The 115,343-nt window shown below is 67.2% G+C and carries 97 protein-coding genes and 3 pseudogenes (2 of these 100 only partly in view); 29 read left to right on the top strand and 71 right to left on the bottom strand.

Annotation, left to right across the window (positions count from 1 at the left end; translation table 11 throughout):
* Together AC1DEL_RS01720 and AC1DEL_RS01715 are read left to right on the top strand one after the other, a co-directional pair.
* Nucleotides 1-1,123: the 3' portion of a catalase gene (locus tag AC1DEL_RS01720; protein WP_092293688.1), read on the top strand. The gene continues 326 nt to the left of window position 1, outside the view; the window shows 1,123 of its 1,449 coding nt (coding positions 327-1,449); its start codon lies off the left edge, out of view; its stop codon occupies nt 1,121-1,123.
* A gap of 90 nt (nt 1,124-1,213) precedes the next feature.
* Nucleotides 1,214-1,753 (top strand): ankyrin repeat domain-containing protein, encoded by a 540-nt coding sequence (locus AC1DEL_RS01715; RefSeq protein ID WP_477125057.1) that lies wholly within the window; start codon nt 1,214-1,216, stop codon nt 1,751-1,753.
* Nucleotides 1,754-1,773: 20 nt separating this feature from the next.
* On the opposite strand, the gene AC1DEL_RS01710 is transcribed toward AC1DEL_RS01715, so the two are convergent.
* A complete protein-coding gene (locus AC1DEL_RS01710) occupies nt 1,774-2,532 on the bottom strand; it encodes an SDR family oxidoreductase (protein WP_092293690.1) in 759 nt (252 codons plus the stop codon).
* A gap of 220 nt (nt 2,533-2,752) precedes the next feature.
* On the opposite strand from AC1DEL_RS01710, the gene AC1DEL_RS01705 reads away from it, so the two are divergent.
* From AC1DEL_RS01705 to AC1DEL_RS01695, 3 genes are all read left to right on the top strand, one after another.
* Nucleotides 2,753-4,216: an MFS transporter gene (locus AC1DEL_RS01705; RefSeq protein WP_092293692.1), complete on the top strand. Its 1,464-nt coding sequence runs from the start codon at nt 2,753-2,755 to the stop codon at nt 4,214-4,216.
* 286 nt (nt 4,217-4,502) lie between these two features.
* Nucleotides 4,503-4,802, top strand: a complete 300-nt coding sequence (locus tag AC1DEL_RS01700) for a BrnT family toxin (RefSeq protein WP_092293694.1) — start codon at nt 4,503-4,505, stop codon at nt 4,800-4,802.
* 26 nt (nt 4,803-4,828) lie between these two features.
* Entirely contained in the window at nt 4,829-5,170 is a 342-nt protein-coding gene (locus AC1DEL_RS01695; RefSeq protein WP_144197663.1) for a hypothetical protein, read from the top strand.
* A gap of 18 nt (nt 5,171-5,188) precedes the next feature.
* Here AC1DEL_RS01695 and AC1DEL_RS01690 read toward each other — a convergent pair whose 3' ends face one another.
* The 3 genes from AC1DEL_RS01690 to AC1DEL_RS01680 all read right to left on the bottom strand — a co-directional run bounded on the left by AC1DEL_RS01690 (nt 5,189) and on the right by AC1DEL_RS01680 (nt 8,566).
* Entirely contained in the window at nt 5,189-6,151 is a 963-nt protein-coding gene (locus AC1DEL_RS01690; protein WP_477125058.1) for a D-2-hydroxyacid dehydrogenase family protein, read from the bottom strand.
* A 1-nt stretch (nt 6,152) separates the two neighbouring features.
* Nucleotides 6,153-7,523 (bottom strand): MmgE/PrpD family protein, encoded by a 1,371-nt coding sequence (locus AC1DEL_RS01685; protein WP_477159056.1) that lies wholly within the window; start codon nt 7,521-7,523, stop codon nt 6,153-6,155.
* Between the two features lie 68 nt (nt 7,524-7,591).
* Complete coding sequence (locus tag AC1DEL_RS01680) at nt 7,592-8,566, bottom strand: Bug family tripartite tricarboxylate transporter substrate binding protein (protein ID WP_092293702.1); 975 nt, start codon at nt 8,564-8,566, stop codon at nt 7,592-7,594.
* A gap of 328 nt (nt 8,567-8,894) precedes the next feature.
* On the opposite strand from AC1DEL_RS01680, the gene AC1DEL_RS01675 reads away from it, so the two are divergent.
* The 8 genes from AC1DEL_RS01675 (at nt 8,895) to AC1DEL_RS01640 (ending at nt 17,821) form a co-directional block, all read left to right on the top strand.
* Complete coding sequence (locus AC1DEL_RS01675; protein ID WP_092293704.1) at nt 8,895-9,767, top strand: metal-dependent hydrolase; 873 nt, start codon at nt 8,895-8,897, stop codon at nt 9,765-9,767.
* Nucleotides 9,767-10,600, top strand: a complete 834-nt coding sequence (locus AC1DEL_RS01670) for an ABC transporter substrate-binding protein (protein ID WP_477125059.1) — start codon at nt 9,767-9,769, stop codon at nt 10,598-10,600. The genes AC1DEL_RS01675 and AC1DEL_RS01670 overlap by 1 nt, the downstream gene beginning before the upstream one ends.
* A 79-nt stretch (nt 10,601-10,679) precedes the next feature.
* Nucleotides 10,680-11,735, top strand: a complete 1,056-nt coding sequence (locus tag AC1DEL_RS01665) for a GGDEF domain-containing protein (protein ID WP_092293707.1) — start codon at nt 10,680-10,682, stop codon at nt 11,733-11,735.
* 212 nt (nt 11,736-11,947) lie between these two features.
* Nucleotides 11,948-12,268, top strand: a complete 321-nt coding sequence (locus tag AC1DEL_RS01660; RefSeq protein ID WP_092293709.1) for a hypothetical protein — start codon at nt 11,948-11,950, stop codon at nt 12,266-12,268.
* A 79-nt stretch (nt 12,269-12,347) separates the two neighbouring features.
* Nucleotides 12,348-13,577, top strand: a complete 1,230-nt coding sequence (locus tag AC1DEL_RS01655; protein WP_092293711.1) for a helix-turn-helix domain-containing protein — start codon at nt 12,348-12,350, stop codon at nt 13,575-13,577.
* A gap of 37 nt (nt 13,578-13,614) precedes the next feature.
* On the top strand, nt 13,615-14,253 hold the full coding sequence (locus AC1DEL_RS01650) for a Vgb family protein (RefSeq protein WP_092293713.1): 639 nt from the start codon (nt 13,615-13,617) through the stop codon (nt 14,251-14,253).
* A gap of 332 nt (nt 14,254-14,585) precedes the next feature.
* Nucleotides 14,586-16,376, top strand: a complete 1,791-nt coding sequence (locus AC1DEL_RS01645; protein WP_092293715.1) for a putative bifunctional diguanylate cyclase/phosphodiesterase — start codon at nt 14,586-14,588, stop codon at nt 16,374-16,376.
* Complete coding sequence (locus AC1DEL_RS01640) at nt 16,373-17,821, top strand: HDOD domain-containing protein (protein WP_477125060.1); 1,449 nt, start codon at nt 16,373-16,375, stop codon at nt 17,819-17,821. Before AC1DEL_RS01645 ends, AC1DEL_RS01640 begins: the two co-directional genes overlap by 4 nt.
* Nucleotides 17,822-17,831: 10 nt before the next feature.
* On the opposite strand, the gene AC1DEL_RS01635 is transcribed toward AC1DEL_RS01640, so the two are convergent.
* The 9 genes from AC1DEL_RS01635 to AC1DEL_RS01595 form a co-directional block, all read right to left on the bottom strand.
* Nucleotides 17,832-18,803: a GGDEF domain-containing protein gene (locus AC1DEL_RS01635; RefSeq protein WP_477125061.1), complete on the bottom strand. Its 972-nt coding sequence runs from the start codon at nt 18,801-18,803 to the stop codon at nt 17,832-17,834.
* A gap of 143 nt (nt 18,804-18,946) precedes the next feature.
* Nucleotides 18,947-19,873, bottom strand: a complete 927-nt coding sequence (mdcH, locus tag AC1DEL_RS01630; RefSeq protein ID WP_092293719.1) for a malonate decarboxylase subunit epsilon — start codon at nt 19,871-19,873, stop codon at nt 18,947-18,949.
* Nucleotides 19,870-20,520, bottom strand: coding sequence for a malonate decarboxylase holo-ACP synthase (locus AC1DEL_RS01625; RefSeq protein ID WP_477125062.1), 651 nt, complete (start codon nt 20,518-20,520; stop codon nt 19,870-19,872). The genes mdcH and AC1DEL_RS01625 overlap by 4 nt, the downstream gene beginning before the upstream one ends.
* 4 nt (nt 20,521-20,524) lie before the next feature.
* Nucleotides 20,525-21,349, bottom strand: coding sequence for a biotin-independent malonate decarboxylase subunit gamma (gene mdcE, locus AC1DEL_RS01620; protein ID WP_092293723.1), 825 nt, complete (start codon nt 21,347-21,349; stop codon nt 20,525-20,527).
* Nucleotides 21,346-22,200, bottom strand: a complete 855-nt coding sequence (locus AC1DEL_RS01615; protein WP_092293725.1) for a biotin-independent malonate decarboxylase subunit beta — start codon at nt 22,198-22,200, stop codon at nt 21,346-21,348. The genes mdcE and AC1DEL_RS01615 overlap by 4 nt, the downstream gene beginning before the upstream one ends.
* Nucleotides 22,197-22,508 carry a malonate decarboxylase subunit delta gene (locus AC1DEL_RS01610; protein WP_092293727.1) on the bottom strand — a complete coding sequence of 104 codons (312 nt, stop codon included), beginning with the start codon at nt 22,506-22,508 and terminating at the stop codon, nt 22,197-22,199. Before AC1DEL_RS01610 ends, AC1DEL_RS01615 begins: the two co-directional genes overlap by 4 nt.
* The gene (locus AC1DEL_RS01605; RefSeq protein ID WP_477125063.1) at nt 22,508-23,389 is read right to left on the bottom strand and encodes a triphosphoribosyl-dephospho-CoA synthase; all 882 of its coding nucleotides are present in this window, start codon (nt 23,387-23,389) and stop codon (nt 22,508-22,510) included. Before AC1DEL_RS01605 ends, AC1DEL_RS01610 begins: the two co-directional genes overlap by 1 nt.
* A complete protein-coding gene (gene mdcA / locus AC1DEL_RS01600) occupies nt 23,389-25,047 on the bottom strand; it encodes a malonate decarboxylase subunit alpha (protein WP_092293731.1) in 1,659 nt (552 codons plus the stop codon). The genes AC1DEL_RS01605 and mdcA overlap by 1 nt, the downstream gene beginning before the upstream one ends.
* Nucleotides 25,048-25,185: 138 nt before the next feature.
* Entirely contained in the window at nt 25,186-25,779 is a 594-nt protein-coding gene (locus AC1DEL_RS01595; protein ID WP_218158026.1) for a cytochrome P460 family protein, read from the bottom strand.
* Nucleotides 25,780-26,045: 266 nt separating this feature from the next.
* On the opposite strand from AC1DEL_RS01595, the gene AC1DEL_RS01590 reads away from it, so the two are divergent.
* The gene (locus AC1DEL_RS01590) at nt 26,046-26,993 is read left to right on the top strand and encodes a hypothetical protein (RefSeq protein ID WP_369823409.1); all 948 of its coding nucleotides are present in this window, start codon (nt 26,046-26,048) and stop codon (nt 26,991-26,993) included.
* An 8-nt stretch (nt 26,994-27,001) separates the two neighbouring features.
* Here the strand turns inward: AC1DEL_RS01590 and AC1DEL_RS01585 are convergent, their stop codons facing one another.
* Both AC1DEL_RS01585 and AC1DEL_RS01580 read right to left on the bottom strand, forming a co-directional pair.
* A complete protein-coding gene (locus tag AC1DEL_RS01585; protein WP_441591293.1) occupies nt 27,002-28,180 on the bottom strand; it encodes a GGDEF domain-containing protein in 1,179 nt (392 codons plus the stop codon).
* A 108-nt stretch (nt 28,181-28,288) separates the two neighbouring features.
* Nucleotides 28,289-29,170 (bottom strand): LysR family transcriptional regulator, encoded by an 882-nt coding sequence (locus AC1DEL_RS01580; protein WP_477125064.1) that lies wholly within the window; start codon nt 29,168-29,170, stop codon nt 28,289-28,291.
* Nucleotides 29,171-29,303: 133 nt separating this feature from the next.
* Here AC1DEL_RS01580 and AC1DEL_RS01575 point away from each other — a divergent pair, with 133 nt between their 5' ends.
* Nucleotides 29,304-30,728, top strand: coding sequence for an aldehyde dehydrogenase family protein (locus AC1DEL_RS01575; protein ID WP_477159055.1), 1,425 nt, complete (start codon nt 29,304-29,306; stop codon nt 30,726-30,728).
* Between the two features lie 27 nt (nt 30,729-30,755).
* On the opposite strand, the gene AC1DEL_RS01570 is transcribed toward AC1DEL_RS01575, so the two are convergent.
* A complete protein-coding gene (locus AC1DEL_RS01570) occupies nt 30,756-31,412 on the bottom strand; it encodes a LysE/ArgO family amino acid transporter (protein WP_477125065.1) in 657 nt (218 codons plus the stop codon).
* Between the two features lie 73 nt (nt 31,413-31,485).
* Between AC1DEL_RS01570 and AC1DEL_RS01565 the strand changes: the two genes are divergently transcribed.
* Nucleotides 31,486-32,382 carry a LysR family transcriptional regulator ArgP gene (locus AC1DEL_RS01565; protein WP_477110492.1) on the top strand — a complete coding sequence of 299 codons (897 nt, stop codon included), beginning with the start codon at nt 31,486-31,488 and terminating at the stop codon, nt 32,380-32,382.
* Between the two features lie 25 nt (nt 32,383-32,407).
* On the opposite strand, the gene AC1DEL_RS01560 is transcribed toward AC1DEL_RS01565, so the two are convergent.
* The 5 genes from AC1DEL_RS01560 to AC1DEL_RS01540 form a co-directional block, all read right to left on the bottom strand.
* Entirely contained in the window at nt 32,408-33,682 is a 1,275-nt protein-coding gene (locus AC1DEL_RS01560) for a GGDEF domain-containing protein (RefSeq protein ID WP_477125066.1), read from the bottom strand.
* A gap of 33 nt (nt 33,683-33,715) precedes the next feature.
* Nucleotides 33,716-34,480: a substrate-binding periplasmic protein gene (locus tag AC1DEL_RS01555; protein ID WP_177219896.1), complete on the bottom strand. Its 765-nt coding sequence runs from the start codon at nt 34,478-34,480 to the stop codon at nt 33,716-33,718.
* 133 nt (nt 34,481-34,613) lie between these two features.
* A complete protein-coding gene (locus AC1DEL_RS01550) occupies nt 34,614-35,522 on the bottom strand; it encodes a LysR family transcriptional regulator (RefSeq protein WP_092293748.1) in 909 nt (302 codons plus the stop codon).
* A 66-nt stretch (nt 35,523-35,588) separates the two neighbouring features.
* Nucleotides 35,589-36,209, bottom strand: a complete 621-nt coding sequence (locus tag AC1DEL_RS01545) for a hypothetical protein (protein ID WP_092293750.1) — start codon at nt 36,207-36,209, stop codon at nt 35,589-35,591.
* A gap of 126 nt (nt 36,210-36,335) precedes the next feature.
* Entirely contained in the window at nt 36,336-37,658 is a 1,323-nt protein-coding gene (locus tag AC1DEL_RS01540; RefSeq protein WP_092293752.1) for an MFS transporter, read from the bottom strand.
* Between the two features lie 149 nt (nt 37,659-37,807).
* Here AC1DEL_RS01540 and cyoA point away from each other — a divergent pair, with 149 nt between their 5' ends.
* The 4 genes from cyoA to cyoD all read left to right on the top strand — a co-directional run bounded on the left by cyoA (nt 37,808) and on the right by cyoD (nt 42,020).
* Complete coding sequence (cyoA, locus tag AC1DEL_RS01535; protein ID WP_092293754.1) at nt 37,808-38,869, top strand: ubiquinol oxidase subunit II; 1,062 nt, start codon at nt 37,808-37,810, stop codon at nt 38,867-38,869.
* 67 nt (nt 38,870-38,936) lie between these two features.
* Nucleotides 38,937-40,940, top strand: a complete 2,004-nt coding sequence (gene cyoB, locus AC1DEL_RS01530; protein WP_092293756.1) for a cytochrome o ubiquinol oxidase subunit I — start codon at nt 38,937-38,939, stop codon at nt 40,938-40,940.
* On the top strand, nt 40,933-41,592 hold the full coding sequence (cyoC, locus tag AC1DEL_RS01525; protein WP_092293758.1) for a cytochrome o ubiquinol oxidase subunit III: 660 nt from the start codon (nt 40,933-40,935) through the stop codon (nt 41,590-41,592). Before cyoB ends, cyoC begins: the two co-directional genes overlap by 8 nt.
* Nucleotides 41,589-42,020 carry a cytochrome o ubiquinol oxidase subunit IV gene (gene cyoD / locus AC1DEL_RS01520; RefSeq protein ID WP_092293760.1) on the top strand — a complete coding sequence of 144 codons (432 nt, stop codon included), beginning with the start codon at nt 41,589-41,591 and terminating at the stop codon, nt 42,018-42,020. Before cyoC ends, cyoD begins: the two co-directional genes overlap by 4 nt.
* A 36-nt stretch (nt 42,021-42,056) precedes the next feature.
* On the opposite strand, the gene AC1DEL_RS01515 is transcribed toward cyoD, so the two are convergent.
* The 3 genes from AC1DEL_RS01515 to AC1DEL_RS01505 all read right to left on the bottom strand — a co-directional run bounded on the left by AC1DEL_RS01515 (nt 42,057) and on the right by AC1DEL_RS01505 (nt 45,484).
* A complete protein-coding gene (locus AC1DEL_RS01515; protein ID WP_092293761.1) occupies nt 42,057-43,598 on the bottom strand; it encodes a methyl-accepting chemotaxis protein in 1,542 nt (513 codons plus the stop codon).
* Nucleotides 43,599-43,834: 236 nt separating this feature from the next.
* Nucleotides 43,835-45,097 carry an MFS transporter gene (locus AC1DEL_RS01510; RefSeq protein WP_092293763.1) on the bottom strand — a complete coding sequence of 421 codons (1,263 nt, stop codon included), beginning with the start codon at nt 45,095-45,097 and terminating at the stop codon, nt 43,835-43,837.
* Nucleotides 45,098-45,250: 153 nt separating this feature from the next.
* Entirely contained in the window at nt 45,251-45,484 is a 234-nt protein-coding gene (locus tag AC1DEL_RS01505) for a CDP-diacylglycerol pyrophosphatase (RefSeq protein ID WP_092293765.1), read from the bottom strand.
* A gap of 281 nt (nt 45,485-45,765) precedes the next feature.
* On the opposite strand from AC1DEL_RS01505, the gene AC1DEL_RS01500 reads away from it, so the two are divergent.
* The gene (locus tag AC1DEL_RS01500) at nt 45,766-46,815 is read left to right on the top strand and encodes a phytoene/squalene synthase family protein (protein WP_477125067.1); all 1,050 of its coding nucleotides are present in this window, start codon (nt 45,766-45,768) and stop codon (nt 46,813-46,815) included.
* Nucleotides 46,816-46,884: 69 nt separating this feature from the next.
* On the opposite strand, the gene AC1DEL_RS01495 is transcribed toward AC1DEL_RS01500, so the two are convergent.
* The 3 genes from AC1DEL_RS01495 to AC1DEL_RS01485 all read right to left on the bottom strand — a co-directional run bounded on the left by AC1DEL_RS01495 (nt 46,885) and on the right by AC1DEL_RS01485 (nt 49,578).
* Complete coding sequence (locus tag AC1DEL_RS01495) at nt 46,885-47,196, bottom strand: hypothetical protein (protein ID WP_092293769.1); 312 nt, start codon at nt 47,194-47,196, stop codon at nt 46,885-46,887.
* A 191-nt stretch (nt 47,197-47,387) separates the two neighbouring features.
* Nucleotides 47,388-48,164 (bottom strand): 3-hydroxybutyrate dehydrogenase, encoded by a 777-nt coding sequence (locus AC1DEL_RS01490; protein ID WP_441591372.1) that lies wholly within the window; start codon nt 48,162-48,164, stop codon nt 47,388-47,390.
* 22 nt (nt 48,165-48,186) lie between these two features.
* A complete protein-coding gene (locus AC1DEL_RS01485; RefSeq protein ID WP_092293773.1) occupies nt 48,187-49,578 on the bottom strand; it encodes a GntP family permease in 1,392 nt (463 codons plus the stop codon).
* 257 nt (nt 49,579-49,835) lie between these two features.
* On the opposite strand from AC1DEL_RS01485, the gene AC1DEL_RS01480 reads away from it, so the two are divergent.
* Complete coding sequence (locus AC1DEL_RS01480) at nt 49,836-51,338, top strand: sigma-54 interaction domain-containing protein (RefSeq protein WP_092293775.1); 1,503 nt, start codon at nt 49,836-49,838, stop codon at nt 51,336-51,338.
* Nucleotides 51,339-51,351: 13 nt separating this feature from the next.
* Here AC1DEL_RS01480 and AC1DEL_RS01475 read toward each other — a convergent pair whose 3' ends face one another.
* The 24 genes from AC1DEL_RS01475 to AC1DEL_RS01360 all read right to left on the bottom strand — a co-directional run bounded on the left by AC1DEL_RS01475 (nt 51,352) and on the right by AC1DEL_RS01360 (nt 84,118).
* Nucleotides 51,352-51,762 (bottom strand): FKBP-type peptidyl-prolyl cis-trans isomerase, encoded by a 411-nt coding sequence (locus tag AC1DEL_RS01475; protein ID WP_092293777.1) that lies wholly within the window; start codon nt 51,760-51,762, stop codon nt 51,352-51,354.
* Nucleotides 51,763-51,840: 78 nt separating this feature from the next.
* The gene (locus AC1DEL_RS01470) at nt 51,841-52,473 is read right to left on the bottom strand and encodes a DotU family type IV/VI secretion system protein (RefSeq protein WP_092293779.1); all 633 of its coding nucleotides are present in this window, start codon (nt 52,471-52,473) and stop codon (nt 51,841-51,843) included.
* Complete coding sequence (locus AC1DEL_RS01465; protein ID WP_477125068.1) at nt 52,470-55,847, bottom strand: DUF6531 domain-containing protein; 3,378 nt, start codon at nt 55,845-55,847, stop codon at nt 52,470-52,472. Before AC1DEL_RS01465 ends, AC1DEL_RS01470 begins: the two co-directional genes overlap by 4 nt.
* Nucleotides 55,848-55,855: 8 nt before the next feature.
* Nucleotides 55,856-56,122, bottom strand: coding sequence for a PAAR domain-containing protein (locus AC1DEL_RS01460; protein WP_092293783.1), 267 nt, complete (start codon nt 56,120-56,122; stop codon nt 55,856-55,858).
* Nucleotides 56,123-56,198: 76 nt separating this feature from the next.
* Complete coding sequence (locus AC1DEL_RS01455) at nt 56,199-58,727, bottom strand: type VI secretion system Vgr family protein (RefSeq protein WP_477125069.1); 2,529 nt, start codon at nt 58,725-58,727, stop codon at nt 56,199-56,201.
* Nucleotides 58,728-58,781: 54 nt separating this feature from the next.
* Nucleotides 58,782-62,708 carry a type VI secretion system membrane subunit TssM gene (tssM, locus tag AC1DEL_RS01450; RefSeq protein WP_477125070.1) on the bottom strand — a complete coding sequence of 1,309 codons (3,927 nt, stop codon included), beginning with the start codon at nt 62,706-62,708 and terminating at the stop codon, nt 58,782-58,784.
* A 12-nt stretch (nt 62,709-62,720) separates the two neighbouring features.
* The gene (gene tssL / locus AC1DEL_RS01445; protein ID WP_477159054.1) at nt 62,721-64,034 is read right to left on the bottom strand and encodes a type VI secretion system protein TssL, long form; all 1,314 of its coding nucleotides are present in this window, start codon (nt 64,032-64,034) and stop codon (nt 62,721-62,723) included.
* Complete coding sequence (gene tssK / locus AC1DEL_RS01440) at nt 64,031-65,380, bottom strand: type VI secretion system baseplate subunit TssK (RefSeq protein WP_092293789.1); 1,350 nt, start codon at nt 65,378-65,380, stop codon at nt 64,031-64,033. The genes tssL and tssK overlap by 4 nt, the downstream gene beginning before the upstream one ends.
* Nucleotides 65,381-65,385: 5 nt before the next feature.
* Nucleotides 65,386-65,943 (bottom strand): type VI secretion system lipoprotein TssJ, encoded by a 558-nt coding sequence (gene tssJ / locus AC1DEL_RS01435; protein ID WP_477125071.1) that lies wholly within the window; start codon nt 65,941-65,943, stop codon nt 65,386-65,388.
* Nucleotides 65,944-66,018: 75 nt separating this feature from the next.
* Entirely contained in the window at nt 66,019-66,501 is a 483-nt protein-coding gene (locus tag AC1DEL_RS01430; protein ID WP_092293790.1) for an Hcp family type VI secretion system effector, read from the bottom strand.
* A 115-nt stretch (nt 66,502-66,616) separates the two neighbouring features.
* On the bottom strand, nt 66,617-68,119 hold the full coding sequence (tssC, locus tag AC1DEL_RS01425) for a type VI secretion system contractile sheath large subunit (protein ID WP_092293792.1): 1,503 nt from the start codon (nt 68,117-68,119) through the stop codon (nt 66,617-66,619).
* A gap of 28 nt (nt 68,120-68,147) precedes the next feature.
* Nucleotides 68,148-68,684 (bottom strand): type VI secretion system contractile sheath small subunit, encoded by a 537-nt coding sequence (gene tssB, locus AC1DEL_RS01420; protein WP_092293794.1) that lies wholly within the window; start codon nt 68,682-68,684, stop codon nt 68,148-68,150.
* A gap of 163 nt (nt 68,685-68,847) precedes the next feature.
* Nucleotides 68,848-69,411 (bottom strand): fimbrial protein, encoded by a 564-nt coding sequence (locus AC1DEL_RS01415; protein ID WP_477125072.1) that lies wholly within the window; start codon nt 69,409-69,411, stop codon nt 68,848-68,850.
* Between the two features lie 32 nt (nt 69,412-69,443).
* Nucleotides 69,444-72,122 (bottom strand): fimbria/pilus outer membrane usher protein, encoded by a 2,679-nt coding sequence (locus tag AC1DEL_RS01410; RefSeq protein WP_477125073.1) that lies wholly within the window; start codon nt 72,120-72,122, stop codon nt 69,444-69,446.
* 99 nt (nt 72,123-72,221) lie between these two features.
* Complete coding sequence (locus AC1DEL_RS01405) at nt 72,222-72,965, bottom strand: fimbria/pilus periplasmic chaperone (protein ID WP_477125074.1); 744 nt, start codon at nt 72,963-72,965, stop codon at nt 72,222-72,224.
* A gap of 59 nt (nt 72,966-73,024) precedes the next feature.
* Nucleotides 73,025-73,576: a fimbrial protein gene (locus tag AC1DEL_RS01400; RefSeq protein ID WP_477125075.1), complete on the bottom strand. Its 552-nt coding sequence runs from the start codon at nt 73,574-73,576 to the stop codon at nt 73,025-73,027.
* A 151-nt stretch (nt 73,577-73,727) separates the two neighbouring features.
* Nucleotides 73,728-76,436 (bottom strand): type VI secretion system ATPase TssH, encoded by a 2,709-nt coding sequence (tssH, locus tag AC1DEL_RS01395; RefSeq protein ID WP_477125076.1) that lies wholly within the window; start codon nt 76,434-76,436, stop codon nt 73,728-73,730.
* Nucleotides 76,437-76,486: 50 nt separating this feature from the next.
* Nucleotides 76,487-77,863, bottom strand: coding sequence for a GlcNAc-transferase family protein (locus AC1DEL_RS01390; RefSeq protein WP_477125077.1), 1,377 nt, complete (start codon nt 77,861-77,863; stop codon nt 76,487-76,489).
* Nucleotides 77,864-77,888: 25 nt separating this feature from the next.
* Nucleotides 77,889-78,926 (bottom strand): fimbrial protein, encoded by a 1,038-nt coding sequence (locus AC1DEL_RS01385; protein WP_477125078.1) that lies wholly within the window; start codon nt 78,924-78,926, stop codon nt 77,889-77,891.
* A gap of 87 nt (nt 78,927-79,013) precedes the next feature.
* Entirely contained in the window at nt 79,014-80,075 is a 1,062-nt protein-coding gene (locus AC1DEL_RS01380) for a type VI secretion system protein TssA (RefSeq protein WP_477125146.1), read from the bottom strand.
* 20 nt (nt 80,076-80,095) lie between these two features.
* Entirely contained in the window at nt 80,096-81,121 is a 1,026-nt protein-coding gene (gene tssG, locus AC1DEL_RS01375) for a type VI secretion system baseplate subunit TssG (protein WP_255370782.1), read from the bottom strand.
* 4 nt (nt 81,122-81,125) lie between these two features.
* Complete coding sequence (tssF, locus tag AC1DEL_RS01370; protein ID WP_477125079.1) at nt 81,126-83,006, bottom strand: type VI secretion system baseplate subunit TssF; 1,881 nt, start codon at nt 83,004-83,006, stop codon at nt 81,126-81,128.
* 1 nt (nt 83,007) lies between these two features.
* Nucleotides 83,008-83,532 (bottom strand): type VI secretion system baseplate subunit TssE, encoded by a 525-nt coding sequence (gene tssE, locus AC1DEL_RS01365; protein ID WP_092293810.1) that lies wholly within the window; start codon nt 83,530-83,532, stop codon nt 83,008-83,010.
* Complete coding sequence (locus tag AC1DEL_RS01360; RefSeq protein ID WP_477159053.1) at nt 83,519-84,118, bottom strand: TagK domain-containing protein; 600 nt, start codon at nt 84,116-84,118, stop codon at nt 83,519-83,521. Before AC1DEL_RS01360 ends, tssE begins: the two co-directional genes overlap by 14 nt.
* 173 nt (nt 84,119-84,291) lie before the next feature.
* Between AC1DEL_RS01360 and AC1DEL_RS01355 the strand changes: the two genes are divergently transcribed.
* On the top strand, nt 84,292-85,017 hold the full coding sequence (locus tag AC1DEL_RS01355; protein ID WP_477125081.1) for a LuxR C-terminal-related transcriptional regulator: 726 nt from the start codon (nt 84,292-84,294) through the stop codon (nt 85,015-85,017).
* Here AC1DEL_RS01355 and AC1DEL_RS01350 read toward each other — a convergent pair.
* From AC1DEL_RS01350 to AC1DEL_RS01340, 3 genes are all read right to left on the bottom strand, one after another.
* Nucleotides 85,014-85,691 carry a LuxR C-terminal-related transcriptional regulator gene (locus AC1DEL_RS01350; RefSeq protein ID WP_092293814.1) on the bottom strand — a complete coding sequence of 226 codons (678 nt, stop codon included), beginning with the start codon at nt 85,689-85,691 and terminating at the stop codon, nt 85,014-85,016. The two genes, AC1DEL_RS01355 and AC1DEL_RS01350, sit on opposite strands and share 4 nt — an antisense overlap.
* The gene (locus tag AC1DEL_RS01345) at nt 85,688-85,969 is read right to left on the bottom strand and encodes a hypothetical protein (RefSeq protein WP_143093877.1); all 282 of its coding nucleotides are present in this window, start codon (nt 85,967-85,969) and stop codon (nt 85,688-85,690) included. The genes AC1DEL_RS01350 and AC1DEL_RS01345 overlap by 4 nt, the downstream gene beginning before the upstream one ends.
* An 88-nt stretch (nt 85,970-86,057) precedes the next feature.
* Nucleotides 86,058-87,014, bottom strand: coding sequence for a dihydrodipicolinate synthase family protein (locus AC1DEL_RS01340; RefSeq protein WP_092293818.1), 957 nt, complete (start codon nt 87,012-87,014; stop codon nt 86,058-86,060).
* A 94-nt stretch (nt 87,015-87,108) separates the two neighbouring features.
* Here AC1DEL_RS01340 and AC1DEL_RS01335 point away from each other — a divergent pair, with 94 nt between their 5' ends.
* Nucleotides 87,109-87,990: a LysR family transcriptional regulator gene (locus tag AC1DEL_RS01335; RefSeq protein ID WP_149138440.1), complete on the top strand. Its 882-nt coding sequence runs from the start codon at nt 87,109-87,111 to the stop codon at nt 87,988-87,990.
* An 18-nt stretch (nt 87,991-88,008) separates the two neighbouring features.
* Here AC1DEL_RS01335 and AC1DEL_RS01330 read toward each other — a convergent pair whose 3' ends face one another.
* The 3 genes from AC1DEL_RS01330 to AC1DEL_RS01320 all read right to left on the bottom strand — a co-directional run bounded on the left by AC1DEL_RS01330 (nt 88,009) and on the right by AC1DEL_RS01320 (nt 91,868).
* Nucleotides 88,009-89,802: an IlvD/Edd family dehydratase gene (locus AC1DEL_RS01330; RefSeq protein ID WP_255370783.1), complete on the bottom strand. Its 1,794-nt coding sequence runs from the start codon at nt 89,800-89,802 to the stop codon at nt 88,009-88,011.
* Between the two features lie 55 nt (nt 89,803-89,857).
* The gene (locus AC1DEL_RS01325) at nt 89,858-90,856 is read right to left on the bottom strand and encodes a Bug family tripartite tricarboxylate transporter substrate binding protein (protein WP_477113156.1); all 999 of its coding nucleotides are present in this window, start codon (nt 90,854-90,856) and stop codon (nt 89,858-89,860) included.
* A gap of 184 nt (nt 90,857-91,040) precedes the next feature.
* Nucleotides 91,041-91,868 (bottom strand): alpha/beta fold hydrolase, encoded by an 828-nt coding sequence (locus AC1DEL_RS01320; RefSeq protein WP_092293826.1) that lies wholly within the window; start codon nt 91,866-91,868, stop codon nt 91,041-91,043.
* Nucleotides 91,869-92,061: 193 nt separating this feature from the next.
* On the opposite strand from AC1DEL_RS01320, the gene AC1DEL_RS01315 reads away from it, so the two are divergent.
* Together AC1DEL_RS01315 and trhA are read left to right on the top strand one after the other, a co-directional pair.
* Nucleotides 92,062-92,760 carry a dienelactone hydrolase family protein gene (locus AC1DEL_RS01315; protein ID WP_441591278.1) on the top strand — a complete coding sequence of 233 codons (699 nt, stop codon included), beginning with the start codon at nt 92,062-92,064 and terminating at the stop codon, nt 92,758-92,760.
* Between the two features lie 147 nt (nt 92,761-92,907).
* Nucleotides 92,908-93,525 (top strand): PAQR family membrane homeostasis protein TrhA, encoded by a 618-nt coding sequence (gene trhA, locus AC1DEL_RS01310; protein WP_092293830.1) that lies wholly within the window; start codon nt 92,908-92,910, stop codon nt 93,523-93,525.
* Nucleotides 93,526-93,538: 13 nt separating this feature from the next.
* Here trhA and AC1DEL_RS01305 read toward each other — a convergent pair whose 3' ends face one another.
* The 4 genes from AC1DEL_RS01305 to AC1DEL_RS01290 all read right to left on the bottom strand — a co-directional run bounded on the left by AC1DEL_RS01305 (nt 93,539) and on the right by AC1DEL_RS01290 (nt 98,168).
* Nucleotides 93,539-95,047 carry a tripartite tricarboxylate transporter permease gene (locus tag AC1DEL_RS01305; protein WP_092293832.1) on the bottom strand — a complete coding sequence of 503 codons (1,509 nt, stop codon included), beginning with the start codon at nt 95,045-95,047 and terminating at the stop codon, nt 93,539-93,541.
* A gap of 10 nt (nt 95,048-95,057) precedes the next feature.
* Nucleotides 95,058-95,564: a tripartite tricarboxylate transporter TctB family protein gene (locus AC1DEL_RS01300; RefSeq protein ID WP_092293834.1), complete on the bottom strand. Its 507-nt coding sequence runs from the start codon at nt 95,562-95,564 to the stop codon at nt 95,058-95,060.
* Between the two features lie 269 nt (nt 95,565-95,833).
* A complete protein-coding gene (locus AC1DEL_RS01295; RefSeq protein WP_454758083.1) occupies nt 95,834-96,847 on the bottom strand; it encodes a Bug family tripartite tricarboxylate transporter substrate binding protein in 1,014 nt (337 codons plus the stop codon).
* 115 nt (nt 96,848-96,962) lie between these two features.
* Nucleotides 96,963-98,168, bottom strand: a complete 1,206-nt coding sequence (locus AC1DEL_RS01290; protein ID WP_092293838.1) for a pyridoxal-phosphate-dependent aminotransferase family protein — start codon at nt 98,166-98,168, stop codon at nt 96,963-96,965.
* 250 nt (nt 98,169-98,418) lie between these two features.
* Between AC1DEL_RS01290 and AC1DEL_RS01285 the strand changes: the two genes are divergently transcribed.
* From AC1DEL_RS01285 to AC1DEL_RS01275, 3 genes are all read left to right on the top strand, one after another.
* Nucleotides 98,419-99,111, top strand: coding sequence for a GntR family transcriptional regulator (locus tag AC1DEL_RS01285; protein ID WP_477125082.1), 693 nt, complete (start codon nt 98,419-98,421; stop codon nt 99,109-99,111).
* Between the two features lie 98 nt (nt 99,112-99,209).
* Complete coding sequence (locus AC1DEL_RS01280; protein ID WP_477125083.1) at nt 99,210-102,254, top strand: FAD-binding and (Fe-S)-binding domain-containing protein; 3,045 nt, start codon at nt 99,210-99,212, stop codon at nt 102,252-102,254.
* A 211-nt stretch (nt 102,255-102,465) separates the two neighbouring features.
* The gene (locus tag AC1DEL_RS01275) at nt 102,466-103,716 is read left to right on the top strand and encodes a right-handed parallel beta-helix repeat-containing protein (protein WP_441591275.1); all 1,251 of its coding nucleotides are present in this window, start codon (nt 102,466-102,468) and stop codon (nt 103,714-103,716) included.
* Nucleotides 103,717-103,738: 22 nt separating this feature from the next.
* Here AC1DEL_RS01275 and rfbA read toward each other — a convergent pair whose 3' ends face one another.
* The 10 genes and pseudogenes from rfbA to AC1DEL_RS01225 form a co-directional block, all read right to left on the bottom strand.
* The gene (rfbA, locus tag AC1DEL_RS01270) at nt 103,739-104,626 is read right to left on the bottom strand and encodes a glucose-1-phosphate thymidylyltransferase RfbA (RefSeq protein ID WP_092293846.1); all 888 of its coding nucleotides are present in this window, start codon (nt 104,624-104,626) and stop codon (nt 103,739-103,741) included.
* Between the two features lie 36 nt (nt 104,627-104,662).
* Nucleotides 104,663-105,958 (bottom strand): oligosaccharide flippase family protein, encoded by a 1,296-nt coding sequence (locus AC1DEL_RS01265; protein WP_092293848.1) that lies wholly within the window; start codon nt 105,956-105,958, stop codon nt 104,663-104,665.
* A 12-nt stretch (nt 105,959-105,970) separates the two neighbouring features.
* A complete protein-coding gene (locus AC1DEL_RS01260; RefSeq protein ID WP_477105163.1) occupies nt 105,971-107,245 on the bottom strand; it encodes an oligosaccharide repeat unit polymerase in 1,275 nt (424 codons plus the stop codon).
* Between the two features lie 6 nt (nt 107,246-107,251).
* Nucleotides 107,252-108,520 carry a glycosyltransferase family 4 protein gene (locus AC1DEL_RS01255; protein WP_477125147.1) on the bottom strand — a complete coding sequence of 423 codons (1,269 nt, stop codon included), beginning with the start codon at nt 108,518-108,520 and terminating at the stop codon, nt 107,252-107,254.
* A pseudogene (locus AC1DEL_RS01250) lies at nt 108,517-109,047 on the bottom strand (glycosyltransferase family 4 protein); the annotation flags it as partial. The pseudogene AC1DEL_RS01250 and the gene AC1DEL_RS01255, both read right to left, overlap by 4 nt.
* Before the next feature lie 606 nt (nt 109,048-109,653).
* Nucleotides 109,654-110,667, bottom strand: a pseudogene (locus AC1DEL_RS01245) (glycosyltransferase family A protein); the annotation flags it as partial.
* Between the two features lie 22 nt (nt 110,668-110,689).
* Nucleotides 110,690-111,700: a glycosyltransferase gene (locus tag AC1DEL_RS01240; protein WP_092293852.1), complete on the bottom strand. Its 1,011-nt coding sequence runs from the start codon at nt 111,698-111,700 to the stop codon at nt 110,690-110,692.
* Nucleotides 111,697-113,952: a GNVR domain-containing protein gene (locus AC1DEL_RS01235; RefSeq protein ID WP_454758086.1), complete on the bottom strand. Its 2,256-nt coding sequence runs from the start codon at nt 113,950-113,952 to the stop codon at nt 111,697-111,699. Before AC1DEL_RS01235 ends, AC1DEL_RS01240 begins: the two co-directional genes overlap by 4 nt.
* A gap of 54 nt (nt 113,953-114,006) precedes the next feature.
* Nucleotides 114,007-114,603, bottom strand: a pseudogene (locus AC1DEL_RS01230) (sugar transferase); the annotation flags it as partial.
* Between the two features lie 301 nt (nt 114,604-114,904).
* Nucleotides 114,905-115,343, bottom strand: the end of a protein-coding gene (locus AC1DEL_RS01225; protein ID WP_477125084.1) for a mannose-1-phosphate guanylyltransferase/mannose-6-phosphate isomerase. It continues 1,091 nt past the right edge of the window; the window shows 439 of its 1,530 coding nt (coding positions 1,092-1,530); its start codon lies beyond the right edge, outside the window — the gene reads right to left on this strand; its stop codon occupies nt 114,905-114,907.

The raw sequence follows: 115,343 nt of genomic DNA, 5'->3' as shown, positions 1-115,343 counted from the left end.
CGCGATGAAGTTCTATACCGAGGAAGGCAACTGGGATCTGGTGGGCAACAACACCCCGGTCTTCTTCCTGCGTGACCCGCTGAAGTTCCCCGACCTGAACCACGCCGTCAAGCGCGACCCGCGCACCGGCCTGCGCAGCGCCGACAACAACTGGGACTTCTGGACCGGCCTGCCCGAGGCGCTGCACCAGGTCACCATCGTCATGAGCGATCGCGGCATCCCCAGTTCGTGGCGCCACATGCATGGCTTCGGCAGCCATACCTACAGCTTCATCAACGCCAACTATGAGCGCCACTGGGTGAAGTTCCACTTCCGGACGGAGCAGGGCATCCAGAACCTGACCGACGCCGAAGCCGCCGAGGTAACTGGCCGCGACCGCGAGCACCACCAGCGCGACCTGTACGAATCCATCGAGCGTGGCGAGTTCCCGCGCTGGAAGCTGTACATCCAGATCATGACGGAAGCCGAGGCGGGCAAGTACCGCGTCAACCCGTTCGACCTGACCAAGATCTGGTCGAAGAAGGACTTCCCGCTGATCGAAGTGGGCGTGATGGAGCTGAACCGCAACCCCGAGAACCATTTCGCCGAGGTGGAGCAGGCCGCGTTCGCGCCGTCGACCATCGTGCCGGGCATCGGCTTCTCGCCGGACAAGATGCTGCAGGGCCGCCTGTTCTCGTATGGCGACACCCAGCGCTACCGCCTGGGCGTGAACCATTCGATGATCCCGGTCAACTCGCCGAAGGCCGCCAAGTTCGTGAACAGCTATCACCGCGACGGCCGCATGCGCATCGACGACAACCAGGGCGGCAAGACCTCCTACGAGCCGAACACGCGCGGCGAGTGGGTGGAGCAGCCGGACTTCCGCGAGCCGCCGCTGACGCTGGAAGGCACCGCCGACCACTGGAACCATCGCGTGGACGACGACTACTTCTCGCAGCCGGGCGACCTGTTCCGACTGATGACGCCGGCCCAGCAGCAGGTGCTGTTCGATAACACGGCCCGCGCCATCAAGGGCGTGTCGCGCCATATCCAGCAGCGCCATATCGAGCACTGCACCAAGGCCGACCCGGCCTACGGCCAGGGCGTGGCGGCTGCGATCGAGCGGATCGAAGGCCAGAAGTAAGCGCTAACCGGGCTACCGGACGATCGGGCACTCCGGGGCTGCGGCCCCGGGCTGCCCGGACACCGCAGGACAGGACAACAGGACAACGCCATGGACCAGACATCGACCCCACCCACCGGCACCATGACGGCGGAAGAGGAATCCCGCATGGTGGCCGCGCTGGGCGAAGTATTCGACCTCGCGCGCCAGGGCGACGCAGCGGCGCTGTCCGCGCTGATCGCGCGCGGCATGCCGGCCAACCTGCGCAATGAAAAGGGCGACAGCCTGCTGATGCTGGCCGCCTACCACGGTCATGTGGACACCGTGCTGGCGCTGCTCGAGGCTGGCGCCTCGCCGGACCTGCGCAATGCGGCCGGCCAGACGCCGCTGGCAGGCGCTGCGTTCAAGGGTTTCAGGGAAGTGATCGAAGCACTACTTGCGCATGGCGCCGATGTGGAAGGAGCCTCGCCGGACGGCCGCACCGCGCTGATGACGGCGGCGATGTTCAATCGCACCGAAATCGTCGATCTGCTGATCGCGCATGGCGCCAATCCGGACGCGCGCGACCACCGCGGCCTCTCCGCCGCCGATGCCGCCGCCGTCATGGGCGCCGGCCGCGCGGCCACCCAGTTGGGCGGGCCGCACCACTAGGTCTTATCGGTCAATCTGGCTCAGCCACGGCCGACGAACGGCATCTTGGTGGCCATCACGGTCATGAACTGCACATTGGCCTCCAGCGGCAGGTTCGCCATGTGCAGGACCGAACTGGCGATGTGCGCCACATCCATCAGCGGTTCCGGGCGAATCTCGCCATTGGCCTGCGGCACGCCGCGCGCCATGCGGTTGGCCATGTCGGTGCCGGCGTTGCCGATGTCGATCTGGCCACAGGCGATGTCCCAGGCGCGGCCATCGAGCGACAGGCTCTTGGTCAGCCCCGTGATGGCATGCTTGGTGGCCGTGTAGGGCACCGTGTTCGGGCGCGGGGCGTGGGCCGAAATCGACCCGTTATTGATGATCCGCCCGCCGCGCGGGTCCTGCGACTTCATCAGCGCGAACGCGCCGCGCGCGCACAGGAAGGCGCCGGTCAGATTGGTATCGACCACGGCCTTCCACTGCTCGACCGACAGTTCATCGATGGAAATGGCCGGGGCGTTGATGCCGGCGTTATTGAACAGCACGTCCAGCCGGCCGAAGCGCTCGCGCACCCGGGCGTAGAGCTGGTCGACCGAGGCCGGGTCGCTCACATCGCACTGCACGGCCAGCGCGGTCTGGCCAGCGGCGGCGGCTTCGGCCGCCAGCGCCTCGAGTGTGGCGGCGGTCCGGCCGGCCAGCACCACCTGGTAGCCGTCGGCCAGCAGCGCCTGCGCCACGGCCTTGCCAATACCCCGGGCCGCGCCCGTGACCAGTGCGACTTTGCTTCCTTGCGTCATGCCTTGTCTCCTGTTTTCGTAGCTGCCGATGATAGTCCGACGCGCCTGAAAATGCCTTGGGAGCCATTCCCGGCGTCGCATTTTCGTGATGATCTAAAGATATAACAACAAAGCATTTGGCCGGCGGGGCGCCTTCCCGTAGCATGCGGCAGTCTTTTCTTGCGGACAGGGCCGATTGCGCCCGGTCCACGCGCAATTTTCTTTCAATCGCCCCCAATCAATGTCTGCCGATCTTGCCCTGTCGCCCGCCGCGACGCAGGCCGCCGCCCAGGCGGCCGCGCCCGCCCGTGCGACCATCCGTTCCGCCGCCGATGTGGCCAAGCTGGTCAACCAGGGCGGCGCCGCCGTCAGCAATGCCCGCATCGTCGTGGCCATCGCGCTGGGCGGCATCTTCCTCGATGCCTATGACCTCGGCGCCCTGGCCTTCGGCCTGAAGGACGTCACCCGCGAATTCAACCTGTCGCCCGCCGGCACCGGCATGGTGGCATCGGCCATCACGTTCGGCGCCATCGTCGGCGCCTTCCTGGGCGGCTATTTCACCGACCGCATCGGCCGCTACCGCGTGTTCATGGCCGACATGGTGTTCTTCGTCGTGGCCGCCATCGCCTGCGCGTTTGCCCCCAACGAATACGTGCTGGCCGGCGCGCGCTTCGTCATGGGACTGGGGGTCGGCATCGACCTCCCTGTCGCCATGGCCTTCCTGGCCGAGTTCTCCAAGCTCCAGGGCAAGGGCAACAAGGCGTCCCGGGTGGCGATGTGGTGCCCGACCTGGTACGCGGCCATCTGCGTGTCCTATCTGTTAGTGCTGCTCTGCTACTCGGTGCTGCCGGAATCGCACAGCAACCTGCTGTGGCGCATCATCCTCGGCTTCGGCGCCGTGCCGGCGCTGGTCATCATCGCCGTGCGCAGCCGCTACATGAGCGAATCGCCGGTGTGGGCCGCCAACCAGGGCGACCTGGAAGGCGCCGCCAAGATCCTGCGCCAGTCCTACGGCATCGACGCCGTAGTGGCCCCGGACGCCGTGGCCGAGCCGCCCAAGCGCCCCGCCTCCTGGCGCAACTACGGGCTGCTGCTCAAGGGCGTGTACGCGCGGCGCACGGTGCTGGCCACGGTGATGTCGATTGCCTCGTCGTTCGCCTATAACGCCGTGGCGTTCGGCCTGCCGGTGATCATCGCCAGCTTCCTGGCGCAGTCGATGCTGACCACGATCCTGGTCTCGCTGGCGCTGAACCTGCTGTTCGCCTTCGTCGGCGGCCTGATCGGCGTGCACCTGGTGCCGAAGACCGGCGCCTGGAAGCTGACCGTGACCGGCTACGCCTTCCAGCTCGCCGCGCTGATCGGCCTGGCGCTGGTCGGCAAGCCCCACGGCGCCCCCGAAGTGGTCGCCGCCATCGCCTTCCTGGCCGTGTTCCTGCTGGGCCAGGGCTTCGGCCCGGGCGCGCACACCATGACCTACGCCTCGCTGAGCTACCCGACGTCGCTGCGCGGCGTGGGCGTCGGCTTCAACCAGACGCTGATGCGCGCCAGCTCCACGGCATCGCTGTTCCTGTTCCCGGTGCTGGCCGCCGCGCTGAGCACCAAGGTGTTCTGGGTCATCGCCCTGGCCCCGCTGGCCGGCCTGGTCGCCCTGCTGGCCATCCGCTGGGAGCCGGCCAACTACGACGTGGACGCCGAAGACTTCTGATCCGTCGATGGGAAGCCGGACGGCTTCCCTCAGGTCTGCGTCAAAAAACCCCACGCTTGAGAGAGCGTGGGGTTTTTACGTTTTGGACACACACCGTGGGGTGTTGCCGACAGTGGGCATAGTGGCCATTGCCCATATTCTGTATATACGACAAGATGCCAACACAGCATCACTTCAAACCAGATCATTCCCAAGAAATCGCGTAAAACGCGACGCCGCGCCCCCTGACCACACGGCTAACTCGCCCAACAAGCGTATTGCCGTATATACAAATAGGGGGTAGCATTTGAAGATCGTCATCTCACCAGCCATCGCAAAGAAGCTTGTGGCGAAGCACGGCGGCATTCGCGATGTGGAGATCCGGCAAGCCTTTGCAAACCGGGTGGGGCAGATCCTCGTGGATGACCGCGAGGAACACGCCTCGGACCCGCCCACGCACTGGTTCTGCGCGAAGACGGACACTGGCCGCATGCTCAAGATCGTCTACGTCAGAAGGGACGACACTATTTTTCTCAAGACCGCGTATGAACCGGCACTGCCCACCGTGGCGTTCTACCGGCGCATGTGCCTGGCCGGGCGGTCATGAATCAACCTTTGCAACAGGAGTAGCACATGAGCAACGCCAAGAAAATTCCGGGAACCGTCGAAGCGTGGGAGCAGGGTGACCTCGGGGAGGACGAGGCACACGCCGTCGTCGCACCCGACGAATCCGCGGCACTGGACCGGGCGCTTGGCCTGCAGGCAGTGTCGATCCGCCTGCAAAAATCGCTGATCAGCGATTTCAAGTTCCTCGCCGAAGAGCACGGCATGGGCTACCAGCCGCTCATGCGCGAGGCGCTGCGCCGCTTTGCGGAAGCAGAAATGAAGCGCCTCGCGGTCAAGTACGCCAACGAACGCCGGCGTGGCGCGGCCGCGCAGGGAGACAGCAAGCCCAAGCGGCCGAAGGCAGCCTGACCGACGTTTGACGCCGCCCTACGACCGGCCTTGCGCCTCCAGCCACGACGCCAGCGTCCCGACCACGCCCTTGGCGAATATCGTGAACACCGGCTCGCTGACAAACCCCGTGTGTGGCGTAACAACCACATCCGTACGCCCGCGCAGCGGATGATCGGCGGGCACCGGCTCCACGTCGAAGACATCCAGCGCCGCCATGGCAGGGCGATGGCGGTCCAGCGCGCGCGGCAGGGCATCCATGTCGATCAGGGCCGAGCGGGAGGTGTTGACCAGCAGCGCGTCGGCCCGCATCAGCGCCAGCCGCTCGGCGTTGATCAGCCGCGTGGTTTCCGCCGTCGGCACCAGATGCAGGCTGACCACGCGCGAGGTGGAGAGCAGCGCCTCCAGGCTCACCGCCGTCACCCCCTCTGCCGCCGCGCGCTCGGGCGTCATGCGCGGGCTCCACGTCACCACTTCCATGCCGAGCGCCTTGCCGACACGCGCCACGCGCTTGCCGATCTCGCCCAGGCCGATCAGGCCCAGCCGCTCGCCGTGCAGCACGCCGGGCAGCGGCAGCGCCTCCGCCGGCCGCCAGCCGCCGAGCCGCATCGTCGCCATCTGCATTTCCAGCTGGCGCGTGGCCGCCAAAATCAGCGCCCACGTCATCTCGCAGGTGGACTCCTTGGACGGCCCCCATTCCGTATTGGCGACGGGGATGCCGCGCGCGCGCAGCGCCTCCACGTCGAGCGTGGTGTTACGCGTGCCGGTGAAGACCACGTAGCGCAGCCGCTCTGCCATCCGCAGCGTGGCGGCATCCAGCGGGGTGCGGTCCCGCACCAGCACCAGCACTTCCACCTCGCGCAGCACGGCGGCCAGCGCCTCCCCGCGCAGCGGGGCGTGGTGGAAGGCCACGTCCGCCTGCGCCTGGATGGCCGACCAGTCCGCCAGCCGGGTCAGGGCGCGCTCGTAGTCGCCCAGTACCGCAATCCGGGGGCGCGCCATGTTACGGACGCGCCAGCGCGGTAATGGTGCCGACGTTGGCGGTCTCGCCCAGCTTCCAGCAGGCATCGATCAGCTTGGCTACCTGCGCCGCGCCGAGCACCGGGTCGGCCAGCGCGTGGAACTTGGCGTCCAGGTTGGCATCGGTCATCGGGCGTTGCAGCGAGCCGATGGCGTGCTCCACGGTCACCGCGATCTCGCGGCCGTTCTTGAGCACGGCCTTGACGATGGAAGCGGCCTCGTCGACGTTCGCGTCGGCCGTCGCCACCACCTTGCGGCGCAGCGCCACCACGTCCTCACGGGTGACGATGTGGTCCGAGAACTCCTCCTCGGCGGCGCGACCGAAGATCAGGCCCGCCGCGCAGCCGTGGTAGACGCTGAACTTGGCGAGCAGGCCATCGGTCGGCTCCTTCTTGCCGGTCAGCTCCAGCACCAGCGGGTGCACGCGCAGTTCGATGCGCTCCACGTCCTCGGCCTTCACGCCCTGCTCGCGCAGCTGCACGCAGGCGTCGATGCTCGGGTGGATCACGATGCCGCAGGCAAACGGCTTGTAGGTATTGAACGAGATCTCGAAGCGGCTGCCCAGCTCGTCGGTAATCTCGTTCCAGTCGGTCTTGGCCGAAATCACCTGCATGAAGCCGCGCRGCGCCTCCAGCGCCTTCGCGCTCGAGGTGTAGCCGTGCCGCGCCATCAGCGCCGACATCAGCCCGGCGCGCGCCGCGCCGCCCGGGTGGAACGGCTTGGTCATGGTGCCGAACTGCTCGCGCAGGCCCACCGGCTGGGAAGCGGCGATGCCCAGCGCCATCGTCGTACGGTCCTCGTCCAGCCCAAGCAGGCGCGAGCAGGCTGCCGCCGCGCCCAGCATGCCGGTGGAGCCGGTGATGTGCCAGCCACGGTCGTAGTGGTCCGGGTACATGGCGTTGCCCACGCGGCAGGCCACGTCGATGCCCAGCACCACGGCATCGGTCACGGCACGGCCGCTGGCGCCAGTGTGCTCGGCCAGCGCCAGCACGGCGGATGCCACCGGGCCGGCCGGGTGGATGATGGTCTTCAGGTGCGTATCGTCGAAATCGAACGTATGCGAGGTAATGCCATTCACCAGCGCGGCGCTGGCCATGTCCACCTTGTCGCGGCGGCCCAGCACCGTGGCCTGCGGCGCCGGCTGCAGTTCCGCCACGGCGGCCAGCGCGGCCACGGCGGACTCATGCCCGGCGGCGCCCACGGCGCAGCCCAGCCAGTTCATGAAGGTACGATGGGCTTCGTGGTCCACCTCGCGGCTCCAGCCTTGCGACGGATGCGTGGCCACGAATTTTCCGAGGATGCGCGTGACCGGCGGGGCGTTGTGGTCGGCGGCGACATGGGTATTGCGTGCCATGGGATATCAGTCCTTGTTCAGTGAATCGAAAAACGGGGGCTGGCGCCCGGTCGGGGCAGCCGAGCCGGTCAGGTATCGAGATGGATGCCGCGGTCCTTGGCGAGCTTGCTCCAGCGGTTCACCTCGTCGGCGATATAGCGGCGGAACTGGTCGGGCGTCATCGGCGTGGGCTGGAGCGCCTCGGAGGACAGCTTGTCAGCCAGGTCCGGGCTCTTGAGCACCGTGTTGAGCGAACTGTTGAGCTTGGCGACGATATCGGCGGGCATGCCGGCCGGGCCGACCACGCCGTACCACTGCTGGGCGTCAAAGCCCTTGAGCCCGGCTTCCTCCAGCGTCGGCACGTCCTTGAGCAGCGGGTGGCGCGCGTGGCCGGTCACGGCCAGCGGCCTCACGCGGCCCGAGCGGATATGCGGCAGCGCGGCGGAAAGCCCCGGGAACATCGCCTGCGTCTGGCCGCCAATCAGGTCGTTGAACGCCGGGGCAATGCCCCGGTACGCCGCGTGGGTCATCTTCACGTTGACCTGCTGGGCGAACAACTCCATCGACAGATGCGTCAGCGACCCCGGCCCGGACGAGCCGTACGCCACCGCGCCGGACTTCTTCGCATAGGCGATGAACTCGGCCAACGTGGACGCCGGCACGCCGGCGCTCACCACCAGCACATTGGGCGTGCCGCCGATCATGCCGATGGCGGTGAAGTCCTTGAGCGGGTCGTAGGGCACCTTGCGGGTGGCGGGATTGGTGCCGTGCGTGGCGACGTAGCCCTGCATCAGGCTGTAGCCGTCCGGGGCGGCCTTGGCGGTCATCTGGCAGGCAATCACCCCGCCGCCGCCTGCCTGGTTCTCGACCACGATGGACTGGCCGAGCACGCGGCCCCAGCGGTCCGCCACGGTGCGGCCGATCAGGTCCGAGCCGCCGCCGGCCGATACCGGCACCACGTAGCGCAGCGGCTTGTTGGGAAACGGGTCTTGCGCCTCGGCAAAGCCGGGCATGGCGAGCAGCATCGCGCCAGCCTTGAGCAGGCTGCGGCGGGTGGCATTCATGTCTCCTCCACTTGCATGACACCGCGGGAAGCGTCCCGGGTGCCTTTTTTTCGGGATGGGGCCGATGGCCGGCTGGGCCGGCGGGGCCCTGGCTTTGGCTGAACGCATCATGGACGCCCGCAGCGCGTCTGTGAATTGCAAATTTCCTCTCGATTGATGCAAGATGTGCATCAATGCGGAAGCGTCATGGTGCGCCCTGAGTTGACACGGGCCGGCGGCCTGCGAATACTCCACATCGCCAGCCCGCGCCCCGATCATGTCCATGCTCATGGGTGGCAGGGTTCGAGATGTCATTCACCGCTGTCACACAATCCAAGCAAGGACAACCATGAAAAGACTCCGCACGCTCCTCTGTGCCGCCGTGGTGGCGGGACTCGCCGGTTGCGCATCGACCCTCTCCGGCACGGGCGCCGACGCGCCCAAGCCCACCGCGCCGGGGCAGATCACCGCCGGCAAGACCGAAGTGCTCTGGCTCGGTCAGGCCGCCATGCGCATCACCACGCCGGGCGGCAAGGTCATCATGATCGACCCCTGGCTGACCGGAAATCCCAAGACGCCGGCCAACTTCAAGCAGCTGGGCGCGCTCGGCAAGATCGACCTGATCCTGGTCACCCACGCCCACGGCGACCACCTCGGCGACGCCGCGGCGCTGTCGCAGCTCAATAACGCGCCGATCTGGAACGGCGGCGGCATGGGCCAGACCCTGGTCGCGCTGGGCATGGTGCCGGCGGCGATGTCGCAGCGCTTCAACAAGAGCGGCACGGTGGCACCGTTCGGGCCGCAGGGGCCGAAAATCACCGCCGTCCACGCCGAGCACTCGTCCGAACTGGTCTGGAAAAACCCGGCCACGAACAAGGATGAAGTGCACTACGGCGGTGAACCGGTCGGGTACATCATCGAGATGGAGAACGGCTTCAAGGTCTGGCACATGGGCGATACCGGCCTGTACGGCGACATGCGCATGATCGGCGAGATGATCAAGCCGGACCTCGTGCTGATTCCGATTGGCGGGCACTTCACGATGGGGCCGAAAGAGGCCGCCGTGGCCGTGCGCGACATGATCAAGCCCAGGTACGCCATCCCGATGCACTACCTGACCACGCCGCAGCTGGCCGGCACGCCGGCTCAGTTCACGGCCGCGCTGGGGGCCACCGGCACGCAGGTGATCGTGCCGGAACCGGGCCAGAAGGTGGACTTCTGATGAACCGGACGCGACGCCTGATCGGCACCGCCGGCGCCGCAGCCATCGCGCTGGCGCTGTCCGGCTGTGCCACGCCGGGCGGACCGGCAGCCGCCGGCAACCCGGACGCACGCGCCGCCGCCACGGAACTCGGCGGCACCGGCAAGCTGCGCGCCGCCATCAACCTCGGCAACCCGATCCTGGCGGGCCGGGCGGCCAACGGCGACCTTCAGGGCGTGTCCGTCGACCTGGCCCGCGAGGCCGCGCGCCGGCTGAACCTGCCGCTGGAACTGGTGGCGTTCCAGTCGGCAGGCAGCGTGGTGGAGGCGGTGAAGGGGCGGCAGGTCGATCTGGCCTTCGTCGCCATCGACCCGGTGCGCGCGGCGGACATGGAATACACCGCGCCCTACGTGATCATCGAAGGCGCCTACCTCGTGCGCAACGACGCCGCGCCGCAGCGCAACGAGGACGTGGACCGCCCCGGCACGCGCATCGTGGTGGGTCGGGGCAGCGCCTACGACCTGTTCCTCACGCGCGAGATCAAGGCGGCCACGCTGGTGCGCGCGCCGACCTCCCCCGCCGTGACGGACATGTTCCTGGCCGAGCGGCTCGACGTGGCGGCCGGCGTAAAGCAGCAGCTGGAAGCCGACGCACGGCGCGTGGGCGGCGTGCGGCTGCTGCCGGGCCGCTTCATGGTCATCGAGCAGGCCATGGGCGTGCCCAAGGGCCGCACCGCCGCGCGGGCGTGGCTGAGCAGCTATATCGAGGAGATGAAGGCCAGCGGCTTCGTGGCGGCGGCGCTGCAACGGCACCGCATCGAAGGGGCGGGCGTGGCGCCGCCCCGGCAGCCCTGACGCTATCGCCAGTTGCTATCGGCCTTAATCGATTCCCCACATAATTCCCGGCTTCCGCCACCGCCCTTTTTCCCTCTCCATGAGCCAGCCCGACCAGCCCGATCACCCCGAACACCCGCTCCAGGCCGCCTTCCTGCGGCACGAACAATCGCTGGCGCCGGCCGGGCGCATGGTCGGCGAGGACGACAGCGCCGTGTACCGCACGCTGCTGGAGTCCACCAAGGCCATTCCGTGGAAGATCGACTGGGCGACCATGGCATTCGCCTATATCGGCCCGCAGATCGAGGCGCTGCTCGGCTGGGCGCCGTCGTCCTGGAAGACCGTCAACGACTGGGCCGACCGCATGCACCCGGACGACCGCGAGGCCGTGGTGAACTTCTGCGTGGCGCAGTCGCAGGCGGGCACCGACCACGAGGCCGACTACCGGGCGCTCACGCGCGACGGCGGCTATGTCTGGCTGCGGGATGTGGTCCACGTGGTGCGCAAGCCCAGCGGCGAGGTGGAGTCGCTGATCGGCTTCATGTTCGACATCAGCGAACGCAAGCGCACCGAGGAACAGCTCGCCCAGTTGCAGAAGGAGCTGGAGCGGCTCTCGTTCACGGACGGGCTGACTGGCGTGGGCAACCGCCGCATGTTCGACACCGTGGTCGAACGCGAATGGGCCGCCCTGCAGGACGCCGGCAAGCCGCTGTCGCTGATCCTGATGGATGTGGATTTCTTCAAGGCCTACAACGACTACTACGGCCACCTGCAGGGCGATGACTGCCTGCGCAAGGTGGCGGCGCTGCTGGCCGATGCGGTGGGCGCCGAGCACTTCGTGGGCCGCTTTGGCGGCGAGGAGTTCGTGGCCGTGCTGCCGGGCACCGACGCGGACACAGCCGTGACGATTGCCGAGCGCTGCCGCACGATGATCGCCGACGCGGCCATCCCCCACCTGCGCTCCCCCTACGAACAGCGCGTAACGGCCAGCTTCGGCGTGGGCACCACGCTGCCGGTGCCGGGCGCGGAGCCCACTGCCTTCATCAACCTCGTGGACGCGCAGTTGTATCACGCGAAGGACAATGGCCGGAACCGCATCGCCGCCGTGGATCGGGCCGGCATGCAGGGCGAAGGCTTCCGGACGCACTCGCGCTGAACCTACCCCCAACGGGTGTTGGCGCACGGCCATCGGCACGCGCCGCACCTGTTGGCTGGCACCCGCCAGCCAGGCGCCCGATAGCGCGGTTTTGCGCCAGCCACGGCACATTCGGGCGAGATTTTCGATTGGCACGGCCCCTGCGTAGGAAGGGAGGAACGCGCGATTGCGTTCCTTGCCCTTCCTACCCTGTCCCAATCGGAGTTCGACCCATGTACTACCGCTTTCTTCCCTTCCTCATCGGCGTCGCCATCGCCACCGCCCTTGCCGCCCAGCTTGCCCAGGCCGCCAGCCCGCGTGACAGCCTGTTCGCCGGCGACAAATACGGCTACAACTTCCGCGTCGATTCGCGCGATGTCTACAGCGACGGCGCCCGTGGCCGCTTCGACGTCTACACCGACGGCGCCCGCGACGTGACACCGCCCTCGCGCGACCAGGACAGCTCGCGCTTCCTGTCGGGCATGGACCGGCGTGGGGTGTCCGCCGAGCCGTCACGCCAGTTCGACGTCTACACGGATGGCGCGCTGGCTTGACTGCCCCCCGCCTGCGCCAGCGGCTTGCGTAACTTGCGTGATAGTGTGCCGTCCATGACCCATTTCCTGGCGGAACTGGATGGACGCACTGATTACCGCCGCCGCGCGGGCGCTGGCGGCGGGTGACCCGCTCGGCGCGCTGAACCGCGTGGCCCTGCGCGAGGACGCGCCGGCGCTGGCGTTGCGCGGCATCGCCATGGCCCAGCTTGGCGATCTCGCGCGTGCCCGGCTGCTGGTGCGCCGCGCCGCCCGCGCCTTCGGCCAGAAGGAGGCCGTGGCCCGGGCGCGCTGCGTGGTGGCCGAAGCCGAGATCGCGCTGGTTTCCCGCGATCTCGGCTGGCCAGCCAAATCGCTCGGCGCCGCGCAGGCCACGCTGGCGGCGCACGGCGACCTCGCCAATGCCGCCCACGCCCGGCAACTCGAAATCCGCCATCTGCTGCTGATTGGCCGGCTCGACGCCGCCGAGGCCGCGCTCGCCACGCTCGACCCCACCCCCTTCCCACCCGCCTCGCGCGCCGCGCACGAACTGATCGTGGCCGGCATCGCCCTGCGCCGGCTGCGCACCCAGACCGCGCGCGAGGCCCTCGCCCGGGCCAGTCAGGCGGCGCGCCAGGCCGCCATTCCCGGGCTCTCGGCCGAGGTCGAGCAGGCCGTCCGGCTGCTCGACGCCCCCGCCGCGCGGCAGATCACGCCGGACGGCGACTGGCCGCTGCGGCTCGACGAGGTGGAGGCGCTGCTAGCCTCCAAGGCGCTGGTGATCGATGGCTGCCGTCATGTCGTGCAGGCCGACGGCACGGCCATCTCGCTGGCGCGGCGGCCGGTGCTGCTGACGCTGGCGCGGGCGCTCGGCGAAGCCTGGCCGGCCGATGTGCCCCGGGACGCCCTGATCGCCCGGGCCTTCCGTACCCGCCATATCGACGGCTCTCACCGCGCGCGGCTGCGCGTGGAAATCGGCCGGCTGCGCGCGATGCTGGGCGCGCTGGCGCGGGTGGAGGCCACCCCGGACGGCTTCGCGCTGGTGCCACTGGAGCCACCGCCCGCCCGGCAGGTGGTGGTGCTGGCGCGGCCGGTCGAGGAAAAGCACGGTGCCGTGCTGGCCTTGCTGGGCGATGGCGAGTCGTGGTCCAGTTCCGCCCTCGCCCTGGCGCTGGGCGCCAGCCAGCGCACCGCCCAGCGCGCGCTGGACGCGCTGGCCGCCGACGGCAAGGTTGAGGCGTTCGGCCGGGGCCGCGCCCGGCGCTGGCTGAGCACCCCCGTGCCCGGATTCACGACGACCTTGTTACTCCCCACCCCGCTGCCGAATCACTAGGATGAAGGCATGTTTCAACCAACGAGGGAATCCACCCATGAAACGACAGCCCGCTGAAATCCTCCGTGAATACGGCCCCTTCCCCGGCGTCGAGGCCGTCCACGGCGTCACCTACGACGGCAAGCGCGTCTGGTTCGCCTCAGGCGACGCGCTCCACGTGCTCGACCCGGCCACGGGCCAGACGCTGCGCACCCTCGACGTGACTGCCAATGCCGGCACCGCCTTCGACGGCAAGCACCTGTACCAGATCGCCGAGCGCCAGATCCAGAAAATCGATCCGCAGACCGGGGAGGTTGTCGCCACCATCCCCGCCCCCGGCGACGGCAACGACTCGGGCATGGCCTGGGCCGAAGGCACGCTGTGGGTGGGCCAGTGGCAGGCGCGCAAGATCCACCAGATCGACCCGGAGACCGGCAAGGTCCTGCGCACCATCGAGTCCAACCGCTTTGTCACGGGCGTGACATGGGTGGACGGCGAGCTGTGGCATGGCACCTGGGAAAGCGAGGAAAGCGAGCTGCGGCGCGTCGATCCGGCCTCGGGCGAGGTGCTGGAGCGGCTGGATATGCCGGCCGGCGTGGGCGTGTCCGGGCTGGAGTCCGATGGCGCCGACCAGTTCTTCTGCGGCGGCGGCACGAGCGGCAAGCTGCGCGCCGTGCGCCGGCCACGGAAGGGCTGACAAACGGGGCTGAAAGCCCGCGGCGCACAAAGCGCCATTTTCGTTGCGATGTCAATCCCCCCACCGGCGCCCACCCCCGGGCGCCGCGCGCCTGTTGTAGCGGCGCCGACGCCGCGCATTCCTTGCCCCGCGCGGCGTTCAGCCTGATGCCGGCTCGTATTAGAATCGCCGGTGTCGATCCGTTCGGCATGCAACAGAACCAGTGGTCATGTTCCGGGTGCGGGAAGGCCCCGGACTGGTTCCGATCTGCCTGCCAGAACACGCGTTACCCATCGAGACCCACTCAACAGTTATCAGGCCAGCGTCCAAGGGGATTCCGGGCTGAGGAAGACATGACCTCGTTTGCATATGATGTTGCCCTGGCGCCGGAGCCCGCGGAAAGCGGGACTGCCGGCGACCGCCCTGCCGGGCGCGAGGCCTGGGCGCTGCTGGAAGCTTCCGGCGCGCTGGCCATGCGGGTCGATGTCCAGGGTCGCATCCTCCAGGCCACCGAAGCCACGGCTGACCTGCTCGTATACCCCCACGAATACCTGCTGCGCACGTCGGTGCTCGACGTCATCGCCCCGGAATCGCGCGACAGCGTGGCCGCCCTGCTCCAGGCCTGCGCGCGCGACCGCGCCGCCCGCCGCGAGCGCGTGCGCTTTGCCGGCGGCATCGGCGGCGGCTGGCTGGACCTGCGCATCGCGCACCAGCCCGGCGAGGGCAACACCCCGGCGAGCCTGCTGCTGTTCGGCCATGACGTCACGGACTGGGTCGAGAACGAGCGCCAGCTCAACGCCCGCGCCTTCCTGGACCCGCTGACCGGCGTCGGCAACCGGGCCTTCATCCGTCGGCGCATCGAGCAGTACATGGCCGGCGCCGCCAGCGCGCGCGTGCCGTTCGCCGTGGCGCTGATGGACCTGGACGGCTTCAAGAACATCAACGATTCGCTCGGCCACGAGTTCGGCGACGCGCTGCTCAAGGAAGTCGGCGCCCGCCTGCAGGACACCGTGCGCTCCCAGCAGAGCGTGGCGCGCCTGGGTGGCGATGAATTCGTGCTGATGCTCGATGGCCTGGAGTCCGAGGCCGAGGCCATCCGCATTCTCGAGCGCGTGATCCACGTCTGCCGCCAGCCCTTCCTGCTGGGCGGCTGCCATGTGCGGATCACTACCAGCATCGGGCTGGCCTTCTCGTCGGCCGCGTCCGGCAACGTCCAGCCGGAGTCGGAGTCGCACTGGCTGCGCCGCGCCGACCTGGCCATGTACGAGGCCAAGGCGCTGGGCAAGAACCGCTATTGCGTCTATTCGCCCGAGCTGGACCGCCGGCTGGACGAGCAGTTCCGCATCGAGCAGAGCATGTTCGAGGCGGTGCAGAACGGCGAATTCCTGCTCCACTACCAGCCCATCGTCTGGCCGGCCACGGGCGAGGTCTGCGCCGTGGAGGCGCTGATGCGCTGGGACCACGCGGGCGAGTTCATCCGCCCCGACGTCTTCATTCCCGTGGCCGAGAAGAACGGCCTGATCAAGCATCTGGGCGCCTGGGCGCTGCGCTGCGCCTGCGCCCAGCTGGCCGCGTGGGATGCCCAGGGGCTCCAGGTCGGCCATATGTCGGTCAACGTCTCCGCCGTGCAGTTCCTGCACCCGGGGTTCTTCGAGAGCGTGCGCAACGCCATCCAGGACGCCGGCATCAGCGCCGACCGCCTGGTGCTGGAGATCACCGAAAGCGCGCTGATGACCGACCCCAAGGCCGCCGAGGACCTGCTGATGTCCCTGCGCGCGCTGGGCCTGCGCTTTGCCGTGGATGACTTCGGCACCGGCTATTCCAGCCTCTCCTACCTGCGCCGCTTCCCGCTGTCCGCGCTCAAGGTGGACCGCAGCTTCGTCGCGGACATGGTCGATTCCCCGCATGCGCGCACCATCGTCTCGGCGGTGCTGTCGCTGGCGCGCGAGCTGGGTCTGGTCGCCATCGCCGAGGGCGTGGAAACCGACGCGCAGGGCGAGCTGCTGGCCGCCCAGGGCTGCAACCTCGTGCAAGGCTGGCGCTACGCGCGCGCGCTGAGCCCGCTCGACTTCGAGCAGGCCCTCGCGGACGGCCGCCTGATGCTGGGCCGCGACGAAGTGTTCTCGCGGCAGGTGGCTGGATGACCATGCTGTCCAAGGAACAATTCTTCGAGTCGCTGTGGAACCGCATGGCGCAGCAGGGGGACTTCCCGACCCTGCAGTACTGTGTCGACAACATCTTCCAGACGCTCAACGGCGATCTCACCGTGGGCGAGATGGCCACCAGCGTGCTGTCCGACTTCAGCCTGTCGCAGAAGGTGATCCGGCTGGCCAACTCGGCGATGTACCGCTCGTTCGGCGGCGAGGTCACCACGGTGTCCCGCGCCATCCTGGTGCTCGGCGTGGAGGCCATCAGCCACCTGACGCTGGGCATCCAGCTGCTCGACTACTTCCACGGCGTGGCGTCGCAGCGCCCGCAAGCCACCAAGGGGCTCCAGCGCGCGCTGGTGGCGGGCGAGATCACCCGGGCGCTGTCGCATGCGCGCGGCATCAACGAGGGCGAGGAAGCGGTCGTCTGCACGTTGATGCACCACATGAGCCGGCTGCTGGTGGTGTTCTACTTCCCGGACGAGTGGGAGCGCGTGGAGGCGATGTGCGCCACGCACCCGATGACCGAGAACGAGGCCTGCCAGGAGGTGCTGGGCGTCTCGATGGAGGAGATCGCCGAGGCCGCCGCGCGCAAGTGGCGCCTGCCGGGGATCATCGCCCATGCCATGAAGCCGCGCCTGATGTCGCCGGACACGGTGCTGGAAACCCATGCCGACTGGCTGGCCGCCATCGCCCATGTCTCGGCCCAGGCCGCCGCTGCCATGGTGCGCGACGGCACGCAGGAGTCGGTGCAGGACCTGCTCACCGCCCACGCCAAGATGCTGGGCCTGACCACCGGCGACGTGGCGATTGCCGTGCGCCAGGCCGATTCGCTCAATACCTCGATCACCCGCGCCGAGGCCCCGGCCGAGGCGGCGGCGCCCGCCGGCGCCAGCAGCGATCCGGAAGACATGCTGCGGCGGCTGCGCCAGGGGCTGGACGAGGTGCGGCGCGAGGGCGCCGGGCTGTCGGTGTCCCAGCTGGCGCCGATGGTGCTGGAAACCACGATGCGCGCGATGAACTTCTCGCGCTGCTTCCTGATGATGCTGAACCCGGCCACCAAGCGCTTCCACGCGCGGCTGGGCTTTGGCGAGGGCATGCGTGACAAGCTGACGGCCCTGTCCTTCGAGGAAGGCTTCGTGCCCGACGTGTTCCACTTCGCCGGGCTGGCCGACAAGCCGCTGCTGATCGAGGATGCGTTCGACCCGAGCATCGCCCACCGGATTCCGCGCTGGTACCGCGACGCCATGCCGGACGCGAAGTCGATCCTGCTGGCGCCGGTGCGCATGCGCAACCGCTGCATCGCGCTGATCTATGGCGACTGGGGCGCCACGCGCTGCGCCTGGGAACTCGGCGAGCCCGAACTCAATGCCGTGGACGAGTTGATGCGCGAGATCGCCGCCGGCGTGCTGCGCGCCGCGCCGCAGCGCGCGGAGCCCTAACCAGCCTGAATCAGTGCCGCGTGGCCTTGCGCTGGGCCTTGTCGGCGTACATCGCCGCATCGGCCTGCGCCAGCAGCTCATGCACCGTGGCGTGGCGGGACGGATCGAACTCGGTCAGCCCCACGCTGAAACGCAGGCGGTAGCCACGCGCGTTCGGCGCATTCCACGCATCCACGTTTCGATGCAGGCGCGCCAGCGCCTCGCCACAGCCGGCAGCATCGGTATTGGTCAGCAGCGCGGCGAATTCGTCGCCGCCGAGCCGCCCCACCACATCCGAATCCCGGAACGCCTGCCGCAGCGCGGCACCGAACGCGGTCAGCGCGCGGTCGCCCTCGGCATGGCCGAACTGGTCGTTGATCGGCTTGAAGCCGTCCATGTCGAAGAACACCAGCGTGGCCGGCCGGTCCAGCCGGCGGCACAGCTCGATGGCATGCTGGCTCAGCACCGTGAAGCCGCGCCGGTTGGAGAGCGCGGTCAGCTCGTCCATGCTGGCCAGGTGCACGGCGGCCAGCTCCTGTTCGGCCATGCGGGCCAGGTCGTGCAGCAGCGCGCGGTCGTCGTCGTCGAAGGTGCGCGGCTGGCGGTCGATCAGGCAGAGCGTGCCGAGCTTGGTGCCGTTGTGCGCCACCAGCGGGCAGCCGGCGTAGAAGCGGATATGCGGATCGCCGGTGACCAGCGGGTTGTCGTGGAAGCGCGGGTCCAGGCGGGCGTCGGGAATCAACAGGATGCCGTCGCCGGCAATCGCGTGGCCGCAGAACGAGGTGTTGCGCGGCGCCTCGGTCTGGTCCAGGCCCTCGCAGGCCTTGAACCACTGACGGTTGGCATCGACCAGGCTGACCACCGCGATCGGCACGTCAAACAGCCGTTTGGCGAGCCGGGTCAGGCGGTCGAACCGTTCCTCGGCCGGGGTGTCGAGGATGTTGAGCGATCTCAGCGTGGCGAGACGCAGGGTTTCATCGGGCGGAATCGGGGGCGGCTGCATGGGCGGTTCCTGAGCGCGCGCCGGGCGGGTCCCGGCGGCTAGGGATCGTGCCTGTGTTAACGGCCAAATCGTACGCCGCCTGCAGGCTTGCCGCCCACGTGCACACCGATTGTTTCAATTTTTTGCGAGGTCGGGAGCACCTTCTATTCGCCCCGGCTGGCCCGGTCCATCAACACGCGCACACTGTCCGCCCGCGTCTCGGCACAGGCCACCGCCTCCGGCAGCACCATGCCGGCGAGCCGCGTCAGCACGTTGCCGGGCGGCATCTCCACCGCCAGCCGCACACCGCAGGCGCGCGCCAGCAGCATGGTCTCGTGCCAGCGCACCGGCAGCGCCATGTTGGCGGCGAGATCCGCCGCGATGCGTGCCGGGTCGCGTAGCTCGCGCGCAGCGCTGGCGCTGAACAGCCGCAGCGTGGGCCGGCGCAGCGTGACCGGCGCGAACGCCTGTGCGAGGCTCGCGGCGGCATCGTCCAGCAGCGGGCAGTGGGACGGCACGGCGATCGCCACCCGCTTGGCGCCATGCGCACCGGCCTCCTGCGCCAGCGCCGCCACGCGGGCCATCGCCACGTCCGCCCCGGCGATGACCAACTGCGTCGGCGCGTTGAAATTGGCCACGTAGACCGGCAGACCGGTCGCCCGGACCCGCGTCACGATGGCTTCCAGCGCCGGGGCTTCGAGCCCGAGGATGGCGGTCATGCCGAAGCCCTGCGGGTAGGCGTCCGCCATCAGCCGGCCCCGCAGCGCCACCAGCCGCACCGCGTCGTCATAGGCCAGCGCGCCGGCCACCACGGCCGCCGCGTAGGCGCCGATCGACAGCCCGGCCACGGCCTCCGGCCGGGCGCCGTCCGCCATCAGCGCGCGCGCCGTGGCCACGCCCGCCGCCAGCAGGCAGAGCTGGACCGATACGGTGGATTCCAGGCTGTCGGCGGTGTCGAGCGCCATCACGTCATGGCCCAGCGCGTCGCTGGTCTGGGCGAGCGTCTCGTGCACGGCGCGATGGTCGGGCAGGCTGTGGAGCATGCCGGGGCGCTGTGCGCCTTGTCCGGGGAAGGTCAGCAGCGTGCTCATGCCGTCTGCCACGGGTCCGTGCAGCGCACCGGGCCGGTGGCGGTCTTCAGCAGCACGCGGCCGCCGGTGCGCAGGCGCTCCAGCAGGGCAAAGCCGCCGTGAGGCGTGGCGATCTGGATATCGAGCCGCGTCTCCTTGCAATCGTCGATCAGCGCCGCCAGCCATTGTTCGTCGGCCTGAGCCAGCGGCGCGGCGGCGTCGATCAGCAGGTCCACATCGCTGCCGGGATGGAGCACATCGAGCCCGGACGCGAGCGTGAACCCGGCCGCGCCGGTCACGCCCCAGTGCAGGCCGCGCGCATCGAGCAGCGGGGCGATCCGCGCCAGCGTGCGCAGCGCCGGGAGCGCCAGTCGGCGCGGGTGATCCTGCCAGCGCGCCGCCCCGGCGATGGCGAACGGCGACATCACCCGATCGCACTGGGACGCATCGATCCACGTGGCGTGGCGCTCCTCGCGCCGCCGGCCGCGCAGCCCCACCGGGATGCAGCTATCGCGCAGCAGATCGCGCCGCACCACTACGGGCGCCACCGCCAGCCACGTGGCATCGACCCACGCCGGCAGCGGCTGGCTGGCCGCGAACGCCGGGGCGTCGCGCAGCCAGATCAGGTCGTGCGGCTGGAGTGGGCGGGGGAGCGCAGCGTCCGGCACGGTGTCATCCCTGCCACTGCCGGGCGAGCACCTCGCGCACGCGCGCCGACGCCTGCCGATTCTCGCCGCCCAGCCGGCTGCGCAGGTCGCGCTCGGGGTCGGCGTCGATATCGGCCAGCGCAGCTTCCAGCGTCGTGCGCACCGTGGCGACGTCACCGGCTTCGGGCGCCTCGGCCCGGGCGACCGGCACGCGCCGCCACAGCAGGCCCAGCGTGGCGTAGTTGTCGATGTCGTAGGCCATCGGCGGTACGGTGGCCGCGAAGGCTTCGAGGTCCTCCACGCTGCGCATGGTGATGCGCGCCGCCGCTTCCTTGCCCATCGCATGCACCTGCACGCCGGGGTCCGCCAGCGCGACGATGCGGTTGGCCTGATAGCCGTGCGCGAGGAAGGCGCCCGACATGGCCTTGCCCACCAGCAGCGCGATCACCGGATGCCCCTGCAGGCGCGCGGTGGCGTAGGCATCCGCCGCGCTGGCCAGCGACTGGTGAATGCCGAACGCTTCCTCGCGCCGGCCGTAGGCCTGGCTCGGGGTGTCCACCACGGCGACGATGGCGCGCTTGACCGGCGCGTCGCGGTCCGCCTGCACGGCGTCATGGACGGCGCGCGCGAGCGTCCAGCCCTCGCGCAGCCCCACCTCGCCATGGCGGGCGCGCGGGAACGGGCTGGCGGCATCGGGCACCACCGCGATCCAGCGCACGGGCCGGCCCGCCAGTTCGCCATCGGCCACCTGGATCGAGGCCGGATAGTCGGTCAGGCGCGATGCGCCCTGGCTCAAGGCGGCGAGCCAAATGGCGCCCCGGGAGTTCGATTCAGTCGATTCGGTCGTCATGACGGTTCTCCAAACACGGCGCGCACGGTGGCCGCATCGGCCTGCCGCGCGGGGTCATAGTCGGCCAGCCGCTGCAGATAGGACGCATACGCGGCACTGCGCGGCGGGGTGGGTGGCTGATTGGGCGGCTCGGCGACGAGGGCCGCCACGGTGGCGCGGATCGCCGCGCTGTCATCCTCGACATAGCGGTCCGCCAGCCCGGTAGCGATGCGCTGCTCGCCGCCGGTCAGGCTCCAGATCAGCGGCCGGTCGCGCGAGTCGTACTCGGCAATGCCGGCCTCCTGCTCGATCACGGCCGGCCCGTTGAGGCCCAGCCGCGCCTCACGCGTGACCACCAGCGTGCTGCACAGCCCGGCCGCAATCGACATCCCGCCGAAACACCCCACCTGCCCCGCAATCACGCCGATCACCGGCTGGTAGCGGCGCAGATCGACGATGCCCGCGTGAATCTCGGCGATGGCGGCGAGGCCCAGATTGGCCTCCTGCAGCCGCACGCCGCCGGTTTCGAACAGGATCACCGCGCGCGTCGGGGTGCCCTGTCGGTTGTCCTGCGCGGCCAGTTCCAGCGCGCCGGCAATCTTGGCGCCGCCCACTTCGCCCAGGCTGCCGCCCTGAAAGGCGCCTTCGATGGCCAGCACGACGGTGGGATGCCCGTCGATGGTGCCCTTGGCGACGATCACGCCGTCATCGGCCTGCGGCACCACGCCCTGACGCGCGAGCCAGGTCGAAGTCAGGCCGTCGAACGGCCCCGCCAGTTCGCGGAAGGTGCCGGGGTCCAGCAGCGCATGGGCGCGCGCGCGGGCGCCCAGTTCGACAAAACTCTCGCGCGACAGCAGTGCGGGCTGGCTCATGGCTGCCCCTTGCTGTCATCCAATGCCTCGAACGCCTCGGCCAGCCGCATGCCCACCACGCCCGGCGTGGCGCCGAAGTCGTGGATGCGGATACGCATGGCGGCGCGCGGCTCGGCGCTGAAGACGCGCGTGAGTTGGGCGTCCCAGACGCGGCCGTAGCCGTCCACCGAGGTGGTCACCTGGATCGAGGTCTTGCCGGCGTCGCCGGGTTCGATCATCACTTCAAGGTCGCCGGAACCGACCACGCCCACCAGCACGCGCTGGCTGGCCGGTGCGCCGGCGGGATATTCGAACTGGAGTTGTTCCATCATCGGTCTCCGTGGGGGAGCGCCGGCCCGGTGGGCAGGCGATCCAGAAATAACGTGGCGGCGAGCAGGTCGGCGGCGCCGCCGGGGGAGGCGTTGCGCGCCAGCATGCCGGCTTCGAGCCGATGCAGCAGCCGCCGGCCCGGCAGCGTGCCGATGCCGCCCGCCGCCAGCACGGCAGCGGCGCCGGCCTGCATCGTGGCCAGCCCTTCGCGGCCGGCGCGGGCCAGCACGCAGGTATCGTCGAGCCCGGCCATGATCGCCAGCAGCGCATTAACGCGCGCGGTGGGCTCCGCATCGCCGCGCGCGCGGCTGGCGCGCAGCGTCGGCAAACCCCGTTGCACGACATGCGGGAAGCCGGCCTCGGCCTGCCCGCGCGCGCCACCTACCTGATACGCCTGCCGCGCCAGTTCGCCCTTGTTGCCGGTGTGCGCGGGGCGATGCCGGTCTGGCAGCCGGGCGATGGCCCCGGCCGCGTCGGCCACGGCGTGGGCATCCGCACCCTCCGGCAGCAGCCCGGCGGCGCCGGCCAGCAGGCCCAGGCACCAGATCGCGCCGCGATGGGTGTTGACGCCGCCGGTGGCGCGCAGCATCGTCGCCTCCGCCGCGCGGCCCAGCGCGCCGAGTTGTTCGCGCAGGGGTCGATCGACGCCGGAGGATTCCCGCCCCGCCTCCGCCATCGCGGCGAAGCCGCCGCGCAGGCTGCGCGCGGACGCCACCATCAGCGCCAGCGTCAGGTCGCGGTGGGCGCCGCTGCCGCGCGCATCCACCAGCCCGGGCTTGGGCGACAACATCGCCTCGTCGATCAACACCGCTTCGGCCAGTGCGCCGATGGCGCCGGCGCGGTCTTCGGTGAGCGCTACCGCATGGATTGGGACGGCCATTACCAGCTCCGGAAACGTGCCGGCGGCTCGTACAGCCCGCCCGACCACTCGACCAGATCGGCCATGCTCTTGGCCGCCAGCAGCGAGCGCGTGGCATCGGCGCGATGCACGCCGAGGTCTTCCGGCAGTGCGATCAACCCGTCGCTGCGCATCTGGCGCGTGGTGGCCGGATCGTGGCGCATGCCAATCGGCGTGACGCCGGCCACCGCCGCGATCATCCGGCGGCGCTGCTCGATCGACGTCGCCTTATATAAATAGGCGATACCTTCCTCGGTCAGCACGTGCGTGACGTCATCGCCATAAATCATCACCGGCGCCAGCGGCATGCCGGCATCCTTGGCCACCTGCACAGCGTCCATGGACTCCACGAAGGTCGGCTTGCCGCCCGCCTGGAAGGTCTCGACCATCTGCACCACCAGCTTGCGGCCCCGCGCGAGCGGGTCGTCAGTCTCGATCAGGTCGAGCCAGGCCGGGGTGGCGTGGCGACGTCCGCCCGGCTGGTGGCCCATGTTCGGCGCGCCACCGAAGCCCGAAAGCCGGCCGCGCGTGACCGTCGACGAATGCCCGTCGCCATCGATCTGGAGCGTGGAGCCGATAAACAGGTCCACCGCATACTGGCCGGCGAGCTGGCAGAAGGCCCGGTTGGAGCGCATCGCGCCGTCCGCGCCGGTGAAGAAGACGTCCGGCCGGGCCGACACGTAGTTCTCCATGCCCAGTTCGCTGCCGAAGCTGTGCACGCTCTCGACCCAGCCCGATTCGATCGCCGGGATCAGCGTGGGGTGCGGATTCAGCGTCCAGTGCTTGCAGATCTTGCCCTTGAGCCCGAGCGATTCGCCGTAGGTCGGCAGGATCAGTTCGATGGCGGCCGTGTTGAAGCCGATGCCGTGGTTCAGCGACTGCACCTTGTGCCGCTCGTAGATGCCACGGATGGCCATCATCGCCATCAGCACGTGCACCGGCTTGATCAGGCGCGGGTCGCGCGTGAACAGCGGCTCGCAGAAGAACGGCTTGTCGGCCTGCACCACGTAATCGATCCACGAGCCGGGGATGTCCACGCGCGGCAGGTCGGCCGGGTCGTCCACGATCTCGTTGACCTGGGCGATCACCAGGCCGTCGCGGAACGCGGCGGCTTCCACCAGCGCGGGCGTGTCCTCGGTGCTGGCGCCGGTGTAGAGGTTGCCGGCGCGGTCGGCCTTGTAGCCGGCAATCAGCACGATCTGTGGTGTCAGATCCACATACAGCCGGGCGTACAGCTCGATATAGGTGTGGATGGCGCCGACTTCGAGCAGCCCATCCTCAAGGAACTGCGAGATCCGCACGCTCTGCGTGCCGGCATAGGCGAAGTCGAGCTTGCGCGCGATGCCGCGCTCGAACAGGTCCAGATGTTCGACGCGGCTGACGCTCGGAATGATCATGTGCAGGTCGTGCACGGTGGCCGGGTCTACCTCGGCCAGCGCACGGGACAGGAAGTCCGCCTGCTTCTGGTTGTTGCCCTCGAGCACCACGCGGTCGCCCGGGGCGGTCACGGCTTCGAGGAAGGGGACGATGTTGTCGGTGGCAACCACCTTGCCATCGGCCAGCCGGGCGCCAAGGCCCTGGCGGCGGCGCTTCTCAACGCGGCGGGTGTCCCATTGGCGGGGAGTGGGGGAATCTGGCATCGCGGCTCCGGACATGCGGCATGACTGTCGATGTGGGCCACGATACGCCGGGGGCCATGGTCAAACAATGACACCCGGCGGCGGATCGTTACGGTGAGAGAAATGACGGGGCCGCCACTTCCCTCTGTCCGGGCTCGGCTAGTTGCTGTTAGGCGGATCCGGGGCGAAGCGGTTGAACACATAGTCGCGGTTCTTGACGACCGTGTGGCAGGCGAAGCAGGCCTGTTGCTTGGTGGCGTCCGAGGGCTTGCCGTCATCGAACTGCACGTAGCCCCAGCCGCCGGTGGCGGCGTACTTGGTCGAATCCCGCACCATGAACTGGAGGCCGTTCTTCGGGTGCCCGGCCACGTGGGACTGGGCCTTGCCGAAGGCTTCCGCGCTCTCCGCCAGCGCGTCGTAGCTCCAGGCCAGCCGGGCGATGATGGCGCCGTCGGGCAGCGGGTACTTGCCGCTGCGCAGGGCCACGACCGCCGCCTCGTTGCCGAGGATGGCGCGCAGGTCGTCGGTGGCGCCTTCCTCGCGGGCCACCGAGATCAGCGTCCACGCGCGGTAGCCGGGCGGGATCTTGTCCGGCACGGCTACCTTGCTGAGGTCCTGATTGGCTATCTTGGCGACCGGCTTGGCCGCCTGCATGCTGTCTTTCCCGGCGGCTTCCTTCGCCGTCTCCGCCAGCCCAACGCCCGCGCCAGCCAACGCCGTCACGGCCAGCGCCATCCCTACGATTTTTTTCATGGTTTGTCCTCCAGTGTGCAGGCGCCATCGTCACGCCAATCCGCCGCGCGGCATTGAACAGGCGGTCGGATTTGTCCGGAATGAACGTTGCGCAGCGTCGCGCCGTTTGCGCCACATCAAGCACCGAACTTTCTTAATGGCCGCGCAAGAAGTTTTACTTCCGCCGACTGGGCGTTGCGGCGATCATGACCGCGTCCTTGAATCCGGCCAGGAAGAGGTAGGCGATGCGCGCCCATGGCATCCTGAATTCCGCGCGATGTGTGGTGATGTTGGTGATGTTGGCGATGATGGGGATGGTGGGCCTCGCCCCGGCGCCGGCCCACGCCCAGACCGGCCCCACGTTCGGCATCGTGGGCGCCAACGTCCAGAAACAGGCGAATGCGGTGCTGACGCTGATGTCGTTCGCCGTGGTGCCTGACCTCGCCTCCAGTTCGCTCTCCATCAGCAACACCAGCACCGACAACCCCGCCCTGACGCTCTGGCAGCTCGGCGGCGGTTTCACCTTGAGCCAGTCGTTCCCGCTCTACCTGGAGGGGTCGATTGCCTACAACCGCTACGACCCGACCTTCGTGGCCTCCAACGGCCAGGAGACCCGCAAGCTGCCGACCAAGTGGAATACCTTCGCGGGCACGGTCGGCGTCGGCTGGGATTTCCCGCTCATCGACAGCAAGGAACTGGTATTCCGGCCGATCTTCAATGCCTCGATCGGCCGCGTGGCCAGCGACCTCTCCGTCGCCAAGTTCGCGGTGGAACATGTGACCGACCAGGAGATCGCCTTCCTGGACAACGGCGCCATGAACGCCTACGGGCTGGGCGGGTCGGTGATGCTGGACTGGGAAAGCCACCGCAACGAGCGCGATGTCGATGTGGAGCTGCGCTACACCAACATCTACCTGCGCAGCTTTGGCACCACGGGGGGCATGAACGCCTCCGCCGCCGCCCAGACCGCCAGCCTCTACGCCCGCTGGCGCGCGCCCACCGGCCTGCGTGCGCTGGACCGGCCGGTGCGCTATGTGCTCGAACTGTCCCACTCGCACTACTTCGGCAACCAGGCCGGCGCGCTGGGCTTCAGCCAGCTGACCACGGTCGGCACCGGGCTGGAACTCGACACCAGCGCACATGAAGTATTCGTCACCCGCATCCGGGGCGTGTTCCGCTACGTCTTCGGCAACAACGTGCACGGCCTGTCGTTCGGGCTGGCGGCCAGCTTCTAGGGCCCGGCTCAGCGCACGGCGGAGCCCTCGGCGGTCCGCGCCACTTCGAGCCGGTTGCCGCCGAGCGATTTGGCGCGATACAGCGCCTGGTCGGCGGCGGCCAGCGCGTCGGCCAGCGGCGGCACCTCGGTCTCGAAGTGGGCCAGCCCGATGCTGACCGTGGCCGGAATGCCGAGACCGAGGCCGTGGATCTGGTGCGGGATGGTGTCGGCGAAGCGCGTGGCCACGGCCTCGCCGAGCGCCCGGGCGCGGCGCGCGTCGTCGCCGGTCAGCAGGGCGGCGAACTCCTCGCCGCCGATGCGCCCGAGCAGCGCGTGCGGCCCCAGCACACGCCGGGCGATTTCCGCGAACGACTTCAGCACCTGGTCGCCAGTCTGGTGACCGTACACGTCGTTGACGGCCTTGAAGCGGTCGAGGTCGAACGCCAGCACGGCCACCGGCCGGCTCCCTTCGCCACCGAAGAGGCGGGCGCCCTGCTCGAAGAACCAGCGGCGGTTGCCCAGCCGGGTCAGGTAGTCGGTCTGGGCTTCCTGCAGGAGCTGGCCGTGGGCCTCGTCACGGATCAGCTTGAGCAGCGCCATCGGCAGGAGGACCGAGTACAGCACCCCTTCGTAGACCGTGAGCTTGCTGGCGGCGGCCTGCATCGCCGGCCCGTAGGCAGAAACCAGCCACGGCAGGATCAGGGCCCGCGCGAAATAGACCACGGCATGGATGCCCGCCACGACCACGATGATGTGGCGCGAACGGAGCGCCTTCATCGCCTCGCAACGCAGCATCTCGCGCGCTGTCATGGCGCTGATCAGCGCGATCGGCAGGGCGCTGACGTAGTTCCACATGAGGTCCAGCCGCTGCGCGCCCCAGCCGGCCCACACCAGCGCGTCCACGATCAGTATCCCCACCGACGCCGCGCGATACTGCCGCCCGCTCAGCGAAGCGATGCCGCCGAGGACCAGCAGGTACCCGGTAAGGATGACGAGATTGCTGACGGCGGAGCCCATCGCCCCGGGCACGCTGCGCCGGACCAGCACCAGCGCGCAGCCGATGGCGAGCGTCGTGAAACCGGCCGCGAGAATCCGCAGCGTGCGGCTGCGGCGGGGATTGGTCCGATGCTCCCAGAACGTCATGCCGGCACTGGCCAGAAGCGTCCCGATGGCGAGGAGATAAAGGGTGAGGAGGTCGACGTACATCCAGAATGTAAAGACATTGCACCGACGCCTCGCGCCGGCAGCAGAATTTTACGTTGGAAACCCGGCGGCGGGCGGTGCCTGATACGCCCCTCAGCGCCGCGCGTCTGCCTACTCGCGGATCAGGTCGATGAGCGCGCGCAGGCCGGCCGGCACGTGGCGGCGGCCCGGGTAGTACAGGCACAGGCCATCGAGCGGCGGCGTCCAGCCTTCCAGCACGCGCACCAGCGTGCTGGCCTGCAGGTCGGCGGCCACGTTCCACTCGCTCAGGTAGGCCAGCCCCAGCCCGGCGCGGGCGGCCTGCTGCGTCAGGCCGGGCTCGTCGAGGGTCAGCGCGCCTTTGACGTCGACGCGCACCGCCTCGCCATGCCGCGCGAATTCCCACTGGTAGATCGCCCCGCTCGGCATGCGCGTGCGGATGCAGGCGTGCGCGTGCAGGTCGGCGGGCGTGCGCGGCGGCTTGTGCCGGGCGAAGTAGTCCGGGCTGCCGACCACGGCGAAGCGCTGGGTATCGCCGAAGGGCACGGCGATCATGTCCTGCGGCAGGGTTTCGGCGAGGCGGATGCCGGCATCGAAGCCGTCGGCGACGATGTCGATCAGCCGCCCTTCCGTGACGATATCGAGCGTCATGGCCGGATAGCGCTGCAGGAAGGCGATGAACAGCGGCATCACCTGCCGCGCGGCGCCCGCCGAGGTGTTGATGCGCAACTGGCCCGACACGGTGTCGCGCAGGCTCCCCGCCTGCTCGATCGCGCCCCGGATCGTGGACAGCGCCGGCGCGATGCTGTCCACGAACTGCGCGCCGGCCGCCGTCAGCGACACGCTGCGGGTGGTGCGATGGAACAGCCGCACGCCGATGCGCGACTCCAGCGCCGCCACCGCGTGGCTGAGCGCGGACGTGGAGACGCCCAGCTCCGCCGCTGCCGCCCGAAAGCTGCGATGCCGCGCCACCGCCAGCACCGCCTCCAGTTCACCGAGGCCAGAGGATTTCATTATCCTGATTTCTTCATCATCACATCCCGCATTGTATGGCTAGTCAACACAATGGCGCAGGGCTATCTTGTGCTTCAGCCCGCGTTTTTCGCGCTTTGCTTAAGATGCTTTTCCGCTACCCCGGAGACCCACCATGCAGATCATCGACAAGATTTATATCGACGGTGCCTTCGTCACCCCGCACGGCGACGAGATGTTCGACCTGTTCAACCCGGCCACCGAACAGGTGATCGGCCAGGTGCGCCTGGCCGACGCGCAGGACGCCCGGGACGCCATCGCCGCCGCCAAACGGGCGTTCCCGGCCTTCTCCCGCACCAGCCAGCGCGCGCGCGTGGACCTGCTGAAGCGCATGCACGCCGCCGTGCTGGCGAAGGAAGACGAACTGTACGAGGCAATCACCGAGGAGTACGGCGCGCCGGTGTCCCGGGGCCGCTGGATGGCCCGGCATGCGAGCAACGTGCTGATCGACGCGGCCAATGTGCTCGAGCAGTACACGTTCACGCGCCGCGTGGGCGGCGCCGAGGTGGTGATGCAGCCGATGGGCGTGGCCGGGCTGATCACGCCGTGGAACAGCGACGCGGGCTTTATCTGCGGCAAGCTGGCTGCCGCCGTGGCCGCCGGCTGCACCGCCGTCATCAAGCCGAGCGAGATGAGCGCGATGCAGACCCGCATCGTCACCGAGGCGCTGCACGCGGCGGACGTGCCGCCCGGCGTGTTCAATATCGTCACAGGGCGCGGCGATGTGGTCGGCGCCGAGATCAGCACGCATCCCGATGTGACCAAGGTGTYGTTCACGGGCTCCACGGCGGTCGGCAAGACCATCCTGCGTGTGGCGGCGGACACGCTGAAGCGGGTGACGCTGGAGTTGGGTGGCAAGTCGCCCGTGGTCGTGCTCGACGATGCGAACTTCGACGAAGCCGTGCCGATGGCCATGGACGCCGGCTTTATGAACAGCGGGCAGGCGTGCATCGCCGGCACGCGGATTCTGGTGCCGGAACACCGGCTTGCCGAGTTCGAGGCGCACGTGCGCGACATCGTGGCGGCCACGCAAGCCGGCGATCCGCGCGATCCGCAGACGACGGTCGGGCCGATGGTCAGCCAGAAGCAGTGGGAGCGCGTGCAGCGCTATATCCGCATCGGCATTGACGAAGGCGCGCGGCTGGTGGCGGGCGGCGAAGGCCGGCCGGAAGGGCTCGACGCAGGATGGTTCGTGCGCCCGACCGTCTTCAGCGATGTGACCAACGACATGACGATTGCGCGCGAGGAGATCTTCGGACCGGTACTGTCGATCATTACCTACCGGGACGAGGAGGAGGCCATCGCCATCGCCAACGACACCAGCTACGGCTTGCAGGCCTACGTGCTGTCGGCGGATGTCCAGCGGGCGCACGCGGTGGCATCGCGCATCGAGGCCGGGCGGGTCCTCGTCAACACGCTCGCCCACGACCCGGCGGCGCCGTTCGGCGGCCTGAAGCAGTCGGGCATTGGGCGCGAGTACGGCGTCTATGGGCTGGAAGCGTTCCTGGAGACCAAGGCGGTGCTGAACGTGCCGGTGTAGTCAGGGGCGCTGTCATGGCGGGCGGGCTCAGCCCGCCCAGGCATGGCGCACCAGCAGCGCCGACAGAAGGAACATGGTGATGCCGACCAGCCCGTCGAGCACGCGCCAGGCCTTCGGCCGGGCGAACCACGGGGCGAGAAAGCGCGCGCCAAACCCGAGCAGCCCGAACCAGCACAGGCTGGCGGAACTGGCGCCCGCCACGAACCAGCCACGTAGCGCGGCCGGCTGCTGGGCGCCGATGCTGCCCACCAGCAGCACGGTGTCCAGATAGACGTGTGGATTGAGCAGCGTGAAGGCCGCCGCCTGCGCCAATATCGCGCCTCGGCTAAGACTCTTCGCACCCTTCTCCCCCTCCGACGCCTGCAGCCGGTGCGCCTGCCCCGCGCGCCGCAGCGCCCGCCAGCCATAGACGGCCAGAAAGATCGCGCCGGCCAGCGCCAGTAAGCGCGCAAGGCCCGGGCGCTCGCCCAGCGCCTGGGCCATGCCCATGACGCCGGCGGCAATCAGCAAGGCATCCGCCACCGCGCAGAGCAGGACCACGCTGCCCACATGCTCCCGGCGCAGGCCCTGACGCAGCACGAACGCGTTCTGCGCGCCGATGGCGACGATCAGGCCGAAGCTCAGGGCCAGGCCCTGCAGGGCGACGGATAAAGGGAGCGAAGGAGTGGGCAGTGCGGAAATCATGCGCGCAGCTTGCCTGCTCTGGAAAATGTAGACAAACTATCTTTTCTTCATTCGATGTAGTTTCGCTAATCTCATGCTCGATTACGCCGCCCTGTCCGCCTTGGCCGCCGTGGTGCGCGAAGGCAGCTTCGAGCGTGCGGCCCGCGCGCTGCACGTGACCCCATCGGCCATTTCCCAACGCATTCGCCTGCTGGAGGAGCGCGTGGGCTGCGCGCTGGTGATCCGCGACCAGCCCTGCCGGGCCACGGAAACCGGGCGCCGCCTGTGCCAGCACGTGGACCGCGTGCGGATGCTCGAACATGAATTGCAGGGGACGTTGCCGTCACTTGCGGCGGAGGGGCTGGCGCGGGTGGCGCTGCCCGTCGCGATCAATGCCGACAGTCTGGCGACGTGGGCCGCGCCGGCGATTGCGACGTTTGCCGCGCAACATCCCGTCCTGATGGAGGTGGCGGTGGACGATCAGGACCACACCACCGAATGGCTGCGCAGCGGCGCCGTGCTGGCTGCCGTGACCGCCGCCGCCCGCCCTGCCGCTGGCTGCGAAAGCCGTCCGCTGGGCGCCATGCGCTATCTGGCGGCTGCCAGCCCGGCCTTCGTGCAACGCCATTTCGCCGCCGGCGTGGGTGCCGGCAGTCTGGCGGCGGCGCCGAGTCTGGTGTTCAACAACAAGGATGCGTTGCAGGCGACCTGGGTGCGGCGCCTGTGCCATCGGCATGTGGAACTGCCCCGGCACACGCTGCCGTCGTCGCAGGCGTTTGTCACGGCGGCCGTGGCCGGCATGGGCTGGGGCCTGCATCCGCAGAGCCTGATCGCCGGGCATCTCGCAGACGGCACGCTGGTCGAACTGGTGCCGGACACCCCGCTGGACGTGCCCCTGCACTGGCACTACGCCCGCGCGGCATCGGCCTTGATCGACGGCCTGAGCCGGGAAGTGATGGCCGCCGCCCGGACCGGTCTGTTACCGCCCTGACCGGCCCGGCGGCGGCTTTCCGCTGTTACGGCGTGGTCACGCCATCGTCGGCGAACTCGACCCGATTCCGGCCGCGCTCCTTGCTGCGGTACAGGGCCGTGTCGGCGCGGGCGATCATGCCGTGGATGGTGTCGCCCGGCTGCACGCAGGCCACGCCCAGGCTGGCGGTCATCCGGCCCGTCACGGCAAAGTCCTGCTCGGCCACGGCATTGCGCAGGCGGTGCGCGAACTGGACGGCGTCCTGCAGGGCAGTATCGGCGCAGATCAGCAGGAATTCTTCGCCGCCCCAGCGCCCGAGGGTGTCCGTCGGCCGCTTGACCGCCATGATCAGGTCGGCGATCTCCACCAGCACGCGGTCACCCACCTGATGGCCGTAGGTGTCGTTGACCGACTTGAAGCGGTCCACGTCGATCAGCAGGATCGAGAACGGCTTGCCTTCGACACGGCTGCGCGCCAGCGCGCCGGCCAGTGCATCGTCGAGATGCCGCCGGTTGAACACCCCGGTGAGCTGGTCGGTCTTGGAGAGCGCCTCAAGCAGGCGGTTTTTCTCCATCAATTCCAGTTCCGCCTCCGTGCGCAGGGCAATGATCAGCCGGAGGCGGCGCAGGACCGAGTTGAAGCCGTCGATCACGCTATCGAACTCGGTGCGACCCAGCCGGGCAAGTTCGTCGAGATGGTCGCCATGGCTGGAGGACAGTTCGAACAGCGCCTCCCGCAGATGCTCGAGCGGCTGGAACACCATCCGCAGGCCGAAGGTCAGCAGGATGACCAGCGCTACGTCGATCACGGCGACCTCGGTGATCCCCTGGATCATGGCCGCGCGCTGGGTCTTCTGCATGGTGTCGCGCGTGAAGCGGACCACGGCCGTGCCGATGGCCTGGCTGCGCCGCTCGGCGTCGATGTCATCCGGGGGATAGAGCGTGACTTCCGCCAGCACGTCATGCCCGCTGGCCGCGCAGAATGGCCCGGCCGGGGCGGCGGTGGCCGTGCGCTGCACCGCCGCGTACACCTCCTCCCGGTCCGGGGAGAAGACGCAGGCCTCGGTGACCTCGGGATGGATCAGCGTGGATTCCAGCTGCGTGCGCAGGGTCCCCACGTTCAGCGCCCAGGTGGGCGCGGCCAGGCTCTGCTTGAGGCCGTCCAACACCTCGCCACGGGTCCGCTCGAAGCGCTGCTCCAGGTCCTGGTGCAGCAGCCATTGCCGATGCATGGCGAACGCGCCCAGCGTTGTCGTGGTGGCAACGATGAACAGCACGATCATCCTGTTCCGGATCGAACGAACCGGTGGCAGCAGTGGCATGGAATGCGCAATCCTGAGGGGTCGCGGCGCGGGCTATTGGTCCGCCGCCTGGTCGAACAATTGCCGGAACCTGGCGAGTTCCGGGTGCGATTCCTCGTACTTCTTGCTGAATCCGACGTGCACGGTCTCGGTCTTGATGGTCATCGCCCGCCGGGACTTGTAGCGCATGCGCTCCGGAATGCCCTGCGCTTCCAGCGTGACCAGCGCCTCGTTGATGACCACGGTGGGATTCACCACGCAGTCGATCTCCTGCACCAGCATCTTCTTGACCAGGTCGTGGAACTCATGCCCCTCCACGAGCTGGATCTTGCCCTCACGCGCCAGCTGGAAAAAGCGCGGGCCGGGGGCGAGGTAGCCGCGCTGGTTGCCGAACTTCAGCCCGGCGAAGTCGTCCGGATAGCGATGGAAGGTGCGGCCCTCGATCGAATCGCGGTTGCAGTGCACCGCCACTTCCTCGCTATAGAACGGCTTGGAGTGATTCAGGAACGGCCGCTCCCTGGGCCGGTAATAGACGCCGAGCACGCCGGCGCTGTTGCCGTTCCGGGCCTCCTCCACCACCCGCGCCCAGGGGGCAAAGCGGACCTGCACCTTGAATTCGGGAATCCGCTTCAGGACGCGATTGATGTTGTCGATATAGGCGCCCTTGGGAATCCCGTTTTCCTCGTAGGACTGGGGTCGCTGGCCGGCCTCCGAGTACAGGACGATGGTGGTCTGCGCCTGGGTGGGCGCTGCAGGCGGCGCGGCGCGGGCCTGGGCGGCGGCCTGCGCGTGCCAGATCCCCAGCACCAATGGCGCCATTACGGCGATTCGTCGCGCAGACAGCATGATTTCCATGGGCACCAAGGGATTGACACGCCAGTACAACGGCATTCTCCCGTATTTATTGACGGCGGTGCGGCCCCCTCACAAGGGGTATTGCCTCCCGGAAACCCTAGGCTTTCATTAGCATCCGRCACACGGCGGCCAGGCCGAGCAGGTTCGGATCGCGCTCCCGGCGGCGCAGGAAACTCAGGCCGATGGACTGCTTCATGTCGTATTCGGCGGTCAGGGGGACAAAGGCGACGTTCTTCGCGAACACGTCCCGCACGCGCCCGGGCAGCAGGGAATAACCGATGCCGCCGCCCACGAGGTTCATCAGCGAGAAGATGTCCCCGACCTTCATCACCACGTTGGGCGTGAAATCTGCGATGCGGAACGCCTCCATGAAGCCGCTCGATGTCACAAAGCCCTCGCCCAGCGACACGAACGGCTCGTCCCGGCAGACCCGCAGGTCGATCTCGGGCAGCGTGGCGTAGTGGGAATCGGCCGGGGCGGCGAAGAAGATGTCGTCCTCGAACATCGGAATCGACTCGATTTCGGCGTCGGGCTCGGGCAGGGCCATCAGCGTGGCGTCGATGGAGCCCTGGCGCAGCTTCTGGAGCAGGTCGGCGTTGGAGCCGAGCACGAGTTCGGTCTGCAGCTCCGGGCGGCGCATCTTGATGCCGATGACCACCTGCGGCACGGTCTTGATGGTCAGCGAATAGAGCGAGCCGATCTTGAGCTGGTCGGCGGAGTAGCCGGCGGCCTCGCGCGTGACGCGGATGCCGTCGGACATCGTCTTGAGGACATCTCGCGCCACATCGGCCAGCACGTGCGCGGCCTCGGTCGGCAACAGGTTGCGGCCCTCGTGGCGGAACAGCGCGCAGCGCATGCCGTCCTCGAGCGAATGGAGCGCCCGGTGCACGCTTACCGGGCTGATATCGAGCGCCTCCGCGGCCTTGGCCAGGTTGCCGGTCTCCATGAAGGCCAGCAGGGCCTCGAGCTTACGGAACGTGATCTCTTCACTGATGCGCAGGGGCATGGCGGCGGGGGCGACGGGAGGGTCAGGGGGTCGATGACGCCACCATGATACGCCGCCCGCCTCGCGCTATTCGAGCGCCGTGCCCTTGGCCTGCGGCGCGTCCGCGGCATCGGCCGGGACTTCTGCTGCCGGCTCAGCCTGCCCTTCTGCCGGTCCCTCGGCGGCCTGCGCCGGCGGCTCGACCTCATCCTTCGGCACGTAGGACGGATCGCGCGCCCAGCGGTTCAGGTCCTTGGCCAGCGCCACCGCGCTGCGGTTCAGGATCGAACAGGTGCCCTTGAACCCGCCCCAGAATCCGCCGATGGACCAGCGGTTCAGCTTGACGTGGCGCGCCACCTTGCCGCCTTCGATCAGCTCGGCATTCACCGTGATGGCCTTCGGGCCGGTCCAGGCCCCGCCGCCCACGCCCAGGACGTGCGTGATCTGGAGCCGCATCACCTGGGCCTCGCCGGCCTCCGCGCCGGCGGCCAGCTTGCCGTCACCGCCCTTGTTGCGGCGGCGCAGGACGTCCGACACACGCGTGGCCAGCATCGACTCGATCTGGCATTCCTCGCGGACCTTGTCGACCACGCCGGCGCCGGGCGCATAGGTAACGGGGGTTTCCAGCAGGACTTGAGTGTTGGCGGCCAGGGCAGGCGCGCACAGCAGCGCGCCCAGGGACACTGCGCACAGGGACTTGGAAGACATGGAACGAGACTGAGGATGGATCGCGAGCCGAAGGGTATCAGCGCGCCGGCCGCCACGCCTCAGTGGTTAGTGGGGTGTCGGCGTGGCGCAACGGGTGGCGATGGGGCAGGTCGTGCCCCATCGGTGCTACACCTCGTCGTGCGTGCCCAGCGCCTTGTTGATCCGCAGCGCCACGAGCGTGCCGACGGCACCGGACAGCAGGTACAGGCTCACTGCCGCCAGCCCGAACAGGGACGACAGGCCCAGCGCCACCAGCGGCGCGAAGGCCGCGCCGAACAGCCAGCCGAAGTCCGTGGTCAGTGCGGCGCCCGTGTAGCGGTAGCGGCGGTCGAAATTCGACGTCACCACGCCCGCCGCCTGCCCGTAGGACAGCCCCAGCAGCGCAAAGCCGACCAGGATGAACACGTCCTGCCCGGTCTGCCCGCCGTCGAGCAGCCATGGGGCGAACAGGCTGAAGATGCCGATCAGCACCGCCATCACCGCCAGCGTGGTGCGGCGGCCGATGCGGTCCGCGATCCAGCCTGACAGCAGCGTGCCGATGAAGGCGATGAAGCCGCCCACGATCTGGATCGCCAGCATGTCCGTCACGCCCTGCGCCTTGTGCAGGAGCACCCAGGACAGCGGGAACACCGTCACCAGGTGGAACAGCGCGTAGCTCGCCAACGCCGCGAAGGCGCCGAGGAAGATGTTGAAGCCTTGCGCGTTCACCATCTGCAACGTGCTGATCGGCTCCAGCTCGCCTTCGTCGAGCAGTTGCGTGTACTCGTGCGTCACCACCAGCCGCAGCCGCGCGAACAGCGCCACCACGTTGATGGCGAAGGCCACGAAGAACGGATAGCGCCAGCCCCAGTCGATGAATTCAGCCGGTGTCAGGCTCGCGTAGAGGAACAGGAACAGCGCGCCGGCGATGATGAAGCCCGTGGGCGCGCCCAGTTGCCCCACCATCGCGTACCAGCCGCGCTTGTGCGGGGGCGAGTTGATGGCCAGCAGCGACGGCAGGCCATCCCACGAGCCGCCGAAGGCAATGCCCTGCAGGAAGCGGAAAAACGCGAGCAGGTAGATGGCGGCGCTGCCGAGCGTGGCATAGGACGGCAGGAAGGCGATGCCCACCGTTGCCGTGCCGAGCAGGAACAGCGAGGCCGTCAGCTTGACGCCGCGCCCCCATCGGCGCTGAATGCGCATGAACAGCGCCGTGCCGAACGGCCGCCCGATGAACGCGAAGGAAAAGATCGTGAAGCTGTAGAGCAGCCCGGCCAGCTCACTGGCGAAGGGGAAGTAGACCGATGGGAAGACCAGCACCGAGGCGATGCCGTAGACAAAGAAGTCGAAGTACTCCGACGCGCGGCCGATCACGACGCCGGTGGCGATTTCGGCGGGCGCCACCTGATGGTGACCTTCCGCCGGAGGTGCAGTCGGCGACGCGCGGTGCTGATGGGTCAGGCTGGCCATCCTTGAGATCTCCTTCGCGAGCGAGAGGCATGTCAAACTGCACTCAAAGTCATCCACTGACAAGAATAGCGCCTAAACTGCCATAGGAAATCGAAAAGATGATTGCGTCGAGCGGCGCTCGACGTTCCTCAAACGCCACTTCCGCAACCATGCGACCCTTCGATTCTGCGGCTCGGCCGCTCAAAGTGACGGGAAGACTGCTTTTGCGTGTTGGTGCGTTCGGCCTGCTGGCCGCGCTCGCCGGTTGCAACGCAGTGCTTTTTTCGCCATCTGGCGAGTTGGCCGTGCGCCAGCGCGACCTCATCATCATCGCCACCCTGCTGATGCTGCTGATCATCGTTCCGGTGATCATCCTGACGCTGCTGTTCGCCTGGCGGTACCGGGAGAACGCCAACAATCCCCACTACAACCCTGACTGGGACCACTCCACCGTGCTGGAGCTGGCCATCTGGGCCGCGCCGCTGCTGATCATCATCGCGCTGGGCGCCGTGACCTGGGTGAGTACCCACCAGCTCGATCCCTACCGCCCCCTCACCTTCATCGACGGCAAACGCGCCGTCACGCCTGACACCAAGCCGCTGGTCGTGGAAGTGGTGGCGATGGACTGGAAATGGCTGTTCCTCTACCCCGAGCAGGGCATCGCCACGGTCAACGAGATGGCCGCGCCGGTGGACCGGCCCATCGCGTTCAAGATCACGGCCACCTCGGTGATGAACACGTTCTTCGTGCCCTCGCTGGCGGGCATGGTCTATGCGATGCCCGGCATGGAAACCAAGCTGCACGCCGTCATCAACAAGGCCGGCGTCTATGATGGACTCTCGGGCAACTACAGCGGCGAAGGGTTCTCGCACATGCGCTTCAAGTTCCACGGGCTGTCAGACGGCGATTTCGACAAATGGGTGCAGCAGGTGAAGTCGGGCGGCACCGCGCTCTCCAAGGATGCGTACGTGAAGCTGGCCGAGCCGAGCGAGCGCGTGCCGGTGCAGCGCTATGCCAGCGTCGAGCCCGATTTGTACAAGCAGATTCTGAACCGCTGCGTGCTAGGGGGAACCTGCATGGCGGACACGATGGCGCTGGACCGCAGCCGCGGCAAGTTCGACCCGTCCACCTATGTCTGCACGGCCGGCAATACGGCTGGCGGCGCGGCGGGCGAGGCGTCCATGTTCGCCTCGGAACCCGCGCTGAACGACGGCAGGCGCTTGCTGCGGTAGACGAAGCGCCGCCGGACTCGTAATCTTTCGCCAATACTCAGCGGCCTGCTGGCCCAGGTGACACAACATGCCCGAGCGTTCCGATCTCGCTTCGCCGATCTTTGGCCGCCTCTCCTGGGAGGCCATTCCGCTCCATGAACCGATCCTGCTGGCGACGTTCGCCGTGGTGGCGCTCGGGGGCCTCGCCCTCGTCGGCGCGCTGACCTACTACCGGGTCTGGGGCTACCTGTGGCGCGAGTGGTTCACCAGCATCGACCACAAGAAGATCGGCATCATGTACGTGATCCTGGGCATCGTGATGCTGCTGCGCGGCTTTGCCGACGCGATCATGATGCGCATCCAGCAGGCCGTCGCGTTCGGCGACAACCTCGGCTACCTGCCCCCGCACCACTACGACCAGATCTTCACCGCGCACGGCGTGATCATGATCTTCTTCGTGGCGATGCCACTGGTCACCGGGCTGATGAACTTCGTCGTGCCGCTGCAGATCGGCGCGCGCGACGTGGCGTTCCCGTTCCTGAACAACTTCAGCTTCTGGATGACCGTGGGCGGCGCGATACTGGTGATGATGTCGCTGTTCGTGGGCGAGTTCGCGCGCACCGGCTGGCTGGCCTATCCACCGCTGTCCGGCATCCTGCACAGTCCGGACGTGGGCGTGGACTACTACATATGGTCCCTGGAGGTGGCCGGGGTCGGCACATTGTTATCGGGGATCAACCTGCTCGTCACCATCGTCAAGATGCGCGCGCCGGGCATGACGCTGATGCGCATGCCGATCTTCACCTGGACCTCGCTGTGCACCAACGTGCTGATCATCGCCGCGTTCCCCGTGCTGACCGCCGCCATCACCATGCTGGCGCTGGACCGCTACGTCGGCACGAACTTCTTCACGGCGGACCAGGGCGGCAGCGCCATGATGTACGTGAACCTGATCTGGATCTGGGGCCACCCCGAGGTCTACATCCTGGTCCTGCCCGTGTTCGGCGTGTATTCCGAGGTGGTAGCCACCTTCGCGCGCAAGCGGCTGTTCGGCTATGCGTCGATGGTGTACGCCACGGTGGTGATCACGGTGCTSTCCTACCTGGTSTGGCTGCAYCACTTCTTCACGATGGGATCGGGCGCCAGCGTCAATTCGTTCTTCGGGATCACGACGATGATCATCTCGATCCCAACCGGCGCCAAGATCTTCAACTGGCTGTTCACGATGTACCACGGGCGCATCAAGTTCGAGGTGCCGATGCTGTGGACCGTCGGCTTCATGGTCACCTTCGTGATCGGCGGCATGACCGGCGTGCTGCTGGCGGTGCCGCCCGCTGACTTCCTGCTCCACAACAGCCTGTTCCTGATTGCCCACTTCCACAACGTGATCATCGGCGGCGTGCTGTTCGGGCTGATGGCCGGCATCACCTACTGGTTCCCGAAGGCCTTTGGCTACAAGCTCGACCCGTTCTGGGGCAAGTGCTCGTTCTGGTTCTGGCTGGTCGGGTTCTACGTGGCGTTCATGCCGCTGTACTGGCTGGGCTTCCTCGGCGTGACGCGCCGCATGAACCATTTCGACGATCCGTCGCTGCAGCCGTGGTTCCAGATCGCCGCGCTGGGTGCGCTGCTGATCGCGCTCGGCATCGGCTGCTTCATCATCCAGCTGGTGGTCAGCTTCATGCGCCGCGAGCAGCTGCGCGACACCACGGGCGACCCGTGGAACGGCCGCACGCTCGAATGGTCCACTTCGTCGCCGCCGCCGCAGTACAACTTCGCGTTCACGCCGATGGTCCACGACGCCGACGCCTGGTGGCAGATGAAGCAGCTGGGCTACCAGCGCCCCGACCAGGGCTTCATCCCCATTCACATGCCGAAGAACACCGCCGCCGGGATCGTGCTGGCGGGCCTGAGCACCCTGTGCGGCTTCGCCCTGATCTGGCACATCTGGTGGCTCGTGGTGGTGTCCTTCGCGGCGACGATCATCTCCGCCATCGTCCATACCTTCAACTACAAGCGCGATTACTACATTCCGGCCGATGACGTGGTCCGGACCGAAGCGACGCGCACCCAACTGCTCGCGACCCATGGTTGAATCGACGATGCCCCTCTCGCACGGCGGCCCGGGCACCCACCCGGCCGCGCCGCTCGACCACAACTACCAGTTCTACGTCAAGGAAGAGGTCCACGCGGAGAACGGCACGCTGCTCGGGTTCTGGCTCTACCTGATGAGCGACTGCCTGGTCTTCGCGTGCCTGTTCGCCTGCTACGGCGTGCTCGGGCGGGAATACGCGGGCGGCCCCACCGGGGCGGAGCTGTTCGAGCTGCCGCTGGTGGCCCTGAACACCACCTTCCTGCTGCTGTCGTCGATCACCTACGGCTTCGCCATGCTGCAGATGCAGGTGCGGCGCAAGGCCGGCACGCTGATCTGGCTGGCCATCACGGGCGTGTTCGGCCTGGCCTTCCTGTTCGTGGAGCTGTACGAGTTCGCACACCTGATCCATGAAGGCGCGGGGCCGCAGCGCAGCGCTTTCCTGACGTCGTTCTTCGCACTGGTCGGCACGCACGGGCTGCACGTGACGTTCGGCATCATCTGGCTGGTCGTGCTGATGTTCCAGGTCAGCCGGCACGGGCTGATCACCGCCAACAAGCGTCGGCTGATGTGCCTGTCGATGTTCTGGCACTTTCTGGACGTCGTGTGGATCGGCGTCTTTACCTTCGTCTACCTGATGGGAACGCTGCAATGAGCGTGCACGACAACACCCTCGGCGACCACGCGGACGCGCATGGTCATGGTCACGAAGAAGAGATCGGGCCGCACGCCACGCTGGGCGGCTACCTGACCGGCTTCGTGCTGTCGGTCTTCCTGACCGCGATTCCGTTCTGGCTGGTGATGGGCGATGTGTTCGACAAGACTTCGACCACGGCCGTGGTGATCCTGCTGCTCGGCGCAGTGCAGATCGTCGTCCACATGATTTTCTTCCTGCACATGAACGCGCACTCGGAAGGCGGCTGGAACATGCTGTCCCTGATCTTCACGCTGGTGCTCGTGGTCATCACGCTCACCGGCTCGCTCTGGGTGATGTTCCACCTGAACAGCAATATGATGCCGTCGATGCAGCATTCGGAGAAGCTGCCGGGCCCGGGCGGCATCACGCCGCCCAAGGCCCCTTGATACTTCTGATACTCCTGCTGCCGCTCAGGAGTCCACTTAGGCGGCCAGGCGGAAGGTAGACACGGCTTCCTTCAGGCGCTGGGCCTGCTCTTCGAGCGAGCCCGCCGCCGCAGCGGCCTGCTCCACCAGCGCCGCGTTCTGCTGCGTCACGGTGTCCATCTGCGTGACCGCCAGGTTCACCTGCTCGATACCGGCGCTCTGCTCGGCCGAGGCCGCGCTGATTTCCCCCATGATGTCCGTCACACGCTTCACGGCGCTGACGATCTGCTCCATGGTCTCGCCGGCGCGCGCCACCAGTTGCGAGCCGCGCTCCACACGATCCGCCGAATCCCCGATCAACGACTTGATTTCCTTGGCCGCCGTGGCCGAACGCTGCGCCAGGCTGCGCACCTCGCCCGCCACCACCGCGAAGCCACGGCCCTGCTCGCCGGCACGGGCCGCTTCCACGGCCGCGTTCAGCGCCAGGATGTTGGTCTGGAAGGCGATGCCCTCGATGACCGAGATGATGTCCACCACCTTGCGCGAGGACACGTTGATCTCGTCCATCGTGTGGACCACCTGCCCCACCACGTCGCCACCCTGCGTCGCCACTTCCGACGCATTCACGGCCAGCGCGCTGGCCTGCTTGGCGCTGTCGGCGTTCTGGCGGACGATGCTGGTCAGCTCCTCCATGCTGGAGGCCGTTTCCTGCAGCGACGACGCCTGCTCTTCGGTACGCTGCGAGAGGTCCGTGTTGCCGGCCGCGATCTGGCTCGTGCCCGTGGCAATCGCCTCGGTGCCGTAGCGCACTTCGGTGACGATGCCGAGGATGTTGTCGTTCATCTCGCGCAGCGCTTCGAGCAGCTGGCCGGTCTCGTCGTGGCTATCCACCTCGATCTGGCTGGTCAGGTCGCCTGCCGCCACGGTGCGCGCAAAGCCCACCGCACGGTGCAGCGGGCGCGTGATGCCGATGGTCAGCCACCACGCAAACGCCACGCCAATACCCAGCGCCACCACGCCCAGCGTGATCAGGCCGTTACGCGCGCTGCGGTAGATGCCGTTGATTTCCTCGGCCGTGCTGTCGATGGCCGCGCGCTGGATGTCCAGCAACTTCTGAATCTCACCCAGGTAGGCATCGCCGGCCGGCACGAATTCGGTCTCGAGGACCTTGTTCGCCTCGTCGGTCTGCCCGTCCTTCTTGAGCTTGGTGATCTTGTCGCGCGAGTCGTTGTACGGGTTGCGCACAACAAGAATGCGCTGGAACGCCGCCTTCTCGGCCTCGGACGTCATGACCGGGTCGAGCTTCTCGCGCAGCTTGGCGATCGCCTCGACCGAATACTTGGTCTCGGCCGCGAAGAAGGTGCCGAGCGAGGGGTCGGCGCTACGCGCCACGGCGGTCGTGCGGCGCACGCTCGCGTACATCAGCCGGTACCAGTCACTGACCAGCCGTTCCTTGGCCAGCGGCTGCTGCATCATTTCGTGCGTGCGGCCGGCCACTTCCTGGAGGCGCAGCACGCCCACCACGGTCATGAGTGTGGATAGCATCAAGACCACGCCAAAGCCAATGCCAAGGCGAACACCAATACCAAGATTCTTCATTTCTTCTACCTGATTGCACACTGGTGGGTGACCGTGCGCGCCCGCATGGCGCCCGGCCGCTCTCTCTCCGGTGCCCCGTCGCGCGAATGAACGCACGACCGGACATTGGATGGCTTAACGGCATCGGGTAGCAGAAGCTTGAGAAATTTCTCAGGGAAAACGCGCATTGCGGACGTTGCCCGCCCGTGGGCAGAGGACATCCCACATCGCGGAACGCAGCGCGGTCCTGTCGGGATCTAGCGCGGCTGGGCCGCGACCGAGGTCCGGCTGAAGGCGTACGGCACCAGCGCCAGCGCTACCAGTACGGCCGCCGTGAGAAAAATCGCGCCGTAGGTATCGCCTTCCGCCCATTGGCGCGTGTGGCCGACATTGGCGATCAGCCCGAAGCCCCAAGAGGTCAGCGCGGAACCAAGGAAGACAAAGGTATTGAGCACGCCCAGCCCGCGCCCGCGCGACGGCGCCGGAATCAGCGCGCGGCCCTGGGCCATGACCAGCGGATGCAACATGCCGATGGTCGACACCAGCGCCATCAGGCCCACGCCGGACACGATCCCGCTGTCCGGCCAGGCCCACAGCAGCAGCCCGCCCACCATCGACAGGGCGCCCCAGCCGAAGATGGTCGCCTTCAGGGACGTGCCGCGCACCAGCACCGGCAGCAGGAAGGCGGTCAGGAAGCCCGCCAGGCTCAACAGCGTCAGCGCCACGCCGCGCGTGCCCGCGTTGAGATGGTAGACATCGGCCAGATACGGCCCGCTCCAGGCATTCCGGAACGCCGTGCCGGCGGCCATCGCCACGCACATCGGAATCAGCAGCCACAGCGAGCCCATGCCGAGCAGCCGCGCGCTATCGGTCAGCATCGCGCCCATCGGCACATTGCGTGCCTCGGCGTGGCCTTCGTCGCGCACCACGCGCCAGACGCCGTAGCAGACGGCCGCCATGCAAATGGCCGAGAGCCCCATCGCCGGCCGCCAGCCCACATGCTGCGAGGCCCAGCCCAGCGGGGCCGTGGCGCACAGCGCGCCAACCATCCCCAGCGCGTTGGATCGGCTGACCACGCGCATGTACTGTTTTTCCGAGAGTTGCTCGGACGCGTAGTGGAGCAACCCCATGAAGACCGGCGCGCAGGCCAGACCGAGGCCCATCTGGGCGAGCATGGCGACCGTGGCGTTGGGCGCCGCCGCGAACGCGACGCCGGACAACGCGCCCACGCCGAGCAGCCACGCCGTGGGGCGGCCCACGCCGAAACGGTCGAACGCCAGCCCGACCGGAATCTGCGCCACCGCGAAAGCCAGGAAAAAGCACGACGACAGGGCCCCGTAGCCCGCGGGCGACAGTTGGAAGTCGTGCTGGAGTTCAGGCGCGATCACCGCGAGGCAGCTGCGATAGAACTGGCTCAGGATGAAGGCGAACGTGAGAAACGTGATGCCGCGCCGGGTCGTGGCGTCGGGGGTCGTGCTGGGGCTTTCCTCGGGGAAAGTCGAAATATGAGGGCGATGCAACGCGATGACTCGTGGCTGTCGGGGGGCAGCCGGCCATTTTACGCGCGCGGTTCGCTCGGTATTCGCAGGAATGCAATAAATCGTGCGAACTACGGCACGCCATTCCGCCTGGCGAAACCTGGAGAGCAGCCTAAGGCCTCGGCGCCCTGGACATCAGCGGGCCGAGCGGCCGCCGTAGAACGTTCCCGTGCGCGGATTGGAGATGTGGTACGCCTGGCTGATCGCCCAGCGTTGCGCGGCCAGAAAGGCTTCCGGCTCACGTTGTGTCCAGGCGCTGACCATCAGCGGCGAGGCGTCTTCCTCGGTGTTAGGGTAGACGGCCGCCCGGTGCACCGCCGCCCTGTCGGGCGATCCGGGAATCGTCGTGGTTCGAATCGTGACTTGCATCAACGCAGTTCCTAGAGCCCAGATGCCGAAAATTATGCGCGGATCGGCGTGACATTGCCATGACCACGTGATGACAGCCACGCGCACATGTATGGTGCACGCCCCATTGGTGGGGACTGCCGCGCCGGCGCTGGCTTTGCGGGTGGTGTGGCGCCGTGTTGACGTGGTGCGCGCGCCACGCCGACGCCATCCTGGTGTGGCCCGGGCGGCTACAATGCGCCTGCGCCGCATCCGGGCCCATTCGGCCCGCTCATCCCGCCTCCACCGCTTTATGCCGTTTTATGCCAATTCCTGACCGGGTTTTCCTGCTCGGCCCGCTGCTGAAGGGAGTGTCCCGCTCGTTCTACCTGACGCTGCGCATCCTGCCCGCCGGCATGCGCGACCCCGTGGGGCTCGCCTACCTGCTGGCCCGCGCGGCGGACACCATCGCCGATACCGCGCTGATTCCCCCGCCGCAGCGGCTGGACCTGCTGCTGGGGCTGCGCGCCCGCGTGAACGGTGCCGATGACGGGGGCGAACTGGTCCGCCGGCTGGCCGCCGAGGTCGCCAGCCAGCAAAGCCTGTCGGACGAAAAGGTGCTGCTGGAGTCGATCGGCCCGGCGCTAGACGTGCTCGACCAGTTGCCCGAGGCCGACCGCACCGCCGTGCGCGGCATCGTGACCACGCTGACCGAAGGCATGGAATTCGACCTGCGCACCTTCCCGGACGAAGGCTCCGGGCAGGTCGCGGCACTGGCCACCATGACCGATCTCGACCGGTATACCTATCTGGTGGCCGGCTGCGTGGGCGAGTTCTGGACCACGATGACCTACCGGCATCAGCCGGGCACGCTGCAGGCGCCGGCCGAACTGATGCTGCGCCGGGGCGTGCGCTTCGGCAAGGCGCTGCAGATGGTCAACGTGCTGCGCGACTGCGGCAAGGACCTGCGCATCGGGCGCTGCTACCTGCCGACTGAGTTGCTGGACCGGCACGGGCTGTCGTCGGCGGATCTGCTGGACCCGGCCAACAGCCGCCGTGCCCGGCCGATGCTGGCGGAGGGCGTGCGCGTGGCGCTCGACCATTTCCGCGAAGCCATCGCCTACACGCTGGCCATCCCGCGCACGGCCGTGCGGCTGCGGCTGGCCTGCATCTGGCCGATCCTGATCGGGCTGGAAACGCTGCTGTTGCTGGTGGACAACGACGCCTGGCTCGATCCGGCGCGCGTCTCCAAAGTCCCGCGCGGCAAGGTCTACCAGGTGCTGGCGGGCAGTCTTCCGTGCGTGATGATCGATACTGCGCTGCGGGGCTGGATGGAAGGGCTGGTCTCGCGCATCGAGGCTCGTCTGGCCTGAGGGTCGACGTCCCGCCAAAAAACAAACGGCCCGCACTCGGCGGGCCGTTTTCATCTGACGTGCAAGCCGTTACTTCGCGGCTTCGGCCGGCGCCTTCTTGGGCGCCTTGGTGGACTTCTTCGTGGTGCTCTTGGTGTCGGTCAGCGCCGACCCCGTGCTCTTGGCACCCTGGGTGTACGGATCGAACTTGTCGCCAGCGCGCGCGGTATCAGGTACGTAGCCATCCTTGTTGGTGGCACGAGCCGGATCCGGCACATAGCCGTCCTTGTTCGTGGTCCGCATATTGTAGTCGTAGCGATCGGCGGGATTCGCCGGACCTGCCGCGAGCACGACGCCCGGAACCAACGTTGCAATGGCCAATACCATGGTGATCGACTTCATCGATGCCTCCTGACGGAATGTGGAAGATCGCGCGTCCAGGACGCACGTGCCAAGGTTAAGCCTATCCCGATGGGCGCCAAAGCGCCATGGCATTCGCACGTGAATTGTTGTAAAGCACTGGCGCGGCGCAGCAAGGGCGCGAGCGCCCTCACGGCCACCGCCGCCCGCTTTTTGACCGCTTTTTTGCCCCCTTATTGGGCAGTCCAGCCGCCGTCCGCCGCCCAGGCGGCGCCACGCACTTCGTCGCCCAGCGGCGAGCACAGCATCGCCACGATCCCGCCCAACTGGCGCGGCGTGACGAACTGCCCGGACGGCTGCTTGTCCGCCAGCAGCCGGGCCTGCGCCGCCTCGGCCGAGATGCCATCCCGCGCCGCGATGTCCGCGATCTGCTGCGCCACCAGCGGCGTCAGCACGAAGCCCGGGCAGATCGCATTGCACGTGACGCCGGTACCGGCCGTCTCGAGCGCGGTGACCTTGGTCAGGCCCACCAGCCCGTGCTTGGCCGCCACGTAGGCCGACTTGCCCGCCGAGCCCACCAGCCCGTGCACGGACGCGATATTGACGATGCGACCCCAGTTCCGTGCACGCATGCCGGGCAGCGCGTGGCGGATCGTATGGAAGCTGGAGGTCAGGTTGATGGCGAGGATGTCGTCCCACTTCTCCGCCGGGAACGCCTCCACTGGTGCCACGTGCTGGATGCCAGCGTTGTTCACCAGCACATCCACGCCGCCAAAGCGCGCCTGCGCCGCGGCCACCATCGCCGCGATCTCGTCGGGCTTGCGCATGTCGGCCGGATGGTGGATGGCCTGCACGCCGGTTGCCGCGAGGCTGGCCAGCGCGGCGTCCACATCGCCGAAACCGTTCAGGACGATATTGGCGCCAGCCTCGGCCAGCGCCTGTGCAATGCCCAGCCCGATGCCGCTCGTCGAGCCGGTCACCAGGGCGGTCTTGCCTTGCAAATGGGTCAGATTGTTCATGATCGCGCCTCGCTCAGACCAGGCCGGTCATGTAGTACACCGCGATGACGAAGAACACCGCCAGCGTCTTGATCACGGTGATGGCGAAGATATCGCGGTACGACTCGCGGTGCGTGAGGCCCGTAACCGCCAGCAGCGTGATCACGGCGCCGTTGTGCGGCAGCGTGTCCATGCCGCCGCTGGCCATCGACACCACGCGGTGCAGCACTTCCAGCGGAATCTGGGCGGCCTGCGCACCATGGATGAAGGCGTCGGACATTGCAGCCAGCGCGATGCTCATGCCGCCCGAGGCCGAGCCGGTGATACCGGCCAGTGTGCTGACCGAGATGGCCGCGTTGACCAGCGGGTTGGGAATGCTGCGCAGCGCATCGCTAACCACGAGGAAACCCGGCAGCGCGGCGATCACACCGCCGAAGCCGTACTCCGATGCCGTGTTCATCGATGCCAGCAGCGCGCCCCCGACGGCGCCCTTGGTGCCTTCGGCAAAACGCTCCCGCACGGCGCCGAACGCGGTGACGAGCACCACCACGATGCCCAGCAGCAGCGCGCCCTCGACCGCCCAGATGGCCGTGACGCTCGCCACCTTGGTCTCGATCGGCTTGGCCAGGCCCGGCAGCGACACGCTGTTGGCCGGCCCATACCAGAGCGGGATCATCCGCGTCAGCCAGAAATTCGACACACCCACCACGAGCAGCGGCAGGATGGCCAGCAGCGGCGGCGGCAGCTTGCCGCCTTCCACGCGCTGCGGCTCGTTGAGCAGGTTGGTGCCGTAGCCCTCCCCCCGCGCAGCAGCCGAACGGCGGCGCCACTCGAGGTAGCTCAGGCCCACCGCGATGATGAACAGCGAGCCGATCACGCCGAGGATCGGGGCGGCCCACGCCGTGGTGTTGAAGAAGTTCGACGGGATGATGTTCTGGATCTGCGGCGTGCCCGGCAGCGAATCCATCGTGAACGAGAACGCGCCCAGCGCGATCGCCCCCGGCATCAGCCGCTTGGGGATGTTGCTCTGGCGATAGAGTTCGGCCGCGAACGGGTAGACGGCGAAGACCACCACGAACAGCGACACGCCGCCATAGGTCAGCAACGCGCAGACCGCCACGATCACTGCATTGGCCCGCGAGCGCCCGATATAGCGGATGGCCGCGGCGACGATGGACTCGGAAAAGCCGGACAGTTCGATCACCTTGCCGAACACCGCGCCGAGCAGGAACACCGGGAAATAGAGCTTCACGAACCCGACCATCTTCTCCATGAAGATGCCCGTGAACACCGGCGCCACGGCGGACGGATCGGTCAACAGTACGGCGCCAAGCGCCGCCAGGGGTGCAAACAGGATGACGCTGTAGCCGCGATAGGCGGCAAACATCAGGAACGCCAGGGCGGCGATCACCACGACAAAAGACATGAGGTCTCCAGAATTTGTTCTTGAACCGACGCTGCTGAGCGGCCATGGAAGAGCCGTCGCGCGCGGATTGCCCCTGGCTTGTCAGGCATCGGGGGCGGCTTGAGTTCGCAGGATGTGTGCCATACGCCATACGAGGCGAATGCATCACTTATTGACGTTTTTGTCTCGATTCATGGATTCAAACCTGCTATCGACGCATGCAAATCTCGCTTGTGAGACACTCGCCGTCTCCCCATCGAGACAACGAGATCGGCAGCATGCAGAAAATAGCGGAGCCGGGCGGTGCCCTGCTGCTGGACTACGACTACGTGGCGCGTCGCGCCATGGCCTCGCTGTTCCGCACGTTCGAGAATTTCAGCGAAGGCACGTTCGTCGTGGACGACCACGCGCGCGTGGTCTGGATCAACAAGCGCTACGCGGCGCGCTTCGGGTTTTCGAACCCGCAGGAGGCCATCGGCCGCGACTGCGAGCAGGTGATTCCCAACAGCCTGATGCGCGAGGTGGTGACCACCGGCAAGCCGATCCTGCTCGACATCCTGGAGACGGACAGCGACACGATGATCGTCACGCGCCTGCCGATCAAGGACGACGATGGGCGCACGATCGGCGCGGTGGGCTTCGCGCTGTTCGACGAACTGAAGTCGCTGACGCCGCTGTTCGCGCACTACTCGCGCGTACAGGCCGAGCTGGCCGCAGCGCGCCGCTCGCTCGACCAGGCCCGCCGCGCGAAGTACACCTTCGCCAGCTTCATCGGCACCAGCCCGGCGGCGCAGGAGGTCAAGCGCCAGGCCCGGCGCGCGGCGCGCGTGGAGTCGCCGGTGCTGCTGCTTGGCGAGACGGGCACTGGCAAGGAGTTGCTCGCGCATGGTATCCACGCCGGCTCTACGCGCGCCGAGCAGCCTCTTGTCACCGTGAACGTGGCGGCCATTCCCGAGACGCTGCTGGAGGTCGAGTTCTTCGGCGCGGCGCCGGGCGCCTACACGGGCGTGGACCGCAAGGGCCGCATCGGCAAGTTCGAACTGGCGGACGGCGGCACGCTGCTGCTCGACGAGGTGGGGGACATGCCGCTGATGCTCCAGAGCAAGCTGCTCCGGGCGTTGCAGGACAAGGAATTCGAGCCCCTCGGCTCCAACCGCATCGTGCGCGCCGATGTGCGGATCATCGCGGCCACGTCGGCCGACCTGCCGGCGCTGGTCGCGGCGGGCAAGTTCCGCGCCGATCTCTACTACCGGCTCAACGTCCTGACGATCGAACTGCCGCCACTACGCGAGCGGCGGGCCGACCTGCTGCTGCTGGCCAACGCGATCATCGAGGAACTGTGCATCAAGGCCGATCGCAACCCGCCCGGGCTGCGCCAGGACGCGTTGCAACTGCTTGGGGAATATGACTGGCCCGGCAACGTGCGCGAGTTGCACAACGTGCTGGAGCGTGTCGTGATGCTGTGCGACGAGGATTCGATCGACGCGACCACTCTCGCCCCGCTGCTGGACCGCCGCTTGCCGGCGACCCTGCCGTCAAGCGTACCAGCGAGCCTGGAAGCCCCCGTCGCGCCGGCGAAGGTGACGACGGTTGTGCCGACGGCACCCGAACCCCCGCCGCAAACCTACGCGGCGGCGATGGCCGGCTTCGAGGCCGCCTTCCTGCAACAGGCGCTGGACGCCTGCGGCGGCCGGGTGGCCGACGCCGCCACGCGGATCGGCATCAGCCGCGCCGCGTTCTACAAGAAGCTCGCGGCGCTGAAGCCGGCTTCGGTGACCTGATCAGGCGACCTGATCAGCCGCCGATGCCGAGCAGTTCCACTTCGAAGTTCAGCGTGGCGTTCGGCGGGATCGTACCCGGCACGCCGCGTGCACCGTAGGCGCTGGCCGACGGGCAGGTCAGCTTGGCCTTGCCGCCCACTTGCATCTTCTGCACGCCCTCGGTCCAGCACGGAATCACGCGATTCAGCGGGAACGAGATCGGCTGGCCGCGCTTGTACGAACTATCGAACTCCGTGCCATCGGTCAGCGTGCCACGGTAGTGCACCTTGACGGTATCGGAAGCCTTGGGCGAGGCGCCCGTGCCCTTGGTCACGTGCTGGATCACCACGCCGGACGGCAGCGTCTCGGAAGCCGGTGCGGCGGCCTGGGCAACGCCTGCGCCAGCGAGCGTGACGGCGGCAAGAATCAGGGAAAGAGTCTTCATGGGAATCTGTCGTGTCAGTGTGTTTGGAAATTGGCGCCGGCAGCGCGCGCGAGGCCAGCCGGCAGTGTACCCGAGGCATCATCCGACCACGAACAGCCCGACGATGAAGTACGCGAGCGAGAGCGACAGCGCCAGCGCAACCAGCACCACGGCAATTCCTCGCCATGGCATCGTGCGGCGGCGCCGCTCCGGGTTAGCGACCGAAGCTGGCATCGTCTCCTCCGCCTCTGCCGGTACGAGCGCCGGCCGGACGCGCGGCGCGGTGTCTGGCAATGGCGCGCCGTGCTCGTCCCGCAGCCCCCGGGCGACCAGCGCCGCGATCACCGCCAGTGCGTGCGTGCCCATGTCCGGCGCTTCACGCAAGCGCAGGATCCACGTCCGGCATTGCTGCCCGGTATCGGCGCTGCCGTAGTACTCGCGCAGCAGGCTGTCCTGCAGCCATACGCCCCGGCAACTGCCCGACGCGCCCTGCACACGACTGCCCGCCTGATCCAGCGCGGTGCAGAAGCAGTAGTGCACCGCCTGCACGGCGTCGACCGGCAGGTTCACCGCGTTGCCCGCCCGCCGCAGGTGGACGAGCTGTTTGCGGGATTCGCGCTTGAGCCATTCCATCCGCGCCATCGACTTCAGCTCCGGCGACAGTTCATCGAGGATGCGAAACAGCGGCTGGGCGAGATGGAGCAGGAGATTGCCTCCCCAATAGTGGGTCATCCCCAGTCCTTCTCTGCGCCGGAGGCGATCATGGCGTGCCGCCGCGCGGTATCCGCCACGGTCCAGTAGTCGTCCGCCATGGCCGGCCCTTGCGCGTGCGGCGATGGCGCCGGCTTCGCCGTGGGTGCCCGGTACGCATAGGGGTTGACGCCATCGCCGCCGCGACGGTCCGGGCTCAGGTAGCGGCCGATGTCGGGGTCATAGACACGCCGGCCGTGCCAATGCAGCCCGGTTTCGTCATCGGCGAACTGGCCCGCGAGCCGCAGCGGCTGCCCGCCGGCGACTGCCGGGCCATCTTGGGCCAGCAGCCGGCCCAGCGCCGTGTAGCGGCCAGACCAGACCTCCGCGCCCGCCTCGTCGGTCAACGCCACGGCGGTGCCGGCGACGTCGGTCTGGTAATGCAGGAACCGCATGGCCCCGGGCTGGCCGGCAGCATCGAGCGGCTGGTCGATGCAGGTCAAGGGCACGTCGCCGCCAGAGCCTTGCCCCGCCGGCACATAGAGATAGGTCCGTACGCGGTCTGCCTCGAGTATCTGCCGCAAGGTGTCGTCGTGCCAGACGAAGCGCGTGATGCGCGGCGGCGTGGCTGGCAACGCGCGGCCCGGCGCCTGCCGGACCGTCACAGTCCGCTCGATGCAACGGCCCAGCGCGTCGTACTGGTAGCGCACGAGCCGGTCGCGCACGCGCACGGCAATCAGGTGGCCTTCGGCGTCCCATTCCAGTGCCATTGCGTCGCGATTGCCTGACTTCGCTATGACCTGCCCCCACGCGTCGTACTCATACCGCCAGCCCGCAAATTCGGTCAGCCGGTGATTGTCACGCCGCACCGGACCCACCAGGCTCCGCGATGGGTCTAACTGCGTGCCCGCGCCGTCCCAGCTGAAGCGTTCAATGCCGAGATCGTCGGTCACGCGCCGCAGCAGGTTGCCGCTGCGGTCATAGTCGAGGTGGGTGGTGCCATATCGGTGATCGACGGTCTGTACTACCTTGCCGCCAGCGCCGTAACTGACCGCGCGCCAGAGCCGAAGATCTTCCGGCACGATCTCGCGCTCGGCGGTCTCGCTGTGCAGCACCGCGCGCCACCACAGCGGCGCGCCGATGGCGTCGTAGCCCGTATAGGTCAGCAGGTCGCCCTGCATGCGAACCACTTCGCGCTGCATGGGGTCGAAAGCAAACTCCGCGACGTGCTGGCCGTCGATCCCGATCAACGTCACCATCCCCGTGTCGTCGCGCGTGATCTGCACGGTCTGCTGTTGGGGCAGCAGCACCCCAATCAGGCGACCGGCGTCATCGTAGCCAAAGCGGAGCTTGCTGTGCGGGCCTTCCTCGGACAAGGGCTTGCCCATCTCGTCATGCGTGTAGCGGACGGCTGTCTCGACGATCCCCAGCGCCTCGCCCTCAGCGGTGGGCGTGCGCGACACGGCCTGGAGATGACCATCGGCGGCATAGTCGAACCGATACCGACTGTGCGTGGTGTCGCGCCCCACGAGACGGCCAAGGGGATCGTACGAGTACACCTCGCGCCGCACCTGCCCGCCGGCACTCGCTGTCAGCGTGGCGAGCGCGCCGCTGTCCGTGTAGGTGAAGTCCTGCGTTACGCCGTTCTCGTCGGTCGACCGGCTCGGACGGCCCACAGCATCCCATTCGAACGTCTGGACCGCCCCATTGCCGCTCGTGGTGCGCACGCGCCGGCCGTGCGCGTCGTAGGCATGCGCGATTGCGTGCCCCTCTTCGTTGATCTCGCGCAGGACACGACCGCGCCCATCGCGCTCCCACGCCCGGCCCTGGCCGTCGGCGCCGACATACTGGGTGCGCTGACCGAGCGCATTCCAGTCATGACGCTCATCGCTGCCATCGGCGCGCGTCAGCTGGAGCGGCCAACCGTGGCCGTTGCATGCGAAGCGTGTGATGCCGCCCGCCGCGTCGCACAGCGCGGTGACTTGGTTGTCCGCGCCATAGGTCAGGTCGAAGGTACGGCCCTCCGCATCGGTCTGCCGGATCACCCGACCGGCGGCGTCCCGCTCGAATTGAACCGTTGCACCGTCGGCGCCGGTGCGACGGATGATCCAGCCGTGCGCGTCGTACACCGTGGCCACTTTGCCTTCCGGCGTATTGTGCTGCGTCGGCTGGAGGCTGTCATCGCGAATCCACGACCAGTTCTGGCCGGCGGAATCTTTCACCATCAGTGGCTCGAGCGTGCTGAAGGTGTAGTGGGTCTGGCGCCATCGGCCGGCGGAATCGGTCTCCTTGACCACGCGCGAGAGGTTGTCCAGTGTGAGCACGATCCGACGCTCACCCGGCAGTTCCAGCGCGACTGGCCAGTGCGAGCGGCTGTACTGGAACGCATACTGCCGGCGATCGAAGTCACGGAAGCCGACCACGCAACCGCGCGCGTCGTAGCGCCAGCGCGCCGTGTGCCCGAACACATCGGTGACGTCGCAGGTGCGCGATGCAGTGTCGTATGTGAACTGTTCGCGTGCCCCGGCATCGGTGCTGCGCTCGACCACACGCGCGCGGTCTCCATCGGCCTCCCATACGTAGCGTGTCACGCCGCCGAGAGCGCCGACTTGCTCGACCATGCGCCCGCCGCGGTAGCCGTAACGCCGGGTCGTGGCACCCGTGCGGTCCTCGACCCGCGCGAGCCGTTCGTCATCATCGTAGTGATAGTGCACGAGCATGCCGGCAGGCCCTGTCCCTACACGCTCAATGGCGGACAGGCGCCGGCTGTCGCCGGCATAGTGCATCTGCAAGACGTCACCGCACGTGCTGCCAAGCCGGTCCAAGCGTCCCGAGGCATCCCGGATGCAGCCGATGCGTTCGCCGGCATAGTCCTCGATGTACTTCAGCCGCGCGATGCCTTGCGCGTCGAACTTCTCGAAGACGCGATAGCACGGCGTGAAATCGGCCACGACCATCGTGCCGTCCGACAGGCACGCCAGGTGCAGCCGTTCGGACAGCACTGTCACGCGCGTGCCAGGCTGCGGATCGGGCACGTCGATCGTGCGCCCGTGCTCATCGGCGTAGATCAGCCGATCGCCCTGCCGGTGCAGCGTCACCTCCCAACGCACGCGCCAGCCGACGCCCAGCGCCCCTTCCGCGGCCAGTGCGCCGGAATAGAAGCGCGACCAGCGCAGCGGCAGGCGCGCCGGCAGCGTGAAATCCGTCTCGTGCGCCGGGAGGCAGATCTTGTCGCCAGACAGGACATCGATCTCGCCCCACAGCAGGCCGGACAGCGCGCGACGAACACCGTACCGCGCCGCCATCTCCGCTTCGTGACCATGGAATCGCCCGGCAAAAGGACGCGTTGCCACGGCATCGAGTTCCTTCGCCCGGAACAGGTCGAGCAGGCTGCCCAGTTCACTGATGGCCGACATGTCCGCCCTCAACCCCCGACGAATACGTTAGGGGAGCCATTCGCGACTGGCGCGCCGCAGCCGGACACGCCGCCGACCATGGAGGCCGGCATGTTATTGATGAATACCGTGGACGAGCCTTTCGCCAATGATCCGCCTCCGTGCAGCGAGCACGAACAACTGCTCCCGCACGCGATAGCGGCGGGCACCCCGTTGATAAAGACATTGCCGGATCCCGACGTGATCGACCCTCCGTGGCCGATCGCGTCACCCAATCGCGCAGCTGGCGTTCCCATATGTGCTTCCTTTCAGAATCGAGTGATGGCCCGGTGACGGATGTCACCGGGGCGAGCAGGTTCTCGCCTTCCGCCGTTATGGCTCTGGCGTCGTTGGCGTCGGCGTCGGAATCGGCGGCGTCGGCGTCGGTGGGGGCGGGGTGGGCGTCGGCGACGGTGGCGTCGGTCCGGTTGGCCCAGTCGGCCCGGTTGGCCCTGTCGACCCGGTTGGCCCTGTCGACCCGGTTGGCCCTGTCGACCCCGTTGGCCCCGTTGGCCCGGTTGGCCCGGTTGGCCCGGTTGGCCCGGTTGGCCCGGTTGGCCCGGTTGGCCCGGTTGGCCCGGTTGGCCCGGTTGGCCCGGTTGGCCCGGTTGGCCCGGTTGGCCCGGTTGGCCCTGTTGGCCCTGTTGCCCCGGTTACGCCGGTTGCCCCAGTTACGCCGGTTGCGCCAGTTCCCCCCGTTGCGCCACTCGGCCCCGGCGGTCCCGGTATCTGCTTGGCATTGGCGCGGGAGCCGAGGCCGAGCATGGGCACCACAATCGGTACCGACGGTGCGGCCAGGCCGATCGCGAAGAAGCCACCGCCACCGCCTCCGCCGCCGCTCTTCTTCTTGCCGTCGCCCGGGTTCAAGTCCAGTTGCGTGCCCTGGATGACAATCTTGTTGCCCACGAGCTTGATCGTTCCGTCGCTGGCCATCGACAGCGACGATTCCCCGCAGGTCAGCGACAAGGCCGAACCGGCACTGACGGCCATCGCCTTGCCGATGCTCACCAGATAGGCGCCGCCCACCGAATAGGTCGATGCCAAGGCCACGTTGACCGCCGATATGCCACCGATGCTCATGGAATAGGCAGCGCCGACGGTATGGACCGATCCGCCCGCCACGTTGGTGGCATACAGTGCGCCAACGCCAAGGTTGAAGTTGGCACCCACGCCCATCGCCAGGTCCATACCGACGGTTTTCGTCTCGTTCCGCTTCGTCAGGCTGACCATGTCGCGCTCGGCCTGCTGGTAGAACTCCTCCATGCCGGCCTTGTCCTCGAACCGGACGCCGTTGTAGTTGTCCGGCCCGCCACCTGGCGTCTGGCTTTTGAAGCCGCTCTTGGTGGCGCTGGCGGGCAGGTCCCAGGGCGGCTGCGTCGCATTGTTATAGAGACTGCCAGTGACCAGCGGCCGATCCGGGTCGCCATTCATGAAGTTGATAATCACCTCATGGCCGACGCGCGGGATATAGATGCTGCCGAACTTGGCGCCGGCCCAGGCCTGCACCACGCGCACCCAGCATGAGTCCGACTCGTCGTTGCGCGCGTAGCGGTCCCAAAGGAAACGCACCTTGATGCGGCCGAATTCGTCAGTCCAGACCGTGGAGCCCGGCGGGCCGACCACGATGGCCGATTGCGGACCGTGGGTATTGGGTTTGGCCGTCGTGCGGGGCATGCGGAACACCTCGCTGGTGGGCTGCACCTCAAGCTCGTTCCGGCATTGGTACTGATAACCGGCGCCCGATTCGTCGGCAACCTCCGTCAGCATCAGTGTCGATTCCACCACGAGATACTCGCGGTTCGCCCCACGGTGCGCATGACGGGCGAGCACGAAGGTCTCGCCACAAGCCACGCCACGGACGTTCCCATGGCCGAACGCGCGCACACCTTCCGCGCGGGCCTCTTCCATGCGGACACGACTGATCATGTCGCCATGACGCGCGTCAGTAAAGTCACTCGGCCATTCGAACACGTCCCGGTCGGCCCATGTCGTGCGGCGAGGCTGCTGATTGGCTTGCAGCAGCCTCGCCCGCGAGCGTGTGAAGTCGTAGTCGTCCACTTCCACGCGGCCGGTACGCAGCGCCTCATGCACGGAGAACGCCGCGATGTGTTCGATGTCGATCTTGTCGTCGTTCGGGTGGTATTCGATCTGGTGATAAGACTCGCTGCGCACGCGGCGGTGCGCACCGATGTGGTCGCACAGCACGAGCCGGTGTTTGCCGTCCGAATGCTCGAAGAACCAGTAGATGCCCCATTCCTCCATCAGCCGCTGGATGAAGTTGAAGTCCGTCTCGCCATACTGGACCTGGAACTTGCGCGGGTCGTTGCGCTCGGATTCGCTCGTCAGCGCGTACTTGCCCACGTCGAGCCGCTTCTCCACCGGGTAGGGATAGTCAGCCAGAACGTCGTCGATGATCTCGAGTACGGTCTTGTCCTGGTAGATCTTGAAGTCGTTGGTCAGCGTGGCCAGCCACAGCCAGGGCCGCAACACCACGCGATAAACGTTGTACCGCCCCTCCTGGTGCAGGTAGCCGGCAGAGACCACAAGCCCGCTGATCTCGCGCGTGCCGCGCCCCACCTGCTCGCTGGGCGCCTTCCCGCTTCCGTCGATCTGAATCGAGAGCGTCATCTCCTTGCCGACCAACGCCTTCAGGTCAAGGTTCGCGCTCGCCGCCAGCGGCAGCTGGTAGTCGTCCGGCGTGCGCAACTGCACCTCGTACTCAAACAATCGGCCAAGCCGCTCCGTGCCATGGACCTGCAGGAACTCGAGGGCCGGCAAGCCGGCCACCTTGGGCATGGCGGCGCTGCGGATCGCCACGGTACGATTCTGCGAGGCAACGCCGTTCAAGAATTCAGTAGCCATTTCTTCCCTATTGCAATCACCAGTCTGTTTCCATCGTCGTCGGCACGGCCGGCGCTACGCGCCTTTCGGGCAGGCGAAACCCCTGAGAAGCTGGCCGGACAACGCATTCGCGTGCCCGCCCGTCACGAGTTCCAGTGCGGCATGGCGATCGTCGAATGTAAAATCCACGACCATGCGGCTGGCCGAGGCCGTGCCAACTGGCCGCCCTCGGTCGATCAGCCGGAACAGCGCCCACGGACCCGATGTCACGATCGTCGACGTGTCGGGCCGGATCTTCGGGCTGGCCGACATGCCGGCCACCGCCCCGCCGCGTGGGCCCGGCCATCCGAGCTGGAATGTCACGACCGGGCCATGTGCATAGCGAATCTGCTGGCCGTCGATGTCGAGCGAGAGTTCCAGAATCTCGGGGTCGAGATTGGCCACCCGGGCGTCGACCTTCCACGCCATGCGCTTCCCGCCCGATTCGCGGAAGAACGTCTCGCGGATGGCCGCAGCCCGTTCGAACGGCTCCAGGCTCGGCCCGTGGACGGGCGGCATGCCCGGGCTGAGCGCCTTGTAGCGCCAGGGCCGCGAACTGGTATCCACGTTCGGCGCGAGCGTCCGGGTGAAGAAGGCATCCAGCAGGCCATCGGCCGCGAAGATGTGGTGGAAGTCTTCAATGTCCACATCCTGGCTCGCCCCTGCCACGAACGGATACTTGCCCGCGATCGCCCGGCGGCACGCCGCACCGACCGATGATTCGAGTTGGGATGCCAGCAGCGTGCCAACGCCCGCGTTGACCTTCTGCGTCACCTGGACCGATATGCCGGCCAGCACGGCGCGGAATGGCGCGGGGAGCTTCTCGGCTTCCAGTTGCAGCATCGTGCCGATGTCGACCGCCGGCGGCATACTGTTCGCCGCAAGCGCGGCGCCCGCCACGGAAAGCCGGGTGTACTGCTCACCCAGCAGCGCCATGATGCCGCCCAGCTGGAGCGCATTGCCCCCGGAACCGGCCGCCGCCACCGGCGCGCTGGCGGGTGTCATGCCGGCACCCGAATCGGCGTGCCCGGTCACCACTTCGCGCAGCGCTGCAAAACGGTTGTCGACCAGATCGCGCTCCACGCGGCGCAGCCGGTTCGTGCCGCCAAGCGCGGACGCAGCACTGGCAGCCCGTGTCACCGTATGGAGGCGCGCGGACATGCCAGAGGCCGTGACGACCTTCTGCGCGGTATTGACGCCATCATCCTCGTCATCCGCGACCGACAGCGATGTCTCGCGTATTGCCGTACGGGCCAGTCGTGCCAACGGGGAATCCGCTGAAGACAGAATGCGCAGGATCTGAAGATCGAGCACAGTTGAACCACCCTGCTCCGCCGCGTCCGGCATCGCGGGCCGCACGCTTTCCAGGAAACGCTGCCAGTAGTTGGCGTAGTCGATCAGGTATTGACGGCGGATGTCCTCCGCCAGCGGCGAACTGGCCATCAGCGTGGCGACGTCCTGGCCGTAGCCAGCCTTCGCCTGCAACTCCGTACGCCCCATGATCCAGGCATCCGCAGGCTGAGCCTTGACAAGGAAGTGCGCCAGCCGCCGCGCGAATACCTTGTGGTAACCATCGTATGTGTAGAGGCCGGGCACGCCCTGCTCGAGCAGCGCGCTGTCCGCGAGCGTCAGCACCGAACCGGCCTGCAACCCCGCAGCGCGCGCCAGGGTGATCGGCTCGGGCGCCTCCTTGGCCATCTCCGCCATGGCTCGTTCATAGAGCCGTCGCGGCGCCGGGTTGCTGCTCAGGTAGCGACGCGCGCGGTCCACGAGCAACGCGTTTTGTGGCGTGCTCGGCGACAGGTCGTCGCCATCGAACAGCGCTTGAAGGTGCTGGCGCATCCGATGGGGCTCGCCGAACGCCGCGCTGCTGTCCGACTGCTCCCAGTCCTTGAGCACCCACGCCTTGAACACTGCGGCGTCGAAGTGCTTCCTGTCGTACAGCATCAGGTAGGCCGTCAGGGCGCTATAGACGCCATCGGGGTCACCAGCCTCCATTCGCGCATCGAGCGAATCCTCCAGACGCCGTACGACATGCGGCAGCAGCATCTGGCGCAACAGGATGGCGTAGGTGCTCCCCGAGGCATCCATGACGGGGGGTGCGGCGTAGAGCCCGTACCGATAGTCGAAGCCAGGATTGGCGAGATCGAGCTGCCCGAGGTGCGGCAAATCTGCCGACGCATTCAGCATGCCGGGCAAGGCCGTCGGCTCGCGCCGCTTGCGATAGCTCTTGACCCGTTCGTCAAGCGCGGTCACCTTCGCCTCGATGGCTGTCAGATAAGCGTGATTGTTCTCAAAACTCGTGGCGAGCGCATAGACCAGCCAGCCACACACCACGACTGACGCCAGATAGCTCGCTGCGCGCATCGCCCGGAAGCGGAGTTCCCAGCGCTGGTTCGGCCGAACCAGGTGTGCTTCCGGCACGATCACCTGCTGGAACAGGTTGTGCAGGAAGTAGCTGCGATAGCCGGACAACTCGGCGCCCGCGGCACGCGAGGCCTCCGCCTCCGCTCCGGTTTCACTGGGCACCGAGCGGACCCCGCCGCCGCGCAGCCGCTGGAGCAGCGTGGTCTTGTCGGCGGCAATCGTTACGTCCGACTGCATTGCGCTCGAGAAGTACACGCCGCGCAGGGCACTGTCGATCTGCGTGCTGTCGTAGCGTGAGTCCATGAATACGAGCGACACCACATCGAGCACCACACCGGCCAGGCAGCCGAATTCCGCCGGCAGCGCGTAGAGACGCTTGCGACGTTCGGTCTCGTACTCCTCGATCAGCCGATTGTTGACGCCCGCTTCCAGGCGGTCGACAAGCACCCCGACTTCCTCGACGCACCGTTCGCGCAGATCATTGACACGACGTGCCGCACCGTCTTCCGGAGCGGAGACCGCGATGCCCCATACCTGGGCACGCCCTTCCGCCGTCAGTGACTGGAAGTACTCGCTGAAGCCTGGCAGCACATCGACCTTGGTCACGAGCACATACACCGGGAAGCGAATCCCGAGTTCCTTGCGTAGCTCGGTCAGCCGGGTGCGCAGCGTGGCCGCGAGAGCGATCCGCTCATCGGCCGACTTACCCAACAACTCCGAGGCGCTGAGTGCCAGCACCACGCCATTGACGGGCGCGCGCGGCCGGTGCTTGCGCAGCAGGCCCAGGAAGCCCATCCACTCCGTCTTGTTGCGCTCGGGGTCCTCCGTCTCACCGGCGCGATGATCGGCATACCGGCCGGCCGTATCAATCAGAACCGCCTCATTGGTAAACCACCAGTCGCAGTAGGTCGTCCCCTCCGGCGCCTTCAGTGAGACGGCATTCATCTGGTCCGCCTCCGGGAACTCGAGCCCGGAATTCAGGGCGGCAATGGTCTTGCCCGCCTCCGGCGTGCCCAGCATCATGAACCACGGCAGGTCGTAGAGCTGGCGGTCACTTTCGAAGTACCGCTTCAGGCCAAGCCCGTGCCCGTGAATACGCCGGATATGCTGGACAGCCTTGCCGACAATGGCGCCAAGCACGTGCAGTTCATCGCGCGGCCGCGCGGCCGCGTCATCGGACGAGCCGAAGATGCGCTTGACTAGGGCCTCGTTGTTGCGCAATGCGCCCCACAGACGCCAGGCGCCGTAAACCCCATAGGCAATGACGATCAGCACGATGCAGATTGTGCGCGTGCCGTAGGAGGCCAGTGGACGAACCTCGCCGAATGCGAGGAGCGGGCCGAGATGCCACAGCAGCACGCACAGGGCGGCCACGGCGAGCGGGCTATACGGCCAGCTACGCAGCCAGCATACGTACAGCGCGACCAGCATTACGATGGCCGTCACCCGTAATGACAGATCGCCAAGAGGATGATGGGCACCGAAGGCGAGCCAGGGGCCGAGGAACCAGACGGCGAGCCCCAGCGCCACGATGGCGAGGAATGCCAGCATCGCCTTCGAGAACAGGGGAGAGAAGAAGGTCTTCAAGTTATGCATGCTGCTTCCGCGCTACTGCGTCACCATGACTTCCACGCGCCGGTTGCGGGAACGTCCTTCCGCCGTGCCATTGCTAGCCACGGGTTGCGCATCGCCACGGCCATGCACCGCGATACGATTCGCGGGCGTACCGCCCGACTCCAGAATCTTCGCGACAAAGGCCGCGCGCTTCTCGGACAACTGCTCGTTGCTCGCAAAGTCCCGCGAACGGATCGGCAGGCTGTCGGTATGGCCGGTGACGACGACCTGGCCGCCCACGCGGGCCACCTCTTTCGCCACCTTCTCGAGGGTCGGGTACATGTCTGCACGAACTTCGTTCTTGCCGGAGGCAAACATCGAATCGCCCTTGAAGATGACCAGGCTGCGTCGCTCGTCCTCATCCACGCTCACGAGGCCGCGCGTGACCTCGTCCTTGAGCAGGATCGAGAGGCGGAGCCGCGCCGGAGCCTGCACTGATCCACGCGGAATGCTATGGATGCGCGCATTTAGCGCGCTGCCGGCCGTGAGCAACTGATATTTGTACCAGGCGAACAAGCCGAACACGATCACCGCGGCCACTGCGGCCAGGCTCCATGGCGGCACGCCGCGCAATGCGCGCAGGCGCCCCGCCTCGGCGGGCTTCCAGCGTGGGGAGAGTTCGACCGGCACTGCGTCGCGGGCGCCGGCGACCAGCGCAGCAAGGCGATGCCGCACCTGCTCCAGATGACGCCGGCCATCCTCGATCACGCTATACCGGCCCTCGAAACCCAGGCCAAGGATGCGGTACAGGATCTCCAGCACGTCGATGTAGGTTTGCGGATCAGCAGCCATCCGGCCGATCAGCAGGAATACCTTCTCACCACCGTCGTTCTCGCCTTCGAACGCAATCAGCAGGCTGTTACGCGCCCAGGCACCGCCGCCGCCCCATCGTGTACGGTTTGCGGCTTCGTCGAGCGCCGTGCACAGGCAGTAGCGCACCGCCGCCATATGCGTCCAGTGGAGGTTGGCACGCTCACAGAGGGTCTGGAAATGGTCCACTTCGCGCGCGAGCAGCAGGCGCAGCGCGCGGATCTCTTCCTGCGATGCCATCGTCGCTGGCATGTCGGCCAGCAACCGCAGTAACGGGCTCGCCGCTTCCATGAGCGGATTCCTGGCTAGCTGCACCGTCTCGAGCCGCCGTTCGGCGTCCACCGGCGGATCGAACGCGAACAGCACTTCGGCCTCCACCGGCGACGTACCATCGCGCGGCACCGCCACTTTTGCGCCCGATGYCGTCTGCACGTCAGTCACGCCACCCTCCGTGAGAAACGCGAAGTCGTCCGACGATTCAAGATTTCCGGCGCTCACTTATGACGCACTCCCCACAGTTCCAGCTTCAGCTCGGGGAAACTGCCGGCGATATGCATCGCCAGGGCACCCTGCTGAGCGATCTGGTCCCAGAACACGCCGGTCCGGGACAGCTCGAAGTAGACGTAATTCGCATTGAACGGAATCTGGCGCGGCGGCACGGGAAGCGCCAGCATCTGGAGCCCCGGCAGGTGCGAACGGATCAGTTCCGGCAGGCGCTGAGGCTGGCTGATCTTGGCCTGTGCGGCGAACTGTTGTTGCAGGACGTCTGGCGACATCTGCGCACCCACGGCAAGCACAAGCGTCTCGAAACTGGCCAACTCAGCGGGCAGCATTGTCGCAAGGCGAATGCCATGCGGCTGCTCCACGAGCGGAATCGGTTGCGCGCCACGTATCAGCACCTGGTTCAGCAGGTGATGGACCTCGGTTACTAGCGGATACAGGCTCTCAAAGAGTCGCGCATGGTCGTAGCCCGGCGCAAGCTCGGGCCGCCGCGTCTGCGGACGCACAAAGGTCGCGAGGTCGCCGGACAGCAAGAGCAGCGCGCGGTAGAGCTCGACGGGCGAGGTCTCGCCGATCTGCCCGATGTGTTCGAGCAACGGCTCATGGCGGTTGAGCACCTGCAACAGCAGATAGTCGGCGACTTCGGCTACGGCACCCGTGCGCCCATGGCTGCCTGACAGCCGGTTCGCCAACGCATCGGCGCGTAGCTTCGCCAGGCCATGCAGCTGCGTCACCCATTCCCGCAACAAGGCGTTGGCGCCAAAGTGCACAACGGGCGGGATATGGTCGCGCTCATGGAGAACGACAGAACCGTCGGGCTGCAAGCTCTGGATGCGCGCTACGGCGATGCCGATCCAGGACTGGCTCAGTTCCTTCTCAGGCAACAGCCGCAGCCGCAGGTTAGCCATCTGGACCGGCTTCGGACCTTGGCCGATCGCATTTGCATCGCGTAGCGCTTCGTCAAAGGCAAGATACCGCGCCAGCGACCCCGCCTGCTCCTCGAAGATCGTCTCCTCGGTGTTGGCAAGGCGTAGCGGCACGGCGAGGTAGATCAACTGGCCGAGATGCTCGGGAGTGATCGTCAGCGGCGGTGGCGGTGGCGCCTCCGTTGGCGTGTCGAACGGTGTGCCATCGGGAAAGATTCCCGATCCGCGTTTGATCGCCAGCTTGCCGAAGGACAATGCACTCTGATCGATCTCATACTGGCTGAATCCCCATGAGAACGGACTAAGCGTTGTCACACACCGCTGTGCGACATACTCGAGATAGCGCTCTTGCTGCTGAAACAGCTGAGGGCGCAGGAATAGTCCTTCACTCCAGACGATCTTATTGTGATAGCTCATGGCAATCAGTTGACCTCAGTAATCGAAACAGCTTGATCGCGTGCCTCGATCTTCAGGGCGACAGTCCTGTCGGGCACCACCGCGCGGTACCAGGCTGCATCGGGTGCCTCGGGCAGGCGCCACGTGGCGCGCCATACGGACTTGCCTAGTTCGCGGTAACCAACCAGCACGCCGATCGCTGTTGTGGCCGGATTGGATTTGCGTTCGATACGCTCGTCGGTGCCGGGCCGCATGATGAACTCGTCGACAGCAAGCAGGTCGGCGGCAAGCACCTTCTTGTCTTCGTTCTGAAGCGTAAAGAAGTCGGCGCTATCGAACGCCGCAGCGGACCTCAGTTCGTAGACGCGCACCATCACCGGCGCAGCGCGGCCTTGTTCATCGCTATTCAGGTTCCCGCTCGTCTCGATCAGGAGCTTCAACTGCAACGGCTCTTTCCGCGTCGGTGCAGTGCTGCATCCTTGCAAGACCAGGCATACCATCAGCAACAACCACCCGATCGCCATCCACCGAGTGGCGCGGGTGCCGGCCAATCCGGTGGGAGTCAGATCAAAGCGCATGGACATGTTCGATTCGGTTTGGCTGCACGCAGTGCAATCCGGCCGCCGAATCGCAACCGGATTGCACGACAACCAGGAGGGTCAGGCCGTGTTCTTCTTGACGTCGAACGTTGCGGTGATCACGCCGCCGCTGCCGCCCTGCGCGTTCTGCACCACGTATTCCTGCTTCAGGCGGGAGAACGACAGACGCACGATCTCGCGCGGACGAGCTTCGTCGGAGCTAAGGCCAGAAGGGCTCACCTGCGTCACCAGCAGGTCGTTCATCGTGAACTTGATGTACTCGAGCGGGCTGCCGCCGGCCTTGCGCACCACCAGACGAGCCTCGTCGATATGCTTGCCCAGCAGGCAGTACTGCACGAGATTCGGGCTGGCACGGTCGATATAGTGCTCGAACTGCAGATCATCGACAGTGGCCTTGCCAGCGCCGCCGCCAGAGCCGGCGTGCATGTTCGATTGCTGGCTGACGCTCCACGACCAGCTCAACACCTCGATCTCGCTCTTGTGGACGCTATCCTCGGACTCGCCATCGATGCCGTTGATCTTCAGGAAGATGTCTTGTGCCATAGTGAGAATTTCCTTGTTCAGTAGATATGACTTACCCATGGCGGGCTTGTTTGACGAGCCCCCGCCCTGACTCGGAGTAGCGTTCGCAGGCGCGACGTACGCCGCGCCACGATGCTCAGGCGGCAGCCTTCACCAGCGGCAGTTTCGCGACGAGTCGCAGCGATACCGTCAGGCCCTCAAGCTGGAAATGCGGACGCAGGAAGAACTTGGCCTGGTAGTAACCGGGATTGCCCTCGACATCCTCGACCACCACCTCCGCAGCGGCCAGCGGACGGCGCGCCTTGGTTTCCTGGCTCGAATTTGTCGGGTCGGCGTCAACGTAGTTCATGATCCATTCGTTGAGCCATTGCTCCATTTCCTCGCGCTCCTTGAACGAGCCGACCTTGTCGCGCACGATGCACTTGAGGTAATGGGCAAAGCGCGAGCAAGCGAACAGGTAGGGCAGGCGCGCCGACAGGTTGGCGTTGGCCGTGGCGTCCGGGTCGTAGTACTCGGCAGGCTTCTGCAGCGACTGCGCGCCGATGAACGCCGCGTAATCGGTATTCTTGCGGTGAATCAGCGGCATGAAGCCGTTCTTCGACAACTCGGCTTCGCGGCGATCCGAAATAGCGATCTCGGTCGGGCACTTCATGTCCACGCCGCCATCGTCGGTCGGGAAGGTATGGCAGGGCAGGTTCTCGACCACGCCACCGCTTTCCACGCCGCGAATCAGGGTGCACCAACCGTAGCGCTTGAACGAGCGGTTGATATTCACTGCCATCGCGTAGGCGGCGTTCGACCACGCGTACTTCTGGTGATCGGAACCGTCGGTTTCTTCCTCGAAATTGAATTCATCTACCGGATTGGTGCGCACACCGTACGGCAGACGGGACAGGAAGCGCGGCATGGCCAGGCCGATGTAGCGCGAATCCTCCGAGGACCGCAGCGAATTCCACGGTGCATATTCGAGGTTTTGCGTGAAGATCTTGGTCAGGTCGCGCGGGTTGGCGAGTTCCTGCCACGAATCCATTTGGAGCACTGACGGCGAGGCACCGCTGATGAACGGCGCATGCGCGGCCGCAGCCACCTTTGCCATCGAGCCGAGCAGGTCGACGTCGGCTGGCGTGTGGTCGAAGTAGTAGTCAGCCACCAGGCAGCCGTAAGGCTCGCCGCCGAGCTGCCCGTACTCTTCCTCGTAAATCTGCTTGAACAGGGAGCTCTGATCCCACGCCACGCCCTTGAACCGCTTCATCGTGCGGCGCAGCTCTTCCTTCGAGATATCCATGAAGCGGATGCGGAGCTTCTCGTCGGTCTCGGTATTGGTAACCAGGTGGTGGAGCCCGCGCCAGGCGCTTTCCAGCTTCTGGAAGTCCTCGTGGTGCAGGATGAGGTTGATCTGCTCGGACAGCTTGCGGTCAATCTCGCCGATGATGGCCTCAATGCTCTTGTAAGCATCGTCAGACATCGTCACGGCATTGGCCAGCGCCTGCTCCGCAAGGGTCTTGACCGCGTTCTCGACGGCCTCGCGCGCCTGCTCGGTCTTCGGCTTGAATTCCTTCGTCAGCAGCGCATTGAAGTCGGATTGCCGGTCGAGCGTCTGCGCCGTCGCGGCCTTGTATTGCGTGTCACGTGTTGCCATGTCTTGTACTCGGTTGCGGTTGCGGTCCTTACTGCGCCTGGGCCTTGTCGTCGGCCTCGTTCGCCGCTTCGGGGCGCGGTGCCTTGGCCAGCGCGTTCAGCAGCGCGGGATCCTTGAGAACCTGTGCAACCAGGCCCTCGGCGCCGGACTTGCCGTCCATGTAGGTCTGGAGGTTGGCAAGCTGCGTGCGAGCCTCGAGCAGCTTGGCCAGGACATCGACCTTGCGGGCGATGGCAGCAGGCGAGAAGTCATCGATGCTCTCGAAGGTCATGTCCACCATCAACTGGCCCTGATCCGACAGCGTGTTCGCCACCGGGAAGGCCACACGCGGCTTCATCGCCTTCATGCGCTCGTCGAAGTTGTCGACATCGATGTTGAAGAACTTGCGGTCCGCCACTGGCGGCAGTGGATCCACCTGCGTGCCGGACAAATCGGCAAGCACGCCCATCACGAATGGCAACTCGATCTTCTTTTCCGAGCCGTAGATCTCGACGTCGTACTCGATCTGCACGCGCGGCGCGCGGTTCCTCGCAATGAACTTCTGTGAACTGTTGGATGCTGACATGGAATACTCCGTCGAATGCGTGATGATGTGGGACTTGCCGTGAGAACCGCGGCCCCCTTTCCGGCCACAGGGCCTGCGAGAAGCATGTTAGGTCTCGGGGCAGGCGCGGGATATAGGAAACGTTCGAAAGTTCCGAGTCTTGTCAGAAGTTTCTGAGCTAGCGTCAGCGCACCTCAATGAAGTACCAGGTGCCGGCCGTCACCGACCCCGGAGTTGTGGCTGCCGTCGCGTAGTACCGCGCAATGAATGAGAGCGACATCAACCCTGTCGAGGACATCGGAAACATCTGAGTCGTGGAGTCATCGCCTACCGCGATCGGCGTCCCGTCCGCCTTGAGCAGTTGCACCTGGACGTTCTGCGCGGTGCCACTGGATATCAGTCGCCCATCGATCTTCCTAAAGGTGACGAACGAGACTGCCACGGGCTCTTGGCCGCCCTCGCATACCAGGTTGATCGTGAACGCGGTGTCGCCCGCTGTGTCTCCGGCTTTTTTTAAAGCAGCGGTGGGGATGCTTGGCAGCGTGACGCTTTGCCGCACTGCCCCTGTGTGGCGGCAGGTTTGCGTAACGTACTTCCCCGTGAAATTCAACGCGACCGATGGTTTTGTGCCATCCGCGAAGGCAGGGAAACACAGCACGGTCAGGCTCGCAGCCAGCGACGTCCGCAGCTTCCGTGGTGAGCACCTCAGCGTCTGCTGTGTGACGGGCAACTTCGCGTGCATCTTCATTCTCGGGGATCTCCACTCACATCGATTCCGCTTCAGCTCGCCGCTGCCACGCAGCGCAGTGTCAGGCGCGTGGCCGAGTCACCGCCCCCGCCCGCACCCGCGCCAGCAGGCATCTCGTACGGGAGGTCGCATGACTCGTTCGTCAATTCGCCCCACCGCGCACGCAGTGCGCCCCTGCCCGCCAGACCGCGCAGGAACGCCAAACCACCCTGACCCACGATCCCCATCGACTTTCCGTCGGCGGCGAACAAGGCGGTGCCCAGCGGCAGGGCCTTGCCGGCCGCGTCATGCATGGCCACCAGCGCCGCTTTGCCTGTGACGGTTGGCATCTTCACGAGCACAAGGGCGTTGAGGCGCGGTACGACCTCGTCACTGGAAGTCTCCAGTTCCACGTCATCCGGCAGGTCAGTCGGGTCGATCGCCACCCGGTTCACGCGGTAGGGCGTCAAGGACGGCAGCAAGGCATAGCCATTGCCGTCTATGCGCGCGCCTTGACCGTTGACAATCCGCCCGCCTTCCGCGCCCTTGGCTTCGACCAGTGCGGCAGCCTGGCCAAGCGGCGGCCCCAATGTGACGCCGCCAGCGTGCGCGACCACGCTGCCGTCCGCGTTCAGGCCGAACTGGCGGCCCTGGTTCCCGATGGAGGCGTTCGCGGCGTATGTGCCATAGCGCGAGCGATAGGTGGCGTTGCCACCGAGCAGATTCGTTTTGTCGCCAGCGCTCGATGTCCGTTGGGCGTTGATGCCGTACGAAATGGGCGCTTCCCCTGCAGTGGACCCATTGAGGCTGGCCTGGAAGGCGCTGTCGCCGTTGGTGTCCACTGTCAAATTCGTCGACACGGAATCGAACGGACCGCGATCCACCGCGGAGTTGCGGCCGAGGGAGATCGTCAGGTTCACGCCGAACAGGGTATGTCTGGCGCGGTTTTGGTCGAACGACTGCTGCGCGTAGATCGTGTATCCAACCCGGCCGCGTCCGCCGCTGAACCCAGCCTGATACTGGGTATCTCGTCCGCGACGGCCATCCCAGTAGTCCTGCGTGCTGCCTGAGAGATACACGGAGCCCATCGTGCCGAGCGGCTGATTGATGCTGAGCTGCAAGCGGTTGCGCGTGCGATAGCTCATCAGGTTGCCGGCGGGATTCCGCACGTTCCGCGCGTAGATGGCGTCGCGCAGGCTGTAGAAGCCATTTGTCGAATATCGATAGGCACCTAGCAAGACATTCGTATCAATGCCGGGAATGCGTTTGCTGTAGCTGACGCGCCAGCTGCTGCCCGTATGCGAACTGCTCGGTAGTTCCGTACGCGCCATCGTCACATCCGCTGAGACTGCCCCGATCGGCGTGTTGACGGCGAGGCCGAGCAAGCCTGAGTTGTAACCCTCGGAGCCCAGGACACCCGTATAGCCGGTCAGCATATTGTTCAGGCCGCGCTGGATGGTTGCTTGCACCACCCATGGCTCATCCTGAACGAGCTGGTCGCGGTACTGGCCTGCGGACACGTTGAACTTCGTGAAACCGGGGCGCAGCAGGTTAGGGACGGCGGCAAAGGGCACCAGAAAGGTCTGTCGCCGCCCATCCGCTTCTTCCACCGTAACGCGCAGATCTCCGCCGTAGCCGATCGCCGGTAGGTCGGCGAGTTCGAACGGCCCTGGCGGGACGCTCGTCTCGTAGAGAATGTCGTTGTTCTGGCGGACGATCACGCGCGCATTGCTTTCCGCCACGCCACGTACGATGGGCGCGTAGGCACGCATCGAGTCGGGCAGCATCCGGTCTTCACTGGATACCTGAACGCCCCGCACACTGAACGAATCGAAAACTTCACCGGTCGTGAAGCTGTCGCCGAGCGTCAGGCGGCTGCGCCAGGACGTGATGTCTCGCTCGACGTAGGTCGCCAGGTTATTCCAGCGCATGCCGCCCTGGCTGCTGTTCCAGTCAAGCGTGGAGCGCTGGCGAAAGCGCCATTGGCCCAGATTCAAGCCCAGTTGCAGGCCAAGATACGCACTGCTCATGTCGGCGCCAGATTGATTGGCGCTGTATGTACTGAAGTTGTACTGGAGAAGCCCCGCCTTGATGCCGGCGTCCCACAGGGCGGGGCTCACGTACCCATATGGCATCTGCACCATGCTCGCCTGGGGCACGGTGATACCGAGTTGCAGTTCCGCGATGTCGAGTTCGACCTGTGCGTCAGGCACAAGGTCCGTCAGTCGAATGCATTGGTCCGCTTCGCTGAAGGCAGCGTCTTCTGCTGCGTGACGGGATTGGGCGCCGGCGTCGTCCGCGCTGGATCGAAGCGCCTTGTCAACATCGACGCCAAGACCGCGCAGCGCCGCGATGGTGAAGCAAGGCTCCGCCACGTCACTGTCTGCCACGGCGACAAACTGGACTTCGCGCTGCCCCTGCGATTTTCCATTGAGCGACAGATCCACGTCGTATACGCCGGGCGGCACGGGGTTGCCATTCGTGAAGCGGGAAATGCTCACGACCTGGCCGTTCAGGAACGCTGGATTGAACTGCACCGAGGCGAGCTTGGGCCGATGACGCCGCTTGCTTCGCTCCCGCGGCCCCGTCTTGAGCGTTTCAATTTCCTCGATCGGTACGCCACCTGGCTTCGATTGCACTGCTTCTGCATCCAGCCCGTAGCACACAAATGCGCCAAGGACCATCATCGTCCGTGCCAACGGACGCACAGCCAAACGATGCCTGGTGCTCATAGAAACATTTCGCCTTGCTTTGATGTGATCACGCCTACTCAGCGGCAGCATCAGCGGCTGACGGCGACTACGAGAAGCGCCCTGCGTTGCCTGCCGGCGTTACTGGACTGTGGCGACGTCTCCGACCGTCGCGCCGAAGTCGTTGATTAGGGAATAGGCGATTGCCGTACCGCTTGGTGGGGAGACATTGCGGTCCCCGACTTGTGAAAGCTCGACACTGCCAAATGGAGGGACCATCTGGGGCTGGTAGCTGATGTCGGCGGTGCCGGCTTTGGCCGACACGCTGTCGAGTGACACGTGGTAGCCGGTTGGATTCCCAACCCGCAGCACCTGCTTGCCTTCGGCATTGCGCGCGGCCGTCCAGGTCAACCCAGCACGCCCGGCGGATGGGTCGTCGCGCAACGCGGCAGGTCGATAGAAGAGCTTGATGCGCGTGCCAAACGCAAGCTGGAGCATGTTCCTGCTATCGGCATCCACCGGCTTGGGCGGAATTTCGAGGATGTTGAGCCAGTAGACCGTCTCACGGTCCGCGGGCATCGCCTTGCCGGTGAACTTCACCCGCAGCGTCTGGCCCTTGCCGCCTTCTGCACGGAATACCGGCGGCGTGATGATGAACGGTACGTCGAGCTTCTCAACTGGAACGGACGTGTCGCCATCGTCGATCCATGCCTGCACCAGTACCGGCGTGTCCTCGACATTGTTGAGCCGCACGGAGACTTGGCGACTCTTTTCCGGGTAGATCACCCGGGTACCGGTAATGACAATCGCGGCTTGGGCCGGTATCGACACCAGTCCCACTGTGGCCGCAATCAGGAAGGAGAGCCATCGCCAGACATGCATCATTGATCTCCACGCGCTTGAGCGGCTGGCCCGCGAGCGGGCCAGCCAATCTGCCGCATGCCTTAGTTGTAAGCCAGGGTAAAGTTCGCAGTGGTCGAAACCATGCCCGCAGACGTTGCACCGGTCGCGTAGTAGCGGCCGCCGTAGTGCAGCGTTGCGGTACCGACGGCGTCTGCGGCCGTCCGCGCTACCTGAATGGGCTTGCCGCTGTCGCCCAGACGCAGCACCGCGCCGTCGTGATCGAGCAACTGCACTTCAACGTTGCCTGCGGGCGTGGCGGTGGCGAGATTGCGGGCGTTCCCGGTTTCAGGATTGAGGTTCGTGATCTCCCAGTGCGCCGATACGCTGTTCACCCCGACCGGGCAGTTCTCGACATTGATGCTGAACGGCCTCGAGCCGGCGGTATGACCCTTTGTAGTCAAGCTGGCAATCGAGATGGCTGGCAACGTCACGGTCTTGTTGCGATCACCGGCAGTGATCGAGCAGGTCTGCCCCGTCAGCCGGCCAGCGAAATTCACCTGACCCTGCGCGACAATGGCCTGCGCGACAGCGCTCGATGCGGCGCCCATCGCGAGCAATGCTGCGACGGCAACCTGGAGTACTTGCTTATTCATGAAACGTCCTTCCAATTGAGATGCGGATTCAGTCCTTCCGCTGTTGCTGCAAAACGGCGTTGACCAACCTCGGATCCCGCCTCACTTCACGACGAACGCATCGTACAAGCCGGCATTTCCGGCGCATATATGACTCGTACGAAAGTTCCTGTCAGTTCTGCGACATGACTTCCGCTTGACGCGCGTGCAGGCAGAGCGCCGCCGCAGGAGCCAGCTCGGCATCGCCAATATCGACCTCGATATGCGTCAGCACGGATCGCGATGCGACCGATTCCAGCCAGAGCGCCGACAATCTCGGCAGGATGTGCTGGTCGATGAAACTGATCAGCGCACGCGCGCCCGTCTCCTGCACAAGGCAACGCCCGATCACGTAGTCGACCACCGCCTGGCTGTAGTGCACCGCGATGTCGTGATGGTCCTGCATGCGCTGCACGACGCGGTCGAGATGCAGGCGGACGATGTTCGACAGCGACGCATGCGCCAGCGGGCGATACGGCACCACGGTCACGCGGCCCAGGAAGGCGGCCGGGAAGGCGCTCAGCAGCGCCGGCATCAGCGCGTCGCGCAGCGCATCGGGTTCGGGCACGTCAGAGGCATCGGCATGAAGATGCGAGATCAGTTCGGCGCCGACATTGCTTGTCAGCAGGATCGCCGTGTTCTTGAAGTCGATGTAGCGGCCATCGCCATCCTCCATGTATCCCTTGTCGAAAACCTGGAAGAACATTTCGTGGACGTCGCGATGCGCCTTCTCCACTTCATCAAGCAGGACCACCGCGTAAGGCCGCCGCCGCACCGCCTCGGTCAGCACGCCACCCTCGCCATAGCCGACATATCCAGGCGGCGCACCCTTGAGCCCGGAGACGGTGTGCGCCTCCTGGTACTCGCTCATATTGATCGTGATCAGGTTTTGCTCGCCGCCGTAGAGCGCTTCCGCCAGCGCCAGCGCCGTTTCGGTCTTGCCGACGCCGGACGGGCCCACCAGCAGGAACACGCCGAGCGGCTTGCCGGGGTCGGTCAGCCCGGCGCGTGCGGTCTGCACCCGTTCGCTGATCCGATGCAATGCGCTCTCCTGCCCCATCACCCGATTGGCGAGTGTGGTCGGGAGGGCCTGTACGGCGGCGACCTGGTTAGTCACCATGCGTCCGGCGGGGATGCCGGTCCAGTCGGAGACGACCTCGGCGACAATCGCCTCGTTGACCTCGGCAAACACGAGTGGCGCCTCGCCCTGGAGTGCTGCCATGGTTGCTTCGCGTTCGCGCAGCACCTCCATCGAAGGCAGCGGCTCCCACTCGCCATCGGTGCCTGCCTCCGCTTCCGCACCGCGTTCGATCCGTTCGCGCGCGGACAGCAACGCCTGCGCGGCCTCCCGCTGTGCATCCCACCTTGCAGTAATGGCGGCTTCCTCGGTTTCCAATCCGCCAATGCGAGTCCGTACGTCGTCCAGATTCCCGTCGACTTCGAGCCCGATGCGCGCTTCGCTCTCCAGCAGGTCAAGTTCGGCGCGCGCAGCCAGCAACTGCTGCTGCACGTCCTGCAACTCCCGTGGTCGCGTTTGTTGGGAAAGACCAACCCGCGCACACGCCGTGTCGAGCAGGCTGATGGCCTTGTCGGGCAGTTGGCGGGACGGAATGTAGCGGTGCGACAATGCCACCGCGGCGCGGATCGCGGCATCGAGTACCACCACGCCGTGGTGCCGCGAGAACGTCTTCACCAGCCCGCGCACCATGTCGATGGCCGCCGGCTCCTGCGGCTCGTGGACCTGCAGCACCTGGAAACGCCGCGTCAGCGCTGGGTCTTTCTCGATATGGCGCTTGTACTCGGCCCACGTCGTCGCCCCAATCGTCCGGATCGTGCCGCGCGCGAGTGCCGGCTTGAGCAAGTTCGCGGCATCGCCAGTGCCAGCCTGCCCGCCCGCGCCGATCAGCGTGTGGATCTCGTCCACAAACAGGATCACGGTCCCGGCACTCGTCTCCGCCGCGGCCAGTACGCCTTTGAGGCGTGCCTCGAACTCGCCCTTCATGCTCGCGCCAGCCAGCAGTGCGCCCACATCCAGGCTCAGGACCCGCGCGTCGGCCAGCTTCGACGGCACATCAGCCCTAACGATGGCCAGCGCCAGCCCCTCCACGACAGCGGTCTTGCCGACACCGGCCTCACCCGTCAACAGGGGATTGTTCTGCCGGCGGCGGACCAACACGTCGATCATCGTGCGGATCTCCAGTTCCCGCCCGATCACCGGATCCACCTCCCCGGCGCACGCGCGGGCAGTCAGGTCCACGCAGTACTGCTCCAGGGGGGAGCCGGCCACCGAGGCGTCTCCGATGGCGCCGGACGCGACGCCAGGCATCGCCGCCGGGAAGTCGGAGCTTTCGTAGGCCGAGTCCCCTTCCTCTGGCGAGTCGATGATCCAGGCCGGCAGCATGGCATTCAGATCGGTCACACCGATCTTCGCGAACTCGGGGGAAATCGACAGCAGTACGCGCCGCAACTCCGGCGACTTCAGTAGCGCCGCCATGAGCCAGGCGCCGCGCACGCGCAGGTCACGGAACTCGAGTGTCGCAACCACCCACGCGCGCTCGATGGCGATGTCGATATGGTTCGAGAAATCGCTGATCGAGCTGGCGCCGGAAGGCAAGCCGGCGAGTGTTCGGACCAGATCCGCGTCGAGCTTCTCGCGGTCCACGCCGCCGTGGCGGCAGATGCGGTGCATGTCACTGTCCGGCAGCGCGAGGATCTGGTGCAGCCAATGCGCCAGTTCGACGTAAGGGTTGCCGCGGAGCTTGCAAAACGTTGTGGCCGACTCGATGCCGCGAAACATCGTTTCGCCGAGCTTGCCGAACAGGGTCTTTCTGGATGGGGTCATGGTCTAACGGCAGATGCCGGGAAGGGAATGGGTCCGCCGATGGGCGGTGTTCAGGTCGAGGCGGGGGCGCCGTAGGGCGGCACGTCGCGCGCCAGCTCGTGCACGGTGACGTCGTCTGCATTGACGAATCTGGCGATGTAGCGGACCGGGGTGCCGTCGGCGCCGGACTGGAAGAGGAGTCGCCGGGACAGCCAGCCGTTGTGCTCGGCGAGGAGCTGCGGTAATCCCGTGGCGGGCTGGAGGTCGTCGTGGAGCGTTCCGCCATCCGCCGCGAGCACCGTGAACGCGATGTGCTTCAAGCCAGACAGGCTGTCGAGGTCGCCGAGATAGAGTTCGACGGCCACGTCATGGGAGCAGCGCAGGAGTGCGAGGTCAGTTTCAGGATGTGCCGCACCGGGCGAGGGAGGATCGCCACGCAACGCTTCCGGCGTGGCGGCGCGCCGATCGAAGCTGACGCCCACATAGGCCTCGTACTCAGCCAGTGTTCGTACTTGTCCGAATCCATACGGACCGAAATCGGTGCCCTCAGCGCTCGCGCCGTCCACGCCGAGCAGGGCGCGATTGCGCGCCTGTGAGAGTCTGTCACGCTCGAACCACGCAGTCTTCACCAGCCCAAGCGCCTGGTTCTCGGGCGTGTGGTCATCCCACATCTTGGCGCGATAGTCGCGCGTGTACTCATGCCAGGCGAGCACACGATGCGGGTGATACAGGTCATACCCATGGGTGAAGGCCCGCGCGGCAATCGAGATCTCCTCGCCGTGAAAAAAGTACTCGGGATCATGCTGGACAGTCGTCGAGAAATTCCCGTCGGCAAAGGCAAAGTGCGCGCTATAGAAGCGAGCCTTGAGCGGTTTGGTCTGCGCCTGCCAGTCCGGCATCCGGCGCGACGCCACAAGCAGCGCCCCGGCCGCGACGAAGCGGTCGAAAATGAGGGAGGTGGGATGCTGGCCGCGGCGCGACGGGTCATCGTCCGCCGGCTCGAAAGCTGGCAGATAGGCCGTCAGCACCGGTTTCTCGCTTTCATCGCGCAGCGACTCGAGCATGTCGATGGCCATCCTGTCCCATCCCTGGACGAAACGATGGTGAGAGTCGATCTGCAAGGCATAGGCTTCGCCGGCGTACTGCTGCTGGATCAGGTTCCGCGCCCAGCAGGCGCCCTGGCTTTCCATGGCGGGCACATCGATCAGTTCAACCGTCGCCTCCGCCAGCACAAGCCGATGCACGGTGAGCCCTTCATGCATCACCACTTGCCAATGCGAGAAGCCATGCGCGAAGAACTTGCCGATCATCTCGTCGAGGCCGTGCTGCCAGCACACCACCACGCGCAGGCGATCCGGCCGCGACGCCTGCCTGATCAGGCTGTGCAAGGTCGGGATCAGTTGCGGATCCCGATAGCTCGCCACCTGCACGAAAATGCTCTCCTCCATCACGTTGCCGCCCTCACCGTCGCCTTCAGTTGACCGCCATGGTGAACACGGCAGTGGCATTGATCAGACCAGCGGTTGGCGTCTGCGTCCCGGTTCGCAGCACGGTGGCATCGAGGTTGTATGTGAAGAGCTTCGTGTTACCTGGCTTGTTGATAACGCTGGCGTTGTCGTTGGGCCTGAGCACGGTATCGCTATCGCGATCCTTGATCCGGATGCCGAGGTGCTGCGCGCCGGTATTCCTGAGCAGCGAATGATTTTCCGTGTCCGGGGTGCCGGTGAGCTTTGCCGTGATCGATCTGGGCGACGCGGGGCCGATGCATGTCACTTCAAAGTTGATCGGTCGCGTGGGCCCCGTTATCTGCGAGACACTGTTGGCACCAAATGTACCGAAATCGACATTTCGGCTGGGTGTACTTGGGCTGCAACTGGGCAACACGTTGATCCGCGTACTACCGTTGGATACCCGGATAACCGGCCCGCCCGAACCATCGCCGGCGACCGTGGCGATGTTCGCGGCGCTAAACGTCGACGAGGCGTCCATCTCTCCTGTCTTCACAAAATCGACCACCATCCGCAGCCCTGAACGGAAGCCCGGGAAATACGGCTGATTGGGTTCCGCCGGCCCAAAGTTCACGATGAAGGGAAAGGTGCTGACTGTCCCCGAGCTTCGGACGTAGCTGAGGCGAATGCCGATCCCCTTGAGACCGGATTCCACCACCCCCGGAAAGGCGGTTGGCTGCTTCGCGCTCACGAATGCATAGCGAACCTGTCCGCCCGAGCGCCAATCGCAATTCAATAGCGCCGTGCTGCGTCCCAAGCTCTCGGACGCCCCGCTGCCGAACGTCTCGCCAACTGCAAGATCTGGCCTGACCTCAATCGCCGAGGGAAACGTCACATGGAAGCTGACTTCCCTCTGGATGACATCGATGTTCGGCAGTCCCTTTGCGGTCCACTCATCGATGTCCGCCTGTGTCACCTGACTACATGCCGCCATTGCGCCACCTGCCGGCAGCAGGAGCCCAAGCCCCAGCAACGCGGCGAAGCCCTTGGTATAGCCTTTCATCACAGTACCTGTCGAGATTGCGGGCGACACCGCCGGCTGACCGGCTTGTCGTCCGATGCGTTAATGGGAGTGCCCGTTGGGGCCATTTCAGTTGTCCACGGCGTCCCACTTCGACAGCAGGTCGAGGGGAATGCTTTGAGCGAGTTCGGAGAACCGCTTGCCGACCATGCGCTCCGCCTCGCGCAGCATCACGGTCACGGGGCTGCTTGGCTCGTTGTCTTCGAACCACTCCCGCACTTGCCGTATGGTGGCGAGTGCGGTCCATCGGTCCATTGCCGGGGCGGTGGTGGCGGTGGGTGCGGCGTGTGGCGGCGGCGTCGTGGCACGCGGAACGGGGTTGGGAAGGTCGGGCGCGCTCGCTCGCCCAGCCTGCATCTCAGCCACGGGTGCCGGCGGCTGTGCCGCTGGCGCGGGCTCGACCAGCCGATCGATCTCGCTGAATGGCTGCAGCAGTCGGGAAAGCGGGGCGAGGTTGGGCGCGTCGGCCTTCAGTCCGCTCGTGGCCCATGCAGCAATCTGCGCCAACCGGCCGTGGGCTTCGCCAAGCGCCAGCACGACCGCTTCGCCGCGTGCGGCCAGCTCCTTGAGCATGCGCGTCACGCTTTCGGGCGCCAGTGCGTCCTTCTGGCGCGGCATCGCCAGTGCTTTCTCGATATCGCGCAGCTGCAACTGCGCGCCGGCCGCCTTGGGTAGCGGAATCTCCCGCACATCGGCCAGCGCACCTTCCGCGTCCGCCAGCGCGGCGAGCGCATTGGCGAACGTGACGGGATCCCACTCGCCGTCGAAGTACGGTAACGGATGCAGACGGCTGCCATATCGTTCCAGCAGGGCCTGGAGGAAGACCATCCCATCGCGCAGACCTGCCGCGCCGCGCAGCCGCACGGCGGCGCGCAGCAGGATGATGGCCACGCGGAGATCCTTGGTTCGGGCCAGCAGCGCTTCGCACTCGCGCTCGGCCTCGGCCCAGTTGACCGACGCTGGCGTCTCGACGAAGTCACCGTATTGCACGGGCGCCGACGGCGCCACAGCGGCCTGTAGCATGATGAAGGCCGGATCGTATTCCAGGTCATCACCACAGGCGGCTGCGTCCGAAACCGGTTCGAGCAGGTCATCGTAGCGCGACGTCGCGGCGGGTGCCAGGTTCTGCATTGTCATGGGGAGGTTCTCGGTCATGCCGCGTAGGCCTCCGGCTCGAAGACCATGCCGGACACGGGTTGCGCCGGGTCGCACTCGCCCAGCCAGATCGAGTGCCCAAGCCGCTGACGCCCGTCCACGTGCGGCGCTGGCACCTCTTCTGGCTTGATCAGCAACTGGATCTCCCAGTCGTACTCGTAGCCGATGAAGGCACGCACCCATTCGACCAGTGTGCGCAAGTCTTCGCCACGCGGCGCAAGCCGCTGGTAGTGGAGGAAGTCGAGCGGGCCGATCACAAGCCGGAACTTGTGCTGCCGGTCAGCAATCTGCTCGCCGAGCATCGCCGCCTCGCCCATGAAGGACGAAGCGCCCGGGAGCCCCAACCGGCAATGGCCGGACGCGTCGACGCGAATCCAGTGCGGCACGTACTCCTCGACCGCAATCGGCACATCGAAGTACTGCGACAGCGTGGCCGCGATGCCCTCAGGGTTCCGGGCCTCGCGCACAATGTGCGCCGACGCGCCGTAACGGGCGTGGGTAGGCAGGCAGCTCTGGCGCGCTTCGTCCTGATCCGTTCCCATCAGGCTGGCGACGTAGAACGAGAACCGCTCCTCGTCAGGCCGGTCGAGTGCGGCGGTGGACTGGCCCGCAGCCCAGGCGCGATAGAACAGCGACAGTGCGCGATGGTGGAACAGGTCGGCGAAGTGCTCGAGAGTCCGGTCCTGGAGCGCGACGGACCGGTGATACGCCAACTCGGTGACATGCAGCGGCAGCGGACCCTGCGGGCCCCAGATGCCCAGGCCGAATAGGCGGATGTCGAGCCGTCCGTGCCGCGTGTCGAGCGACGCGACTTCCCGTGGCGGGAAGGCGAGCACCGGGCGCTGGCCGATGCGGTAGGTCTCCTGAGACGGCAGGTCGGCAGACCCCGGCGCAGGACGGTTCCGGTCGCGCGCGGCAATCGCGCGCATCAGGCTCATGAAGCCCGACTTCCACGGACGGCCGTGGTCGAACCATGCGCGCAGGGCATCCGGCTGCAACGCCGCATTCGGGGACGCTTCCACGGCCCTATACCGCACCGCGACCTCCCATCCGGGGCGCCCAGCGCGTGATCAGGCCCCGCTGCATCGAGTGCAGTTCGGTTTCCGAAAAGACGTTGATCGCCACGTGGCGCGCGAGATAGTGCTCCAGGATCAGGCCGAACAGGTACGGGCTGGCGCCGGAGAAGCCGTTCTCGTCCACCGTCAGCTCGCAGCGTACGCCGCGCCCGTACACCAGCAGGCCATGGCCCGGCAGGCGGCTCACCACGGGTTGGGTCTTCGCGCCGACCAGACTCTCGACTTGCGCGATCTGCTCGCGCTCGCTGCTGGTCACGAAGAGGCGCAACATGTTGCGCAGCGCCTGCGCGCCTTCGCCATGATCGAGTTCCGACAGCGGCATGTAGTTGAAGCTGAGCTGGCGGATCAGCCGCCACGCGGCTTCGTCGCTCGCGTAGGGTGCGCGCGGAGCGCTCGGCGCATGGACGAGGCTGACGGCCTCGAGCGGCACCGCATCAGGCATGGTCAGATGGCCGCCCACGCCGCGCGGCATCAGGCGCGGCAGGTCGCGGTTAGTCACCCACGCCTCCACGGACAGGTAGCGGATATCGTCGGCATATGGCGCTTCGGCCTGGTCCACCAGCGACAGGAACACCTCCGTGCCGATATAGGCCGTGCGCGTGCCGTACTTGCGGGCATCGCCGGACAGCATGCGCTGCTCTCGCCGCACCGAGAAGTACCGGCCATAGTTGCCAAGGTCGCTGTGGAGGGTCTGGTACAGCGGATTGAACTGGATCTCCGTCGAGGTCTCCGCCCTCTGCCCAAACACGCGCGAGACCGAGTAGACCTCGTAGTCACGCGGACGTGCGCGATCGACCACTAGATGGAAATCCGTCAGGCTGCGGTTGACCTCCACACGGTCCGTGCGTCGGGGGAACAAATTGACGATTGGCGTACAGAACAGCAGGAAGCGGCTGCCATCGACATGCACGCCCAGTTCGTCCGGCATACGGTCCAGCAGCAGCACGATCTCCGCTTCCTTGCCGTCCACGCGCGACAGGCCCTTCGCCAGATCCGTCAGCACGAAGAAGTAGAAGCGTTGCCGGCAAGAGAAGTATTCCTGGAGCAGGTTATGCCCGCTGAACTTGTTCCAGCGCAGCGGCAGCAGGCTCTGGTCCGGCTCGAAGCCTTCGAACGCGACCGGTGCCCTGGACACGACATGGCATCGCACATGATCGGTGGCGCCCTCCGGCCGCACCACGGACGCGACCGCGCCCGCATGGATCAGCTCGAACAAGTGCGAAGCAATGCGTTCGTCGCCGTCGATATAGAGCGGAAGCCGATCCAGCCCCTTGATCTCGTTGAATCGAATGTCGCCAACCGTACGCAACCGCAGTCGCAGCGCGCCGCGCAACTGGCGGTGCCGGAGCAGATGCCCCGTTTCCGGGAGATCTGGCGGTACGGCGGTCAGCCGCGCATCGACGATCTCGATCGGCCAGAGCGTGACGTCCTGCCCGGTGCGGAACTCGCACGCAGTCTGCTCGCCGGGCGGGACTGCGGAGCGCATGACGCTATGGCGTGCCACCTTGAATCCCTGGCTGAACTCGCCCTCGCGCAGGCTCGGATGCAGCCGCGCCACCGCCATCGAAGGCGTGGGCGCCACGTAGTTCGGGTAGACGACTTCAAGCAGCCGCTGGGTGAAGCGCGGGAATTCCGCATCCAGTTTCAGGTGCGTGCGGGCGGACATGAAGCAGAACGCCTCGATCATCCGCTCGACATAGGGGTCGGCGACTTCGATGCCCTCCATGCCCAGCCGGCGCGCAATCTTCGGATGCTGTGCGGCGAACTCGCCTGCCGATTCGCGCAGGTAGGTCAGCTCGCGGTTGTAGTACTCGAGAAACTTCGGATCCATGTCAGCCTGCCGATCCCGGGGTATGGCCCGACTGGAGCGAGACCTTGCTCAGTTCCAGGTCGAACACGCTCTGGATGCGGAATTCGAGCGGATAGGGCGTCCACTGCATCAGCGCCTCGATTTCAAACATCATCTTGTTGTAGCGCCGTGCGGAAGTGTCGCGCAGCGGGCGTAGCCGTACCGTGTCCGGAATCAGCCGGGGCTCGAAGCGGGCGATCGCGGTACGCACCCGCTCCTCAAGCCGCTCCCAGGTCATTTCCGTGGCGAACCCGCCGGAGAGCGGCGGAATGCCGTAGTTGACGACCGAGTTCGCCACCTCGGGGTAGGCCTCAGCGTCGAGTTCCTCGTTCAGGTTGGTGGTATTCAGCAACAGGCCCAGATCGCGCTGGATGATGCGACGCATGCCGCGCTCGTCCGGGGCGTAGGCCTCGGCCGGCTCGCTGCGTTGCTGCGGGGCATCGTCCTGCAGGCGATCCAGCAGGGAGGGGAGGTACGCGTTGCGGAACCCGCCGTCACGTGGTGGCATGGCGTTCTCCCGTGTCGTCGGACGTGTCGGCCGCGATATCCGGCATGGCGAGGCAGCTATCCATGCTCGATGCATGGTGCTCCTGGCGTGCCAGCAGCGCGAACTGGCCTGTGCGGCGTGTCTGTTGATGGCGGGCAGCGAAGAGTCTCAGGATCTCGTGCCGGGGCGGCGGCGAAAACAGTTGCTGCGCGCCGAAGCTGTCGAGGCTGTCCAGCACGCGGTCGATGCGGCGCGGCCCAAGCAGATCGTCGAACRGGCAGACGGCGGAGGTCGCCTTCGTATTCAGACGAAGCGGATCGGGGGGAAGCGGACCGGACGCGCACCCGGCTCCCAGGCGCTTGAGCCGCTTCGGCACCTGCCCAACGGACATCAGCGCCTCGCGGTACTCGACAGCAAGCTGCCCGAGCACGTCGGAGGCGTCGAGGTCGGCGAGTGGCAGGCTGGCGTCGGAAGCGTGCCGTACCAGCGCGGTATCCGGCAGCGACGGCACATCCTGCGCGCCGCCCATGGCCAACGCGACCAAGTCGCTGTAATCGGAGGACATGGACACTGCGCCCTCCTCGCGTGCTGCATCTGTTTCGTTCATGGCGCCGTTCGAGGCTGGAAAGAGTTTTCCAGAGAACGAAGACTAGCAAGCCGGCGCCGGGCAATCTATTGAACTAGTCCGATTTTTCCAATGCGTTCGCGCGCCTTTCGACGCCACGCCAGTGACGCATGGGGCGTATCAGGAGAAGTGGTCGCATTTCTCGGAGAATTCCGATGTGCGAGCGCGTCGCGGCCCTCTACAATCCGGCCGTTTCAGACCTTCCATATCGGGCACACATCGCCATGCATCAACTGAACTTCGCGTCAGGTCAGCGCATCCGGGTCGTGTTTGCGGGCGACCGGCCCTTGGCCAGACTCGGCGTGGAGCACATCACCAGCACGTCTCCGCAGCTGGAACTCGTGGGCATTCACGCGACTGCCGAGGAGTTCGAACGGTCGTCGCGTGCATTCGAATGCGACGTGGTGCTCGTCGATTACTCGATGCGCGGCCGGGATGACATGGATGGCATGGCGTTATTGCGATACCTGCGGCGCACGTATCCGAGCATTGCCGCCGTCGTGCTGCTGGCGCAGGAGAACCCGGTGCTAGTCCGCGCCATTCTTGCGCGCGGCATGACGGGCATCGTCAGCAAGTTCGACGAAGTGGGGCATATCGTCACGGCGATACGCGAAGCCCGGCGCGGTGTGGCGTACCTTTCGCCAGCCATCGGCCGGTTGCTCGCTGCGCCGGGCGGCGGGCTATCGGCGCGGGAGATGGAGGTGATGCGGCTCTATGTGTCCGGGATGACGATCAGCGAGATCGCCGCCAGGACGCACAAGGCGAAGCAGACGGTGAGCACCCAGAAGAACCGCGCCATGCAGAAACTGGGGCTCCGGAACGACATGGAGTTGATCCGCTGTGCCGCCTCGCTCGCGTTGCTTGACGACGTTAGCCACTAGGCCGCGCCCGACACGCTCGCCACCAGCCCGACCTCGTTCGCGTATCGGTACAGGTCGCCGTCACGGTCGATGCCGAGCTTGCGCATCGCGTTGAGCTTTTGCGTGCTGATGGTCTGCTTGGTCCGCCGCAGGACGGCCGCGATCTCGGAGACGGTCATGCCGGAGACGAACAGGCGCACCACCTCGAGTTCCCGCTGGCTGAGTGCCCGCAGCCGTGCGTCGTCGCCGCTGCCTTCGGTGACCGGCCAGGCCTCCAGCAGCGATTCCACGCGCGGCGAGGCATAGCGATCCCCACGGAATGCGGCATGGATGGCCGGCACCACGTGGCCCGGGTCGTCGGACTTGCTGACGACGCAGTGGATGCGCTGGCTGAACAGCGAGCGCAGCACCATCGGGTTGTCCATCATGGTCATGACCACGAGCTTGAGCGCTGGATAGCGGCGCGTGAGGAACGAGATCAGCGTTCGCCCGTCGCCGTATTCGCCGCCGGGCATGGCGTAGTCCGTGACCAGCACGTCGCAGGGCGTACGCTGTAGCAGATCGACGAGTTCGGTCGAATTGCGCGCGTCGCCCACACAGGCAATGGTGGGAACGGCGGCGACGACATGGCGGTTTGCAAGCGTGAGCACAGGATGGTCATCGGCAAAGATGACCCGGATACCGTAGCGACTCATAACAGGCCTGATGTATTGCAATCCCCCGCTGGGCCGGCGGTGGGCTTCCTGTGGCCCTCGGCATGCTCGCGCCATTCTTCCACGATGCGCTGCCGGATCTTCGGGGAGGCCAGCAGGAATTCGTTCATCTGCGAGATGAAGACCTTGCGCTCTGCCTCACGCAGGAGTGCGAACGATACGAGCGTGCGCATCAGGTTAGCCCTGTCTCCCATTGCCGAATCCCCAAAGTAAATCCATCCTGCTTCATATTGATTGCGACGAGCAAATGCGAATGGCATGCCTGGCAGGCACGTATCGCGTCACATTACCAACCAATGCGGCTTAGCGATATAGGACGAGTCCGAGAATCCTTGGGGAAAGCCTGCTTCAGCCGAGCGCCGCAGCCGCGCGCGCGTCGTGCCGTGCCAGACGCACCAGCAGATGGTCGACCTCCGACCTGGCGGTAGGCGTCATCGCCGCCGCCGGCTTGCGCTGGGCGGCCGAGGTCAGCAAGCCGCGCCGCATCATCACGTACTTGCGCACCGCCAGCCCCGCGCCGGGCTGCTGCTCGTAGCGCAGCAGCGGCAGGTGGGCATCGAACAGGTCGTGCGCGGCCTCGCGCTGGCCGGCGGCGGAGAGGCGCACCACGTCGCAGAGCATGTCCGGGAAGCAGTAGCCCGTGTTGGCGCCGTCGGCGCCCCGCTCCATCTCGTAGTCGAGGAACAGGCCGTTGTTGCCGCAGAGGATGGAGATATGGCGCATCGAACCGTCTTTCTCGAAGCCGCGCAGCGTCGAGATCTTCTCCAGCCCGGGCCAGTCCTCGTGCTTGAGCATCACGCACGAAGGCAGTTCCTGCACGATGCGGCGGATCACGCCGGGCGTCATCTGCACCGAGAAGGTCAGCGGGTAGTCCTGGATCACGAACGGCACGTCGGCGCCGATGGCCTCCACGGCCTGGCGGTAATAGCCGACGATCTGGTCATCGGTGCGCAGCGTGTTGGGCGGGGCGATCATCACGCCGGCCGCGCCGCGCTCCATCACCTCGCGGGTCAGCGCGCGCATGGCGGCAAACCCGGGCGCCGACACCCCCACCACCACCGGCAGCCGGCCCGCCCGGCGGATCATCTGCGCGGCCACCTCCACGGATTCCGCGTGCTCCAGCTTGGGCGCCTCGCCCAGCTGGCCCAGCACGGTGATGCCGGTGGCGCCGCAGGCCAGGTAGAAGTCGGTCAGGCGGTCGATCGAGGCGATGTCGATCGTGCCATCGTCGAAGAACGGCGTCGGGGCGATGGGGAAGACGCCGCGTGCGTCGGCGGTCAGCGCGGTGAAAGCGGGGGAAGGCATGGTGGCTCCTGGGGGGGTAGTCAGGGAAAGCGAGCGTCAGGGTAGCCCCAAGCGGCGCCCCCTTCAAGGTCATGGGATTTGTTAGCATCACGGCATGGATGTCAGATTTCTCCAAAGCTTCGTGACGGTGGTGGATGTCGGCTCGCTCGCGGAAGCGGCGCGCCGGCTCGACCTGACGCCGGCCGCCATCGCGGCCCGGCTGCATGCGCTCGAGGAGGAGATTGGCGTCCCCCTGGTGCGGCGCGCTGGCCGCTCGGTGGTGCCGACCGAGGCCGGCATCCGCATTCTGGAGCGGGCGCGGCAGGTGATCCGCGATGTGCGCGACATGAGCACCGTGGCCAGCGGCGACGCCTCGCTCGGCGAATTCCGGCTCGGCTCGTTCGTGACGGCGATGGGCAGCATCGTGCCGCCGCTGCTGGGCCAGCTCTACCGGCGGCATCCGGACGTCAACCTGTTCGTCAAGCCGGGCCGGTCGATCGAATTGTGCGAAAGCCTCGTGCGCGGCGAACTCGATGCCGCCATCGTGGTGGAGCCGCAGTTCGCGGTGGCCAAGGGCTACCAGTGGGCCGAATTCATCGCCGAACCGCTGGTGGTGGTGGCGCCCGCCGCGCTGGCCGGGCAGGACCCGCACGCGCTGCTGGCCACGCAGCCGTTCATCCGCTACGACCGCTCCGTACTGGGCGGGCAGCTCGCGGACCGCTACCTGCGCGACCACGATATCCGGCCGCACCAGCGGCTCGAGGTCGATGGCCTGATGGTCATCGCCGCGCTGGTGAGCGAAGGGCTCGGCGTGGCGCTGGTGCCGGACTGGGCGCCGATGTGGGACGGCCCGCTCAAGATCGCCCGCCTGCCGCTGCCGGACCGCGCGCCGGTGCGCCGCGTGGGCCTGATATGGGCCACGCACGGGCCCCGCGCCTCGCTGGCCGAAGCCCTGCTCGACGAGGCCCGCGCGCTGTTCCGGACCACCCGGACCTGACACCCCCCGGACACCCCCCTACTCCGGCGTCTTGCCACGGGTCTCCGCCGCGCGCAGGAAGTCGAAATCCACCCCCTGGTCGGCCTGCGTCACCGTCTGCAGGAACAGCTTCAGGTAGCCGCGCGGCGCGCTCGGTTCGATCCAGTCCGATGCCGCGCGCCGCTGCGCCAGTTCCTCGTCCGATACCAGCAGGCTCAGCTCACGCCGGCTCACGCTCAGGCGGATACGATCGCCGGTGCGCACCAGCGCCAGCGGGCCGCCCACGGCAGCCTCGGGCGTCACATGGAGCACCACCGTGCCGAACGCGGTGCCGCTCATGCGGCCGTCCGAAATCCGCACCATGTCCTTCACGCCGGCGCGGGCCAGCTTGCGCGGAATCGGGATATAGCCGGCCTCGGGCATGCCGGGCGCGCCTTTCGGGCCGATATTGCGCAGGACGAGGATGTCGTCGGCCGTCACGTCGAGGTCATCCGAATCGATCCGCTCGACGAGGTCCTGCGAGTCCTGGAACACGACCACACGGCCCTCGTGCTCCATCAGGCGGGCATCGGCGGCCGACTGCTTGATGATGGCGCCGCCCGGCGCCAGGTTGCCGGCCAGCACGGCGATGCCGCCCTGTGGATAGATCGGCGCGGCCATCGTGCGCACCACGTCCTGGGCGAAGCCGGGGCCGGCCGCCTCGATCTCCTCGCCCAGCGTGCGGCCAGTCACCGTCAGCGCGTCCAGCCGCAGCAGCGGCTTCAGCTCGCGCAGCAGCGTGGCCATGCCGCCGGCCTTGTGGAAGTCCTCCATATAGTGCTGGCCGCTCGGCTTCAGGTCGAGCAGCACCGGGGTCTCGCGGCCCATGCGGTCCAGCGCCTGCATGTCGATGTCCAGCCCCACGCGCCCGGCGATGGCCGCCAGATGGACGATGCCGTTGGTCGACCCGCCGATGGCCAGCAGCACCCGCATCGCGTTCTCGAATGCCGCCGGGGTCAGGATGCGGTCGATGGTCAGCCGCTCGCGCGCCATCTGCACCGCGCGCGCGCCGGTCAGCTCGGCAATGCGGATGCGGTCTGCCGTCACGGCGGGCGGCGTGGCCGCGCCGGGCAGGCTCATGCCCATCGCCTCGGTCAGGCAGGCCATGGTGCTGGCCGTGCCCATCACCGAGCAGGTGCCGACGCTGGCCACCAACTGGTTGTTGACGTCGGCGGTCTCCTCGGCGTCGATCTCGCCCGCGCGGAACTTGCCCCAGTAGCGGCGGCAGTCCGTGCACGCGCCCACGCGCTCGCTGCGGTGCGAGCCGGTCAGCATCGCCCCGGTCACTAGCTGGATGGCCGGCACGCCGGCCGAGGCGGCGCCCATCAGCTGGGCCGGCACGGTCTTGTCGCAGCCGCCGATCAGCACCACCGCGTCCATCGGCTGGGCGCGGATCATCTCCTCGGTGTCCATCGACATCAGGTTGCGCAGGTACATGCTGGTCGGCGCGGCAAAGCTCTCGTGCACGGAGATGGTCGGGAAGGCCATCGGCAGCCCGCCCGCGAGCATGATCCCGCGCTTCACGGCCTCCAGCAGCTGCGGCATGTTGCCGTGGCACGGGTTGTACGCGCTCCCGGTGTCGGCAATGCCGATGACCGGTCGATCAAGCGCGCTGTCCGTATAGCCCGAGCCCTTGATAAACGCCTTGCGCAGGAACAGCGAGAAGCCCTGGTCGCCATAGTTGGTCAGGCCCTTGCGCAAGCCGGTGGCGCCGGGCTGGCCCTGGGTCGAATCCGTCGATGGGGTCGATTCCGTCGATTCGGGGGAGGAGGAGTCCTTGGGTTTCTGAGTCATGGATGCGGCGTGTGCGAACAACAATCAAAAAGAATTCGGAAATCGGCGATGGCGGTCAACCATCGGATTTGATCTGGGCATCGGTAATCACCTTCTCCCAGCGCGATACCTCGGTGCGCAGGCGGTCGGCGGCCTTGTCCGGGGAGGTCGGCGCCAGCGCGTAGACGCCCTGTTTCAGGAACTGCTCCTTGACGTCCGGTGCCTCGAGCATCTTGGCCAGCGCGGCGTTGAGCCGATCGATCACGGCCGGCGGGGTGCCGGTGGGCGCCAGCACGCCGAACGTGGAACTGACGTCCAGCGCGGGCATGCCGGCCTCGGTGGCCGAGGGCACGTCCGGCAGCATGGAGATGCGAGCCGGCGCGGCCACGGCCAGTGCGCGCAATTGTCCGGACTTGATGAACGGCAGCGAGGCCGGCGCGGTTTCCACCATCATGTTCACCTGCCCCGCCACGAGGTCGGTCATCGCCGGGCCGCTGCCCTTATACGGCACGTGCACCATGTCGATCCCGGCCTCCTTGCGGAAGATCTCGGCGGCCATGCGCTGCGGCGCGCCGGCGCCCGACGACGCATAGTTCAGCTTGCCCGGATGCGCCTTGCCGTACTGGATCAGTTCCTGCAGCGTGTGCACCGGCAGCTTGGGGTTCACCACCACCACCAGCGGCACCGAGCCCACCACCATCACCGGTGCGAAATCCTTCACGAGATCGTAGCGCAGCCGGCCCTTTTCGAGCGTGGCCATGGTCGAGTGCGAGGTCAGCGCGCCCATCAGCAGGGTGTAGCCATCGGGCGCGGCCTTGGCGACGGCCTCGGCGCCGATATTGCCGCCTGCCCCGCCCCGGTTGTCCACCACCACCTGCTGGCCCAGCGCCTCGGTGAGCTTGCTGGCGATGATGCGGCCGATCACATCGGTCGCCCCACCCGGCGGATAGGGCACCACCAGGCGGATCGGCTTGTCCGGCCACGCGGCCAGCGCGCTGCGCATCGAGACGGCCAGCGGCGCGGCAAGGCCGGCCAGCAGCAGGCGGCGCCGGACGGCGCGGTAGGTGGGGGTCATGTTGTCTCCGGTGTCTTCTTATATAGGTAGGGGACAGCGCGGAGGGGCGAGGCCTCGGGCAATACGGCGGGGGACGCGCTGCTGCCGACAGTCTGGCGGCTGTCGAAAGCAGAAAAAAGCGCTTTTCAGACCGATGAACGCAAAAATTCTTATGGTTCGACCGGTCTGCCCCCCGGGCCTGCGGTCAGGTCGACTGTTTGACGAAGGCCAGCAGGTCGGCGTTGATCACATCGGCATTGACCACGCACATGCCGTGCGAGAAGCCGGGATACGTCTTCAGCACCGCCCCCTTGACGATCTTGGCCGACAGCCGCCCGGCGGCGTCGATCGGCACGATCTGGTCGTCCTCGCCGTGCAGGATCAGCGTGGGCACGTCGAACTTCTTCAGGTCCTCGGTGTAGTCCACCTCCGAGAACTGCTTGATGCACTCGTACTGGCCCTTGATGCCGCCCGCCATGCCCTGCGCCCAGAAACTGTCGATGGTGCCCTGCGACGGCTTGGCGCCCTCCCGGTTGTACCCGTGGAACGGCACCGCCAGGTCCTTGTAGAACTGCGAGCGGTTATCGGCCACGCCCTTGCGGATGCCGTCGAACACGTCGATGGGCAGCCCGCCCGGGTTGGCGGCGGTCTTCAGCATGATCGGCGGCACCGCCCCGATCAGCACCGCCTGCGCCACGCGCCGCGTGCCGTGGCGGCCGATGTAGTGCGCCACCTCGCCGCCGCCCGTGGAATGGCCGACCAGCGTGGCCTGTCCGACATCGGCCTTCTCCAGCACGGCCGCCAGGTCGTCGGCATAGGTGTCCATGTCGTTGCCACCGGACGGCTGCCCGGAGCGGCCATGGCCCCGGCGGTCATGGGCGATCACGCGGAAGCCCTGCTGCACGAAGAACAGCATCTGGGCGTCCCAGGCGTCGCCGCAGAGCGGCCAGCCGTGCGAGAACACGATGGGGCGGCCGTGCCCCCAGTCCTTGTAATAGATCTCCGTGCCGTCCTGCGCGATTGCGAAAGCCATGATGCGTGCTCCTTGAAGGGGGTGGGACAGGGGGGGTGAGCGTGAACTGCCAGGCGGGAACGTTTCATCAAAGGCGATGGCGGCGGCAAACGCAAGCCGTGGGACGCGCGCTTCACAACATTTCACGCCACATGAACGATGAGCGTTTGCTAAGCTTCGCGGACCTATCCCCCCACGACCACCGGAGACAACCATGGGCCAGCGCATCACCCTTTCCGTACCGGACGGCAGTTTCGCCGCCTACCTCGCCACGCCGGACGCCGCCAACGCGCGCGGCACGGCCATCGTGGTCATCCAGGAAATCTTCGGCATCAACGCCGACATGCGCGAGACCTGCGACAACTTCGCGCGCGAAGGCTTCGTGGCGATCTGCCCCGACCTGTACTGGCGCCAGGAACCCAATGTCGAGCTGACCGACAAGACCGAGGCCGAGTGGAAGCGCGCGCTGGAGTTGTACAACGGCTTCAACGTGGACAAGGGCGTGGCGGACATCGACGCGGCCATCCAGGCCGTGCGCCAGCAGCCGGGCGTGACCGGCGGCGTGGGCACGGTCGGCTTCTGCCTGGGCGGGCTGCTGGCCTACCTGACGGCCGCGCGCACCGGGGCCGATGCGGCGGTGTCGTACTACGGCGTCGGCATCGACAAGCACCTGGACGAGGCGCCCCGCATCGCCAAGCCGCTGCTGATGCATATCGCCGAGGAAGACGAATTCGTGCCGGCCGAGGCCCGCGCCAAGATCATCGAGACGCTGGAAGACAGCCCGCACGTGGAGATCCACACCTACCCGGGCTGCCAGCATGCCTTCGCCCGCAATGACGGCGTGCACTACGTGGCGGATGCAGCACAGGAGGCCAACGCCCGGACGCTGAAATTCTTCCAGGCGATGAAGTAACGGGATGGGTTTCTCCCCGCAGCCGCCAGCCGGAGCGGGGAGAAAAAAGGGCGTTTCGTACTAGTCCGATTTGCGGCGACGCAACATCCCCCCGCTTGATCCATGCCAAAATGCCGGCTGGTCCAACGCGGAAACGGAGCTTCGGGGATGTATCGCGGCGAACGGTTCAACGGCTACAGCCACCTCGCGGGGGCGGTCCTGGCGGCCGCCGGCATGGCAGTGCTCGTCACTTCCTCGGCCCTGCACCACGATGCCTGGAAGGTGGTCAGCTCGGTGGTCTACGGCACCACGCTGGTCCTGCTCTACACCATCTCCACGGTCTACCACAGCATCCGCGGCCCGGCGAAGGACATCTTCCGCCGGCTCGACTACTGCGCCATCTACCTGCTCATCGCCGGCAGCTACACACCGTTCGCGCTGGTCACGCTGCGCGGCCCCTGGGGCTGGACGCTGTTCGGCGTCAACTGGGGCCTCGCGGTCATCGGCATCATCCAGGAACTGTGGATCGGCCACCGCACGCGCATCCTGTCCCTGTCGATCTACGTGATCATGGGCTGGCTGGTAGTCTTCGCGTTCGACCCGCTCACCGCCGCCCTGCCGCGCGCCGGCCTGTACTGGCTGGTGGCCGGCGGCGCCACCTATACCGCCGGCATCGGCTTCTTCCTGTTCGACGAACGCGTGCGCCACTTCCACGGCATCTGGCACCTTTTCGTCCTGGCGGGCAGCTTCTGCCAGTTCGTCAGCATCCTCTACTACGTCGGCTGACGATGTTGGCCGATCAAGTCGGCTGCACCTTCCGGCGCCGGCCCTTTTCCACCAGCCCGCCGATCACCGGCCACACCAGCACCGCCACGGCCAGCGCCATGATCGTGCCGACCAGGCCGTTGGACCAGAACACGTCCATCTGGCCCTGGGACATCAGCATGGTCTGCCGGAACGAATCCTCGGCGCGGTCGCCCAGTACCAGCGCCAGCACCAGCGGCGCCAGCGGGTAGTCGAGCTTCTTCAGCACGTAGCCAATCACGCCGAAAATCAGCATCAGCCAGACGTCGAACATGGCGTTGTGCACCGTGAAGGCGCCGATGGCGCACACCACGAGGATCAGCGGCGCGATGATCGCGAACGGAATGCGCAGGATGGCGGCGAACAGCGGCACCGTGGAAAGCACCACGATCAGCCCGGCGATGTTGCCCAGGTACATGCTGGCGATCAGCCCCCAGACGAAGGTCTTCTGCTCGGTGAACAGCAGCGGCCCCGGCTGCAGGCCCCAGATCATCAGGCCGCCCAGCAGCACGGCGGCCGTGGCGGAGCCGGGAATGCCCAGCGCCAGCATCGGCAGCAGTGCGCTGGTGCCGGCCGCGTGCGCCGCGCATTCCGGCGCGATCACCCCTTCCACATTGCCGCGCCCGAAGCTCTCGCGGTTGCGCGAGAAGCGCTTGGCCACGCCGTAGCCCATGAATGACGCCGCCGTGGCGCCGCCCGGCGTCACGCCCAGCCAGCAGCCAATCACCGACGAGCGGATCAGCGTCATCCAGTAACGCGGCAGCTCGGCCCAGGTCTTGAGCACCACCTTGAGGTCGATGCTGGCGCGCTTGCCGCGGAAGGCCACGCCCTCCTCCATCGTGATCAGGATCTCGCTGATGCCGAACAGGCCGATCACGGCGACGAGGAAGTCGAACCCGCGCAGCAGCTCGGTGGAGCCGAAGGTCATGCGCAGCGTGCCCGAGACGGTATCCATGCCCACCGCCGCCAGCGCAAAGCCCATGCACATCGCGATCACGATCTTGGCCTTGGCTTCCTTGCCCATGCCGACGAAGCTGCAGAACGTGAGGAAGTACACCGCGAAGAATTCCGGCGGCCCGAAGCGCAGCGCGAACTTGGCCACCAGCGGCGCCAGGAATGTGATCAACAGCACACCCGCCAGCGCGCCGAGGAACGAGCCCGTGAAGGCCGAGGTCAGCGCTCGCCCGGCCTCGCCCTGCTGGGCCATCGGGTAGCCGTCGAAGGTGGTCGCCACGGACCAGGCTTCGCCGGGGATGTTGAACAGGATCGAGGTGATCGCCCCGCCGAACAGCGCGCCCCAGTAGATGCAGGACAGCATGATGATGGCCGAGGTCGGCTCCATCGAAAACGTCAGCGGCAGCAGGATGGCCACGCCGTTGGGGCCGCCCAGCCCGGGCAGCACGCCCACGACGATGCCGAGCAGGATGCCGACCAGCATCAGCCCGACGTTGTGCCACGACATGGCGACCGCGAAGCCGCCCATCAGTGAATTGAGTTCTTCCACGCCCGCCCCCTCAGAAACCGAACGCCGCTTCGAGCGGGCCCTTCGGCAGTGGCACGCGGAACTGCATCTCGAAGATCCAGAACAGCGCGGCGTTGATGGCAACGCCGGTCAGCACGGCACGCCACCAGGCAAACTTGCCGATGACCCGCATGAAGCCGGCGATGAAGATGGCGCTGGCCACATAGATGCCGAGGAACTTGATCAGCGCGATGTAGATCGTCAACGGCACCAGGATCACCGCCACCTGGCGCAGCTGCGGCCAGGTGACGAAGGTGGCGTCGGACGCGGTGCGCCACGCCTGCCACAACACGGCCAGGCAGGCCACGAAGATGATGGCCCCGATGCGCAGCGGGAAGTAGCCGGCCTGCGGGCCGTCCGGCGCCCAGCCCGCGCCGATCTGGTAATTGCTGACCATGACTACGACCGCGCCGGCGGCGATCAGCAGCGCCACGGCGATCTCCGCCGTGCGCACCGTGATGGCCGCCGGCGCGGCCGTGGCGTCGGTATGCTCGCTCATTAGAACCTCCCAATTGAAAGGGCGACGCCACCAGCGACGCCCAAGTGGATCATTCCGTGCCGCGGTTTCTCCCTCTCCCCTCAGGGGGAGAGGGCCGGGGAGAGGGGTGGTCTAGCACCGAGCCACAATCGATGAAGCCGTCGGCGCGCTCCAGCGCTACAGCTCCGGCCAGCGCCGCCCCTCTCCCCCGGCCCCTCTCCCGCAAGCGGGAGAGGGGAGCAACCCGCCCCCCCGAACCGCACTTTCTCGCGGGAGAGGGGAGCAAACCATCACCGTGCTGCCACGAAGCCCGCTTCCTTGATGATGTCCTTGTGGCGGGTCTCGTCCGCCTGGAGGAACTCGGTCAGCTTGGTGCCGGTCAGGAACTCGTTCTTGAGCGCGTTCTTTTCGAGGTACTCCTTCCACTCGGGCGTGGCGGCCACCTTCTGCATCAGATCCACGTAGTACTTCTGCTGGTCCGGCGTGACGCCGCCCGGCAGCATGAACACGCGCAGCATCTGGTATTGCACGTCCAGCCCGGCTTCCTTGCACGTGGGGATATCGCCCCAGCTCTGCGTGGCCGTGACCTTGCCCGTGTACTGCATGCGCGACGGCGCGAACACGCACAGCGCGCGGTGCTCGCCGGCGCGCCACTGGCCGATCGATTCGGACGGGTTGTTCACGTTGGAGTCGATGTGCTTGCCCGAAAGCTGCGTAGCGGCCTCGCCGCCGCCCTTGTACGGGATGTAGATGAAGCGCACGCCGGCCTTGCGCTCCATCTGCGCGGTGATGATCTGGTCCTCGCGCTTGGAACTGGTGCCGCCCATCTTGAGCTTGCCGGGCTGCTTCTTGGCTTCGGCGATGTAGTCGGTCGGGGTCTTGTAGGGCGCTTCGGCGTTGGTCCACAGCACGAATTCGTCCATCGCCACCATGGCCACCGGGGTCAGGTCGCGCCAGTTGAACGGCAACTGGCTGACCATCGGCACGGTATAGAGCGCGGACGAGGTCACCAGCAGCTTGTGCGGGTCGCCCTTGGACGCCTTGGTGTCCATCAGGCCCTCGGCGCCGCTGGCGCCAGCCTTGTTCACCACGATGACCGGCTGGCCCATCAGCTTGTGCTTGGCGATGATGCCCTGGATCGAGCGCGCCATCTGGTCGGAGGCGCCGCCGGCACTGAACGGGACCACGATCTCGACGGGCTTGGTGGGCTCCCAGGCAAACGCGGGAGCGGCAAATGAAACACTGAGGGCAATACCGAGCAGCGAAGCACGCGCGGCGGCGCGTGCGGGGGAACGCAACGTCATGGTCTGTCTCCTTTGGTGTGATCCGTGCGCTCTGCTGGCGCATCGGCGGTACGGCCGGGCCGTCCCGGGAATCCCGGGCGGCCCGTCTTTTTCTTCTACGTCGTTGGTGACCGGATCAAGCGGCGCGCAGCGCCGGCTTCAGCGCGGCCGCGCGCAGGCTTTCCATCGCCGCCAGCACGCCGCCCGCATGGTGCGGCACGCCGGCCAGCGCCAGACCCATCTCCACGCCGGCGAGGGTGCCCATCAGCGTCAGGTCGTTGAAATCGCCCAGATGGCCGATGCGGAAGACCTTGCCGGAGAGCTTGGACAGCCCCTGCCCCAGCGACATATTGAAGTTCTCCAGCACCACCTTGCGCAGCGCGTCGGCGTTGTGGCCGTCCGGCATGACCACGGCGGTCAGCGCCGGGCTGTACTCGGCCGGGTTCTGGCACAGGATCTCCAGCCCCCAGGCGTTCACGCAGGCGCGCGTGGCCTCGGCATGGCGGCGATGGCGCGCGAACACGTTCTGCAGGCCCTCTTCCTGGAGCATGTCGCACGCCTCGGACAGCCCGTAGAGCAGGTTCGTGGCCGGGGTGTACGGCCAGAAGCCATTCTTGTTGGCTTCGATGATCTCTTCCCAGCCCCAGAACGCCTTCGGCAGCTTGGACCTGGCCGACGCCGCCACGGCCTTGGCGCTGACCGCGTTGAACGACAGGCCCGGCGGCAGCATCAGCCCCTTCTGCGAGCCGGAGACGGTCACGTCCACGCCCCACTCGTCGTGGCGATAGTCGATCGAGCCCAGCGAGGAGATGGTGTCCACCAGCAGCAGCGCGGGGTGGCCGGCCGCATCGATCGCACGGCGCACGGCGGCGATGTCGGAGGTCACGCCGGTGGAGGTCTCGTTATGGACCACGCAGACCGCCTTGATCTCGTGGCTGCGGTCCTCGGCCAGCCGCGCGCCGATGGCGGCGGCGTCCACGCCGTGGCGCCAGTCGCCCACCAGGAATTCCGGATTCAGGCCGAGCTTGTCGGCCATCTTCTTCCACAGCGAGGCGAAGTGGCCGGTCTCGAACATCAGCACGCGGTCGCCGGCGGAGAGCGTATTCACCAGCGCCGCTTCCCATGCGCCCGTACCGGATGCCGGATAGATCACAACCGGCTGGGCGGTCTGGAAGATCTTGCGGATGTCCGCCAGCACCTTCTTGCCGAGTTGCTGGAACTCGGGGCCGCGGTGGTCGATGGTCGGGTAGTCCATTGCGCGCAGCACGCGGTCGGGCACGTTGGTCGGACCCGGGATCTGCAGGAAGTGCCGGCCGCTGGGATGGGAGTTCAGTCGGATCATGTCGCCTCGTGTTCTTCGGTTTGAATTTTGTATTCAAAAATCGGGGATGCACTACGCGTCCGGCATGCGGGATAATGTTGCCCGGCGCAAGCGCCTCGCATTCCGCAAAAAGTCCTTATAAATCAGTACTTATCAGGATTTCAGACCGTTCGTCGCGCTGTTCCGGGCGTGGCCAACGACACCGGAATGCAGTTCGTGCTTGCCCCAGAGTAGGTTTTGAATACAATACTGTCAAGCCACACGATCCCTGATGACCGCCAATCCGACCACTCCCTCGCAAGCCGTAGACCGCCAGATCCTGCATGTGGCGGTGGCCCAGCGCCTGCGCACCATGATCATGGAAGGCGATCTGGCGCCCGGCACCCGGCTCAACGAGCGCGTGCTGTGCGACCTGCTCCAGGTCTCGCGCACCCCGCTGCGGGAAGCCTTCAAGGTGCTCGCGAGTGACGGACTGGTCACGCTGCTGCCGAACCGGGGTGCCGAGGTGGTGGTGCTGTCCAAGGAAGCGATCGACCACCTGTTCGAGATGATGGGCGCGCTGGAAGCCACCAGCGGCGAGCTGGCCTGCCAGCGCATCACAGACGCCGAGCTGGTGGAGATCCGTGCCATGCACTACGAGATGCTGGCGTGCCACGCGCGCCGGGACCTCCCTAATTACTACGCGCTGAACCGGCGCATCCACGACGCCATCAACGCCGCGGCGCGCAATCCGATCCTCGAGGAGACTTATCGACGCATCAACCTGCGTATCCAGGCGCTGCGCTTCCGCTCCAACTTCGACCAGGACAAATGGGATCTGGCCGTGCGCGAGCACGGCGCCATGCTCGATGCCCTGGCGAAGCGCGACGGCGCCGCCCTGCGAGACATCCTGCGCGCGCACCTGCAACACAAGCACGACGCGCTGATCGCCGAACTAGAACGCGCACAGGACGCCGCCGCCTGACCCCCGCGCGCGCCGCGCCGTCTCCGGACGGCAGGCCGGCGCGCCACGGGCCAGGGCGACGGCGTCTCCAGTGCATGCACACGGAGACATCCCCGCTCATGGCCCTGCCTACCACCCCCACGCCGCCCGGCGTGCAGCCGCTGCGCTTCATGCCCGGCGCCGCATCGTCACCCGCCACGCAGTCGCCGCTGTACCGGCGGCTCGCCGCCGAGCTGCGCGGCGACGTGCTGTTCGACACCGCCAGCCGTGGCCGCTACGCCACAGACGCCTCGATCTATCAGGTCATGCCGATTGGCGTAGTCGTGCCGCGCGACGAAGCCGACGCCCGGCTGGCGCTGGACATCGCCCGCGACTTCAAGGCGCCCCTGCTGCCGCGTGGCGGCGGCACCAGCCAGTGCGGCCAAACCGTGGGCGAGGCGCTGGTCATCGACAACAGCAAGTTCCTGAACCAGGTGATCGACTTCGACCCGGTGGCGCGCACGGTGACTGTGCAGCCCGGCATCGTGCTCGACCACCTCAACGCCTGGCTCAAGCCGCACGGGCTCTGGTTCCCGGTGGACGTCTCCACGGCGGCGCAGTGCACGATCGGCGGCATGGCCGGCAACAACTCGTGCGGGTCGCGCTCGATCCAGTACGGCAACATGGTGCACAACGTGCTGGGCATCCAGGCGATCCTGGCCGGCGGCGAGGACGTGCGCTTCGACGCCGGCTGGCCGGCGGACGGCGCCCCGCACCGCGCCATCGCCGATGGCGTGCGGCGCATCGCCGAGCGGGAGCGCGACGCCATCGCCGAGATGTACCCGCACGTACTGCGGCGCGTGGGCGGCTACAACCTCGACCTGTTCCATCCCCAGAACGAACGCCCCTACACTGCCGACGGCAGCGTCAACCTCGCCCACCTGCTGGTCGGCTCGGAGGGCACGCTGGCCTATTTCCGGCACCTGACGCTGCAACTGGCGCCGCTGCCCACGCACAAGACGCTCGGCGTGGTGAATTTCCCGACCTTCTACCAGTCGATGGACCTCACCCGCCATATCGTCGGCCTGCAGCCGGCGGCGGTGGAGCTGGTCGACCGGACCATGATCGACCTCGCGCGCCACAACCCGGCCTTCCGCCCGGTGATCGAGCGCGCGCTGGTGGGCGAGCCCGAGGCCATCCTGCTGGTGGAATTCGCTGGCGAAGACCGCGAGACCACGGTGCGCGGCCTGGCCCGGCTGGTGGAGCTGATGGCCGACCTGGGGCTGCCCGGCTCGGTGGTGGAGATGCCGGATGCCGGCCCGCAAAAGGCGCTGTGGGAAGTGCGCAAGGCCGGCCTGAACATCATGATGAGCATGAAGGGCGACGGCAAGCCGGTGTCCTTCATCGAGGACTGCGCAGTGCCGCTGGAGCATCTGGCCGCGTACACCTCCCGGCTGACCGAGGTCTTCCACAAGCACGGCACGCGCGGCACGTGGTACGCCCACGCCAGCGTCGGCACGCTGCATGTGCGCCCCATCCTCGACATGCGCCGCGACGGCGCCACCAAGATGCGGGCGATTGCCGAGGAAGCCGCCGCGATGGTCCGCGAATACAAGGGCGCCTATTCGGGCGAGCATGGCGACGGCATCTGCCGGGGCGAATGGGTGGCGTGGCAGTTCGGCCCCGCGCTGAACCAGGCCTTCGCCGAGGTCAAGGCGCTGTTCGACCCCCAAAGCCGCTGCAACCCCGGCAAGATCGTCGGCACGCCGAAGATGGACGACACCGCGCTGTTCCGCTTCCCGCCCAGCTATACGGTCAAGCCGATCACGCCGGCGCTCGACTGGTCGGCCTGGAACGTCACGCGCGACCCGGTGACCGAGGCCGAGAGCACGCCCGGCACCGGCCTGGACCCCGCGCGCGGGCTGGCGGCGGCCGTGGAGATGTGCAACAACAACGGCCACTGCCGCAAGTTCGACGCCGGCACCATGTGCCCGAGCTACCGCGTCACGCGAGACGAGCAGCACCTGACCCGTGGCCGCGCCAACACGCTGCGGCTGGCGCTGTCTGGCCAGCTCGGCCCGGAGGGGCTGCTGGAGCCAGCGGTCAAGGAGGCCCTCGACCTGTGCGTCTCCTGCAAGGGCTGCAAGCGCGACTGCCCCACCGGCATCGACATGGCCAAGATGAAGATCGAAGTCCGCGCCGCCCACGCCAAGGCCGGCAAGCTGCGCGCGCGCGACCGCATGGTCGCCTTCCTGCCGCGCTACGCCGGGCTGGCCAGCCGCCTGCCGTGGCTGTTCAACCTGCGTGACCGCGTGCCGGGACTGCCGGCGCTGAGCGAGCGCCTGTTCGGCCTGTCCGCCCGGCGCTCGCTGCCGCGCTGGCAGGCGGCTTTCCTTGGGGGCGACTACACGCCGAAGGCGGCGGGCGGCAAGGAGGTGGTGCTGTTCGTCGATACCTTCAACAACCATATGGAGCCCGAGAACGCCCGCGCGGCCCAGCGCGTGCTCGAAGGGGCCGGCTACACCGTGCACCTGTCGGCGGTGCCGGGCGAGCGCCCGCTGTGCTGTGGCCGGACCTTCCTGGCGGCAGGTCGGGTCGATGAAGCCAAGGCCGAGGCCCGCCGCGCGCTCGACGCGCTGCTGCCCTTCGTCGCGCGCGGCGTGGCCGTGGTGGGGCTCGAACCGTCTTGCTTACTGTCGATGCGCGACGAATTCCTCCAGTACGGCTACGGTGACGCCGCGCGCCAACTGGCGGACAACGCGTTCCTGTTCGAGGAATTCCTGGTCCGCGAGCACGCCGCCGGCCGCTTCGCCCCATCGCTCCAGCCCATCGGCACGGCCCGGGCGCTGCTGCACGGCCACTGCCACCAGAAGGCGTTCGATGCCGTACGCCCCGTGGAGCAGGTGCTCGGCTGGATTCCGGGCCTGAAGACCGAGCTGGTGGAGTCGTCGTGCTGCGGCATGGCCGGCAGCTTCGGCTACGAGGCCGAGCATCACGAAGCCTCGATGAAGATGGCGGAGCTGTCGCTGCTGCCGGCGGTGCGCAAGGCCGATGGCGACACTCTCGTGGTGGCCGATGGGACGAGTTGCCGACATCAGATCCACGATGGTGCAGGCCGGGAGGCGCTGCACGTGGCGCGGGTGCTGGAGCGGGCCATGGCGACGGCGGCAACGGCAGCCGGATAGCGCACACCCAACGCCCACGCAACAGATTCTCCGTCCAAATCCGCCAAGTTCCCGGTCCTGGCGGACAAAGCGGCCGGCCCGGGCCAGCGCAGCGCCTATGATGCAACGGCGAACCAGCGGTCTGGACGGAGAGTGGACGGAGAACCAAAGCCATGGGCACTATCGCAATCGAGTTGGAGGTCTCGCCTGATGCCCCGGCAGGCCGGGCGACATGACGGGGCGCCAGCGCAAGGGCGCTGCGGCCAGCGTACTGACAGCGGTGGCGCTGGCGGCGCTCGTGCTGTGGCTTGGCAGCCGCAAGGCGCCGGGCGGCTCGATCGACGCGGTCGGCGCCACAACCGATGTGGCGGTCCAGCCGATAGCCGGCGGGGCCGACCAGGCCGCTGCCCTGCAAGCGGCCCTGGATAGCCTGCAGCCGGGCCAGCGCCTCGTGCTGGCGCCGGGCAACTATCGCGTGGGGAACGTGCTGGCCATCCGTGGCGAGCAGGTCGTGGTGTCCGGCTACGGCGCCACGCTCACCGCCACCAGCCCGGACGCGCAGGCGGTGGAGATCACCGGCCGCAACGCCACGCTGGTCGGCGTCACGCTGGTCGGCACCGGCACGCAGCGGCTCGAATCGTCCACCTCCGCCAAGGTCTCCGTGGACGGCTACGGCATCCAGGTGCTCGACGTCACCATCCGTGGCGGGGCGAGCGCCGGCATCTTCGTCTCGCGCGGCAACAGCATCGCGCTGGTCGGCAACAAGGTCAACGGCACGCTGGCCGATGGCATCCACATCACCGGCGGCTCGCGCGACGTGCTCGTGCAGGACAACTCCGTCACCGCCACCGGCGACGACATGATCGGCATCGTCAGCTACCAGCGCGACGGCACGATCAACCAGAACATCCTCGTCAGCGCCAACTACCTGGCCGGCAACGCCTGGGGGCGCGGTGCGTCCATCGTCGGCGGCACCGACGTGACCCTGGCCAACAACTGGATCGAAGGGGTGCAGAAGGCGGCGGCGGTGCTCATCGCGCAGGAGGACGGCTACCGCACGGCAGGCGTGACCAATGTGCAGGTGACGGACAACATGATCTCGGATATCGAGAACGCCACGCAGCCGGGCAACAACCGGCTGGCGGCGGGCCACGCGGCCATCGACATCAATACGGGGACGGGCAGCGTCGCGCGGGTGCTGGTGGCGGGCAACCAGGTCACGCGCGCCACTTACGATGGCTTCCGGGCGGTCGGCAATGTCTGCAACGTGCGGGTCTCGCGCAACCGGTTCGTGACGATTGGCGGCGCGGCGCTGTCCCTCCAGGTGCGCAACTGCCCGACGGACGCCTGGACCTGCGACGGCAACACGCTGGACGGCACTGGCATCGCCCTGACCGGCTGCAACGGGACCGGCGCGCCGCAGGTGTCGGGCGCGGACCGGACCCGGATGCCGCAGGTGCGCACGGCCCTGCGGCAGCAATGAGCCCTCCTCGGACGTAGCGGACTCACCGCACGCGCGGCGTCTCGGCGATCAGCCGTTGGAGGTACTTGCCATAGTGGCTCTTGCCCAGCGGCTTGGCCAGCCGGCCGAGCTGCTCGGCATCGATCCAGCGCCGCCGGTAGGCGATTTCCTCCGGGCAGGCCACCATCAGGCCCTGCCGCTTCTGAAGCGTCGAGACCAGCAGCGCCGCCTCCACCAGCGAGTCGTGCGTGCCGGTGTCCAGCCACGCGTAGCCGCGCCCCATGATGTCCACGGCGAGCTTCCCGGCTTCCAGGTAGCGCGAGTTGACATCGGTGATCTCCAGCTCGCCGCGCGCCGAGGGCCGGATGTCCGCCGCGATGTCGCACACCGCGTTGTCATAGAAGTACAGCCCGGTCACTGCGTAGCTGGAGCGCGGGACGGCCGGCTTTTCCTCGATCGACAGCGCGCGGAAGTCCTCGTCGAACTCCACCACGCCGTAGCGCTCCGGGTCGTCCACGTGATAGGCGAACACGGTGGCGCCTTCCTCGCGCCGGTTGGTGCGCGCCAGCAGCCGGGCGAGGTCGTTGCCGTGGAAGATGTTGTCCCCGAGGATCAGCGCCGAAGGGTGCTTGCCGACGAAGTCCCGGCCAATGATGAAGGCCTGCGCCAGCCCGTCCGGCGAGGGCTGCTCCGCGTACTGGATGTCCAGCCCCCACTGGCTGCCGTCGCCCAGCATGGTGGCGAAGCGCGGCAGGTCCTGCGGCGTGGAGATGACCAGGATCTCGCGGATGCCCGCCGTCATCAGCGTGGAGAGCGGGTAGTAGATCATCGGCTTGTCATAGACCGGCAGCAGTTGCTTGGACACGCACTGCGTGATCGGGTACAGCCGCGTGCCGGACCCACCGGCCAGGATGATGCCTTTGCGGTTCATGTCTGAATCTCCCAGGTCGATGGTGGTGAAGTCTGTTCAGGTCGCTCTTTCAAGCGGTGCGGGAATGGGCGCCACAGGGTCCACGCCCCGGGCCGTGGCGCGGGCAGTCGCCTCGCGCCGGTAGCAGATGAAGAAGGCCAGCGCGCCGAACACCTCGGTCAGGATGATCGAGATCACCGTGCCCCGGGCGCCCATCAGCATCACCAGCGGCACCACGTAGAGCAGGTGGAGCACGGTCACGGCGGCGTAGATGTTCTGCACCAGCCGGTGGCGGCCCAGCGCCAGCAGGCCCAGGTTGCCGAAGACGAAGGCCACGCTGGTCACCGGCAGCAGCACGCCCTCCAGGCGCAGCAGCAGGATGGCGTCGTGGAACGGCTCGCCCAGCCACATGCGGATGCCGACATCGGCAAACAGCTCGATGCCGATGGCCAGCGCGCCGGCGCAGGCAAACACCGCCAGCGTCGCCTTGCGCAGCAGGGCGCGCGCCGCCTCCGGGTCCGTGACGTTGTACTGGCTGATGCGCGGGAAGAAGGCCGTGCCCACCACCGTGAAGATGGTCTGGGCCGCCACGCGGATCTTGTCCGCCATGGAGAACTGCCCCACCGCCACCGGCCCGTGGAAGTAGTTGAGCAGGATGGCGTTGAAGGTGACGTAGAAGCTCACCAGCACCAGCGAGAGAAACACCGGGAAGCCTTCGCGGAACGAGATGGCCACCTCGCGCACCGACACGGCCACCAGCGACGCCAGCCGCTGCCGGTGGATGCCCCACAGCGCCGCCACCGCCAGCAGCACCGTGCCAACGCTAATGCCCAGTGCCGCCAGTGCGGCGTCCCCCGGCCCGCGCACCCACATCAGCACGCACCCCAGGCTGACCGCGCGGGCGATGCAATTCGGCACCACCAGCACCTTCATGCGCTCCAGCCCCTGGTACAGCCAGATCGGCGTGAAGGCGTTGGCCACCACGCCGACGAAGGCCGCCGCGAGGATGGTCCAGTGCTCGCGCAGGCTCGGCACCAGCCCGAGCGTGCCGGCCATCAGCAGCGCGGCGGCCAGCGTCAGGGTCAGCTTGGCGGCCATCGTGGCCGAGAACACGCGGTCGACCACCGTGCGGTCGTCCCGCCCCAACGACACCAGCCGCGTGGCGGTGAGATTGTGGCCGTAGTCGGTCAGCAGGATCAGGTACTGCGCCAGCGCCTGGCAGTAGGCCAGCACGCCGAACTCCTTCACCCCGAGCACCCTTCCGAGCAGCGGCAGCAGGAGCAGCGGGAACAGGTAGTTGCCGGCCTGTATCAGCAGGAGATAGGTCGCGGTGGCGCGGATGGAGGTCGGCATGGCGGCGTAGCGTCAGCGGGGACCGGGACGGATCACACCACGCGGCACCGGCGGCAACCGTCGTCGCACCGGCTGGCCGGCCATCTGGAAGATCAGCCACAGCAGCGCCAGCGGCACGAAGTTGCGCCCGCTGAACAGGTTGGGCACGCGCAGGATCTCCAGCAGCGACACCAGCAGCACAGCGTGCGCGCAGCACCAGAAGCCATCGCCCGCGCGCCAGCCCGCGTAGCTGCGGGACAGCAGCCAGCCCATGCCCGCCGCCAGCAGCAGCGCGAACCATCCCCACTCGTGGAAGTGCACGTAGATACCGGACGGATTGTTGAACTCCGGGTCGCCGAAGTCGCTCAGGAACATCGTGTAGCTGTCGCCATTGCCGACCAGCGGGCGCATGAACTCGCCCACCACCGGGAACTTGACCAGCCAGTCGAAGGTGAACACCGCGTCGCCGGCGCCCCAGCCCATGATCGCCAGCAGCCCGGCGCCGTTGTTCAGCGAGGTGGAGTAGTACATGCCGAGCCGTTCCAGCGCGAACTCGAAGATGTTGTCGTAGAGATTGACGTAGTGCGTCTCCCAAGACCGGTTGTACTCGTTGGCGATAAAGAAGCCGATCAGCGGGCCGATGGCCGCGAACGGCCCGAGCCGCAGCAGCCAGTTGCGCCGGGGCACGTTGCGGAACCGCATCACCATCAGCACCCACGGCAGCACCAGTTCCACCAGCGCCAGCCGCTCGGCGAAGATGAAGCTGCGCAGCACCGTCAGCACCAGCAGCACGGCCAGGAAGACCTTGTAGCGGTTCAGGCCGCGCACCGGCTGGCGGAAGATGTAGAAGTAGAGCGGCACATAGGCCACGCCGGCCTGCGTGAGCGTGCTGATGCCGGCGATGCGGCCCTTCAGTTCGAGGACGTCGTAGGTGCTGGCGGAGCCGGTCAGGAAGGAGATCAGCACGGCGGGCCGGGCGATCACGCCGCCCATCATCACCAGATAGCCGATCAGGGCGAGCCAGAACAGCGCGTCGAGGATGTGCACGGGCATCTCGGCGCGCGGCCGGGGCGCCAGCGGGGACAGCGAATCGCCCGCGTAGGACGCCACCGTCAGCACCACCAGGAACAGCCCGCCGGCCAGCGCGTAGAAGCTGGTGAAATAGACCCGCTCGATGGCCTTCTGGTCGCCCAGCAGCGACACCGAGATCAGCACATAGAGCGGCAGGATGAAATACAGCAGCAGCCGGGTGGGGTCTTCCCACCAGTAGCCGTCATGGAAGTCGCGGGGCGGGGTCGGATGGGGCATCGGCATCTATCTGGGGACGACCGCGAGGTCATCGGTGTGGAACGGTTCCGTGGGCGCCGGGGGTTCCGGCTCGGGCGACGCGGTGCGGGGCCGGCCGCCCTGCCCGGCCATGGCCTGCCGCACCACGGCCAGGAACTCGCTGCGGAAACGCTCCGGCGTGAAGCGCAGCGCGTTCTCACGGCAGACGGCCGGGTCGAACCAGCCGCTGTCCTCGAAGCGGCAGACCGCGCGCACGATGTCCTCCACGGTCTGGCGCGGGAAGAACACGCCGGTACGGGTGCCGGCGTTGCCGGCGTCGACCACCGTCTCGCTGGCACCGCCCCGCCCCAGCGCGATCACCGGCGTGCCGCAAGCCTGCGCCTCCACGGCCACAATGCCGAAATCCTCCTCGGCGGCGAACACGAAGGCGCGTGCGCGCTGCATGTGGTCGATCAGTATCTCGGTCGACTGGTAGCCCAGCATCTTCACGTTGGGGGGCAACATGGCCTGGATGCGCGCGAAGTCCGGCCCATCGCCAATCACGACCAGCCGCTTGTCCGGCATGGCCGCGAAGGCTTCCACGATCAGCGCGACCTTCTTGTACGGCACCAACCGGGAAGCGGTCAGGTAGAAGTCCTCGCGGCACTGGCCGAGGCCGAAGCGTTCGACATCGACCGGCGGGAACACCACCGTGGCCGGGCAGCCGTAGACCTTGCGGATGCGCCGCGCCACGTAGGCCGAGTTGGCCACGAGCAGGTCCACGCCATGGGCGGTGCGATGGTCCCAGATCCGCATGTAATGGAGGATGGCCCGCGCGATCCAGCTCTTGAGCCCGCGCGTCAGGCGCGATTCGTCGAGGTACTGGTGCTGGAGGTCCCAGGCGTAGCGGATCGGCGAATGGATGTAGCTGACGTGGAGTTGCTCCGGCCCGGTGATGACCCCCTTCGCCACGGCATGGCTGGACGAGATCACGAGGTCGTAGTCGGAGAGGTCGAACTGTTCCACTGCCAGCGGCATCAGCGGCAGGTAGTTGCGGAACGACTTCCGGGCGCGCGGCAGGCGCTGGATGAACGACGTCTTGGCGTGCTTGCCCTGCAGCACGTGGCGCTGGTCGTCCGGGAAAAAATCGACCACGCTGAACAGGTCGGCGTCGGGCCAGATCTTGAGAATCTGCTCCAGCACGCGCTCGGAGCCGGCATAGGTGGTGAGCCAGTCGTGCACCACGGCCACCCTGCCGAACTCGCCGGGAAAGGGAGTCGGGGCGAAATTCGGGGCGAAATTCGGGGCGGGGGTCATCGCTGGGGCAGCCATGGGGAAATCTCGGTGAGAAGCCGGTCGGCGGTCAGGCGCCACGAGCGGCGCTGCACGTTGGCGAAGCCCTGCGTGCGCAGGCGGTCACGCAGGGCGCTGTCGTGCATCACGTGCATCATGGCTTCGCCGCACTCCGCCGCACTGGTCGGGCGGAAGTAGATCGCCGCATCGCCGCAGGCCTCGCGCACCGAGGGCAGGTTGGACGCGATGACCGGGCAGCCCAGCGTCATCGCCTCCACCGGCGGCAGCCCGAAGCCCTCGTACAGCGACGGAAACACGAAGCAGGCGGCCTGGCGGAACAGGGCCTTGAGATCGCCATCGTCGACATAGCCCACCCGTTTCACGAAGTCTGGCGACACCTGTTGCACCGCCTTCAGCATCGGCATGCCGCCGCCGACGATCACCACGTCGTAGTCGGTGGCCTTGAGCAGCTCGATGGCCTCCACCACGAGCCGGAAATTCTTGTGATGGCTGGCACTGCTGACGGCGAGGATGTACGGCCGGCCAGACAGGTGGAACTTCTCGCGGACGTCCGCCTCCTCCGGCAGCCGCAGCATGTGGTCGCCGCTCATCGGCAGCACGCCGATCTTGCGGCCCGGGATGTGATACGCCTGGATCAGCTCGCCGCGCGAGAACTCGGACACCGTCAGCACGCGCCGGGCGATGCGGCCGATCCACGGCGCCATCATCCGATACCAGGCCCGGAAGGCCCGCGTGTACGCCTGCGGCACGCGCATCGGCGCGGCGTCGTGCATGACCGTCACCTGATTCCGATAGAGCAGCGGTCCGGCGTTGCACAGGTTCAGCAGCAAGGTGCCGCGCGCCGCCAGCGGCAGGCAGACCTGCTCCCAGTACTGGCCGTTGCCGCCCGGCACGGTGCGGATGCGGAGGTTGGGAAAGCGTTCCGGCTCGACCTGCACCGACGGCGGGATCAGCAGCTCGAACGACAGCCCCGCCACGGCGGGTGCCTGCGTGGCGACCAGTTCGTCGATGCTGCGGATCACCTCGTTCGCAAAGCGGTCCACCCCGGTCGGGCGCCGGCCCAGATAGCGGCCATTGATCGACACGATGGTCGGGTCACCGCCCGCTGGCGCCACCGGCCGCACCGGCGCCCCGCTGCGCGCGAGCGGATTGGCGATATAGCGGATCGCACGGTCGCCGACCGCCCTCACCGGCACCAGCGCGAGCGCCGTCAGGCCGGACACCGCCACCTTCTTGCGCAGGCTCCAGTACGGGTTCGCGGTGACGGTATGGAAGTAGCGGCCGGACTCGCGCAGGAACCAGCGCCAGCGCTGCCCGAGCGGCGCCCCGTACAGCGCGGTGGCGAACAGCGCCTTCTCCAGCGCGAAGTCGAGCGGCGCGGCCGGCAGCGTGATGCCGAGCCGCTGGCGCGCAATCTCGCGCAGCAGCACCCAGCGCCGGGTGGACTGCCGGGCGCCCGCCAGCGCGTCTTCCGCATTGGCCAGCGACAGCCCGCCGTTGTCCTGCCGGTGCACCCGGTAGCGGCCAAGCGGCCGATCGATGGCGAACACGTCGCCGACCAGCGCGGTGCCATAGATCGCATAGAAATCGGCGCCGTGGATGTTGTCGGCGGTCACCGGCACAGGAAAGATGCGGCGCAGAGCTTCCACGCGATAGGCGTTGCCGGAACCCGGCGGCGACGGGTAGAGCCAGCCCTGCCGCAGCAGCGCGCCACAGTCGGCCACGGCGTTCGATTGCGGCACCTGCACGCCGGTCAGCGTGCCATCGCCGGTCATCACTTCCAGCCGGAACTGCACCTTGGCGTAGTCGCCGGCGGCGAAGGCGGCCAGCACCGTCGCGGCGGCGTCCGGCTCCAGCAGATCGTCGGCGTCGAGAAAGATCACGTAGGGCGTGGTCACGCGGCGCAGCGCGTGGTTGTAGGCCGAAACCTGTCCGCCGTTCGCCTGGCAGATGGCCTCGATGCGGTCGCCGTAGCCGTGCAGGATCTCGCGCGAGCCGTCCGTCGAGCCATCGTCGATGACCATGACCTTCACCGCCGGCGCGGTCTGGGTCTGGGCCAGCGCCGAGTCGATCGCCCCCCTCAGAAACCGCGCGTAGTTGTAGTTGCAGATGACGATGGTCAGGCTCGCGGATTCCGGGTGGGACGGCATGGGGGTCTCGGTGGGGGAGCGACTACAGGGAATAATCGGCATGAAAGCCCAGGCGGTTCGCCTCGCCATCGGCAATGGCGCGTTCGAGCAGGCTGAGGCGCGCCGCCGCGCTGCGGCGCTTGCCGTAGAACCGCAGCAGGATCAGGAACACCAGCCGGTTCAGCCGATAGGTGAAACCGGACGTGGACCAGTAGTTCTTGTCGAACCACGCCTGGTTGCGGCTGCTGTAGTACGCGCGGAAGTCCGAGCCGCTCAGCAGCAGGCACTCGAAGTGGTTCTTCCAGTTGCGCTTGACGTTCCAGGAGCCCTCCAGATCCTCCAGCTGCGCGCCGGTGACCAGCGCGATGCGCCCGCCCCGGGCGGTCAGCCGCCAGGTGTATTCGATGTCGTCCGCGTAGAGCACCAGATTCGGGTCCGGCAGGCCGAGGTCGGTGTAGACGTCCCGGTGAGCCAGGAAGCCGCCATACGGCGCGAACGGCATCGACACCACCGCAGGCAGCGCGCGCGGACGCGGTTTTCCCCACGGCGTGCGGCGCCAGATCTTGTAGGGGATGCGGGCGACGTGGAAGCCGAAGTAGCTCGAACGCGGCGGCGAGGCCAGCGCGCCCGGCACGCCCATGGCGATGTCGCCCTGATGGTCGGGCCGGAAGCCGAGCACCGCCGCGCGGCCCCGGCCGGTTTCGCGGGTCAGCACGTCCAGCTGATGGCAGAGCACGCCCAGCGCGCCGGGGCACGGCGCGTTGTCGTCATCCATCAGCCAGAGGTAGTCGGTATCGCCGCGCAGCGCGGTCTCGATGCCGACCGCGTAGCCATTGGCCGAGCCGGTGTTGGTCGGCAGGTGCACCACGGTGATGCGGCGCCCCCAGCGCGCTTCGAGCAGGCTCAGGTCCGATGCCGAGTTGTTGCTGACCACCACGGCGTGCCGCACGCCCTCTTCGTCGAAGGCGCGGCGCAGCAGTTCCACGCAGTAGTGGAGCCGGTCCCCGTAGGTGACAGTGACCAGTGTGATGCGCTTGTTGTGGGAGAAAGTCATGACGGCTCGCTTGGGGAGGAGCCCGGCGTGGCCGGGCGGGGCGCTTGGGGCTCTGCGTTGGTGCCATAGGCATAGCTGTAGCGATGCAGGGTGCCGGTGAAGTCGTTGAAGATCACGCCCTGCACGGCGACATTGGCCTGGGCCAGCCGGCGCGTGCTTTCGTCGATCTGGTCGACCGTGGTCACGCGGTGGCGCGCCACCATCAGCACGGTGCCGGCCAAGCGGCCCAGCACCAGCGCGTCCGCCACGGGCAGCAGCGGCGGGCCGTCAAGCACCACCATGTCGTACTGGGCCGCCACGCGCTCGATCAGCGCGGCCAGCTCCGGCTGGAGCAGCAGCTCGCTCGGCCCCGCCATGTGCAGGCCGGTGGACAGCAGGTCCAGCCCATACGAGACATCGCGGCGCACCACGTCCTCCAGCCGGTGCGTGCCGGCCACCACCTCGGACAGGCCGGGCCCCCGGTCGACGTGAAAGCGCCGGTGCAGCGCGCCGTTGCGCAGGTCCGCGTCGATCAGCAGCACGCGGCGCTTGGAGGCCCCCGCCAGCGTCGCCAGGTTGGCGGCGACGAAGGACTTGCCTATGCCGGCGGTCGGCCCGGTAATCAGCACCACGCGGTTGGGCGCCTCGCTCAGGGCGAAGTGCAGCGTGGTGCGGATGGTGCGCAGGCTTTCGATGGCGGCATCGGGCAGCACGGCGCGCTCCGCCGGGCTGGCCAGCCGGAGCGGCCAGTTGGCCCGGGCGGGCTTGGTCTCGCTGGTCAGCCGGCTGCGCGGCACGGTGGCGTACACGGGCAGGCCCGTGGCGATCTCGATCTCCTCGCGGTCTTGCACGGCGCCGGCCATGCGGCGCCGGAACGTGGCCAGCACCAGCCCGGCGAACAGGCCCGCCAGCAGCGAGCCACCCACGGCCACGCCCCGGCGCGGCATGAACGGCGTCTCGGGCGGCGTGGCGGGGTCGATCAGCCGCACGTTCGCCACCTTGCCGGCGCGCACCAGCGCCAGTTGCTGACGGGCGTTCAGGCGATTGGTGTACAACTCGGTGTCCACCTTCATCTTGCGCTGGCGCTGCAACAGCGTCTGCTCGATCAGCGGCAGGTTGCGCGTGCGCGCCTGGTTGATCGCCAGCGCGGCGGCACCCTCCTGCAGCTGGGCGTCCAGCGCGCGCACGTAGCGGTGCTCGTCCGTATAGCGCGTGATCAGTTCCCGGCGCTTCTCCTTCAGGTCGAGCTGGCGGGTTTCCATGGTGACGGCCTGCTCCAGCAGCGTGCGCGCCTCCTCGCTGGTATCCACGGCACCTTCCTTGGCCCGATAGGCGTTGTAGGCGCTCTCCGATTCCTCCACCTGCTGCTTGAGCTGCGGCAGCTGCTCGTCCAGGAAACGGATCGACTTGTCCGCCTCTTCGGAGCGCCGCCGCACGTTCTGCTCGACATACTCGGTACCCACCACGTTCAGGATCTGGCTGGCGCGCACCGGATCGACGCTATCGAGCGCCACGCCGATGATGCTCGACTGCTTGCCGCGCTCCGAGATCGACAGCGAGCGTTGCAGCCATTCCGTGGTGGCGATCTCCGAGTAGCGCTTGATCGTGAAGGTGGCGCCGGGCTCCCCGTCGGCGGTCTTCACCAGCAGGTCCACCGGCCCGCGCGCGGTGTCCGCGTGCAGCGGCACGCCGACCTTGCCGCGCAGCGTCAGCAGCGGCTCGCCCCACATCTGCGACAGCGTGAGCACGTAGGACCCGTTCCTCCCCAGCGTCATCACGAAGGTCTTGCCCTGCCAGCCGGCCGGCACATCGAAGCGGGCCACGTCGATGCGCTCCGCGCCATGCACGTAGCCACCCGGCAGCGGCTGGGACAGCCCGTCCGTGCGCGCGGCCAGCCACCAGCCGATCACCGGCACGTAGCGCGGCGCGGCATCGATATACAGCTTCAGCGTCTCCACCGCCCGCGACACGACCATGCGCGAGTTCAGCACCTGGATTTCCGAGGTGGTGTCCGGCTTCAGCTCCTGCATCGGCCGCACGTCGCCGGAGGGGGAGCGCGACTCGGAGGCGCTCGGCTCCACCTGGATCAACAGGTCCGAGCGGTACACCGGCCGGGTAAACAGCGCGTAGGCCACGCCCCCGAGCAGGCACAGCGCGGTGGTGCCGGCGATCAGCCAGCGCGAGGCCAGGATCGTCGTGCGGATGTTCATCGAGCGGGCAAAGTGCCGCCCCGGCATGTCGTGGCCTGCGTGAAAGATCTGAGGCGAATTCATGCCGTTCTCCCGTATCGCCCCCGCCCGCGCGGGCGAGGGTCGTTTTTGTGTATGTCAGTACGCGCCACGGCCATGCAGGACGACTCCGACGGTCTTGAACAGAATCACGATGTCCCCCACGAACGTCCAGTTGCGCACGTAGGCCACGTCGAGCGAAATGCGCGTGCCGTAGTCGGTCTCGTTGCGACCGCTGACCTGCCACGGGCCGGTGATGCCGGGCAGCACGCGCAGGTAGTAGGCCGCTGCGTCGCCGTAGCGCTCCAGCTCCTTCTCCACCACGGGGCGCGGGCCGACCAGGCTCATGTCCCCGCGCACCACGTTCCATAGCTGCGGCAGTTCGTCGATGCTGGTGCGGCGGATAAAGCGGCCCAGCCGGGTAATGCGCACGTCGTCTCGCAGCTTGAAATCGCGCTCCCACTCGGCACGCGCCACGGGGTCCGAGGCCAGCAGCTCCTTCAGCACCGCGTCGGCGTTCATCACCATCGAACGGAACTTCAGGCACTTGAACTTGCGGCCGTTGGCGCCGATGCGCGTATGGCCGAACAGGCAGGGGCCGCCATCCTTCATCACGATCAGCGCCACCGTCAGCATCAGCGGCGAGAGCAGCAGCAACAGGGTGAGCGCGGCCGCCGCGTCGAAGGCGCGCTTGACGCCCAGCCCCAGCGCGGGCGGCAGCCGCATCGACATGTCCGCCGGGCCATCGAGCGCAGGCGGCACAAAGGTCGCCATGGCGCCGGGCAACTCGCCCGTCCTCCCGGCACTGCCCGCGCCGCCGGGCACGGGGGGCGTCAGGCGGCGGGTGGCGACGCCGGACTCGGTGAACAGCGATTTGAAAGCTTGGAACATGGCGACTCTCCCGTGGCCAGGGTTAACGTGCGATCGATGTCTCCAGGAGGCGCGCGTCGGCCGGCTGGGCGGCCGCGCGGCGACTGTTTTCAGGTGGTCAGGGGGTCTAGGCGCAGCGCCCGTAGGTGTCCTCGATGCGCACGATGTCGTCTTCGCCGAGATAGGCGCCGGACTGCACTTCGATGATCTCGAGCGGCAGCTTTCCGGGGTTCTCGAGCCGATGCGTGGTGCCGATCGGGATGTAGGTGGATTCGTTTTCGCTGAGCAGGAACTGCTCTTCGCCACGGGTGACGAGCGCGGTGCCGCGCACCACGGTCCAGTGTTCGGCGCGATGGTGGTGCAGCTGCAGCGAGAGCTTGGCGCCCGGCCGGACCACGATGTGCTTCACCTGGAAGCGCTCGCCGGTGTCGAGCGAGTCGTAGCAGCCCCAGGGCCGCTGCACCTTGCGGTGGGAGTCCGCCTCGGTGCCCTGCTGGCGCGCGATCCGCTCGACCAGCCCCTTCACGCCCTGCACATGGGAGCGGTCCACCACGAGCACGGCGTCG

The organism is Cupriavidus sp. 10L43_2, from assembly GCF_056395265.1.
The sequence above is the reverse complement of the archived record's forward strand: the minus strand, read 5'-3'. Positions and strand labels throughout refer to the sequence as shown.

Coding starts and splice junctions, on each gene's coding strand:
- AC1DEL_RS01715 (WP_477125057.1), top strand. CDS start 1,214: ATGGACCAGACATCGACCCCACCCACCGGCACCATGACGGCGGAAGAG.
- AC1DEL_RS01710 (WP_092293690.1), bottom strand. CDS start 2,532: ATGACGCAAGGAAGCAAAGTCGCACTGGTCACGGGCGCGGCCCGGGGT.
- AC1DEL_RS01705 (WP_092293692.1), top strand. CDS start 2,753: ATGTCTGCCGATCTTGCCCTGTCGCCCGCCGCGACGCAGGCCGCCGCC.
- AC1DEL_RS01695 (WP_144197663.1), top strand. CDS start 4,829: ATGAGCAACGCCAAGAAAATTCCGGGAACCGTCGAAGCGTGGGAGCAG.
- AC1DEL_RS01690 (WP_477125058.1), bottom strand. CDS start 6,151: ATGGCGCGCCCCCGGATTGCGGTACTGGGCGACTACGAGCGCGCCCTG.
- AC1DEL_RS01680 (WP_092293702.1), bottom strand. CDS start 8,566: ATGAATGCCACCCGCCGCAGCCTGCTCAAGGCTGGCGCGATGCTGCTC.
- AC1DEL_RS01675 (WP_092293704.1), top strand. CDS start 8,895: ATGAAAAGACTCCGCACGCTCCTCTGTGCCGCCGTGGTGGCGGGACTC.
- AC1DEL_RS01670 (WP_477125059.1), top strand. CDS start 9,767: ATGAACCGGACGCGACGCCTGATCGGCACCGCCGGCGCCGCAGCCATC.
- AC1DEL_RS01665 (WP_092293707.1), top strand. CDS start 10,680: ATGAGCCAGCCCGACCAGCCCGATCACCCCGAACACCCGCTCCAGGCC.
- AC1DEL_RS01660 (WP_092293709.1), top strand. CDS start 11,948: ATGTACTACCGCTTTCTTCCCTTCCTCATCGGCGTCGCCATCGCCACC.
- AC1DEL_RS01655 (WP_092293711.1), top strand. CDS start 12,348: ATGGACGCACTGATTACCGCCGCCGCGCGGGCGCTGGCGGCGGGTGAC.
- AC1DEL_RS01650 (WP_092293713.1), top strand. CDS start 13,615: ATGAAACGACAGCCCGCTGAAATCCTCCGTGAATACGGCCCCTTCCCC.
- AC1DEL_RS01645 (WP_092293715.1), top strand. CDS start 14,586: ATGACCTCGTTTGCATATGATGTTGCCCTGGCGCCGGAGCCCGCGGAA.
- AC1DEL_RS01640 (WP_477125060.1), top strand. CDS start 16,373: ATGACCATGCTGTCCAAGGAACAATTCTTCGAGTCGCTGTGGAACCGC.
- AC1DEL_RS01635 (WP_477125061.1), bottom strand. CDS start 18,803: ATGCAGCCGCCCCCGATTCCGCCCGATGAAACCCTGCGTCTCGCCACG.
- mdcH (WP_092293719.1), bottom strand. CDS start 19,873: ATGAGCACGCTGCTGACCTTCCCCGGACAAGGCGCACAGCGCCCCGGC.
- mdcE (WP_092293723.1), bottom strand. CDS start 21,349: ATGACGACCGAATCGACTGAATCGAACTCCCGGGGCGCCATTTGGCTC.
- AC1DEL_RS01615 (WP_092293725.1), bottom strand. CDS start 22,200: ATGAGCCAGCCCGCACTGCTGTCGCGCGAGAGTTTTGTCGAACTGGGC.
- AC1DEL_RS01610 (WP_092293727.1), bottom strand. CDS start 22,508: ATGGAACAACTCCAGTTCGAATATCCCGCCGGCGCACCGGCCAGCCAG.
- AC1DEL_RS01605 (WP_477125063.1), bottom strand. CDS start 23,389: ATGGCCGTCCCAATCCATGCGGTAGCGCTCACCGAAGACCGCGCCGGC.
- mdcA (WP_092293731.1), bottom strand. CDS start 25,047: ATGCCAGATTCCCCCACTCCCCGCCAATGGGACACCCGCCGCGTTGAG.
- AC1DEL_RS01595 (WP_218158026.1), bottom strand. CDS start 25,779: ATGAAAAAAATCGTAGGGATGGCGCTGGCCGTGACGGCGTTGGCTGGC.
- AC1DEL_RS01590 (WP_369823409.1), top strand. CDS start 26,046: ATGTTGGTGATGTTGGCGATGATGGGGATGGTGGGCCTCGCCCCGGCG.
- AC1DEL_RS01585 (WP_441591293.1), bottom strand. CDS start 28,180: ATGTACGTCGACCTCCTCACCCTTTATCTCCTCGCCATCGGGACGCTT.
- AC1DEL_RS01580 (WP_477125064.1), bottom strand. CDS start 29,170: ATGAAATCCTCTGGCCTCGGTGAACTGGAGGCGGTGCTGGCGGTGGCG.
- AC1DEL_RS01570 (WP_477125065.1), bottom strand. CDS start 31,412: ATGATTTCCGCACTGCCCACTCCTTCGCTCCCTTTATCCGTCGCCCTG.
- AC1DEL_RS01565 (WP_477110492.1), top strand. CDS start 31,486: ATGCTCGATTACGCCGCCCTGTCCGCCTTGGCCGCCGTGGTGCGCGAA.
- AC1DEL_RS01560 (WP_477125066.1), bottom strand. CDS start 33,682: ATGCCACTGCTGCCACCGGTTCGTTCGATCCGGAACAGGATGATCGTG.
- AC1DEL_RS01555 (WP_177219896.1), bottom strand. CDS start 34,480: ATGGCGCCATTGGTGCTGGGGATCTGGCACGCGCAGGCCGCCGCCCAG.
- AC1DEL_RS01545 (WP_092293750.1), bottom strand. CDS start 36,209: ATGTCTTCCAAGTCCCTGTGCGCAGTGTCCCTGGGCGCGCTGCTGTGC.
- AC1DEL_RS01540 (WP_092293752.1), bottom strand. CDS start 37,658: ATGGCCAGCCTGACCCATCAGCACCGCGCGTCGCCGACTGCACCTCCG.
- cyoA (WP_092293754.1), top strand. CDS start 37,808: ATGCGACCCTTCGATTCTGCGGCTCGGCCGCTCAAAGTGACGGGAAGA.
- cyoC (WP_092293758.1), top strand. CDS start 40,933: ATGGTTGAATCGACGATGCCCCTCTCGCACGGCGGCCCGGGCACCCAC.
- cyoD (WP_092293760.1), top strand. CDS start 41,589: ATGAGCGTGCACGACAACACCCTCGGCGACCACGCGGACGCGCATGGT.
- AC1DEL_RS01515 (WP_092293761.1), bottom strand. CDS start 43,598: ATGAAGAATCTTGGTATTGGTGTTCGCCTTGGCATTGGCTTTGGCGTG.
- AC1DEL_RS01505 (WP_092293765.1), bottom strand. CDS start 45,484: ATGCAAGTCACGATTCGAACCACGACGATTCCCGGATCGCCCGACAGG.
- AC1DEL_RS01500 (WP_477125067.1), top strand. CDS start 45,766: ATGCCAATTCCTGACCGGGTTTTCCTGCTCGGCCCGCTGCTGAAGGGA.
- AC1DEL_RS01495 (WP_092293769.1), bottom strand. CDS start 47,196: ATGAAGTCGATCACCATGGTATTGGCCATTGCAACGTTGGTTCCGGGC.
- AC1DEL_RS01485 (WP_092293773.1), bottom strand. CDS start 49,578: ATGTCTTTTGTCGTGGTGATCGCCGCCCTGGCGTTCCTGATGTTTGCC.
- AC1DEL_RS01480 (WP_092293775.1), top strand. CDS start 49,836: ATGCAGAAAATAGCGGAGCCGGGCGGTGCCCTGCTGCTGGACTACGAC.
- AC1DEL_RS01475 (WP_092293777.1), bottom strand. CDS start 51,762: ATGAAGACTCTTTCCCTGATTCTTGCCGCCGTCACGCTCGCTGGCGCA.
- AC1DEL_RS01470 (WP_092293779.1), bottom strand. CDS start 52,473: ATGACCCACTATTGGGGAGGCAATCTCCTGCTCCATCTCGCCCAGCCG.
- AC1DEL_RS01465 (WP_477125068.1), bottom strand. CDS start 55,847: ATGTCGGCCATCAGTGAACTGGGCAGCCTGCTCGACCTGTTCCGGGCG.
- AC1DEL_RS01460 (WP_092293783.1), bottom strand. CDS start 56,122: ATGGGAACGCCAGCTGCGCGATTGGGTGACGCGATCGGCCACGGAGGG.
- AC1DEL_RS01455 (WP_477125069.1), bottom strand. CDS start 58,727: ATGGCTACTGAATTCTTGAACGGCGTTGCCTCGCAGAATCGTACCGTG.
- tssM (WP_477125070.1), bottom strand. CDS start 62,708: ATGCATAACTTGAAGACCTTCTTCTCTCCCCTGTTCTCGAAGGCGATG.
- tssK (WP_092293789.1), bottom strand. CDS start 65,380: ATGAGCTATCACAATAAGATCGTCTGGAGTGAAGGACTATTCCTGCGC.
- tssJ (WP_477125071.1), bottom strand. CDS start 65,943: ATGTCCATGCGCTTTGATCTGACTCCCACCGGATTGGCCGGCACCCGC.
- AC1DEL_RS01430 (WP_092293790.1), bottom strand. CDS start 66,501: ATGGCACAAGACATCTTCCTGAAGATCAACGGCATCGATGGCGAGTCC.
- tssC (WP_092293792.1), bottom strand. CDS start 68,119: ATGGCAACACGTGACACGCAATACAAGGCCGCGACGGCGCAGACGCTC.
- tssB (WP_092293794.1), bottom strand. CDS start 68,684: ATGTCAGCATCCAACAGTTCACAGAAGTTCATTGCGAGGAACCGCGCG.
- AC1DEL_RS01415 (WP_477125072.1), bottom strand. CDS start 69,411: ATGAAGATGCACGCGAAGTTGCCCGTCACACAGCAGACGCTGAGGTGC.
- AC1DEL_RS01410 (WP_477125073.1), bottom strand. CDS start 72,122: ATGAGCACCAGGCATCGTTTGGCTGTGCGTCCGTTGGCACGGACGATG.
- AC1DEL_RS01405 (WP_477125074.1), bottom strand. CDS start 72,965: ATGATGCATGTCTGGCGATGGCTCTCCTTCCTGATTGCGGCCACAGTG.
- AC1DEL_RS01400 (WP_477125075.1), bottom strand. CDS start 73,576: ATGAATAAGCAAGTACTCCAGGTTGCCGTCGCAGCATTGCTCGCGATG.
- tssH (WP_477125076.1), bottom strand. CDS start 76,436: ATGACCCCATCCAGAAAGACCCTGTTCGGCAAGCTCGGCGAAACGATG.
- AC1DEL_RS01390 (WP_477125077.1), bottom strand. CDS start 77,863: ATGGAGGAGAGCATTTTCGTGCAGGTGGCGAGCTATCGGGATCCGCAA.
- AC1DEL_RS01385 (WP_477125078.1), bottom strand. CDS start 78,926: ATGAAAGGCTATACCAAGGGCTTCGCCGCGTTGCTGGGGCTTGGGCTC.
- AC1DEL_RS01380 (WP_477125146.1), bottom strand. CDS start 80,075: ATGCAGAACCTGGCACCCGCCGCGACGTCGCGCTACGATGACCTGCTC.
- tssF (WP_477125079.1), bottom strand. CDS start 83,006: ATGGATCCGAAGTTTCTCGAGTACTACAACCGCGAGCTGACCTACCTG.
- tssE (WP_092293810.1), bottom strand. CDS start 83,532: ATGCCACCACGTGACGGCGGGTTCCGCAACGCGTACCTCCCCTCCCTG.
- AC1DEL_RS01355 (WP_477125081.1), top strand. CDS start 84,292: ATGTGCGAGCGCGTCGCGGCCCTCTACAATCCGGCCGTTTCAGACCTT.
- AC1DEL_RS01350 (WP_092293814.1), bottom strand. CDS start 85,691: ATGAGTCGCTACGGTATCCGGGTCATCTTTGCCGATGACCATCCTGTG.
- AC1DEL_RS01345 (WP_143093877.1), bottom strand. CDS start 85,969: ATGCCATTCGCATTTGCTCGTCGCAATCAATATGAAGCAGGATGGATT.
- AC1DEL_RS01340 (WP_092293818.1), bottom strand. CDS start 87,014: ATGCCTTCCCCCGCTTTCACCGCGCTGACCGCCGACGCACGCGGCGTC.
- AC1DEL_RS01335 (WP_149138440.1), top strand. CDS start 87,109: ATGGATGTCAGATTTCTCCAAAGCTTCGTGACGGTGGTGGATGTCGGC.
- AC1DEL_RS01330 (WP_255370783.1), bottom strand. CDS start 89,802: ATGACTCAGAAACCCAAGGACTCCTCCTCCCCCGAATCGACGGAATCG.
- AC1DEL_RS01325 (WP_477113156.1), bottom strand. CDS start 90,856: ATGACCCCCACCTACCGCGCCGTCCGGCGCCGCCTGCTGCTGGCCGGC.
- AC1DEL_RS01320 (WP_092293826.1), bottom strand. CDS start 91,868: ATGGCTTTCGCAATCGCGCAGGACGGCACGGAGATCTATTACAAGGAC.
- AC1DEL_RS01315 (WP_441591278.1), top strand. CDS start 92,062: ATGGGCCAGCGCATCACCCTTTCCGTACCGGACGGCAGTTTCGCCGCC.
- trhA (WP_092293830.1), top strand. CDS start 92,908: ATGTATCGCGGCGAACGGTTCAACGGCTACAGCCACCTCGCGGGGGCG.
- AC1DEL_RS01300 (WP_092293834.1), bottom strand. CDS start 95,564: ATGAGCGAGCATACCGACGCCACGGCCGCGCCGGCGGCCATCACGGTG.
- AC1DEL_RS01295 (WP_454758083.1), bottom strand. CDS start 96,847: ATGACGTTGCGTTCCCCCGCACGCGCCGCCGCGCGTGCTTCGCTGCTC.
- AC1DEL_RS01290 (WP_092293838.1), bottom strand. CDS start 98,168: ATGATCCGACTGAACTCCCATCCCAGCGGCCGGCACTTCCTGCAGATC.
- AC1DEL_RS01285 (WP_477125082.1), top strand. CDS start 98,419: ATGACCGCCAATCCGACCACTCCCTCGCAAGCCGTAGACCGCCAGATC.
- AC1DEL_RS01280 (WP_477125083.1), top strand. CDS start 99,210: ATGGCCCTGCCTACCACCCCCACGCCGCCCGGCGTGCAGCCGCTGCGC.
- AC1DEL_RS01275 (WP_441591275.1), top strand. CDS start 102,466: ATGACGGGGCGCCAGCGCAAGGGCGCTGCGGCCAGCGTACTGACAGCG.
- rfbA (WP_092293846.1), bottom strand. CDS start 104,626: ATGAACCGCAAAGGCATCATCCTGGCCGGTGGGTCCGGCACGCGGCTG.
- AC1DEL_RS01265 (WP_092293848.1), bottom strand. CDS start 105,958: ATGCCGACCTCCATCCGCGCCACCGCGACCTATCTCCTGCTGATACAG.
- AC1DEL_RS01260 (WP_477105163.1), bottom strand. CDS start 107,245: ATGCCCCATCCGACCCCGCCCCGCGACTTCCATGACGGCTACTGGTGG.
- AC1DEL_RS01255 (WP_477125147.1), bottom strand. CDS start 108,520: ATGACCCCCGCCCCGAATTTCGCCCCGAATTTCGCCCCGACTCCCTTT.
- AC1DEL_RS01240 (WP_092293852.1), bottom strand. CDS start 111,700: ATGACTTTCTCCCACAACAAGCGCATCACACTGGTCACTGTCACCTAC.
- AC1DEL_RS01235 (WP_454758086.1), bottom strand. CDS start 113,952: ATGAATTCGCCTCAGATCTTTCACGCAGGCCACGACATGCCGGGGCGG.